General features: G+C 52.0%; 91 protein-coding genes, 2 pseudogenes and 1 other annotated feature. Of the genes and pseudogenes, 43 read left to right on the forward strand and 50 right to left on the reverse strand.

Features of this window, described 5'->3' with window-relative positions; all coding sequences use genetic code 11:
- The first annotated feature begins 311 nt into the window (after positions 1-311).
- Positions 312-1,928, forward strand: a complete 1,617-nt coding sequence (locus tag E0L35_RS19520) for a methyl-accepting chemotaxis protein (protein ID WP_009288459.1) — start codon at positions 312-314, stop codon at positions 1,926-1,928.
- A gap of 585 nt (positions 1,929-2,513) precedes the next feature.
- On the opposite strand, the gene E0L35_RS19525 is transcribed toward E0L35_RS19520, so the two are convergent.
- The 3 genes from E0L35_RS19525 to E0L35_RS19535 form a co-directional block, all read right to left on the reverse strand.
- Positions 2,514-3,734 carry a hypothetical protein gene (locus E0L35_RS19525; protein WP_009288458.1) on the reverse strand — a complete coding sequence of 407 codons (1,221 nt, stop codon included), beginning with the start codon at positions 3,732-3,734 and terminating at the stop codon, positions 2,514-2,516.
- Between the two features lie 60 nt (positions 3,735-3,794).
- Positions 3,795-4,712: an HAD-IIB family hydrolase gene (locus E0L35_RS19530; RefSeq protein ID WP_041157905.1), complete on the reverse strand. Its 918-nt coding sequence runs from the start codon at positions 4,710-4,712 to the stop codon at positions 3,795-3,797.
- 651 nt (positions 4,713-5,363) lie between these two features.
- A complete protein-coding gene (locus E0L35_RS19535; protein ID WP_349304649.1) occupies positions 5,364-6,374 on the reverse strand; it encodes an OmpA family protein in 1,011 nt (336 codons plus the stop codon).
- Positions 6,375-6,512: 138 nt separating this feature from the next.
- Here E0L35_RS19535 and E0L35_RS19540 point away from each other — a divergent pair, with 138 nt between their 5' ends.
- The 3 genes from E0L35_RS19540 to E0L35_RS19550 all read left to right on the forward strand — a co-directional run bounded on the left by E0L35_RS19540 (position 6,513) and on the right by E0L35_RS19550 (position 8,431).
- Positions 6,513-7,250: a hypothetical protein gene (locus E0L35_RS19540; protein ID WP_022519976.1), complete on the forward strand. Its 738-nt coding sequence runs from the start codon at positions 6,513-6,515 to the stop codon at positions 7,248-7,250.
- A gap of 4 nt (positions 7,251-7,254) precedes the next feature.
- Entirely contained in the window at positions 7,255-7,845 is a 591-nt protein-coding gene (locus E0L35_RS19545; RefSeq protein WP_249362162.1) for a FlgO family outer membrane protein, read from the forward strand.
- Between the two features lie 85 nt (positions 7,846-7,930).
- The gene (locus tag E0L35_RS19550; RefSeq protein ID WP_249362163.1) at positions 7,931-8,431 is read left to right on the forward strand and encodes a GNAT family N-acetyltransferase; all 501 of its coding nucleotides are present in this window, start codon (positions 7,931-7,933) and stop codon (positions 8,429-8,431) included.
- Between the two features lie 20 nt (positions 8,432-8,451).
- Here E0L35_RS19550 and E0L35_RS19555 read toward each other — a convergent pair whose 3' ends face one another.
- Together E0L35_RS19555 and E0L35_RS19560 are read right to left on the reverse strand one after the other, a co-directional pair.
- Positions 8,452-8,772 carry a hypothetical protein gene (locus E0L35_RS19555; protein WP_027959606.1) on the reverse strand — a complete coding sequence of 107 codons (321 nt, stop codon included), beginning with the start codon at positions 8,770-8,772 and terminating at the stop codon, positions 8,452-8,454.
- Positions 8,773-8,838: 66 nt separating this feature from the next.
- Positions 8,839-9,384: a tail fiber protein gene (locus E0L35_RS19560; RefSeq protein WP_138801218.1), complete on the reverse strand. Its 546-nt coding sequence runs from the start codon at positions 9,382-9,384 to the stop codon at positions 8,839-8,841.
- A gap of 485 nt (positions 9,385-9,869) precedes the next feature.
- Between E0L35_RS19560 and E0L35_RS19565 the strand changes: the two genes are divergently transcribed.
- From E0L35_RS19565 to E0L35_RS19575, 3 genes are all read left to right on the forward strand, one after another.
- Positions 9,870-10,205 carry a hypothetical protein gene (locus E0L35_RS19565; RefSeq protein WP_138801219.1) on the forward strand — a complete coding sequence of 112 codons (336 nt, stop codon included), beginning with the start codon at positions 9,870-9,872 and terminating at the stop codon, positions 10,203-10,205.
- Between the two features lie 96 nt (positions 10,206-10,301).
- Positions 10,302-16,238 (forward strand): DUF4347 domain-containing protein, encoded by a 5,937-nt coding sequence (locus tag E0L35_RS19570; RefSeq protein ID WP_138801220.1) that lies wholly within the window; start codon positions 10,302-10,304, stop codon positions 16,236-16,238.
- A 19-nt stretch (positions 16,239-16,257) separates the two neighbouring features.
- The gene (locus tag E0L35_RS19575; protein ID WP_171051203.1) at positions 16,258-16,965 is read left to right on the forward strand and encodes an outer membrane beta-barrel protein; all 708 of its coding nucleotides are present in this window, start codon (positions 16,258-16,260) and stop codon (positions 16,963-16,965) included.
- A 125-nt stretch (positions 16,966-17,090) separates the two neighbouring features.
- Here E0L35_RS19575 and E0L35_RS19580 read toward each other — a convergent pair whose 3' ends face one another.
- The 8 genes from E0L35_RS19580 to E0L35_RS19615 form a co-directional block, all read right to left on the reverse strand.
- The gene (locus E0L35_RS19580; protein WP_027959610.1) at positions 17,091-18,074 is read right to left on the reverse strand and encodes an acyltransferase; all 984 of its coding nucleotides are present in this window, start codon (positions 18,072-18,074) and stop codon (positions 17,091-17,093) included.
- A gap of 120 nt (positions 18,075-18,194) precedes the next feature.
- Entirely contained in the window at positions 18,195-19,490 is a 1,296-nt protein-coding gene (locus tag E0L35_RS19585) for a DUF6056 family protein (RefSeq protein ID WP_027959611.1), read from the reverse strand.
- Positions 19,480-20,409, reverse strand: a complete 930-nt coding sequence (locus tag E0L35_RS19590; protein WP_051430573.1) for a glycosyltransferase family 2 protein — start codon at positions 20,407-20,409, stop codon at positions 19,480-19,482. The genes E0L35_RS19585 and E0L35_RS19590 overlap by 11 nt, the downstream gene beginning before the upstream one ends.
- 5 nt (positions 20,410-20,414) lie before the next feature.
- Positions 20,415-20,813 (reverse strand): GtrA family protein, encoded by a 399-nt coding sequence (locus tag E0L35_RS19595; RefSeq protein ID WP_051430539.1) that lies wholly within the window; start codon positions 20,811-20,813, stop codon positions 20,415-20,417.
- Positions 20,814-20,932: 119 nt separating this feature from the next.
- A complete protein-coding gene (locus E0L35_RS19600; protein WP_027959613.1) occupies positions 20,933-21,145 on the reverse strand; it encodes a DUF6447 family protein in 213 nt (70 codons plus the stop codon).
- Positions 21,146-21,255: 110 nt separating this feature from the next.
- On the reverse strand, positions 21,256-21,858 hold the full coding sequence (locus E0L35_RS19605) for a hypothetical protein (protein WP_041157901.1): 603 nt from the start codon (positions 21,856-21,858) through the stop codon (positions 21,256-21,258).
- Between the two features lie 213 nt (positions 21,859-22,071).
- On the reverse strand, positions 22,072-22,875 hold the full coding sequence (locus E0L35_RS19610; protein ID WP_138801222.1) for a SapC family protein: 804 nt from the start codon (positions 22,873-22,875) through the stop codon (positions 22,072-22,074).
- A gap of 165 nt (positions 22,876-23,040) precedes the next feature.
- The gene (locus E0L35_RS19615) at positions 23,041-26,124 is read right to left on the reverse strand and encodes a hypothetical protein (protein WP_138801223.1); all 3,084 of its coding nucleotides are present in this window, start codon (positions 26,122-26,124) and stop codon (positions 23,041-23,043) included.
- A gap of 452 nt (positions 26,125-26,576) precedes the next feature.
- Between E0L35_RS19615 and E0L35_RS19620 the strand changes: the two genes are divergently transcribed.
- From E0L35_RS19620 to E0L35_RS19645, 6 genes are all read left to right on the forward strand, one after another.
- Positions 26,577-27,371, forward strand: coding sequence for an ABC transporter permease (locus E0L35_RS19620; protein WP_171051204.1), 795 nt, complete (start codon positions 26,577-26,579; stop codon positions 27,369-27,371).
- Positions 27,361-28,641: an ABC transporter ATP-binding protein gene (locus E0L35_RS19625; RefSeq protein WP_138801225.1), complete on the forward strand. Its 1,281-nt coding sequence runs from the start codon at positions 27,361-27,363 to the stop codon at positions 28,639-28,641. Before E0L35_RS19620 ends, E0L35_RS19625 begins: the two co-directional genes overlap by 11 nt.
- A complete protein-coding gene (locus E0L35_RS19630) occupies positions 28,634-29,593 on the forward strand; it encodes a GNAT family N-acetyltransferase (RefSeq protein WP_138801226.1) in 960 nt (319 codons plus the stop codon). The genes E0L35_RS19625 and E0L35_RS19630 overlap by 8 nt, the downstream gene beginning before the upstream one ends.
- An 87-nt stretch (positions 29,594-29,680) precedes the next feature.
- Positions 29,681-30,529 (forward strand): PIG-L deacetylase family protein, encoded by an 849-nt coding sequence (locus E0L35_RS19635; RefSeq protein WP_027959618.1) that lies wholly within the window; start codon positions 29,681-29,683, stop codon positions 30,527-30,529.
- A 24-nt stretch (positions 30,530-30,553) separates the two neighbouring features.
- On the forward strand, positions 30,554-34,000 hold the full coding sequence (locus E0L35_RS19640; protein WP_138801227.1) for a glycosyltransferase: 3,447 nt from the start codon (positions 30,554-30,556) through the stop codon (positions 33,998-34,000).
- Between the two features lie 6 nt (positions 34,001-34,006).
- Positions 34,007-34,939 carry a glycosyltransferase gene (locus E0L35_RS19645; protein WP_027959619.1) on the forward strand — a complete coding sequence of 311 codons (933 nt, stop codon included), beginning with the start codon at positions 34,007-34,009 and terminating at the stop codon, positions 34,937-34,939.
- Positions 34,940-35,113: 174 nt separating this feature from the next.
- Here E0L35_RS19645 and E0L35_RS19650 read toward each other — a convergent pair whose 3' ends face one another.
- The 5 genes from E0L35_RS19650 to glyA form a co-directional block, all read right to left on the reverse strand.
- Positions 35,114-36,493 (reverse strand): undecaprenyl-phosphate glucose phosphotransferase, encoded by a 1,380-nt coding sequence (locus tag E0L35_RS19650; RefSeq protein WP_027959620.1) that lies wholly within the window; start codon positions 36,491-36,493, stop codon positions 35,114-35,116.
- A 13-nt stretch (positions 36,494-36,506) separates the two neighbouring features.
- Complete coding sequence (locus E0L35_RS19655; RefSeq protein WP_027959621.1) at positions 36,507-37,961, reverse strand: TolC family outer membrane protein; 1,455 nt, start codon at positions 37,959-37,961, stop codon at positions 36,507-36,509.
- Entirely contained in the window at positions 37,961-39,340 is a 1,380-nt protein-coding gene (locus E0L35_RS19660) for an HlyD family type I secretion periplasmic adaptor subunit (RefSeq protein WP_035538497.1), read from the reverse strand. Before E0L35_RS19660 ends, E0L35_RS19655 begins: the two co-directional genes overlap by 1 nt.
- Position 39,341: 1 nt before the next feature.
- Positions 39,342-41,108 carry a type I secretion system permease/ATPase gene (locus tag E0L35_RS19665; RefSeq protein WP_027959623.1) on the reverse strand — a complete coding sequence of 589 codons (1,767 nt, stop codon included), beginning with the start codon at positions 41,106-41,108 and terminating at the stop codon, positions 39,342-39,344.
- 496 nt (positions 41,109-41,604) lie between these two features.
- The gene (glyA, locus tag E0L35_RS19670; protein ID WP_022520376.1) at positions 41,605-42,870 is read right to left on the reverse strand and encodes a serine hydroxymethyltransferase; all 1,266 of its coding nucleotides are present in this window, start codon (positions 42,868-42,870) and stop codon (positions 41,605-41,607) included.
- A 243-nt stretch (positions 42,871-43,113) separates the two neighbouring features.
- On the opposite strand from glyA, the gene umuD (E0L35_RS19675) reads away from it, so the two are divergent.
- Positions 43,114-43,545, forward strand: a complete 432-nt coding sequence (umuD, locus tag E0L35_RS19675) for a translesion error-prone DNA polymerase V autoproteolytic subunit (RefSeq protein WP_138801228.1) — start codon at positions 43,114-43,116, stop codon at positions 43,543-43,545.
- Positions 43,542-44,906 (forward strand): Y-family DNA polymerase, encoded by a 1,365-nt coding sequence (locus E0L35_RS19680; protein WP_138801229.1) that lies wholly within the window; start codon positions 43,542-43,544, stop codon positions 44,904-44,906. Before umuD (E0L35_RS19675) ends, E0L35_RS19680 begins: the two co-directional genes overlap by 4 nt.
- Here E0L35_RS19680 and E0L35_RS19685 read toward each other — a convergent pair.
- The 6 genes from E0L35_RS19685 to E0L35_RS19710 all read right to left on the reverse strand — a co-directional run bounded on the left by E0L35_RS19685 (position 44,868) and on the right by E0L35_RS19710 (position 52,408).
- The gene (locus tag E0L35_RS19685; protein ID WP_138801230.1) at positions 44,868-46,331 is read right to left on the reverse strand and encodes a sodium-dependent transporter; all 1,464 of its coding nucleotides are present in this window, start codon (positions 46,329-46,331) and stop codon (positions 44,868-44,870) included. The two genes, E0L35_RS19680 and E0L35_RS19685, sit on opposite strands and share 39 nt — an antisense overlap.
- 72 nt (positions 46,332-46,403) lie before the next feature.
- The gene (locus E0L35_RS19690; RefSeq protein WP_041157894.1) at positions 46,404-47,627 is read right to left on the reverse strand and encodes a YbfB/YjiJ family MFS transporter; all 1,224 of its coding nucleotides are present in this window, start codon (positions 47,625-47,627) and stop codon (positions 46,404-46,406) included.
- 137 nt (positions 47,628-47,764) lie between these two features.
- Positions 47,765-48,121, reverse strand: coding sequence for a hypothetical protein (locus tag E0L35_RS19695; RefSeq protein ID WP_138801231.1), 357 nt, complete (start codon positions 48,119-48,121; stop codon positions 47,765-47,767).
- A complete protein-coding gene (locus E0L35_RS19700; RefSeq protein ID WP_138801232.1) occupies positions 48,108-49,514 on the reverse strand; it encodes an acyclic terpene utilization AtuA family protein in 1,407 nt (468 codons plus the stop codon). The genes E0L35_RS19695 and E0L35_RS19700 overlap by 14 nt, the downstream gene beginning before the upstream one ends.
- Entirely contained in the window at positions 49,511-51,421 is a 1,911-nt protein-coding gene (locus tag E0L35_RS19705) for a TRAP transporter fused permease subunit (protein ID WP_249362164.1), read from the reverse strand. Before E0L35_RS19705 ends, E0L35_RS19700 begins: the two co-directional genes overlap by 4 nt.
- A gap of 21 nt (positions 51,422-51,442) precedes the next feature.
- Entirely contained in the window at positions 51,443-52,408 is a 966-nt protein-coding gene (locus E0L35_RS19710; RefSeq protein WP_138801234.1) for a TAXI family TRAP transporter solute-binding subunit, read from the reverse strand.
- Positions 52,409-52,566: 158 nt separating this feature from the next.
- On the opposite strand from E0L35_RS19710, the gene E0L35_RS19715 reads away from it, so the two are divergent.
- Together E0L35_RS19715 and E0L35_RS19720 are read left to right on the forward strand one after the other, a co-directional pair.
- The gene (locus E0L35_RS19715; RefSeq protein ID WP_138801235.1) at positions 52,567-53,451 is read left to right on the forward strand and encodes a LysR family transcriptional regulator; all 885 of its coding nucleotides are present in this window, start codon (positions 52,567-52,569) and stop codon (positions 53,449-53,451) included.
- Positions 53,452-53,532: 81 nt separating this feature from the next.
- Positions 53,533-54,864 carry a M20/M25/M40 family metallo-hydrolase gene (locus tag E0L35_RS19720; RefSeq protein ID WP_022520386.1) on the forward strand — a complete coding sequence of 444 codons (1,332 nt, stop codon included), beginning with the start codon at positions 53,533-53,535 and terminating at the stop codon, positions 54,862-54,864.
- Between the two features lie 998 nt (positions 54,865-55,862).
- Here the strand turns inward: E0L35_RS19720 and E0L35_RS19725 are convergent.
- Positions 55,863-56,600: a glutaredoxin gene (locus E0L35_RS19725; protein ID WP_039860162.1), complete on the reverse strand. Its 738-nt coding sequence runs from the start codon at positions 56,598-56,600 to the stop codon at positions 55,863-55,865.
- A gap of 173 nt (positions 56,601-56,773) precedes the next feature.
- Positions 56,774-57,460: a type 1 glutamine amidotransferase domain-containing protein gene (locus E0L35_RS19730; RefSeq protein WP_009288080.1), complete on the reverse strand. Its 687-nt coding sequence runs from the start codon at positions 57,458-57,460 to the stop codon at positions 56,774-56,776.
- 93 nt (positions 57,461-57,553) lie between these two features.
- Here E0L35_RS19730 and E0L35_RS19735 point away from each other — a divergent pair, with 93 nt between their 5' ends.
- Entirely contained in the window at positions 57,554-58,333 is a 780-nt protein-coding gene (locus E0L35_RS19735) for a CLCA_X family protein (RefSeq protein WP_138801236.1), read from the forward strand.
- A gap of 60 nt (positions 58,334-58,393) precedes the next feature.
- Here E0L35_RS19735 and E0L35_RS19740 read toward each other — a convergent pair whose 3' ends face one another.
- The 4 genes from E0L35_RS19740 to E0L35_RS19755 all read right to left on the reverse strand — a co-directional run bounded on the left by E0L35_RS19740 (position 58,394) and on the right by E0L35_RS19755 (position 64,517).
- Positions 58,394-60,307, reverse strand: a complete 1,914-nt coding sequence (locus E0L35_RS19740) for a TRAP transporter permease (protein ID WP_138801237.1) — start codon at positions 60,305-60,307, stop codon at positions 58,394-58,396.
- 32 nt (positions 60,308-60,339) lie between these two features.
- Positions 60,340-61,467 (reverse strand): TAXI family TRAP transporter solute-binding subunit, encoded by a 1,128-nt coding sequence (locus E0L35_RS19745; RefSeq protein WP_138801238.1) that lies wholly within the window; start codon positions 61,465-61,467, stop codon positions 60,340-60,342.
- A gap of 103 nt (positions 61,468-61,570) precedes the next feature.
- Positions 61,571-62,767, reverse strand: coding sequence for a CoA transferase (locus E0L35_RS19750; RefSeq protein ID WP_138801239.1), 1,197 nt, complete (start codon positions 62,765-62,767; stop codon positions 61,571-61,573).
- Positions 62,760-64,517 (reverse strand): acyl-CoA dehydrogenase family protein, encoded by a 1,758-nt coding sequence (locus E0L35_RS19755; protein ID WP_082116904.1) that lies wholly within the window; start codon positions 64,515-64,517, stop codon positions 62,760-62,762. Before E0L35_RS19755 ends, E0L35_RS19750 begins: the two co-directional genes overlap by 8 nt.
- A gap of 149 nt (positions 64,518-64,666) precedes the next feature.
- On the opposite strand from E0L35_RS19755, the gene E0L35_RS19760 reads away from it, so the two are divergent.
- The 3 genes from E0L35_RS19760 to E0L35_RS19765 all read left to right on the forward strand — a co-directional run bounded on the left by E0L35_RS19760 (position 64,667) and on the right by E0L35_RS19765 (position 67,289).
- Positions 64,667-65,566 carry a LysR family transcriptional regulator gene (locus E0L35_RS19760; protein ID WP_022520395.1) on the forward strand — a complete coding sequence of 300 codons (900 nt, stop codon included), beginning with the start codon at positions 64,667-64,669 and terminating at the stop codon, positions 65,564-65,566.
- Between the two features lie 86 nt (positions 65,567-65,652).
- Entirely contained in the window at positions 65,653-65,805 is a 153-nt protein-coding gene (locus E0L35_RS26320) for a hypothetical protein (RefSeq protein ID WP_171051205.1), read from the forward strand.
- A 287-nt stretch (positions 65,806-66,092) separates the two neighbouring features.
- Positions 66,093-67,289 (forward strand): integrase arm-type DNA-binding domain-containing protein, encoded by a 1,197-nt coding sequence (locus tag E0L35_RS19765; protein WP_009288078.1) that lies wholly within the window; start codon positions 66,093-66,095, stop codon positions 67,287-67,289.
- 271 nt (positions 67,290-67,560) lie between these two features.
- On the opposite strand, the pseudogene E0L35_RS19770 reads toward E0L35_RS19765, so the two are convergent.
- The 5 genes and pseudogenes from E0L35_RS19770 to E0L35_RS19790 all read right to left on the reverse strand — a co-directional run.
- Positions 67,561-67,725: pseudogene (locus E0L35_RS19770) on the reverse strand (VIT1/CCC1 transporter family protein); the annotation flags it as partial.
- Between the two features lie 339 nt (positions 67,726-68,064).
- Positions 68,065-68,430, reverse strand: coding sequence for a hypothetical protein (locus tag E0L35_RS26690; protein ID WP_249362165.1), 366 nt, complete (start codon positions 68,428-68,430; stop codon positions 68,065-68,067).
- Positions 68,431-68,456: 26 nt separating this feature from the next.
- Positions 68,457-68,888 carry a DUF6691 family protein gene (locus E0L35_RS19780; protein WP_035538505.1) on the reverse strand — a complete coding sequence of 144 codons (432 nt, stop codon included), beginning with the start codon at positions 68,886-68,888 and terminating at the stop codon, positions 68,457-68,459.
- An 8-nt stretch (positions 68,889-68,896) separates the two neighbouring features.
- Entirely contained in the window at positions 68,897-69,364 is a 468-nt protein-coding gene (locus E0L35_RS19785) for a hypothetical protein (RefSeq protein WP_022523392.1), read from the reverse strand.
- A 29-nt stretch (positions 69,365-69,393) separates the two neighbouring features.
- On the reverse strand, positions 69,394-70,260 hold the full coding sequence (locus E0L35_RS19790) for an MBL fold metallo-hydrolase (RefSeq protein WP_138801240.1): 867 nt from the start codon (positions 70,258-70,260) through the stop codon (positions 69,394-69,396).
- Between the two features lie 543 nt (positions 70,261-70,803).
- Between E0L35_RS19790 and E0L35_RS26695 the strand changes: the two genes are divergently transcribed.
- The 4 genes and pseudogenes from E0L35_RS26695 (at position 70,804) to E0L35_RS19805 (ending at position 72,723) form a co-directional block, all read left to right on the forward strand.
- Positions 70,804-71,151 (forward strand): hypothetical protein, encoded by a 348-nt coding sequence (locus E0L35_RS26695; RefSeq protein ID WP_235976184.1) that lies wholly within the window; start codon positions 70,804-70,806, stop codon positions 71,149-71,151.
- A gap of 39 nt (positions 71,152-71,190) precedes the next feature.
- Positions 71,191-71,703 (forward strand): annotated as a pseudogene (locus tag E0L35_RS26700) (DDE-type integrase/transposase/recombinase); the annotation flags it as partial.
- Positions 71,704-71,858: 155 nt separating this feature from the next.
- A complete protein-coding gene (locus E0L35_RS19800; RefSeq protein WP_138801241.1) occupies positions 71,859-72,140 on the forward strand; it encodes a PepSY domain-containing protein in 282 nt (93 codons plus the stop codon).
- A gap of 13 nt (positions 72,141-72,153) precedes the next feature.
- On the forward strand, positions 72,154-72,723 hold the full coding sequence (locus E0L35_RS19805) for a cytochrome b/b6 domain-containing protein (protein ID WP_138801242.1): 570 nt from the start codon (positions 72,154-72,156) through the stop codon (positions 72,721-72,723).
- Between the two features lie 356 nt (positions 72,724-73,079).
- Here E0L35_RS19805 and E0L35_RS19810 read toward each other — a convergent pair whose 3' ends face one another.
- The 3 genes from E0L35_RS19810 to E0L35_RS19820 all read right to left on the reverse strand — a co-directional run bounded on the left by E0L35_RS19810 (position 73,080) and on the right by E0L35_RS19820 (position 76,027).
- Positions 73,080-73,769, reverse strand: coding sequence for a VIT family protein (locus E0L35_RS19810; RefSeq protein WP_138801243.1), 690 nt, complete (start codon positions 73,767-73,769; stop codon positions 73,080-73,082).
- 201 nt (positions 73,770-73,970) lie between these two features.
- A complete protein-coding gene (locus E0L35_RS19815) occupies positions 73,971-75,368 on the reverse strand; it encodes an ATP-binding protein (protein ID WP_138801244.1) in 1,398 nt (465 codons plus the stop codon).
- Positions 75,365-76,027, reverse strand: coding sequence for a response regulator transcription factor (locus E0L35_RS19820; RefSeq protein ID WP_138801245.1), 663 nt, complete (start codon positions 76,025-76,027; stop codon positions 75,365-75,367). The genes E0L35_RS19815 and E0L35_RS19820 overlap by 4 nt, the downstream gene beginning before the upstream one ends.
- Before the next feature lie 362 nt (positions 76,028-76,389).
- Here E0L35_RS19820 and E0L35_RS19825 point away from each other — a divergent pair, with 362 nt between their 5' ends.
- From E0L35_RS19825 to E0L35_RS19850, 6 genes are all read left to right on the forward strand, one after another.
- Entirely contained in the window at positions 76,390-77,514 is a 1,125-nt protein-coding gene (locus E0L35_RS19825; protein ID WP_249362166.1) for a glycosyltransferase family 9 protein, read from the forward strand.
- A gap of 74 nt (positions 77,515-77,588) precedes the next feature.
- Entirely contained in the window at positions 77,589-77,966 is a 378-nt protein-coding gene (locus E0L35_RS19830; protein ID WP_217908915.1) for a diacylglycerol kinase, read from the forward strand.
- A complete protein-coding gene (locus E0L35_RS19835) occupies positions 77,948-78,634 on the forward strand; it encodes a phosphatase PAP2 family protein (protein WP_138801247.1) in 687 nt (228 codons plus the stop codon). The genes E0L35_RS19830 and E0L35_RS19835 overlap by 19 nt, the downstream gene beginning before the upstream one ends.
- 24 nt (positions 78,635-78,658) lie before the next feature.
- Positions 78,659-80,326, forward strand: a complete 1,668-nt coding sequence (locus E0L35_RS19840; protein ID WP_138801248.1) for a phosphoethanolamine--lipid A transferase — start codon at positions 78,659-78,661, stop codon at positions 80,324-80,326.
- 75 nt (positions 80,327-80,401) lie between these two features.
- Positions 80,402-80,770: a hypothetical protein gene (locus E0L35_RS19845; protein WP_138801249.1), complete on the forward strand. Its 369-nt coding sequence runs from the start codon at positions 80,402-80,404 to the stop codon at positions 80,768-80,770.
- Between the two features lie 229 nt (positions 80,771-80,999).
- A complete protein-coding gene (locus tag E0L35_RS19850; protein WP_138801250.1) occupies positions 81,000-81,791 on the forward strand; it encodes a hypothetical protein in 792 nt (263 codons plus the stop codon).
- A 6-nt stretch (positions 81,792-81,797) separates the two neighbouring features.
- Here the strand turns inward: E0L35_RS19850 and E0L35_RS19855 are convergent, their stop codons facing one another.
- The 5 genes from E0L35_RS19855 to E0L35_RS19875 all read right to left on the reverse strand — a co-directional run bounded on the left by E0L35_RS19855 (position 81,798) and on the right by E0L35_RS19875 (position 88,637).
- On the reverse strand, positions 81,798-82,007 hold the full coding sequence (locus E0L35_RS19855) for an AlpA family phage regulatory protein (protein ID WP_138801251.1): 210 nt from the start codon (positions 82,005-82,007) through the stop codon (positions 81,798-81,800).
- A gap of 708 nt (positions 82,008-82,715) precedes the next feature.
- Positions 82,716-84,326: a YfjI family protein gene (locus E0L35_RS19860; protein ID WP_138801252.1), complete on the reverse strand. Its 1,611-nt coding sequence runs from the start codon at positions 84,324-84,326 to the stop codon at positions 82,716-82,718.
- A 403-nt stretch (positions 84,327-84,729) separates the two neighbouring features.
- Positions 84,730-85,434, reverse strand: a complete 705-nt coding sequence (locus tag E0L35_RS19865) for an inovirus-type Gp2 protein (RefSeq protein ID WP_171051206.1) — start codon at positions 85,432-85,434, stop codon at positions 84,730-84,732.
- Positions 85,435-85,971: 537 nt separating this feature from the next.
- Complete coding sequence (locus tag E0L35_RS19870; RefSeq protein ID WP_283241548.1) at positions 85,972-87,240, reverse strand: Y-family DNA polymerase; 1,269 nt, start codon at positions 87,238-87,240, stop codon at positions 85,972-85,974.
- A 485-nt stretch (positions 87,241-87,725) separates the two neighbouring features.
- Entirely contained in the window at positions 87,726-88,637 is a 912-nt protein-coding gene (locus E0L35_RS19875) for a LysR family transcriptional regulator (protein ID WP_034821484.1), read from the reverse strand.
- A gap of 118 nt (positions 88,638-88,755) precedes the next feature.
- Here E0L35_RS19875 and E0L35_RS19880 point away from each other — a divergent pair, with 118 nt between their 5' ends.
- The 5 genes from E0L35_RS19880 to E0L35_RS19900 all read left to right on the forward strand — a co-directional run bounded on the left by E0L35_RS19880 (position 88,756) and on the right by E0L35_RS19900 (position 93,286).
- On the forward strand, positions 88,756-89,577 hold the full coding sequence (locus tag E0L35_RS19880; protein WP_007105035.1) for a class III extradiol ring-cleavage dioxygenase: 822 nt from the start codon (positions 88,756-88,758) through the stop codon (positions 89,575-89,577).
- Positions 89,578-89,622: 45 nt separating this feature from the next.
- Positions 89,623-90,417: an SDR family oxidoreductase gene (locus E0L35_RS19885; protein WP_013786623.1), complete on the forward strand. Its 795-nt coding sequence runs from the start codon at positions 89,623-89,625 to the stop codon at positions 90,415-90,417.
- Between the two features lie 63 nt (positions 90,418-90,480).
- Positions 90,481-91,431, forward strand: a complete 951-nt coding sequence (locus tag E0L35_RS19890; RefSeq protein ID WP_138801255.1) for an aldo/keto reductase — start codon at positions 90,481-90,483, stop codon at positions 91,429-91,431.
- 18 nt (positions 91,432-91,449) lie between these two features.
- Positions 91,450-92,049 (forward strand): cytochrome b/b6 domain-containing protein, encoded by a 600-nt coding sequence (locus E0L35_RS19895; RefSeq protein WP_013786621.1) that lies wholly within the window; start codon positions 91,450-91,452, stop codon positions 92,047-92,049.
- Positions 92,050-92,179: 130 nt separating this feature from the next.
- Positions 92,180-93,286 (forward strand): FUSC family protein, encoded by a 1,107-nt coding sequence (locus tag E0L35_RS19900; protein WP_007105030.1) that lies wholly within the window; start codon positions 92,180-92,182, stop codon positions 93,284-93,286.
- Between the two features lie 798 nt (positions 93,287-94,084).
- Here the strand turns inward: E0L35_RS19900 and E0L35_RS26485 are convergent.
- The 4 genes from E0L35_RS26485 to E0L35_RS19925 are packed head-to-tail and all read right to left on the reverse strand — an operon-like array spanning position 94,085 to position 99,446.
- Positions 94,085-94,477, reverse strand: coding sequence for a hypothetical protein (locus E0L35_RS26485; RefSeq protein ID WP_013786619.1), 393 nt, complete (start codon positions 94,475-94,477; stop codon positions 94,085-94,087).
- On the reverse strand, positions 94,461-96,449 hold the full coding sequence (locus E0L35_RS19915; RefSeq protein WP_138801256.1) for a hypothetical protein: 1,989 nt from the start codon (positions 96,447-96,449) through the stop codon (positions 94,461-94,463). Before E0L35_RS19915 ends, E0L35_RS26485 begins: the two co-directional genes overlap by 17 nt.
- Entirely contained in the window at positions 96,449-98,200 is a 1,752-nt protein-coding gene (locus E0L35_RS19920; protein ID WP_034821501.1) for a hypothetical protein, read from the reverse strand. The genes E0L35_RS19915 and E0L35_RS19920 overlap by 1 nt, the downstream gene beginning before the upstream one ends.
- Positions 98,187-99,446: a site-specific integrase gene (locus E0L35_RS19925; protein ID WP_171051207.1), complete on the reverse strand. Its 1,260-nt coding sequence runs from the start codon at positions 99,444-99,446 to the stop codon at positions 98,187-98,189. Before E0L35_RS19925 ends, E0L35_RS19920 begins: the two co-directional genes overlap by 14 nt.
- A gap of 61 nt (positions 99,447-99,507) precedes the next feature.
- Between E0L35_RS19925 and E0L35_RS19930 the strand changes: the two genes are divergently transcribed.
- Positions 99,508-100,733 (forward strand): IS3 family transposase gene (locus E0L35_RS19930; protein WP_138801258.1). Its coding sequence is split into 2 segments (ribosomal slippage): positions 99,508-99,793 and positions 99,793-100,733, totalling 1,227 coding nucleotides; the frame shifts between segments, so codons are not numbered across the junction.
- Positions 99,786-99,902: a sequence feature (AL1L pseudoknot), on the forward strand. (Overlaps the previous gene by 117 nt.)
- 771 nt (positions 100,734-101,504) lie before the next feature.
- Here the strand turns inward: E0L35_RS19930 and umuD (E0L35_RS19935) are convergent.
- The gene (gene umuD / locus E0L35_RS19935; protein ID WP_138801259.1) at positions 101,505-101,951 is read right to left on the reverse strand and encodes a translesion error-prone DNA polymerase V autoproteolytic subunit; all 447 of its coding nucleotides are present in this window, start codon (positions 101,949-101,951) and stop codon (positions 101,505-101,507) included.
- Positions 101,952-102,106: 155 nt separating this feature from the next.
- Between umuD (E0L35_RS19935) and E0L35_RS19940 the strand changes: the two genes are divergently transcribed.
- The 6 genes from E0L35_RS19940 to radC all read left to right on the forward strand — a co-directional run bounded on the left by E0L35_RS19940 (position 102,107) and on the right by radC (position 105,819).
- The gene (locus E0L35_RS19940) at positions 102,107-102,448 is read left to right on the forward strand and encodes a hypothetical protein (protein ID WP_138801260.1); all 342 of its coding nucleotides are present in this window, start codon (positions 102,107-102,109) and stop codon (positions 102,446-102,448) included.
- A gap of 91 nt (positions 102,449-102,539) precedes the next feature.
- Positions 102,540-103,508, forward strand: coding sequence for a DUF932 domain-containing protein (locus E0L35_RS19945; protein ID WP_138801261.1), 969 nt, complete (start codon positions 102,540-102,542; stop codon positions 103,506-103,508).
- 121 nt (positions 103,509-103,629) lie between these two features.
- Positions 103,630-103,800: a hypothetical protein gene (locus E0L35_RS26325; protein WP_171051208.1), complete on the forward strand. Its 171-nt coding sequence runs from the start codon at positions 103,630-103,632 to the stop codon at positions 103,798-103,800.
- A gap of 23 nt (positions 103,801-103,823) precedes the next feature.
- Positions 103,824-104,582 carry an ERF family protein gene (locus tag E0L35_RS19950; protein ID WP_138801262.1) on the forward strand — a complete coding sequence of 253 codons (759 nt, stop codon included), beginning with the start codon at positions 103,824-103,826 and terminating at the stop codon, positions 104,580-104,582.
- 37 nt (positions 104,583-104,619) lie between these two features.
- Entirely contained in the window at positions 104,620-105,231 is a 612-nt protein-coding gene (locus E0L35_RS19955; RefSeq protein ID WP_138801263.1) for a lambda exonuclease family protein, read from the forward strand.
- Positions 105,232-105,321: 90 nt separating this feature from the next.
- The gene (gene radC / locus E0L35_RS19960) at positions 105,322-105,819 is read left to right on the forward strand and encodes a DNA repair protein RadC (RefSeq protein ID WP_138801264.1); all 498 of its coding nucleotides are present in this window, start codon (positions 105,322-105,324) and stop codon (positions 105,817-105,819) included.
- 213 nt (positions 105,820-106,032) lie between these two features.
- Here the strand turns inward: radC and E0L35_RS19965 are convergent, their stop codons facing one another.
- On the reverse strand, positions 106,033-106,308 hold the full coding sequence (locus tag E0L35_RS19965; protein WP_027959661.1) for a hypothetical protein: 276 nt from the start codon (positions 106,306-106,308) through the stop codon (positions 106,033-106,035).
- A 110-nt stretch (positions 106,309-106,418) separates the two neighbouring features.
- Positions 106,419-106,922, reverse strand: coding sequence for a hypothetical protein (locus E0L35_RS19970; protein WP_138801265.1), 504 nt, complete (start codon positions 106,920-106,922; stop codon positions 106,419-106,421).
- Positions 106,923-107,501 lie beyond the last annotated feature (579 nt).

The following is a 107,501-nucleotide window of genomic DNA, read 5'->3' on the forward strand; positions in this document are numbered from 1 at the left end:
TCCTCGCAATGACGTAGGTGATATTATTGAAATCCTTCACCTGTCATTGCGAACGTAGTGAAGCAATCTCGGGGTTACCTGCCACCGCAGATCGAGATTGCCTCGTCGCTGCGCTCCTCGCAATGACATATGAGTAGGCTCCTCACAATGATCAACTGGGTGTCATTGCGAGCGATGTGAAACACATCTCAGAATATGCTGCCTCGGCAAGCGAAATTGCCGCGGCAGCATTTACTTTAAATTTTGCTAAGGTATTGGTGCCTTAGGCCGATAGGGAACAACGTTGCTTACTTACATCGGCTAGGAAAAAAATGACACGCTTAACGACGACGCAAAAACTCTGGGGAACGCTGGGTATTATCTGGGTTGCCATGCTACTGCTGGTAGGCTGGTTGGCCTGGGAGAATCGCCAGACGATTGAGAGTGAACGCCGAGACAGTATTCAATACGTGGTGGAAAGCGTACAGAGCCAAATTGAAGCGCTACAAGAGCGGGTAGTTGCTGGAGAGCTCAGCCTTGAAGAAGCCCAACAGCGTGCCATCGACAATATGTCTAGCGTCAGTTTTGGCGGTGGAGAATATATCTTCTCCTTCGATGATGACCTAAAGATCGTTTCCCACCCCAAGCGCCCCCGCGGTGAAGACATGAGCGCTTACCAGGATGCCAGCGGCATGGATCTTTACGCTGCTTTTCGAGAAGCAGCTCAAGCTGGCGGTGGGCACGTTGACTACTACTCCCGTCGTATTACTGGTGATGAGCAGGTACCGAAAATCAGTTACGTGGCCTATCTTCCCGAATGGCAGTGGTCGCTGGCCACGGGTGTTTATGTAGATGATATAAACGAAGCTTTTATTACACGTTTAATTTACTCGGTAATGGTACTGCTGATTATAGGCCTTCCTGTAACGCTGCTAATGGGCTGGGTCATTCGTGATGTTGCTCGCAGGCTGGGGGGCGACCCACGCTATGCAGCTAGCGTAGTACGCCATATTGCTGATGGAGATTTGACCCAAACCACTCAGCTTTCGCCGAAGGATCAGCAGAGCTTACTATTTGATATCAACCGGATGCGTGAAACCCTGGCCAATACCATTGGCGATATTCACCACGGCGCAAACCAGGTTAACAGTGGCGTAGAGCAGATTGTGGGTGTTAATGAAGAGCTTTCCACACGCACCGAAGAGCAGGCAGCGTCGTTGGCCGAAACGGCTTCCAGCATGGAGCAGCTTACCGCCACGGTTAAACAAAATGCCGAACATGCGGATCACGCACGAACACTTGCCACGCGCACCGCTGACAGCGCTCAACGCGGCAGTGACTCAATGTCCACGGTGATCTCCACCATGGCGACGATTAACGAAAGCGCCACTCAAATGAGCAGCATCGTTAACACCATTGACGGCATCGCCTTCCAAACCAACATTTTGGCACTTAATGCCTCGGTGGAAGCCGCCCGAGCCGGCGAGCAGGGGCGCGGTTTTGCCGTTGTCGCCAATGAAGTTCGCCAACTAGCCAGCCGTTCGGCTGCTGCCGCCCAAGAGATCAAAACGCTGATCGAAGCGTCGGATAGCAAAGTGGTGGAAGGCAGCCGTCAAGTGCATGACACCGGCGATGAGATCAATGGCATGGTCGATGACATTAAACAGCTCAGTACACTGGTTCAGGAAATCTCTGCAGCCACCATTGAGCAGAGCAGCGGCATTGAGCAGGTCAATCAGGCGGTAACGCAGATGGATCAAATGACCCAGCAAAATGCCGGCCTGGTGCAAGAGAGTAACCACGCCACCCAAACGCTCGCACAGCTCAGTGCTCAGCTGCGTCAACTGGTTGCCCACTTCCGCATTAACCAGAGCACGGGACATGCACAAGCAAATTTACCCGCCTCGTCATCGGCTCCGCGTGCAGCCCTCCAGCACAGCGATTTTTGATGTCTTGTCATTGCGAGCGCAGTGAAGCAATCTCGGGGTTACCTGCCATCGCAGATCGAGATTGCCGCGTCGCTGCGCTCCTCGCAATGACATATGAGTAGGCTCCTTGCAATGACAAATGGGTGTCATCGCGAGCGAAGCGTGGCGATCGCGGTGTTGTCATTGGGAACGCAGTGAAGCAATCTCGAGGTTACCTGCCATCGCAGATCGAGATTGCCGCGTCGCTGCGCTCCTCGCAATGACATATGAGTAGGCTCCTTGCAATGACAAATGGGTGTCATCGCGAGCGAAGCGTGGCGATCTCGGTGTTGTCATTGGGAACGCAGTGAAGCAATCTCGGGGTTACCTGCCATCGCAGATCGAGATTGCCGCATCGCTGCGCTCCTCGCAATGACATATGAGTAGGCTCCTTGCAATGACAAATGGGTGTCATCGCGAGCGAAGCGTGGCGATCGCGGTGTTGTCATTGGGAACGCAGTGAAGCAATCTCGAGGTTACCTGCCATCGCAGATCGAGATTGCCGCGTCGCTGCGCTCCTCGCAATGACATATGAGTAGGCTCCTTGCAATGACATATGAATAGGCGCTAAACCTTACCTTGGTTATCCAGCTCTACCGCTTCGTGCATACGCGTGAGCAGATCTGGCACCGCGGCCTGAACACGGTTCCAGCTGGGGATAAAGGGTCGCTCACGTGGGTTATCCATAAAAAGATTGCCCGCTTCGAGCAGGTTACTGGCAAACAGCTCCACGGCCTGCTCTTCGCTGTGGCGATCAAGGCTTAGGCCGTTCATCGTCGCATCGTGGTCATAGGCTTCGATTAAATCCAGCGCAAAGCGGTAGTAGGTGGCTTTAAGCGTGCGGAAGTCTTCGCTGCTAAAGGTAACCCCCTGGGTGGCTAGTTTGCGATAGAGCGCTTTTGAAATATCAAGACTCATGCGATTTAAGCCGCTATCAGGATCATCTTCGCTAACCGGCTGATGCTTGTGGTCATAGGCATCGGCAATATCTACCTGGCAGAGCTGGCGCAAGGAGTAGTTGCGCTGTAACTCCGACAAAACGCCAATCTCCAGGCCCCAGTCTGCAGGCATACGAATCCCCTCAAGCACTTCGCTGCGCATCGCAAACTCACCTGACAGTGGGTAGCGAAAGCTATCCAGGTAATCAAGGTAGGGCATCGGCCCACAGACAGTTTTAAGCGCCCGCAGCAGCGGTGTGACTAACAGCCGTGAGACGCGCCCATTCAGTTTGCCCTCGGCAATACGGGGGTAATAACCTTTGCAGAAGCTGTAATTGAAATTGGGGTGCGCCACCGGATACATCAAGCGCGCAAGCAGCCCACGCTCATAGGTCAAAATATCGCAGTCGTGAAGCCCTACCACCGTCGAGCGCCCTGACGACAGCATATAGCCTGCGCAATACCATACATTGCGCCCTTTCCCAGGCTCTAAAGCGCCTAAACCGTGCTCTTCCAGCTCCGCATCCAGGGCGCGCAGCCGTGGGCCATCGTTCCATAAGATGCGCGTGTGTTGCGGCAGGCGTGAGAAAAACTCCCGAGCATATAAAAATTGCTCGCGATCGGCTCTATCCAGGCCAATGACAATCTCGTTGAGATAAGGGACTTTAACCAGCTCATCGACGATCGCCGACAGCGCTGGCCCTTCCAGCTCCGAAAACAGCGACGGTAGAATCAGCCCCATTGGACGTCGTCGAGCAAACTGGCACAGCTCTTGTTCAAGCGCCTCCACCGAGCGCCGGGTAAGGTTGTGAAAGTCGGTAATAATTCCGTTTTGATGAAAGTCACTCATTCACTTACCTCCCTGGATTCATAGAACTGGACTCAAATAACTGGACTCAAATAACTGTACTCAAAGGACAGCGGCATCGCCCTTTTCCGCCGTCGCTAAACGGCGGTCATCTCGCCCCCACCAGTAGGCCACTCCCTCAGACCAGCCGGTTGGCCCTGTGGCATCCGTGCGATAGAGCGAAGCGTTGCGGGGTTCTACGGCTAAGTCGTGACAACCTCGTATCACGACCGCTTGATCCACTGCTTCGAGCATAGTGATATCGTTTGGCCCATCTCCCAAACCCAATGAAAGAGGCATTCGCCCTCTTAATGCCGTGAAGCGTTTAACCAGCCACTCGACGGCATTGCCCTTATCGGCGGAGCGCCCCATTACATGCCAAAAGCGCCCACCTTGAGTAAGCTGTAAGCCATCCCCCTCTAAAGCGGCGCGAAACGTCTCAAGGGCCACGGCCGAGTCTTCCCACAACAACGGTTCGCTACCTTCCCGCTGCCGAGCATCCCGGGCGCGAACTGCGTCGAGCCCGGTAAGCTCCATCACCTCAGCTACGCTCATCTCTCCCATGCGGGTAAAGCGAATATCCAAGCGTTCACGCCACACCTTTAATCGGGCACGTATAAAGCCAATATCCACACCAGGATGTTTGATAACGACACCATCACGGCCACTGCCTGGACGGTCTAAGCGTGCATGACACCAGCCAGGGGGGAGACCAATAACCGCACCATTTTCAGCAATAAATGGGGTTGCCGTGAGGCCCAGCGCTTCGCGCAGCGGTATCAGTTCGGCACGGGTTTTACTGGTCACCGGAACCACCGGCACCCCCATTTGCTTTAAGCGGGCAAGCCAGGGAGCAGCAGGGCTGAAGTCATAACTGTGATGGTCGAGCAGTGAGCCATCTAAATCGGTCAAGACAAGCCGCGGCTGCAGAGCCGGATCAACCGAAGGGGTTGACGCTGAAAGACGAGCGGGTTCAGGCATAGCACTACCTCTCTTCGGCCTTAACGCTTCGTTAAGACGTCATGTCTAGAACGCCTAAATAGCTATGGCCAGCTATTAACTACTATGACCAGCTATTAATTGCTACGTAAAGCATAGCAATTAATAAGCCAAAACAGAGAAGTGTCTATTCAACAGAGGGTTACGTGGCATTTGACGGGATAAATAAATCAGAGTACTTGCAAGCACCAAAAAGAGGCAGTTAAAACGCACCACAAAAGTGCATGAAGCAGATCGGTGCGCTTTGTACAGCCCCTTTCAGAATAAGCATTAGCGATAACTAAGATGATAAAAAGTAAAAAAAGCTTTACCGCACTTGGCAACGCTTAATAAATAGCTATACTGATATTGTACCCACTGGCAATCCTGTACACCCCCTCACCTGATGCCAGTGGACTGCAGTGAGCCAAGCCCTTTAATGCCCGCCTCCCCCGGCGGGCTTTTTTCTATGTCATTGCCCCTCTTATGTCATCGCGAGCGAAGCGTGGCGATCATGTTGCCGTCATTGCAAACATAGAGAAGCAATCTCGGGGTTAGCTATCACTGACAAATCAGATTGCCGCGTCGCTGCGCTTCTCGCAATGACATTTTCCTTATAGCTGAGCAGCTATTTACTCCTCTATTAACTGCCCCTTACTCCACATGAATCACCACCTCAACCCGCCGATTACGTGCACGCCCTTCCGCGGTGGCGTTGCTCTCTAGCGGTTTTGTTGCTGCCAAGCCGACTGCGCGAAGGCGTTCAGCATCCACGCCCGCCGCTTCCAGCGCTTCCACAATGGCAATGGCACGAGCACTCGACAGCGCCCAGTTAGATGAGAACTCCTCGGTGCTAATGGTCTGGCTGTCCGAATGGCCCTCCACCCACACTTCGCCATCGTAGCGCTGAATAGTCTCGAGCAAACTGCTCACTAGTGACGACCCATCGTTGGTTAGCTCAGCCGTGGCAGAGGGAAACAGCAGTTGATCCTGTACACGCAGGCTAATCCCCTCAGCCACCCGCGATACTTCAACACCCTCCAGGTCGGGCAAATAGGTAGACTCTTCAACGCGTTCCGAAAGCGCCTGATTTAGCGCAGTCGCCCCCGCTACTGACTCATCGCTCACCGCTTGTACATTTGCCGGGGGGTGGTCGGTTAACACCACCATGTAGTCAGCTAAGGGCGATGTAAAATCATCGCTGCCCGCGGGCATCAGTAGTTTTGGTAAAGAAATAACCGGCTCAGCAGGCGGCAATGGTGCTGCCAAAAGCGGTGGAACACCGAAGCTGACTCGTCGAGGAAGATCGGCCAGCTTGGGCAGCCCTGCCACGCCAAGTGCCGCACTAATCGCCATGGGGTTCAATCCAGCACTGCTCCACCGGGCGACACTCTCACGCTCATGGCTTACCTGGGCCAATGCATCAGGCAGGGGGACTCCCAAAGTAGGCGAGGATGTGCCCGCGTCCTCGCTCACATTATCCTTCTGGTTCAATTGAGGAATAACCGGCCCTGCAGCGGCGATAATGACCACGAACAGAGCCACCAACAAGGTCATGATATCGAGATAACTGATCATCCAACCGCTACCGCTATCACTTTCATGATAGGCCGACATCAGCGAATCATGGCGCGGACCGCCGCGGTGATCTTCAAGCATTGGCATTATCGCTCATTCAAGTTTTTAACCTCGTGGCCGATCTTGCTAGGTATGATGAATTAGATACGTCGAATTAGGCATGGCAAACTAAGCAAAGCACATAGTCTATCAAAAGCCGTTTTGTAGCGAAAAAGGAACCAGCAGGTGCGCACCCGTCCCCGATTATTTCCATTACCCTATTTCATACGTCCTGTTAGTTTGGGGCTGGCAAGCTTAATGCTTAGCGGCTGCTTTTATGCCAACACATCTCAAGCGCCGATCGCCACTACCTACCCCTATACCGAACAGCAACGTATGCAGGCAGCTCACCACTGGGATGTGCTGGCCCGCCATGAAGCTACCAGCATTTTACAACGCGAGCGCGTTCGCAATCGCGATTTACACATCAGCGAGTCAGACAGTGAAGCACTGCACGCCTACAGTGGCGGTGAATTTGGGCGTGGCTTTCGCGCACTGCTGACCAGCGAACTGGTGTCACGGGGCGCTAACCTTACCACCGTCCCCACTGCAAACAGCGCCAATATCACTATCGACGTCGAAGTTGTCGAGCACCGTGACCGCGGCTTTATCCGCCCACCGGTTGGCGCTTTTACCGCACTCACCGCGGGCATTGCGGTAGCCACGATTCCGTTTAATCAGTGGAGCGAACCTGCGCTGGGATTAATCCCCGCCGGCATGCTTGCCGATACCACCAGCGGTAGTTGGACATACACCGGTGACGAAGAGATCATCGTGACCACGCAAATTATCGACGGCGAACGAATTCTCTACTCTTCGTCCAACATTTACTACATCAATGCCGGTGACCGTCGTCAATATGCCCCTCATCGCGTGCCTCAGGCACCTACCACTCCCTCCGTTCCCCTTACTGATACGTGGTAATTTCATGCTGATGACACTTTTAACTACTTGGCGTACTCGCTCTATCAGCCATGCTACCCGTGGGATGACCATGGGCATAACGCTACTGTTACTGGCTGGTTGCAGCGCGCTGGGCAATGCTAACAACACGCCCGCTGAACCGGAACCCGATCTCTCTGAATTGGTTCATGCCGCTGCCGAGCAGATGGTTGCCAGCAATCCAGAACTCACGCGCTATAGCCCCATGATTGCCGCCACTTTTGTGAGCATCGACAATCTAAGCCAGTCGTCTACGCTTGGGCGTATTAGCTCTGAAATTATGGCCTCCGCACTGGCCCGCCAGGGTATGCAGGTACGCGAAGTCAAAATGCGCGACAGCATGTTTATCGAAGAGAGCGTGGGGGAATTGATTCTATCACGGCAAGTTCAGCGCCTAACCGCTCAGCACAACGCCCGTTCAATTTTAATGGGCACCTATGCACAGGGCCAGGACTACGTCTATGTAAGTGCTCGGGTCGTGCGAGCAGGTGATGCCATGGTACTCGGCAGCGCCGATTTCCGCTTACCGCTCAATAACAACACCCGAAGCTTGTTAGAGGGTCAAGGGGGTTGGTGAGCACTCACGATTTTTGGCAAGCTCACGTTTATCTTGTAGTGGTGGGCGATTCAATCAACTTATATCCTTGGGCAATGGCAAACGAATGGCAGGTATTGGCGGGCACTTAAACGATGGGTTGCAACTTCGACCCTCTAGAGATTCAGATCATCTTTTTCTTGAAGCGCTTTATCGAGATATCCGGCAAGACCTGCAACTAGCGCTGGCTGATCAAGATATGATTGAGGCGCTGCTTGAGATGCAGGTTAAGGCCCAAGCAATCGGTTATGGAACCGCCTACCCCAATGCCTTGTATTATATCATCGAGAAACAGGGTGAGCGGATCGGCCGTGTGACGGTGGATTTCGGTGCTAATGAAGTGCATATTCTCGACCTCGCGCTGATCAAGGGGGCACGTAACAAGGGCTACGGGGCTGTTGTTCTTAAGGCAGTCCAGTCAGCAGGGGCTCAAGTGATGAGCCCCGTTTCCCTCTCCGTCGATCCATTTAATGTTTATGCCAAACAGCTTTACCAGCAGCTAGGGTTCCGTTTTGAAGGATTAATGGGGGCAGTAGAGCGCTGGGTCTGGTATCCGCAAACGCCCTAGTCAACTATTAGTTAAAACTATTAGTTAAAAACCAGTTGATACCAGGGCCGTGGGTCGCCCCCCATTGGGGGTAACACACGGTTAATGTAGACGCCTTCCAGCGTTGCCCCGTCGCCTAAGCGCAAGACCCCGGTGGCGCTGGTAAAATCAACCTCGTCTTGCTGCCCAGACAGAAGAACACCGAAAGGCTCTCGCGCTTCGTCTGCCCCAGGCACTTGGCAGTCGGGGCGGCTTGTTATTTGCTCGACCGTTAACTTCACCGAAAGCGCAGAGGTCGCCTCAAAGGTACACTCTTTTCCCTGTAGCGGCTGAAAGTCCGCCGCCGTAATGGTGCCTAACATCGTGACTCCTACGATAAGAGGCCGAACCTCCAAACGTTCGGCCACCATCACTTGTTGCCCTACCTATTATTGGCGGGATGGATAGATACCCTGCAATGCAATACTGAAGTTCAGGGCGAGATAAGGGTTCATAACGTTAAACGGTTGGCTCCCTCCGGTAATGCCCGTTTGGCCATTGCCTAACTCAACCGTGCCAGAGGGGGTGCCACGGAAGTAATTGTTCACAGAGCCACTAAGGCCCGTTTTTCCGCTGGCTAAATAATCTCCTGTGGCAGGCGTGTCTTCATTGGCGTCATCCGGCGTAGTCATTGCCCCTGCGGCATGGGTATGTTGAGGCATTTGATTGATAGTCAGTGTGCGGTTTTCCGCTCCAGCCAGTTCCCCGATATCGACATTTGCCATGCCCGCTCCCTGACCTTGCCCTCTGGGCATTCGCCCTCTCAGATCTGGCAGGTTAAAGGTGGTTTGGCCGTTGCCACCGTAAACAGTGCCGAGCAAAGAGTAGAGAGCCTGATACTGTGCAATAGATAGCTGGGTACCATTGCACAGAGCCCAGTCCACCGGTGCCCATGCAAAGCCTAGCATTTTGATTTCCCCAACAAATGGATCCATAAAGCACTCCTTGTTACTGTTGTAATAAAAATGCCTTTAATAAGGCATCACTTAATGCCTACGCTGGCTAACATTGTCCACTCGCTACTAGGCCACTAACCGCTGCGCGTTAGTAGTGGGCAACCCTGCTGCACGCTCTAGTAACATAGCCTCATTGAACCTAGCAGTAAATCTTGCATACACTTAGGCCAGCGACCATAATCTTAGTACTTATTTGGTAATTTCCTCAATAAACTTCAATTTACTGCTTAAACTGTTTTTCCGTAGTAAGAAACCTAAAAACTGTATAAGTAGTGAGTAGTGAGAAAATCTAAATAAGCATAAGCTAAACAAAAAAAATTAAATAAAAATTTAGGACACTTCACAAAGCAGCGGGGCCCTTTTGGTGTAGCGAAGAGCGCGATCACGTGTTCCTGAACCTGGGAAGATGGGCCTAATCGAGCGACCAGATCATCCAGCAATGTTGAAATAGGGAAATCCAATGTATGCATCTTTCACCCTGTGAGCGTCTTTACATCAATCGCAGGCAGTGTCGCTTACTCAGTGACGGCTGTCATACTCAGCATTTCAGCTTAGATGCCGCAGAATCACAGTATCAGTTGGGTATCACCGAAATCACTAGAACGGTCACACATAGCACAACGGATCACTTCAGTATCAACTTCTCGCAACCCCTTGTCAGCGACGTGCTCTCGAAAGATCCTAGAGTAAAGAACTGCACAAGGAGCGTTAAGATAAGTATTACAGCGCTTCGGGTCGCTATCATTGGCGGCGGCGTCTCTGGCCTGCCACCCGCCTACTACCGGGTCGACGCCGTATAAGAAAAGCCGTCTAGAAAAGCGATATAAAAAAGACGTAGAAAAAACCTAGACAACCATATAACCAAATCTCTACACAACTTAAAGAGTGTACTCTTTATGAATACTCCCACTCACCAAACGCACCCAAGCCAATCGACTGGTCGTAACGAAGTTATCTTCGTCGACCCCCGAGTTGACGATTATCAAACACTGCTTAACGGCGTGACTGACGATACCGAGGTCATACTGTTAGACCCCAGCGCTAACGGCGTTGAACAAATCGCCCAAGCGTTGGCACAACGCAGCGGGGTTGATGCGATTCACCTCGTTTCCCACGGCAACGAAGGGCGCCTAGCGTTGGGCAATAGCACACTGGATAGCGAGACGCTGCCGAGTTATGCCAGCTTCCTGGAACAATGGGGCGATGCATTAGAGCCAGGCGGAGACATCCTTATTTATGGCTGTGATGTTGGCGGAGGCGAGCAAGGGCAGCGGTTTGTAGAGGCGCTAGCACGGGTAACCGGGGCGGACGTAGCAGCTTCCGATGATCTAACCGGGGCCAGCAACCTTGGCGGGGATTGGGATCTGGAACACCAAACAGGCCTGATAGAAACAGCCGTTTTTACACCCGCACCGGGGCTATTTCAGTCGACCTTGGCAATATCCAATGAGAATTTTGATGATGTAGGCCTTATCAATGATAGTCCTGTTACATCAATAAACATTGGAGATTGGACGTTTGCAATGGATGGTGCTGATAGGATAGCTACCCCAAACTCTTCAGACTTTACGCTCAACTTGAATAATTCAGGGGATCCTAATGACCGAGTAATTTGGATGAACTTTGAGAATCCAAATATTCGTCAATTCACCTTTTCTTCGACCGATGGGTCTGAATTCGATCTCGGCTCCGTTGCCATTGGCATATCTGAGACAACAACTGACACTAATCCCGTGGCAACGATTCAGGGGTTCCGTGACGGTGCCGCAGTAACTTCTGCGGAATCACTTGACTTTACAGCCTCCGATACACAGGGAGACGCTTACTACACCTTCAACGAAATTACGGCGGGTGGTGCTTATGGCGCTATAGATTTTCAGTCTGGCTACGACAACGTTGATGAAGTCAGGATTACATTTAGCGACGTCGCCGTGCTCGAAATGGATGACCTTGTCGCGTCACCTGCTGTCACGAATAATAATCCCGTTTTTGAAAATACGGATCCAGGCGGCCTGGTCGTCGACGAAACGTCCACTGATACCACCTCCGTCATCCACGATGTCAATGCCAACGATGGCGATAGCAGTGGAACCGACTCTGTCACCTACTCGATCACCGCTGGCAACGTCGACGGCGCGTTTGAGATCGATAGCAATAACGGCGAGATTCGTCTAGCGGATCCTGACGCACTCGACTATGAAGCCACCGCAAGCTACACCCTTACTATCCAGGCCGATGACGGTGAAAGCAGCAACAACACGGCTACTCAAGACATCACCATTTCCGTCAACGATATCGCCCCGGCCATCACCACCGGCCAAGTCTTTAGCGTTAAAGAGAGCGATGATAACAGCACGGTACTGGGCACTGTCGCTACCACGGGCGACGATCCAGTGAACTACTCCATCAAGTCCGGCAACACTGGCAACGCCTTCACTATCGATGGCACCACGGGCGAGATCACCCTGAGCGATACCAGCCAGCTCGACGCCAGTGTGACCGGTAGCTATACGCTCAGCGTACAAGCCACCGATGGTACGACCCCCTCGACGGAAAATATTACTATTAATGTGGTCGATGACGTGGCCCCTAGCGTTACCAGTATTGCCCCCAGCGGCTCGCCCGGTGCCAACGCGACCTCAATGGATTTCACCGTTACCTTTAGCGAAAGCGTCAACAATGTTGACGCCGGCGATTTTACCCTCACCTCTACCGGTACCGCCTCTGGCACTATTAGTGCGGTTGCTGGCAGCGGTGACAGCTATACGGTCAGCGTTACCGGTATTAGCGGTGAAGGCGACCTGCGCCTGGATCTTAACAGTGGCACCGATATCGACGATGGGGCGACCAATGCCCCGGCAGGCTACACCAGCGGTACGGCTCACAGCGTTGATCTGGTCAAGCCGAGCGTCACCAACGTCACTTCGCCGACGGCCGACGGGACTTATAACGCGGGTGACACCGTTGATATTACGCTGACCTTTAGTGAAGTTGTGACCGTAACCGGGACGCCGCAGCTAACGCTGGAAACCGGGGCAACTGACCGAGTCATTGATTACACGGCGGGCTCCGGTACAAACACGCTGACGTTTGCGTATACCGTTCAAGCAGGCGATGAAACCAGCGATCTGGCGCTGGCGGGCAGCGAGATCCTGCTCAATGGCGGCTCTATAAAGGACTCGGCAGGTAACGACACGGTGTTGGCCCTGCCCGCCTCAGGCGATGCTAACTCTTTGAGTAGCAATAAAGATATTGTGATCGATGCCATCGCCCCTAGCATTACGAGTATTGCGCCCAGTGGTTCACCTGCAGCCAATGCTTCCTCAGTGGATTACACCGTTACCTTTAGCGAAGACGTCGACGATGTTTCTATCGATGACTTCCTACTCAACACCACCGGCAGCGCTTCGGGTAATATCGCCTCCATTTCAGGCTCCGGCAGTAGCTACACCGTCACTGTGGATACCATTACTGGCGAAGGCGACTTGCGCCTTGACCTGAATGACGGCACCGACATCAATGATGGTGCAGGCAATGCCTCGGAGGGCTTCTCCAGCGGCACTGCACATACCGTTGACGTGGTGAACCCGAGTGTAACCAATGTCACCTCGACGAATGCCAACGGTACTTATAAAGCGGGCGACACCGTTAACATCACCCTAGCGTTCAGCGAAGCCGTGACGGTCAACGGTACACCGCAGTTGACGCTGGAAACCGGGGCAACGGATCGCACCATCGATTATGTGGCTGGCTCAGGTACCGACGAGCTGACGTTTGCGTATACCGTCCAGGCGGGGGATGAGTCCAGTGATCTGGCGCTGACCAACGCTGGAATCATCCTCAATGGCGGCTCAATTCGCGATGCAGCAGGCAACGACAGCGAACTCACCCTGCCCACACCGGGTACTGCCAACTCGCTGAGCGCCAACAAAGACATCGTCATTGATGCCGTCGCCCCCGTCATCACCAGCGTTTCTATTCCGGATAGCAGTCATAAAATCGGCGATACCGTGACCGTCGCTATTACCGCGGGAGAGCAAGGCTTGTCGCTGGACGCCGGTACGGTGAACGGGGTAGCGGTCAGCGATTTTACCGATCAGGGCGGCGGCAGCTATACCGCCACTTACACGGTACAGGAGGGGGATACCTCCCGCGCCCCAGGCGACGATATTCCCGTTAACTTTGTGCTGTCCGATGCGGCAGGCAATAGCTCTAGTACTTACACTACTGCTATCAGCCAGAGTGCTGATGTCATCGACGCGGCTCGCCCCACCCTGGATGGCGCTATTGTACCGTCGCTCGCCACCATTACTGACGACCAGATCGGCAGTGGAGGCTTTACCCTGACGCTGAACTTCAACGAAGCGATGAATACTGGCGTCGCACCCACGATCACTTTCCCAACGGAAGATCCCACAAACACGCTTACCTTTAACGCCGGCAGTTGGACGGATGCCAAGACCTATATCGCCACCTTTGACACTGCCGATGCCAATGAAGTGATCAATAACGTGGATGTGCGAGTCAGCGATGCTCAGGATGCGGCGGGCAATACGCTTGCCGCCGTAACGCAAAACGACCTCTTCAGCGTGGTGACCGCCACCAGCCCGGCGATTCAGGCGATTACCTCGCCCACCGCCGATGGCACCTTTGCGGTGGGCAGCAGCATTGATATCACCGTGACGTTCGATAAAGCGGTCGACTTTACTGCCAACGGCGGCGCGCTAACGGCTACACTCAACACCGGCGCAACGATCCTTCTCACCAATAGCGACGCCGCTAACCAAACGCAGTTTAGTGGCCGTTATACGGTGCAAGAGGGTGAGACGGACACCGATGGGCTTAACGTCGCCTCGCTAACCCTGACCGGCGGTGCCACGCTGGTCGCCCACGATAACGGCATAGCGGCGAACCTTGCTACGCTGCCCAACGGTCAAAACCTTGCCGACAGCGCTGAGTTGGCAGTTGATGCCAACTCGCCCGCGGCTACCCCAGCACCCACATTAGCGGCTGATTCCGATAGCGGTGTGAGCGATAACGACAATATCACCAATAACAATACACCCACCCTCATCGGCACCGGGGCCGAGGCAGGCGCTACCGTGACGGTACGTGTCGACGGCATCAGCGTGGGTAGCGTCACCGCCAATGGCAGCGGTGACTGGGCCTTCACCTTGGCCGAAGGCGATCTGAGCGAAGGCCTCAACACGATTGATACGCTGGTTGGCGATAGTGCAGGTAATACCAGCAGCGCATCGGCGGATCTTGCGCTAACCCTGGATAACACCGCGCCCACCGCCAATGACGATACAACAGCCACGGTACGTGAAGACGCGGGGGAGACCCTGCTAACCAACGTTAACGGAGCCGGCGACAAGCTCATCGATAACGACACAGGCGCAGACGACACGGCCCCTATCACCGCTGTGAATGACCGTGCCGATGCCCTGGGCAGCGCGGTGACGGGCAGCAACGGCGGGCGCTTTATTATCGAAGCCGATGGCACGGCTAGCTTCGACCCCAATGGCGAGTTTGAAGCCCTTGCCCACGGTGACACGCTGACCACCGATGTCACCGTCGACATTCAAGACACCGCAGGCAATACCAGCACGTCCACCCTTAGCGTGACAGTGGAAGGCGTCAATAATGCACCTACCATCGCCACCAACGCAGGCCCCAGCGTAAAAGCCGGCCGTAGCGTCACATTAACGACGGCCAACCTGAATGAAGGCGATCCGGATGATGCTGGCGATGAGCTCACTTATACACTGAACACCCTGCCAACGTCCGGTACGTTATTGCTCGATGGTACCGCCTTAGCCGCGAACGAGACGTTTACCCAACAAGACATCGACAATGGCTTGGTGACATTTACCGCGGGCAGCAGTGCGGGCAATGCCAGCTTTGACTTTACCCTGGCTGATGGCGACGAGGATGGTGTGGAAAGTGTCTCCGGCACTTTGACCCTTACAGTGGAAGCAGCACCGGTGCCGGAACCCGAGCCTGAGCCCGAACCTGAGCCCGAACCTGAGCCAGAACCTGAGCCCGAACCTGAGCCAGAACCTGAGCCAGAACCCGAGCCAGAACCTGAGCCTGAACCTGAGCCTGAGCCCGAGCCAGAACCTGAGCCTGAACCTGAGCCAGATAGCGATAATGACGGCGTGTCCGACAATGACGAAGCTCGCGTACCTTCTTTAGGCGAAGGAACTGGCGACGGCAATGGCGATAGCATCGCTGATGTTGAGCAGGATAACGTTTCCTCGCTACCGTTTTTAAATTCACCGACCGCGATCACGAATCCGGCCGGAGCCCCTGAAATATTTATCACACTGGCCGCCAATAATACGATTGATAGCACTAGTGAGCTGGTGTTACGCAATATTCGCCAGTTGGATGCGCCGGAAGATAGGCCAGACGACCTTGATATGCCGTTGGGGCTACTCTCGTTCGAGGCTGAAACTGACACTATCGGCGGCATCAGTGAGTTTAGCCTATTCGTAGATGGCGACCTGGAAATCAATGGCTACTGGAAACAAAATGCTGCCGGAGAATGGGTCAACCTCGCCAGTGAAGCCTTCGGGGGCGGCCTAGAGCAGCTAGATGGCAAACTGCGGCTCGACTTTATACTGCAAGATGGCGGCGAATTTGATAGTGACGGCATCGCCGATGGTGTGATCGTTGATCCAGGCGCCCTGGGGTTTCGCCAAACGGCAACGCCTCCACCGGAGCCGCCAACTGAACCTGAACCAGCCCCACCCGAACCAGCAGCGCCTTTCAACCCGCAAACCCCTGGCCTAGAAGATTTTTCTTGGATCTGGAACGAGCTGGGCTAACATGCTAAGGAAACCTCTCATGCAAAAAACGCTTACTTTGTTACGCAACCTACCTCGTATTACTTGGCTCGCAGGCATCACTTGTGGTGTAGCCGTTGGCCAAGCGCATGCCAGCGGCTACCTATTGCTGGAAGGCGGCAAAAGCTACGCAGACCTCTCCACTCAACCCTTTGACCGCGCCGCTACGGCCTGGCTGGCCTCCCCCACTGCCAGCAGCGCCCAAGTGAATAGCGACGACAGCGATACCCTGTGGCGACTGGGGGTAGGCTATGCGCTCAGCAAACAATTTGCCGTCGAGTTCTACTACGAAGACCTTGGTGACTACCAAGCTACCATGAACCTGAATGGCACCAACGGACAAGGTGCCACCGCGCAGCTAAATGCCACCGAAGCCGTCAAACTGAGTGGCTTAGGAGCACAGCTAGTAGGCCAGTGGCCGCTAACGTCCCACGTATCGCTGCTCGGCACGGCAGGGGTTGCGTATTTAGAAAATGAACGGCGTTACGATGCCACCGTGACCAATTTTAACGCCCCGATCCAAACAACAAATATCAATGATGACCGCCACACATGGGCCCCCACCCTGGGCGCAGGGGTACAGTTCAGCGTAACCGAGGAGCTCTCCCTGCGCGGACGCTACACCCGCTACTTTGATGCCGGTGAAACAGACAACCTACCCGCGTTTGATCTGGATCTTATCAGTGCTGGACTCACTTGGCATTGGTAACGACAAAGCGTCTAAACATCTGCAGAGGAAAATGCACCACCGACCTACTCTTTCTCTGAAAGAGTAAGCTCAACCGGCAACTAGGCTAACAGGGAGCCACTCAATGGCGATAATGCCGTTTTTACTTAACGGTGCATGCGCGCAAGACGTGGCTTGCACCAGCGTTGAAACGGCGTTTCTACGAAATACCACGACAGCCAAGCTAGCAAAATTGAAGCTCCAAGCGAGAAAACCACTGCCACCTCGGCTGAAAAATACGCTTTTACCCAATACACGGGCAAATTATGAAATAAATAAACCCCGAAGCTGATAGTACCCAAAAATGCCAATATAGATGAATCACGCACCGCTAACCTGCTATGAATGACCATCCAGAAAAGCGCACTATATAAAAGTACCATCATCCCGCGATAGGCAAAGCTCTCACCCCAAAATAGAGTTTGAGTGATGGTTTGATAATAAACCCCGCAGATGATGATGCTCAGCGCCAGACCGAATGCTCCCCATGTACACCAAGGCTGTGTCACGACTGTTCGCTTGTGGGCCTGGTGTCCCAGCCACCCGCCTAACCAGAAGGCGTACAAATGTAGCGGCATCACCCACAACTCCGCATACCCTTCCCGCCACTGAGTAACATTCAACATAACCGCCACCGCTGCCATCAACATGAACGCGGCTACATGCCATAAACGAGGTATAAAACTGGGTAAAAAAGCAAGCAGGGCAAAGAAAGTAAAAAAAACCGGTAGCGACCAAAAAGGAGGATTCAGTGCAAATGCCGTCGCGCGGTCTGGGGTAGCCAACAAAAAAATCAAATGATGTGCTATCAACTCTGGCCACTCTTCCAATGGCACCTGCCGAACCAATAAATAAGCCAACACCGCCACTAGAAAAGCCGGGTATAAACGCGTTAGCCGCTTTGCTAAATAGTACCATCCACGGCTACGCTCCCAATTAAGTGCGTAGTATCCCGATACAACAAAAAAACAGCCAGTACCATAGCTATAAAACGGTGTATTGAAATACTGGCTTGCGTAATGCGATGCCACTACCAGGGCAGCACCAAACACTTTTATTAAGTTTAACGCATTGAATAGAGAAGGTGACATTGAGCCTTTCGCTTGCGGAAAAATTTGTTAGTGTAGCGCAATCACTATGATTTAACACCTCCACCGCAGCTAGCAAAACCAAACGGGCCCCCTTAGTGTTAACCAAGGGAAAAGCACACTTTAAGAATAGGTAAAAAAAGCGACAACGCTTGTCGCAGCAAGCAAGTGCCAGCTATACCGTGTTTTACCGGCAATGATAGCTATCAATAACAAAATGATGGCCGCCGATGCAAAAAGCACTCTTTCTTGAGAAACATACATGGTGGGCGAAAACCCCAACATACATGACGGTATAAAAGAAAGCACAAATAGCAATGCCGTATATACTTTAGACTTATTAAACTTCAGATTCTCCAAAAGAGCAAAGGTAAGCGCACCAGAGAAAAAAATCCCAAAAACCATTGCTCTGATAAAGTCATGAGAAAATGCTTCACGATAAGGTACTTGATACACCCCCCCTATAAAATCAATATTACCTGTCAACTCGGAAAAGTCAGAACTTGTATAGCCAAGTATATAACCAGACGTTAACATAATAAAAAGCAAGCTAACTGTCGCTATATATTTAGACAGCCTTGCATTATATCTTAACACTATAATGGCACAAAAAATGATGCTAACCCAGCTACCAATGTAGAAAAACTGGTACAAACCCAAACTTATACCAAAATATGCTTTCTCTAAAACACTCATGTCCAAAAATTCAGGAAAGTAGTTCCTAGCAGAAAAAACCATCCTTCCAGCATTTCCATCGCACAATATAAAAAATGCAAAGCCAATAAAATTGGCCAGCAAACCAAATCCAATCATTTTATTATAAAAATACTCACGTCTTAATATAAAAAAGAGGAAAAAATGAACTACAAAGTTCACAACCATAACTTGTTCATTAAAAGAACTAAAAACAGCAAGAATAAGACCAAGAGCAATAGTAGAAACACTCAGTTTCTGACCGATTATGCCGTACTTAACAACAGCCCAATAACATAACGAAGCCGTAACAGGCCACAAATAATTAATGGAACCTGTTACCCACCAGACACTCCAATGCATCATGTTAGCAGGGATTAGCCAGAAGCAAGCCATCACCAAGGCAGATATATTTAAACAAATTCGACTATCTTTGCTCGCTAAGGAGGAAATAGCAAAGCACATACTTGCAATAACGATGGCATTCAACAGCATCCAAAGCGTTGTATGCGTTACCAGAAGAATCGTTACAAGGTCAATTAAAGACCGGGAAGACCACGTCGAGTAGCGGTCTACAAGCCACGCAAAGATGTCACCGCTATTAGCGACAGCTGCATACATTTCATCATCAGAATTCAATGCGGGGCCAGCAGCAACCTGTATAAACAAAGCAGTCAACAGAAGCACCAAGTAGAGACAGCCTCTGCGCGTAACATTAATCTTCATCGCTGTCATCCGTCAGATACACAGGTCTTTCCTTACTTTCGATATAAAGTCGACCAACATACTCACCTAAAACACCTATCGAGATAAGCTGAACTGAACCAAAGAATAATATAGCTGACATGATAGACGCGTAGCCAGGCCAGTCGACCCCAAACATCAATGTACGAGCGATAATAAAGGTCATATATACTAGGCTCAGTAGCGCAATGCATATTCCCACATAGGACCAAACACGCAACGGCCATGTAGAAAAGCTAGTAAGGCCGTCGAGCGCAAAGTTCCATAGCTTCCAGGCATTCCACTTTGTCTGGCCTAGATGCCTTGCTGGACGGCTGTATTCTACTCCAATAGAGCGATATCCGGGCCAGGCAAAAAGTCCTTTCATAAACCGATTACGCTCGGGCAATTTTTTAAGCGCATCGACTACACGCCGATTCATCAGCCGATAATCTCCCGCATTGGCCGGGATTTCGGTATGGGAAAGCCAATTAAAGATGCGATAAAATAGACCTGCTGAAGCACGCTTACCTGGCGAATCTTCATTTCTCTCCCGGCGCATGCCATATACCGTATCGTACCCTTCTTGCCATAACCTGAAGAACTCGTGGATCAGTTCTGGAGGATCTTGAAGGTCAACGTCCATCGGTATGACGGCATCACCGCTAGCATGATCCAGGCCCGCCGTCATTGCCGCCTCTTTGCCAAAGTTACGCGATAATTTAATATACCGAACCCGTGGATCAACACGTTGTGCACGCTTGATCTCCGCAATAGTCCGATCTGATGAGCCATCGTCGATGAACAGGATTTCAAGGATTGCAGGAAGCTCTGCTAAATGCCGATCAATCGCTTCCAGAAATGGTGCGATTGATTCTTCTTCGTTAAACACAGGTACGATAAGGGAAAGAGTGCTTTCCATAGGAATCATTTCTCTTCTGTCTTAAAGGCCCAAAGCGATGAGGCGAGGTAAGTCAACACAGGCACGCAAGCTGTTGCGATAATCACTGCGACAAGGCCATCAATGCCGAGTGCAAGGCATCCCGTAAGGATGGCATTATTTACCAAGAACCCCCCTACGGCCACCAGCAGAAAGCGTCGCATAGAGCCACGTGTCTGGAAGGTAATATGGCGATGACCGTAAAAAGAGACCAAAAAAGCCACCAGAAACGCGACAACATTGATGCTATAGGGCGAGGGATTATGAACGTAAGCGAAAAGTAACGCGGCTACCAGCATGTGAGTCACGGTAGCCGCCCCACCAACAATGAGAAACCGAAACAACCGGAACACATCACGGTTGAACAGTCGGACGAGTCGTCGCATCAAGCTTCTTCCAAAACAGCGAAGCTAAGACAAAGGGCTATGAATTGAGAAAACTACACAGCATGTCAAAGATAAACTAGAGCCTCTAATAACGACATTAGAGGCTCAGCAATTCAATTTTAGTGGGTGTTCTGCACAGGCAGTTCTTGCTTGAGGGCATTTGCATAAGCCGTGCGTGCGGTTTGAGCAATTGCCAGCTGTTGGTTCAGCCGCTGAACTTCCTGATCGGTCACACGTAAATTAACCAACTGGTTACGTGCGTTCTCAGATAAGTCGGCAAGGTTATACTCATGACCATCGATTGTTACCGTTTTTGGATCTTCTTTCGCCATGTGATAATGCTCCATTTATGAATAGTCGAGAAAGATATAGCATTGTAACAGCTATGATGGAAGGCTTTCGCCTGACACTGCCATTGATGCCTTTGCTACAAGGGCAGTGATTACTCACTTTCTAAAGGGATAAACGCCAGCGCTTTCAATACCCCATCAACATTAGCACCCACTGGCAAGCGCTGGGTGACACGTGTTGGGTGCCGTAAAGCGTACGGCTTCAACGCGCTAGCAGGTAACGCAGCAGATAATGAAGGCACGCAGCGGCGTAGCAATAGATATTGCTGAACCGTCGAGGCATCATCCTGTACCTCGCCCCAGCCCACGGCCCCGTACCCTTTTACATACAGTAAAACACGATCGCCAGCACGATACAGGTTGCTTGCATTGATTGTGTGCAAGTCGAGCTTCGAGGGGTCGGAAGGGAGAGTAGCCTCAGCGAACGCCTTAGGTACAATATGCCAGAAATATCGAATGCGGAGTGTACTCTTTCCTTGCTTTGGGCAGCGTGCAACCGGTTGGGGTAAGGCTTCGCGCAGTTGCGCTTGGCACAACTGACGCACAGAGGACTGATAGGCAAGCCGAACCTTCAGTTCTTCTATGTGCGCCTCCACCTGATTTAAATTAATGAGCTGTTTACGCGCATTTGTACCTAACGCCCAGGTTGGGAATCGGCGGCCTTCAATAACAACGCTTTTGGGCAGTTTTGGCATTACGTTTCACGCTCGTCACCTAAAAATAAATGCAACATTCTACTGAACTCATAGTCATCGGTAAAAATATTTCTGGTCTGACTATTGCTCAGGCTTGGAGCGATCAATACCGCACGCTCATTTTTATAAAAAGTAGCTAATTAATAACGCCACCAAAGAGGGCTACGGTAGGTGGCAACTAACACTCCACCAGCCCTCATTTAGGGGCCATTATTAATCATCAAACTCAAAACTAATGCTGTCATCACCGCTATCAAATAGCGACTCCAAGTCGACTTTTGACGGATCCTGCTGAGTCCAGTTTTTATGAAGCCCGTATAGGCGAATAAGCACATCAAGCCGATGTTGAGAAAACAGCTGCCCGTAAATGATTGGGAAAGCACTGACTTGGCGTAGAGCATCTAACCTATCGACTGGCAATTCCCTTAACGCCTGTTCATCTATGCGGTAGAGCCCTTCTAGAGCCTGGAGTGGCGCCCCCTCTTGTGTGGCCATGTTTATCTTCCAGGGCATAATCAGCCCTAAACTCGACAGAATATTGACCGCTTTTTGTGTGGTACGCCGCTGTTGCTCATACTTAGTTAAAAACTTAATAAGTTGACCAAGCTGCTCTGCTGGCTGGCCTTGTTCATCAAAAAAGGGGTGACCTTGGTCACCTACGTTGTCAAGCACCAGACCGCTATCTTCATCGATCCCCAGCACATATTGTTTCTGCTCTTGATTATGTAGCAGCTGGAAAGGGTAGGCTCGCACCGAAGCTGGGCGATAGCTACCTATCCACCGCCCATCGGGATGAACAAATAAATTGCGCTGCTCATCTAATGAGCAAACTGCTACTAACTCGTAACTGCCGTCTTGCTGTTGACGAAAACCAGTAGGCATGGTGGATAGTGCGTGGGGCAGCTCTTCAGCCACCAAGGGAATAGCGCTTTGCCCGGCGATGTAGCTGTGGTCAGCCGGCTTTAGCCAACCTTTACCTTGGTGAAGGTCACTGGAAAGAGGAATAAAGCGAGACATAATATCCTTAATAAAAACGAACAAGCATTCGTAGCAACTGGGCCTCACTGGGCTCAGCCAAGCTACTTCCACAATGATAAAGACAAAGAAAGGAGGTATTAGTTCTTTAAAACGAAAAACCCCCGGCAAAGCCGGGGGTTCTTTCGAGTAGCTATCAGCTATGCATTAAGCAAAGTTGGCAGCATCGAAGGTCTGAGTTTCACCGAAGTCCAGGATGCCCAGCAGCTCGACATTGAAGTCTTCGCTGTTGGCAGCCGAGGAAAGGTGGAACGCTTTGTACTGGCCAGTACCACCGCCATCTTGCACCAACAAGACGCTATCAGTATCTCCAGCAGCCGTTGATGTGCCAGCGTAGTCTGCAGCGATATCTGCAGCATTCAAGTTGGCCCAAGTAACGCCATCACGGTCATAGTTACCAGCTGCATATGTTTCAACATCAACAGCTTGGTCGTCATTTGCGATGCTGCCATCAAAGTCAGCCGCGCCGCCAAGGATGCTAGTGAAGTCAAGAATGTCGTAGCCAGCATCAGCGCTGTCAGACTCAAAGTTCACAATGCTGTTACGGTCGAATACGCCGTCGATTTTAACAGTATCATTGCTCTCTGCGCCTGTGCCGAGAACGATAACATCGTTACCAGTACCAGCATTGATAACGTTGTCACTTTCAGCAAGGCTATCACTACCGCCACCAGCATATACTTCACCGTTACCTGTGCCATTGCTTTCGTAGGCATAGATATCGTCAATCTTGTCAAGCTCTGCAGACGTATTCAGGTTGCCGTTATCAGCTTCTTCCTGAGTCAGCTGCGGACGGCCAGCTGGGTTGTTAACACCTGGCTGTAGCGGTGTGCGGAAATCAACACTCAGATCATCAGCATTTGCGCCATCAATCAGCGATACGATGTCAAGAATGTTGCCGTTACCATCATTAGCTTCAATCAGGTTTGTCAGAACAGCGTCGTTATTTACCGCATCCTTAATCGCCTGGTTGATTTGCGCTGTAGTAGTCCCGCTGTCGGAATGAGGAACGTTAACCCATACAGACTCAAAACCTTTAAAGCTAACTTGCACCTGAAGCTTGATAGCGTCGAAGGTTTGGTCAACAGCATTGGCATCATTAGATAAGTCTGCATCGCTGTTAGAGATGCCAGAAGCCTCAATCGATGCAGCATCCGCTGTAGAGTTAAACTCCCAGCTAGTCGCTTCTTGAGCAGCGCCTGTTGCTAGGTTTACCAAGCCTGAGTTATCGGCGTAGATAACGTCGTTACCAGCACCCGTTTTGATGGTGGCATCGCCAGCACCCCAAGTGCGTACAACATCGTCACCCGTACCGGTGACAATCGTTACCTGCTCTTTACCAAAATCTTGGTTGAGCTGTTGGTTAACGACGTTAGTCGGTGTATTGGTGTCAGCATCTACGATAACCGTCTCAACAACGTTGTTACCATTGCCTGCATTGATGTTCAGCAGAGCGTCTTCACGCTGAAGCACGTCTTCCTGAATAACCAAAGAGATTTGGTCATCACCACCAGCAGTCTGGTAGTTGTAGTTAACGTTGTCATCGGCAGGGTTAGCCTGATCGTCTTGAGCATCTAGATCGCGGGCGATAACGTCTTCAGTGATGTAAGCATTTAGCTTAACGTCACCGTCGAAGTCTAGACCGTTGAACTTCTCAACATCTACCAAGCCAGTAATGTTCTGATTGGCACTAGAGTCGCCAGCAGCAGAAGTAGCCCAGGCACCTAGCAGCTCAGCAACACCGCGAACGCCTTCACCAGTCACAGCCTGCTGGCCTACATTGAAGTAGCCGCTACCAGTTAGGTTGATCTCTTTCAGGTGCTGACGGTACTGACCGTTGTTGTCAGTATCACGTGAAGCCAGTTCAGATAGCCATACGCCGTTCTCAGCGTCGACGTTGAACTCTTCAACACCTTTGTTGGAGTTAGACTGACCCGCTAGGTTAATAGTGGCGCCTTGCGAACCGTAACCAACGTTATCAAGATCAAGGTTGGTAGAGATCAGATCGCGAACAGACTCAGGTGCTTCGGTAGACAGGTCACCGTAAAGGGTGAAGCCGCCAGTTTCCTGATCACTGTACGTGAAAGAACCACCGGAAATCTCACGACCTTGAGCATCAGTCAGGATAATGGTGCTACCTACTGCGCCCGGGATCGGCTGACCACCGTCAGTTGCGGTGAAGCTAGAACCGATTTCTGCGGTAAAGCCAGCGAGGTCGCTGTCGTCCGCAATTGCTTCACGGATAGCAGACAGCAGCTCTGGGTAGGTTTTAGCTTCGAAGATAGCATCGGAGCGCAGTACAGTCGCTTCACCGTCAACATTGAAACGAATACCGTCGATCGGCAGGTTACCCAGCGGCTCAGCAGTACCTGCAGCACGGATATCCAGCAGCTCGATGAACAGCTGTGAGTTGGTGTTGCGTGACTCGGAAGTCAGCAGCGGGCTCAGGAACAAGCCTTGGTAAGTTTCTTCTTCACCCAGCTGATTGCTCAGGTTGAAGGTATAGTCAGCAGAGTTAGTCACCGGGCCACCGGCAGCATCCCACTCGACCTTACCAACGTTTGCGACAGTCTGAGTATTACCAGTACCGCCCACTTGCGGCACGAGTTCGCCGTCAGCATTAACTTCGAAGTTACCTTCATTTTCAGCAGAGCTATCGAAGTTGATATTGATAGTATTGCTGGGAACGTCCGGGCCTTCGCCTGCTTCTGCTTCAATAGCTTCAATCGCATCGTTTACAGACTGCTGGTCAGCTGTAACGTTTGCTAAAAGAGTAGGCAGAGTATCGCTGCTGTAACCTTCTACGCCGCTTTCCAGATAAGCTTCGCTCACTGCGATTTTGTTGCGAAGAACGGCTGCTGCGCCTTCCAGGCCTTCAGGCGGCGTCTCTTGAAGCAGTTTTTCGCCGATTTCCATCAGCACTTGGCCTTCAGGAATGCCGTCGTCCAGACGCTGATTGATGAAGTCGGAACCACGCGTGTAACCCGCGCTACCTTCTTCCAAGCCCAAGCGGCCTAGAATCACATCAATTTTTTCTGCACGAGTGGCGCCTTCAGAGAACTGGCTGGTGTACGCTTCGGTGCGCGCCAGGTCAGTGCCTAAAGCATAAAAACTGGGATCGGCATCGATAATTGCTTCAAAGCGATCGAAAGATGCTTGATCTGGGGCAAAGTTGAACATGAAAGATGTAACACCTAACAGGTTCGTTTTTTGCTGTTCAGTAATAGCCATTGAGATAGAACTCCTTGCATTCTTGACAACGTTGTCGGGCTTCAGTCCTGAGCCACGCGAATAGACGTTAGCACAAGCTCAGATACCTCACCACTTTGCTGCTTGCGGTTTTGCGATATCGCAAGGCGATAATAGCAGCTTTTTGCTATTAGCCAATATTAATTGGCTAAATTCCCCAAGCCAGCATTTCGGTAATATGCCTATTAAGTTTGCTGCATGCAAGCACCCCAAGGCATACAAGGTGGTTGAAAGCTTTAATTTTTCGGCCTGGCTCTCTCCCGAATATCGGTTTTTTGCAGTCATTAAAAAAACATTGTTCGCTAACTTATTGTTCTGGCGCAGGCCAAACAGCGCAACTCGAACGACCACTGCTTTTTGGTTCTACCTGGCCTGGTTGGCACCCAGTAGCGCTAAGGGTAAGATAGCGCCCTTTGTTCACCTTGGAGCATGCTTTGGCTGCCGACCTTTTTTCACGTCATCTGCATTTACTATGGCAGTTCACACGCCGCGATGTGGCCGGGCGTTACCGCGGCTCGCTATTGGGCTTAGGCTGGACTCTGCTTTCACCTCTTATGATGTTGGCTGCCTTCACCTTGGTGTTTTACGGCTTTTTTGAATTGAAATGGCCAGTTGAGGCAACAGGCACGCCACAAATGGATTTTGCTTTACAGGTCTTTGTCGGCCTCCTGGCCTTCAACTGGTTCGCAGAAGTGGTCAACCGTGGCCCAGTGTTGATAACAGACCAACCCAATTTGGTTACCAAGGTAGTGTTCCCTTTATCATTGCTAGCGTTTTCATCAGTATTGGCGGCGAGCTTTCAGGCTTTGATCAGCCTTGTACTACTAATGCTCATTACCGCTTTCTTGGTTGGGGGCAATATAACCTGGCTAGCGCTTCCTTTGGTGCTATTACCCTTTATGGCCTTATTGGTGGGTATTTCGCTATGGCTAGCAGCACTAGGCGTCTATTTGCGCGACCTAGGTCCCTTCATGGCGCTAGCGACGTCGGTGCTGATGTTTCTTTCACCTGTTTTTTACCCTCTTTCCAATGTGCCACCCGAGTGGCAAAGCCTTTATTTGCTCAACCCTTTGGCGTTACTGATTACCCAATTACGTGATGTGCTATTTATGGGCGCCTGGCCCAGCCTTAAAGTGATTACCGGTTTGGGGGTAGTCGCCACACTACTATTGACTAGTGGCTTTTGGGTATTTAATAAGCTACGCGGGGGGTTTGCTGATGTACTCTGACACCCCCTGTGCGACCGTAGCCCGCGCTGAAACAGCTATTGCTTTGGAGGGCGTAAGTAAAACCTTTTACCGCTATCAACGACCATTAGACCGGCTATTGCTACAATTCAAGGGTCTCGCCCGGTTCGCAAGATACGACACCATTAGTGGCCTAAAGCCCCTAGACTTAACCATTCAGCGCGGAGAGGTCGTTGGCTTAGTGGGCCGCAATGGGGCAGGCAAGTCGACGTTATTACAGTTAGTGTGCAACACCCTTTCCCCTAGCGGAGGAAGGCTGCAGGTCAATGGTAAAATTGCAGCGTTACTTGAGCTGGGGTCTGGCTTTAATCCGGAGTTTACTGGTCGCGAAAATGTATTTATGTCGGCCGCTATTTCTGGTTTGAGCCGTGCAGAAGTGCAGGCCAAATTTGCAGAAATTCATCAATTTTCTGGCATTGGCGATTTTATAGACCAGCCAGTTAAAACCTATTCCAGTGGTATGTATGTGCGCTTGGCATTCGCCGTGGCTACCAGCGTGGAGCCTGATATTTTAGTCGTCGATGAAGCGCTCTCGGTAGGTGATGGTGCCTTTGCGCGCAAGTCGTTCGACCGTATTATGGCGCTGCGCGATACTGGGGCTACTATTTTATTTTGTTCGCATTCGCTCTATCAGGTGGAGGCATTGTGTGATCGCGCTTTATGGATAGAAGGCGGAGAGGTGATTGCCGACGATTCGCCTTCGCTGGTGGTGCCTCGGTACGAGCAATTTTTAGCCGGCGACGAGCAAAAAGAGCGTGGGGTTCGTCAAAGCGCTGCTCAAGACCAGCGACGCGTTTCACCGCAAGGTAGCGCGCGCCTAGTAAGCACGCAAGTATCCATTGACGGCCAAACTGCTAATGCTCGCAACGCAGTGATTAGCGGAGAAAGCCAGCTTAGCGTCAAGATTCGTTTTGCCAGCGACCCGTTACTCCCCTGCCCTGGTATTGCGGTAACCATTTCAACAACATCTGGACAAATTGTTACTAGCGCGGGTAGCTGGGAAGCCGGTGTTGAGGTTCAGCGCAACCATCAGGGCGAGGGAAGCGTCGTGCTTGATTTTCCTCAGCTAGCGCTATTAAAAGGTGAGTACCATGTAGGTGCTTACCTGTTTTGCGAGCGCGGGCTGCACAGCTACGAGTGGGTTGACCCGGTCAGTAGCTTCCATGTTACGCAGACTGGAATCGCGCGGGGCGTAGTTCGCTTGCCCCACCGTTGGCACTCTGTACCCAATAGTGCAGACGACCATGTTTAACAACGAATGGCAAACGCGCTGGGCTGAACCTAGCGATTTACCGGTTTTGTTGGCGCTTTTTGAACGCGTATTTGGCCATGCTATGCCGCTTGAGATGTGGCAGTGGAAGTACAGGTTTGCCTCCTCACCCGGCGTAGTATGTGTACATAAAGGTGACATCATCGCTTTCAATGGAGGCATGCCACGCAAGGCACTGGTGAAAGGTCACCCCTGCTCTATCGTGCAGATGGGCGATGTGATGGTTGACCCCGCTCACCGGGGTATCTTGACGCGCCGGGGCCCATTTTACCGGGTAGTGCAGGCTTTTTTTGCCGAGCAAGTGGGTATAGACCGCCCTTACCGCTATGCTTTTGGCTTCCCCCATGCCCGCCATGCCCGTCTGGGTAAGACATTAAAGCTTTACTGTGCCACGGATCGCATAGATGAAGCTCACTGGCCTGCACGCGTTATACGCCGCTTTCGCAGTACAGCCACCCCAATTCAAGCTCATCATGCGTCGGTAGTCGATGCCCTTTGGGCTGATATGGTAAAGGGGTTAGGGGCATGCGCCGTCGCTGTTCGTGACTGGTCTTGGCTATCGCATCGCTATCTTGATGTTCCCGAGCGCGGGTATCTTTGCTGGCTAATCAAAGAACGAATAACACAGCGCGCTTTAGGTGTGTGTGTGGTTCGTCAACATACTGCGGATACCGTCGAACTACTGGATATCATTGCCCCTCTAAGGGCTATGCCAGAAGTTGTTAAATGTACCCAGCACATTATATCCCGGCTGGGCGCTAAACATTTAAGCGCATGGCTGACCCCTTCTGTAGCGCAGCATCTTACCGACACCCAGCCACAATTAACATCTACCGAGGTAGTAGTGCCGGGTAGCCAGGTGAATGGGCTGACGCAGGGAATGGAAGTAGCTGAGTGCTGGTGGTTAATGGGCGGAGATACGGATTTTCGCTAGCCCTGAAAAGTGAACAATAAGGATATAGCGATGAGAGAAGCTTGGTACGTTCCCTACCATGCAAGCGCTCTGGTAGGAGAACGCGTAATGGTACTTGCCCCTCATCCAGATGATGAGGTATTTGGGTGTGGCGGCGCTTTAGCTCAATTGGTAGCTCAAGGCTCTGAGATTCAAGTGATTATTGCTACACAGGGGCCTCAGGCGGCACTTCGTTTATGTGAGTCTAAGAAGGCCGCCCGACTACTGGGTTACCCAGCGCCGGTTAATTGGGCGTTCATCGACCGTGGATTAGAAGAGGCGCGAGAAGCGCTAACCCAACAATTACTCGATGCGCTATTAGATTTTCAACCTGACTTGCTGCTGGCGCCTTCTTGTTGGGAGATGCATCCAGACCACCGGGCCGCCTGTGACGCGGCACTCCAAGCTGGCACGCGTTTTGTAGAACAAAGCGACACCTTGTTAAAGATTGCCTTATACGAAATTGGGGTTCCCTTAAGTGCGAACCAATTGGTAGATATTTCATCTGTTAGCGCTTTGAAAGCAGAGGCCATGCAGTGCTTTGAATCCCAGCTAGCAGAGCAACGTTATGCTGAGCAAATCGCCGGCCTAAATCAGTATCGTAGTTATACACTGGGTCTTGGCGTGACTGCGGCAGAAGCCTTCCATATAGTGCCCGCCGATGCGGTGTCAGCCACTATGGCACTACCCTCAGTCCAAGATCAGGCGCTTTTACGTTGCGAAAAAGCACTGCAACAGTCTGAGCTAGAATATACGCATCGCATTGACTCACTACAGAACGAAAAAGCGGTGCTTCAAAAGATGCTTAAGGATTGCCAGCATGCTCGCCAGGAGGCAGAGGGAACCTTGCAGGCTATTTATGCAACTCGTAGTTGGCGGTGGCTTTCACGGTTGAAATATTTATTAGGACGCGGGTAACCGCGTCGTGCTTTTAGGAAGTTTATGTCAACGCTTAGTCTAAATACTCCTGCCGTTAGCGTGCTTATCCGCAGCATGGATCGCGACCACCTTATTTCTGCGCTGGTTTCAGCCAACGCTCAAGACTACGCACCTCTTCATATTGTGGTAGTCAATGCATCAGGACAGCCGCACCGCCCCCTGCCCAATTTAAAGGTCAGTTGCGAGCTGATTGATCCAGGCGTACAGCTGGCGCGGCCCGACGCTGCAAATATGTGCTTGCAGGCGGTTCAAACGCCTTTGGCGTTATTTCTTGACGATGATGACTTAATTGATCCTCATCATATACGTCGCTTGGTGGAAGCGTTGAACGACTACCCTGCTGCTCCTGCCGCCTATGGCGGTGTGCGGTTAGAGTCATCCGGTGGTGAGTTGCTAACCAGCATGGATTCCCCCTGGGTACCTGGTGAGCTCTTGGTTCATAACACATTACCTATCCATGCGGTGCTGTTTCGGATGGATGCTGTTCAAGCAGGGAGTTGCCAGTTTGATAAGCGCTTCTCTCATCTTGAGGATTGGGATTTTTGGCTGCAGCTTTCTCAACAAGGTGACTTTATACACGTACCTGGCAACAGCGCGACATATTGCATGGCGCTAGGCAATTCTGGTTTATCTCAACAGCGTGATATTGCCACCTATCAAGATGCAAGAAGTGCTGTGTGGGGCAAGTGGTTACCCAAGGTTAACTCTGACCACCTGGCTAAAGGCCTCGCTTCACTCATAGACCGCCTTGAGCAATTGGAGTGGGATACTGAGCAACTGCATGCCAGCGAAGCAAAGTTGCATCAGCAAAATCATGAGCGACTAGGGCAACTACAGGAGCTGCGTGAGCATTATGAAAAGCTGCAAGAGTTACACTCTTCTTTGCATAAAGAGCATAGTGCCATATGGGAACGCTTTAATGCTTTGCAGCGTGAGCATAAACGCTATATTGAGCCAGAACCAATCGCCTCCGACGCTGGAAAGAAGCATCAGACTCCCCAGCAAGAACATAGTTCATTACAACAAGAGTATGCTGCGCTCAAGCAAGCGCATGTAAATACGTTAAACCGGCTCAATACGCTGCAGAATGAAGTTAACGCCCTGCTTAACTCACGTTCTATGCGTATGACAGCACCTCTGCGCTGGATAATAAACAAGCTGCGTCAGATGCGTTCAGATTTTTCTGGGCGATCACTGCTCTCAGCAACTAAAACTGCGTCTAGCGCCCAACTGCCTATCGCGAGTGCTAAGCAAAAGCAGCCCGCCGGGCCCGTGGACATTATTGTTCCTGTTTATAAAGGATTAGAGGAGACACGCGCCTGCCTGGAAAGCGTTTGGGCTAGTGAGCCTTCTCACGCTTATCGACTCATCGTGATTAACGATGCCAGCCCTGAAGCAGCACTCACTGAGTGGTTGCGAGAAGCCTCAAAGGCACGGCCTATGGTGCTGTTAGAAAATGAGCAAAACCTAGGTTTTGTGGGAACCGTCAATCGTGGCATGGCTTACTCACACAATGCCGATGTTGTATTACTCAATAGCGATGCTGAAGTTGCCAATGATTGGCTAGATCGCTTGATTAAAGCAGCCTACCTGCCCACGACCCGTCCCGCGGCTAGCGTTACACCTTTTTCGAATAACGCCACTATTTGTAGTTATCCACGTTTCTGCGAAGACAACCTTTTAATCGAGGGGTATACGCTACCGGAACTGGATCAGCTTTTCGCTCAAACCAATGCTGGCCAAACGGTTGAGATACCCACGGGCATTGGTTTTTGTATGTATATCCGACGCGAAGCATTAGACGCAGTAGGACTATTTGACGAAGATAATTTTGGTAAAGGCTACGGTGAAGAAAATGACTTCTGCATGCGCACTTTAAAAGCAGGATGGTGTCATCTGCATGCACTGGATGTTTTTGCTTGGCATAAGGGGAGCGTTAGTTTTGGCGATAGCCAACCTGAACGAGTCACTAACGCGCTAGAGGTACTCCATACCTTACACCCAGATTATGAGGCGCGCGTTCATCAGTTCATTCAGCAAGATCCTGCTCAACAAGCACGTCTTGCCATTGATGTTGCCCGCTTGCGCAATAGCACTAAGCCACGCGTATTGATGATTAATCATCAGCGGGGTGGGGGAACAGAACGCCATTGCCGGGAGCTTGCAGACACACTAGTGAATGAGGTGGAGTGGTTAATGCTTCGTCCAAGCCCAGTAGGCGGAGCTAGGCTTTCTCTGCTAGACGAAGCAGAAGCGATGACGCTTGATTATGTACTGCCCGATGCTTTCGATGAAATGGTCGAAATGCTTAAAGCACTTGGGGTCGTGAGGGTTCACGTACACCATTGGCTGGGCTTCAATGACAGTATTCTAGAACTCGCTAAACGGTTAGGGGTGCCGCAAGATGTGACGCTGCATGATTATTACTCAGTGTGTCCGCAAATATCACTAACACGCGATGATAACCGCTATTGTGGAGAAGAAGGAATTCAACAATGCCAGCGCTGCTTGGCTCAGCAGCCAGCTCCTGATGGCAGTAGTATTACTGAATGGCGCGAGCGACATGCTGAGTGGCTACTTGCGAGTGATCGTGTCATTACCCCCAGCCAAGATACTTCAGCGCGGATAAAGCGCTACATTCCAAACCTGGATATAAAGGTTGCAGTCCACCCTGATCAAGAAAACGATACGTATCCCCCCCCTGCTTGGCAACCACCTGAAATGCACGAGCCGCTGCGGGTGGCCGTCATCGGCGCTCTTTCGGCTATTAAAGGTGCGGATGTATTAGAGGATGTTGCCGCTCAAGCAGCCAAACTGGGCTTAAGCGTTGAGTTCCGGCTCTTTGGTTTTGCTTATCGTGCCTTTAAACCACTCAAAAACCTCTCAGTAACAGGCGCTTACCAAGACGATGAATTACCTACATTACTGAATGAGTGGCGGCCACATATTGCTTGGTTTCCGCCTTTATGGCCGGAAACTTATAGCTACACACTGAGTACCTGCTTGGCGCTCGGCTTGCCCATTGTGGCTACCAATATTGGCGCTTTACCAGAGCGTCTGAACGCGCGTCCGCACTCGTGGCTACTGGAGTGGGATAGCACCCCTAACCAGTGGTGTCATTGGTTCTCTTCTTTTGCACAACGCCCCGAATGTGCCGTTGGCTCAACGGCAGCCGAACATACATCATGGCCTACTATTCCTACCCCTTTTTATGCACAACAATATGCTGTTGATATAGATGCTGCTATTCCAAATAACAAACTGCCCAGTTTGCCCTCTCAATGGCAAGCTCATGCCTCTCATCCTGATACTAAGGCTATGCGAGCACGCAAAGCCTTAGTATCCATGCTCTATTGGCTTAGGGCACAACCATTTTTACGAGAACTATCTCGACATGTGCCAGCGGGCTTGCAGCGCAAAGTTAAAAGCCGTCTGCTGAAAGAGTCATAAACCATCATGGCGGAAAAAAATTTATCTTGGGGTGTATGTGTGCCTACTCTGAACGCTGGTAAAGATTGGCGTGACTGGTTGGCTAAGACGAATGCAGCCTGTGGAATGGCTTGCAGAAAGCTAGTAATTGATTCAAGCTCAATTGACGGCACGCCGGCACTTGCTCATGAATATGGCTGGGAAGTTGTTCCTATTCAGCGCTGTGACTTTGACCATGGCGGCACCCGTCAGTGGGCTCTTAGTTATTTACGTGATTGTGATATTATTATTTTCCTTACCCAGGATGCACTAGTCGACGACCCCAGTGCGCTCATTCAGTTAGTAAAAGCTTTTGAGGATCCTTGTATCGGAGCGGCGTTTGGCCGGCAGTTACCCCATTTAGAGGCCACACCAATTGCAGCACACGCCCGCTATTTTAATTACCCTGCCCAATCGCGTGTGGTAGATAAAGGGGACATCCCTAATTTAGGTATTAAAGCAGCATTTTTATCTAACTCCTTTACCGCCTACCGACGTGATGCCTTACTAGCTGTTGATGGTTTCCCTGAAAAGACCATTCTGAGTGAAGATATGATTGCCGGCGCAAGATTATTAAAAGGGGGGTGGAAACTGGCCTACTGCTCTCAGGCCTGTGTCCTTCATTCCCATAACTACTCGTTGCTCGAAGAATTTCGTCGCTACTTCGATATTGGCGTTCTTCATCATCGTGAGGCGTGGCTATTAGAGTGGCTAGGGAACGCTGAAGGAGAAGGCATACGCTTTGTGGTGTCCGAGCTAGGTTATACTGCTAAAAAAGCATTCCACAGGCTGCCAGAAGTGATAGTGCGCACAAGTTTGAAATATCTCGGTTATCGTTTAGGGCGTCTAGAAAAACACCTACCTGCTTGGATTAAACCGATACTTTCAATGCATACTTCTTATTGGAACCCTAGGAACTAATCATCAAGCAGCGTTATCTTCTACCCCATGACTGGGGTACACCTTACTGTGCCAAGAGATAATGAATTTACCTTATATTCAACAAGTCTGAAACAAGACAAGTTCACAGCTTTTGATATCACTTTTTGCCAAGAAAAATTCATTTATGAAACTCACTAGCAATGGGCATATACCCTATGGCTTTTGGTTCACGAAACCTTTCAAAATCGTCATAGCCAAAATCTTTATATCTAATCCTAACGACCAATTATCAATATAGTAAAGATCGTACTCTACTCGCTTTTTCATATCATTGAGTTTTTCCGTATTACCCCGCCAACCATGAACCTGTGCCCATCCTGTAATTCCGGGTTTTACCCGGTGACGTTGCATATAGTCTTCTATGACATCTTTGTAATATTCGTTGTGATCCATGGCATGAGGGCGAGGGCCCACCAGCGACATACGACCTTGGAGTACGTTATAAAGCTGAGGTAACTCATCTAGACTAGTACTTCGCAAAAAAGCTCCTAATGGAGTAATCCGTGGGTCGCCATAACGTGCTTGTTGGGTGTGTTTGGCATGATGCAAGCTCATAGTGCGAAATTTATAAATTCGAAAACGCTTTCCATCAATGCCATGTCGGTACTGCTTGAAGAGTACAGGCCCTCCCATTTTCCACTTCACCAGCCCAGCAACAGCTAAGATTACCGGTAAAAATACAATAAATATGAGAGCACCTAGGAGATAATCTTCTATAGATTTCAATAGCCGCAGTGGTGCACTATCAAGCGGGCTGTAATTTAGTTCTAGGGAGTAAAGACCTACAACTTGCGCCATACGGTGATTCAGCAGACGTATATCTGTTAAATCAGGAAAGTAACGCACATTAACGGGTATACCAATCAAGCTTGCAGAAAGTCGCCTGACCTTTTCGCCATCACTCAGTGGGTAGCTGAGCCAAATCTCATCAAAATCACGCTCAAAGGCATATTGAGCAGTTAACGCCGTAATTGTGTCTATGAATGTGCTGCTATTATCGTCTTCGTAGGCATCTTTGATGCCATAACCGGCATAGGGCATGCTATGCAAACGGCTTTCTATTCGTTTGATATTGCTTTGGTGCCCAATCAGCAATACGCGTTTAATATTGGCGCCACGCGCTCTTAAACTGCGTAGATAGATATAAAGTGCCATGCGTGTGGTCATGCCTGACACTAAAACGCCCAATGCTGAGTTTCCCATCCACAAACGAGAAAAATATTGAGTGCTTTGCGTGGCAACTAATAAAAGGCTAATTAGCGCGATAGTCACCACCCAGCTTAAAGAATAGACTCCCAACATGGTGTATAGGCTTCTGCCACGCCAGGGATGGTAGAGACCTAGCAGTTCCCCCACCGCAGGCAGTAAAAGGCTACCAATTAGAATAAGAAACAGATAATCATGCCCATCCACACGGACATTAGGCATTAACCAGAGCGTGGCAAGCGAAATAATAATCGCTACAGCTGCATCAAAGCATCGCATTCCACGCCGTAACCATTCACTGCCTTGGCTTGTTTTTATAGCGGCCATAATAGTTGCTTGACTACTGCGCTACCTGCGATGAAGTAGACAACGACGCTAGTAGCTCCATGATATGATCTAGGTCGTCGCTCTCTAAACTGCCTACAGCAGTATGGAGTGCGAGCATATCAAGAGCGTAGTCGCCGACTGTGTCGACATACTTAATCCGCTGATCATAAAGACTTGCTCGTGCATCAAGCACATCCACCAGGTCTCTCAGCCCTAATTGCTCGCCGCGTTCAGCGGCTTCCAGGAATAGCTGGCTGGACGAAATAGCTTGATTTAGTGCTTCCAGGCGGCGTTCACCGCCATTAAGCGACCTTATCCGTTGGCGTACCTCTTGGACAGCGAGATTGCGCTCATTGTCAATGGCAGCCAACCCAGCTTCAATACGCTTTTCGCCTTGTCGAACGCTGGCATTAGTATAGCCGCCCCGATAAATAGGCACGCTAAGTTCAACGTTTGCCCTATAGTCTTCACTTTCCCGCAGTTCATCGTCACTGGTTCGGTCTGAATAGCTCAGACTCAAATTTACCTCAGGATAGTAGCCTGAACGCCTTACGCTTGTATCAGCTTGCGCGATTTCCTGCTCTTGCTGGGCCAACAGAACATTTAAATTTTGGCCAGTACGGGATATCCACTCATCAGGCTCACCAATATCGCCATTGAGGGTTACAGTGGTCAGCTCACCAGGGGCAGTGCCTTGAAACCTTGGCGTCACTCCGGTAAGTCGTTCTAATTCGCTAAGCGCGTTATCTAACTCATTCTCAGCTTCAACCGCGTCAGATACCGCTTGGTCATATCTCGACTGGGCTTCGAGCAAATCAACACGATTGCCAACGCCTAAGTCGAATGCTCGACTTGCTTGACGTACTTGCAGGTCGAGAGAATCTTGCTGAGATTCTAAGAGTCCTAATCGCTGCGCCGCTAAATAGGCTTTAATATAGGCTTCGCTAACTTGAAGCGCCATCTCTTGCTCAAGAACGGCTAGCTGTAACTCAGCAGCACTTACTTGGGCATCAGCAACTCCCATTTTACGCCAGCGTTCTAGGCTAAATAGCGGTTGCTGTAGCTGAACTTGGTAGTAAGTTTCGTCAATCTCCCCCGGACGCTGCGCAGGCTGATCTAAACCAAAATCGTCCGGTGAAGTTTGTATATTCGTTGAATCTTGCCATAAGTAGCCGCCTGAAGCGCTAATTCGCGGTAGCAGTTGGGAACGTGCCATAGGTATTTCTTCGCGAGTGGCATCGAGCTCATACCGCTGGCGCGTCAGATCTGAATCGTGGCGTAATGCCCTAACAAATAGGCCTGGTAGTGATGGTAAAACGTGGGGCTGCGCTTCTGCATTTGCCAGCGCCTGCAGCTCGGTTAGAGCCTGCTGATCAGCAGGCACATCGTTTTGTGCTAACGCAGATTGGCTTAAAAGCAAGACTGCAAGTGCCAGTGTACTTAGGGTAAAACATGGCGTCCGTATCATTAGTCCTCCCTGATAGCGCGGGCTAACATGTCGGTAACAGGCTTGGCGATGTAGCTAGCAAAAGTGCGTTCACCGGTACGAATCATGACCTCGGCCGGCATACCTGAAAGCAGATGCATTTGCTCGGTCATGTCTTCTTGCCCTTGTTCTGTTACACGTATACGCGTTTTATAATAACGCTGACCTGTTGCCTCATCCTCAAAACTATCGGCACTGATATGAATAATTTCACCGTCAATAATGCTTGTTAACCGCTGATTAAAAGCGGAAAACCGAATTTCAGCGAGCTGACCAATAAACAGGTTGTCTATATCGCGCGTGGGTACTCGGGCTTCAATTACAAAGCCGTCGCCGGAAGGTACTATCTCCATAATAGGATCACCGGCGCGAATAACGGCGCCGACCGTATGCACTTGACGTCCAACTACAGTGCCTGACACTGGAGCACTCACAACAGTACGGTTAACTTGGTCAGTCAGCGCTATAATACGTTCTTCTGCCTCTGCTATTTGTGCTTGGGCATCGCGTAGTTTCTCACCTACTTCGGCTTGAAACTCTTGCAAAGTAGTTTCTTTTTGCATGCGGTTTTCGCTGATTTGCGAACGAAGCTGAGCAATATTAGATTGAAACTCTGCATTCTCGCCTTCGTACTGTAATACTTGGCGCTCCAGCTCACGCAGACGCTGATTATCACCCAGTCCTTCCCGGTAGAGGGAGCGAAAATCTTCTGCCTCAGAACGTAGTGAGCCAATACGCTGATTATTGACACTTATCCGTGATTCAAGACCATCGATCTGCTCTCGCATTTGAATGATCTGTTGATCCATGGCGTTTAAGCTGCTTTGCAGCGATTGACGTCGCGCGTGGAATAGGCTTTGTTGAACAGCCGTCACTTGCTGGACTCTGTCATCGTCAATTGACATAAGCTCTTCCGGCAGTTCCAGTGTTTCGGTTCCTTGCTGTTCTGCCAGTAGACGCGCTTCCATCGCACGGTTGATATAGTATTGCGACTGTGCAATCTCCAACTGCGAGCGCACTTGAGTGTCGCTCAATACCACCAGAGGCTGACCAGCTTCTACTTTATCACCATCTTGCACCAACAGTTCCCGAACAATACCGCCCTCAAGATGCTGAACCGTGCGTTTAAAAGACTCCATGGAGACATTACCAGGGGCCACAACAGCCACAGCTAATGAAGCTGTCACAGACCAGAGAATAAACCCGCCAAGCGCTATACCTAAAATAGCGTAACCGAGCTTACGGTAGCCTTTATCACTAGTAGGCAGCTTTTCTTGAGCTTCTCCGTCAATGGTGGTTGGCCCCTGCGGCGTTACGTCGATTTCTTGCTTGGCTGGGAGCTGGTCTTTTTGATTGCTCATATTACGACTCCTCATTGCCATTTCCAGCACCACGACCGCCTGCTATGGCAGAAAGACGGGCAGCGCTTTGCTGGTTCACCTGGGGGCGTGATTTTTTAGCGAACTGGGCAAGCACTTCATCTCGAGGGCCAAACATATTCATTTGACCTTCTTTCATGACCAGTAGCTTATCCATATTTTTTAGTACGCTGGTTCGATGACTTATTACAAACAACGTTGTGCCTTCAGCCTTTAATTGAGCGATTGCCTGGCTTAGCGCTCGCTCACCAGCATCATCTAAGTTTGCATTGGGTTCATCTAAAACCACGAAGACAGGATTACCGTATAAAGCACGTGCTAGACCTAGGCGCTGACGCTGACCACCAGAGAGCGCCCCGCTGTTAGAACCAATAATGGTGTCGTAACCATTAGAGAGCTCCAATACCATTTCATGAACGCCCGCTTTTTTAGCAGCTGTAACAACTTTTCCTGGATCGACATTGCCAAAGCGGGCGATATTTTCACTGATAGTGCCATCAAACAGCTCGATATCTTGTGGTAGGTAACCAATAAAGGGGCCGAGCTCATCACGGTTATATTGATTAATTTCCCCACCATCAAGCCGTACATCGCCCACTTGAGTCGGCCATATGCCCAGCAATACACGAGCGAGCGTTGATTTGCCTGCAGCGCTGGGGCCGATAATGCCGATATGCTCACCTTTCGCGACACTAAAATTAATACCACGAATGGTCGCCATACGGCTTCCGGGAGGAGCAGCAGCAACGTTTTCAACATCCACAACCCCTTGGGGAGGCGGCAATGACATGTGGCGCTGTTCATCGGGTATTTGCGTCAGTAGCTCATTTAACCTGCTATAGGCACCACGCGCGGATACAAACCCCTTCCATCCGCCTATCATTTGGTCAATTGGAGCCAACGCCCGCCCCATAAGGATAGAACCTGCAATCATCATACCTGGGGACATTTCACCTTCGAGTACTAAGAAAGCACCTAGACCAAGAATTAATGACTGAAACAGTAAGCGCATTACTTTAGACGTATTCGTCAATGCGCCTGCACGATCACTAGCTTGTGACTGTTTAGCAAGAAATTCATGGTGGCGCTTTGACCAACGCCCCATAATCCCAGGGAGCATGCCCATAGCATGCAGCACTTCTGAATTCCTTAAATTAGAATTAGCCAGATTTTGCGCTTGAATCTGCTCGCTATTAGCTTCAGCTAGCAGGTTCTTAGTAGATTTTTCGTTAGCCACCGCCAGCGCGAATAAAATAATGCCAGCACAAGTAGCAAATACCCCAAGCCATGGATGGAAAATAAACAAAATACCCAAATAAATGGGCACCCATGGGGCGTCAAAGAAAGCAAATAAACCGTTACCAGTTAGAAATTGCCTCAAACTAGTCAAATCATTGAGAGGCTGAGCGCTTTGGGATCCCTGCGCGACTAAACTGCGTCGGAACATGGCACTATAAAGCCGCTGGTTGATAGTGGTATCTAAGCGGTTACCAATCCTAACCAACATCCTTGACCTAACAAGTTCGAGCCCCCCCATCACCAAAAATAAGAACACGACGACGAGCGTCAACATAATCAGAGTGTCGAGACTTTGCGTGCTGAGGACGCGATCGTACACCTGGAGCATATACATCGGAGGAACAAGCATCAGCAGGTTAACAAACATGCTAAAAAAGCCCACCGATACAAACGAACCTTTACAGGCGCTTAATGCACGCTGCAGATCCGTTGCTTCCTGTTGCTTTGCCATGGAAGGGTCACCGTTGAATCAAAGAAGTCACGCGAAGATTAATCGCGGCAGCATAACAGAAACGCCCCTGTCTAGGGTAGGGGCGTTGAGAGCACTGGTCATGGGGAGCAGGTAAGTCCATGATTATCCAACTAGTTTAGACCATTTAGTTAGCCAAGCAGCATCATACTCCCCCTAACCCTGCTAAGCCAATCAGAATGACATCCCGTTCTGGATCGCTTACTAACTCATTGAGCTAGCACAATAGGCCAGCCGAGCCTGAAGACCATTCGAGCACATTTGCGTAAGTCAAGTTCAACCAAGACATCAGACTGACCTGTGCACTCACACTTCTACAGTTTGTCCACATTTCAAGTACTAACATCGACGCAAGCAAAGATTGGCAGCTCTCGGAAACCCTAGCTAGCATTACCGTTAAGCCACAAAAAAACGGGCGACCCTAACGGCCGCCCGTTCTTTGTGGCTATCCTTTGCCAAGGAGAATGGTTACAGCTGCTTATTTATAAACCGGAAGCCGCGCACATACCTCGGCCACTTTATCCAGCACCTGGGCTTCGATGGCGCTGGTGTCATCGCCCTTGGCCAGTACGTCCAGAATATCGCAGATCCAGCCTGCCAACGTACTACACTCTTGTTCACTGAAACCGCGCGTGGTCACCGCTGGGGTGCCAATACGCAGGCCAGAGGTGACAAACGGGCTTTGCGGGTCGTTAGGAACAGCGTTCTTGTTCACGGTGATATGAGCACGACCCAAAGCAGCATCGGCATCTTTGCCCGTTACGCCTTGCTTAATCAGCGAAAGCAGGAAGAGGTGGTCTTCGGTACCACCAGAGACGATGTCGTAACCGCGATCGATAAACACCTTGGCCATTGCCTGAGCGTTCTTAACTACCTGCTGCTGGTAGGTTTTGAACTCGGGCTCCATAGCCTCTTTGAAGCAGATCGCTTTGGCGGCGATTACGTGCATCAAGGGGCCACCCTGGCCGCCGGGGAAAACCGCTGACTGCAGCTTCTTCTCGATATCAGCGTCGTTTTCCGCTGAGAGAATCACGCCACTACGTGGGCCACGTAGGGTTTTATGGGTGGTGGAGGTGACCACGTGGGCATGGGGCAAAGGGCTGGGGTAAACGCCCGCCGCAACCAGACCAGAGACGTGGGCCATATCAACGAGTAAGTAAGCGCCTACTTCATCGGCGATTTCACGGAACTTGGCCCAATCAACAATTTGTGAATAGGCTGAGAAGCCGGCGATGATCATTTTGGGCTTGTGCTCGCGAGCAAGCTGGGCCACTTGAGCGTAATCAATTAACCCCTGCTCATCCAGACCGTACTGAATGGCGTTGTAGTGCTTGCCGGAAAAATTAGGCTTGGCACCATGGGTCAGGTGGCCGCCCGCATCCAGGCTCATACCTAAAATGGTATCGCCTGGCTTAACCAGCGCTTGGAACACCGCGCTGTTGGCTTGCGAGCCTGAGTGGGGCTGAACGTTCACGTAGGTGGCGCCGAACAGCTCTTTGGCGTAATCAATGGCCAGGTTTTCAGCGATATCGACGAACTCACAGCCGCCGTAGTAGCGCTTACCGGGGTAGCCCTCAGCGTATTTATTGGTCAGCTGGCTGCCCTGAGCTTCGAGTACGCGGGGGCTGGCGTAGTTTTCGGAAGCGATCAGTTCGATGTGGGCCTCTTGGCGCTCCACTTCTTTCTGCATGGCATCAAACAGCACATCATCAAATCCGGCAATTGTCATATCGCGGCTGAACATCGGCGGGAACCTCGTAACGAGAAAGGGTCATCATGGAAGAAGCGAGGGCGCTATCATAACGCAGCCTGACGCGACTTTCATCGCATCCTCGTCAGGTCTTGCATGAGCGTGATTCATGTAATGACAGAGAAAGTGTCATCGCGAACGCAATGAAGCGATCTCAGGGGGCGTCAATTTGCGTTTTCCTTCGCCATGCAAAATACTGTATATTTATACAATATTTTAAGCACCAGGATGCCGACGATGCCGGGCCAGTCTTCTCACTTTACCCCTGCCTTGCCGTTAACCTCTCAGCCGCAGCCTTGTGGCCGCGCTGGTTTTAGTGGCTTTCCTTCGCCAGCCCAGGATTACGAGCCATGCATGCTGGATCTCAACACACGGCTGGTTAAAAACCCTACTGAGACGTTTTATGTCACCGCCACCGGCGACAGCATGGAGGGTTGGGGAATTTTTGAGGGTGATTTGCTGGTGGTTGATCGCAGTATTGAACCGCAACTGGGACATATTCTGGTCGCTATGCTAGAGGGCGAGGCCCTAATTAAACGCTATGCGCTCTATCGGGGAACGCCGCACCTGTGCTCAACACATCCTAACTATCCGCCACTGCCACTTGAAGGCAGCGACTGCCAGCTATGGGGGGTAGTGCGCGCCGTCGTGCACGAGTACTTGCGATGATCGGTCTAGTCGATGCCAACAACTTCTACGTCAGCTGCGAGCGGGTTTTTCAGCCCAAGCTGGAAGGTAGGCCCGTGGGGGTAATGTCGAACAACGACGGCTGTGTCATCGCCCGCTCCGCCGAGTTAAAAGCGCTGGGTATCCCTATGGGTGCGCCAGCCTTCAAGCTTGAAGAAATGCGTCAGCGCGGCGAGATCCACCTGCTGTCGTCTAACTATGAACTCTACGGAGATATGTCGGCACGGCTGACCCAACTACTACGCGATGCCTGCCCTGCAATTGCGCCCTACTCAATAGATGAAATGTTCGTCTACCTGGAAGGATTAACCACAGAGCAGTGTGAGAGGCTGGGGCGAGAATTGCACCATCGTATTCGCCGCCATTTAGGGTTACCGGTGTGTGTTGGGCTGGCACCCACCCACACGCTCGCCAAATTAGCCAATCACCTTGCCAAGCAAGACCCACATTACCAAGGCGTTTGCCTGCTTAATGGACAAGATCACACGACGCAGGCGCTGCTCAAACGTACGCCGGTGGGCAGCGTGTGGGGCGTCGGCCATCGGCTTGCCGGGCGCTTAGCGATTGGCGGCGTGACCACCGCTTGGGACTTGCGTCAAAGCGACGACAAGCAGTTGCGCAAGCGCTTCTCTGTGGTGCTGGCGCGCACCGCGCTCGAGCTGCGTGGCACGCCTTGTATGGAGATGAACGCCCTGGATCAACCGCGCCAACGCATTATGACCTCGCGCTCTTTCGGCCAGCCCACCGGCGTTTTTGCAGAAGTACATAATGCACTGCGGCGCCACGCCCAGCGCAGCGCTGAAAAACTTCGCGAGCAACGTAGCTTAGCTCGTGCGGTGATGGTATTTCTCAACACTAACCGTCATCGCCGCGATCAGTTGCAATACTTCCCGCAGGCGCTGATCGCCCTGCCCTCACCCAGCGACGATACCCGGGTGATCCTTGATGCCGTACGCCAAGGCCTTGAGCAGATTCATCGCCCCCGCTACCAGTTCATGAAAGCTGGCGTGATGCTGCTGGATTTAGTGGATGCAGAGCAGCACCAGCTTTCGCTGCTGCATCCGCCAGTCCGTGATCGCCATCCGTTTTTAATGGCAACCGTGGATCAGATCAACCAGCGCATGGGGCAAGGCACTATCAGCTTTGGTATGACGGATGCCCCTGCTGCTTGGCAACTGCGCTGCGCCCACCGCTCAGACCGCTATACCACGCGCTGGGACGAGTTGATGAAAGTGGGCACTCACCCCGGCGCAGTCGCCGACGCCGAGGCAAAGCAGAAAGAGAAGCAGAAAAAACACCAGGCGTTAACCAGCGCTAAGCGCAGTACGCAGCCGCGGGCTTAAGGTTTCTCCAAGCGCGACCATGGCAAACAGAATCCCCAGCAACCAGGGCCAGTGAGCCGCAAACGAGACCTGATAAACGCCCAGCGCGTCGACAAAAATCACCACAATGCCCAGCGGGCTAACGTAGCGCACCATGGTCAGCCACAGCGCATAAGGCAAGGGGGCAAGCCCCAGCTCGTCGCGGAAGGTCTCGCTTTTCAGCACAAACCCCGCTACCACTACCGTGCCCAGACCACCCAACGGCATCATCCAGCGCGAGGTTAGATAATCCAGCCAGTCAAAGAAGTTCTTACCGGCCAGTGTCCAATCCGCGCCCAGGTTAAACGACAGCATCGCCAGTGTGCTAATCAACCACAGCACAATACCGGTGCCCCAGGCGGCTGCCGGACGCGAGATACCTTTGTTGTCGCACAGCCAGGAAACCGTGGCTTCGACCATAGAGATCGAAGAGGTCAGCGCTGCCATAGAGAGCATCAGGAAGAACAGAATGCCAAACAGGGTGCCCAGCGGCATCGCCTGGAAGGCCAACGGCAGGCTCATAAAAATTAGCCCAGGGCCTTCGCCGGGGTTCATGCCATTGGCGAAAATAACCGGGAAGATCGCAAGCCCCGCCATCAAGGCAACAACGGTATCCGCCACCGCCACACTCACCGTGGTGCGGCCAATAGAGGCGTCTTTAGGCAAGTAGCTGCCGTAGGTCAGAATCGCCCCAGAGGCCAGCGAGAGGGTGAAAAACGCATGGCCCAGCGCTGCCAGCAGGCCCTCGCTAGAGAGGCTGCCCGCATTGAACGAGAACAGAAAGTTAACCGCGGCGCCAAAACCACCGGAAAACATACCAAAGCCAATCAGCACCACCAGCATGATCACCAGCCCCGGCATCATCCAGCTAACGCTCTTCTCAATTCCCTGCTGCACGCCTTTACCCACGATCAACATGGTGGCCAGCGTGACCAGGGTGCTCCAGAAACCGAGGTTCAGAGGATTGGCGTTATTGGCCCCGAACACAGCGGCCATCTCATCAACGCTGCTGCCCGCGAGCCCCCCGGTCAGCATCTTCCACAGATACGAGAACGACCAGCCCGCCACCACCACGTAAAACGACAGGATCATAAAGCCGCAGAGCATGGCCATCCAACCAATCAACGACCAGGCCGATGAACGGCCAGACTCATTGACCACGCGCCGTATGGCATCCACCGGGCTACCACGCCCCCGCCGACCAAACGCGATTTCGACCATCATCACCGGCACACCCACGGCAAAGATGCACGTTAGATAGACCAGCACGAAGGCGCCGCCGCCAAACTCCCCAGTCATGTAGGGGAATTTCCAGATATTGCCTAGCCCCACCGCCGAACCGGTGGCCGCCAACATAAACCCCCAGCGGCCTAGCCATTGGGTGCGAGGTTGCCTAGAAGAGGTCATTTGCCCATATCCCGTAGAAAAAGGCGCTCATCCTAAAGGATTTCGAGGGTAATGCCCACTAGGCCCCAGTTCCTAGGCGTACACCATGGCTTTTGCGGCGGCATCCAGGCGTTGAGCGGTTTGATCGACCCGGCGCAAACAGGCCAGCAGCACCGCGCCAAGCGTTACAAAACCGCCCGCCAACCACAGCCCAACACCATAGTGGCCAGAGGTTTCAGCCAACATACCGGTTAATGCCGGGGCGCATATCTGGGCGGCGCCGTATGCCAGAGTCATCTGCCCCATTAGCCGCGCGGGGCTGGAAGGATAGAGCCTACCTGCCATGGTCAGCACAAGGCTGACGCAACCAAGGAAGGTACCGCCATAGAGCACCGCACTGAGCAGTACCACTGCTGAGTTCGCGGTAATCGCAGGCAGTACGATCCCCACTACCTGAATCCCCATGGCGAGAATCAGCGCCCCTAAATAGCCCACTCGACGGGCGACCAGATCCCACAGCATCACCGCTGGGGCGGCGGCTAAACCGGCCAGAGCGAACGTCCAGTTGCCCATCCCCGCCAGCAGCGGCTCACGCTCAACGATGGCAACTAAGAAGGTAGCGCTGATCACATAGCCATAACCGGCGCAAAAGTAGGCGGCGAGCATCCAGCGCATAAAAGTACGTGTTGGCGGCGTAGCGGTTCGGCTACTCGCCACGTGAGCCCCCTCTAGCGGCCTTTCCGGCCGCGGCAGCCAGCGCCAGGCAGGCACCAGCAGCACGGCACCCAGCAGGCTAAAGCCCCACCATTGGGTCTGCCAGCTAAAGGAAAACTGGAGCATCATCTCTACTGCCACCGCCGCGACAATCATGCCTAGCCCCAAACCGGCAAAATGAATTCCCAGCTCGCCGCGCTGGCGATGTTGGATTAACCAGTGAAGAATCAGCCCTGACGCTAATAGCATTGCAGCGCTGCTTGAAAGACCCGCCAGAAAACGCAACCCCGCCCAAACCCAGAAGTGATCGGTAAGCGCCATACCCGCAGTCGTGATTACCGCCAGGATTAACCCGCAGCGAAATAGCGTGTCTTTGATATAAATACTGTGAATAGAGGCGGCCAGCACGGCCCCCAGCATATAGCCCGCGTAGTTAACCGCAGCCAGCCAGCCGCCATCGGCATCACCCATCCAGGTCTGCTGCTGCATCACCGGTAGCAATGGGGTATAGGCAAAGCGCGCGATGCCAACACATAATATTTGGCTAAAAACGCCCGCCAACAGCACTTTGAAGCGCTGGGCACCTAGCGTTGCGACGGTCATGGGGCTGCTCCTGAACGGCTCTTTAACGACGACTGAGCGGACGTTATGTTAATTAGCGTGCGTATTTTATCGTCATAGTAAGGCCTTTCAGGCAGCGGGTCATGACCACCTAAGTCGAGGAGCGAGGTTAAAAAGGTTTAGCTCGCATCAACCTCCATGCTTAACAGCAAAAACGATAGCGTCTTGCCATGCCCATCCAAGTTGAGCGCGCCATTAACGCCGCCCTGCAGCACGTCATCGATCACGAAGTTCATGCCCGCCAAATTAGGCAAAGGGTAACGCCGCACTCGGCTGGCACCGCGGTGGGCAAACAGCGCCAGCACCCGCTCCTCGGTTACCTGCTCCAGCAAGGTGGCGTAGTGGTCTGGGTCATAGGCAAACAGTGCCACGTTAAGCCGTTCACCTTTGTCACCAGCACGGGCATGGGCGAGTTGATGAAGAGCGATTGAGGAATGCGGGCTTACCGCTGTTTGCGTGTGTTCAGTTTGCAACATAGCGTTCACTCCTGCGTTCGCCGAGCGGCGATGATTCAAACAGACTGGCATGGGGATGAATATCGCTACGCTTTACCAAATAAGAAGCGGTAAACACTCGCCTTTGAAATTGACGCCGCACGCCGCCGCCACCCGCGGGCCCGGCACAATAAAGCGCCAATAGCTCCTGGGTGGCGCGGGCTACCCAGCGCCGCTCGCTGTGCTCGGCCGCCAGTCGCAGCCGATAATCGCCGCTGGCAGACGCTGAAGCGCTACGCTGCAGCTCACCGCTATCGCTATCGAATACGCTGGCCAAGCCAATGATATCCAAGCGGGTACGCAGCTCGGCAGGGGCTCGAAACACCAATCGTTCACGCAGTACCTGCGCTGCAAGCTGGGCTCGTGCCAACGCGTTCGGGCCGGCATAGGAAATTTCCGCCTCGCCCTGCCAACCGCCTTCATAGCACACGGTGGTTTTTAGCCGCTCAGGCGCAGGCTTGCCGCGAATTCCTGTCACCGCCACGCGATTGGGTGACAACTGACGCACCTCTGCGTGGGAAAGATCCACCGTGACATCCGGAGTCAGATAATTCGCCGGGTCATGCACTTCGTAAAGCAGCTGTTCTTTCACCGTTTGCTCGGTAACACAGCCGCCGGTATTGGCAGGCTTGGAAATAATAAGGCTGCCATCCTGCTCCACTTCAATAATCGGATAGCCCACCGTGGCGAGCCCGGGCACGTCTTTAAAGCCAGGATCGGCAAAGTAGCCGCCGCTTACCTGGGCGCCACACTCAGCCAAATGCCCCGCCATCATGCCGCAAGCCAGGCGATCCCAATCGTCCCAACGCCAATCGAAGTGGTGCATCAGCGGCGCTAAAAACAGCGCCGGGTCGGCTACCCGTCCGGTGACAACCACATCCGCCTGCATAGCTAACGCCTCAGCCAGCGCCTTGGCACCCAGGTAAACGTTGGCTGAGATCAGGGCGTCATCACTTGGCATATCCAGCCGCTCGGCCTCCCAACGCTGTAAGTCCAAGCTATGTAGCTGCTGACGGATATCGTCACCGTGCACCTGGGCTATGCGCACATCCCCGCGCCCAAGCTGTGTTGCCAAGTCAGCAATTACCTGACAAGCACCACTGGGGTTCGCCGCACCGAAGTTGCCTAAAATCTTAATGTCGTGATCCAGGCAGTCGCGCAGCACTGGCGCCAGCAGCTCGTCTAACAGCGGTTCAAACCCGCTTTCGGGATCATCACGCATCGCGCGGTGGGCTGCCGCTAATGTCCGTTCACCCAGGGTTTCAAAAACCAGTGCAGAGGGTTGCTGACGTTTGATCAACTCTGCCACCACCGCCACGGCCGCATCGGTACGGTCACCGGAAAAGCCCGCCCCGCTGCCTAATAAAAAGCTCATAGCTGGGTCTCCTTGGCTTGAAGAGAGTGGTGGTCGCCCGCGACAGACTCCAGCTCGTCTCTCAGCAGCGAGCGGCGGCGTATAAATAGCCCAATGATTAGGGCTAGCGCCGCCAGCGTGGTCAGCCAGCCGGGGGTGAGCGCCAGTCCAATGACCGCGATCAGCCCCACGACATCGATCACGCGCTTACCTGTCATGGCTACCCGGGACATCAGCGCGGCGAAGGCCATCACAAACACGACCCCTTGGCAGCTGGCCAAGACGATCTCCAGGGCAGAACCAAACCCTGCCAGGGCTGGGTAGATCAGCAGCAGGAAGGGAATGACATAGATAGCCGCCGCCAAGCGCACTGATTCAACCGCCGCAGGCAGCCAGTTGGTGTCGGCAATGCCTGAGGCCACGAACACCGCAATACATACGGGCGGTGTAATCACCGACAGGGTGGCGAAGTAGAAAACGAATAGGTGGGCAATCAGCGGCTCAACACCGATGGTGGTGAGCGCAGGCGCCAGCACTGATGCCACCAGAACATACGCTGCCGTGGTCGGGATCCCCATGCCCAAAATCAGACACACGCCGCCGACGATAAAGGCGACCAGGAACAGCGATTCGCCGCCCACCGTGACGATCAAGCTGGCTAAGGTCACACCGATGCCGGTCATACCGATCATCGCCACCAGTATCTGCGCCCCGGCCAGCAGCACGCCAATAATCACCATGCCTTTGCCTGCATCGACTAAGCCTGCCACCAGCTTGCCGAGGATCTCGCGCAGCGGCATCTTGGCCATGAGCGCAAAAGGCACGAACGTTAGTACGGTCATTAAGATACCGTAGAACGCCGACATTTGGATCGAACGACCGCTGAGCACGCCGTAAAACAGACCACCCAAAGCGGCCAGAATGGGAATGATACGTTCAGGGCGTATCACGTCTGACCAGCTTGGCAGCTCATCATCAGGCACTACCTGCAGTTGGCGGCGCTTGGCGACGAGGTGAATGGTGACAAACACCCCGAGATAGAAAAGAATCGCTGGCAACAAGGCCGCTAAGGCGATACGCAGGTAACTCTCACCGAGGATTTCCGCCATGATAAATGCCGCAGCACCCAGGATTGGCGGTGCGATTTGGCCGCCGGTCGAGGCCACCGCTTCTACCCCAGCCGCGAAGGGGCGTGGGTAGTTCAAGCGTTTCATCATGGGGATGGTGAAGTTGCCCGTGGTGGCGACATTGGCCACCGCGCTACCGCTGACCATGCCAAACAGCCCGGAGGCCACCGTGGCCACTTTGGCAGCACCGCCCGGTGAACGGCCGCTGATACGCAACGCCAGATCCATAAAGGTATTGCCGCCTCCGGTATGTAGCAGCAAACAGCCGAACAGTACGAAAGCGGCGATGGTAGTCGCAGCGACGCCCACCAGCATGCCCCACACGCCTAAGTCACCGAGGTAAATGGTTTCGGTCATGTAGTAAAGATCAAACCCGCGGTGGCCAAGCGGCCCTGGAATGGCGGCCCCAAACCACGCGTAGGCTAATCCCACTAACACTAACAGTGGAAAGATCACGCCGATGGCGCGCCGCGAAAGCTCCAGAATCGCCACCAGCAGTACGCCGGACAGCAGCATATCCCGAGGTGTTGCCCAGGGGAGTTCGACCAGAATTTGTTCATAGTTAAGCGCCACATAGCCACAGGCAAACACCACCCCCACTGCCAGCACCGCATCAATCGCAATGCCCAGCGGGCGCCAGCGCTTGCCTGCGCCTAGCGGATAGACGGCAAGCCCTAGCAGGATGACCAGCGCGAGAAAGATACTCCGCTGAATCAAGCTCTCGAACGGCCCAGTGGCGGAGGTATAAAGGATTAGCCCGCCCAGCAGGAGCGCCAAGCCTTTGGTAACTGTCTCGCGCATGATCATCTTCTCCAATGGGCCTTACTGGACTGGCTGCAAGGCATCGGGGATGTCATACCCCTGCTCTTCGAAATAGCGCGCAGCGCCAGCATGCAGTGGCACGGTGCCAACCTCCAGGGTCATCTTCGCCATATCCGCATCCTGCATGGCAGCGAAGGCGTTAACCTGCGGCTCTGGGTTTTCCATCACCGCTTTGACGATTTGATAGGCGGTTTCTTCATCCATATCCGGATGGGCGTGCACGGCCACACCAAAGGCCCAAGTGGTGTAGGCAGGAATACCCTCTGCGGCCCCTTCCCGCACATCGACAATCGCCACATCGGGCATTTCGCTGCGCAGTGTGTCGGCCTGCTCTTGGTCAAGCGACAGCACGCTAATCGGTGTGAAAGTGGCGATATCCATGGAGGAGCCATCCAGGCGTTCTCCGACCCCCGATTTTACCGACCCCATCACTCGGCCATCTTTCATGGCGTCGACCATATCGGTGGTAGAACCACGTACATAATCCGGTTCGATGCCAAGTGCGCGCATTACCGCTTCGGTGGTTTTCTCAGTAGCTGACCCCGTGATCCCTGGATTGAAGCGAACACCGTTTAAGTCAGCGAAGGTTTCCACCCCTGCATCCTGGCGCATTACGGTATTCTGCGGTGCCACGGTGTAGACCCAGAGCAGGCGGTTATCGACGGGGCGGCCTTCAAAATCCTCCTCACCGGCGTAGGCGTGATAACCCGTATTGGTGGTCACCAGGCCCATATCGATTTGGTTGCGGCCTAAACGGCGCAGGTTATCCACAGTGGCACCGGTTTCGGCAACCGAAGAACTGATCCCTTCGACTTGATTATTAATAATCTGATTGACTGCCACAAAGTAGCTGTAGTGGCTGGAGGAGCTTGAGGTAGAGCCAATCAACAGGCGCTCATCAGCGTGAGTAGCAGCAGCGGCCAGCACCGTGGCACTGGCCACCATGGCAGTAAGTAGCGTTTTCATTGTGTCTCCGAAGCTCGCAAAGCGAGCTATTGTTATTGTAGAGCGGCTTTTTATGTAAAACGGTGATCGCGACGCTGTTTGCATGCGATACAGCAAGCATGGTCTGCCAGTTTAATTTTGTATATTGAATAGTTTTTAATTTATGTTTTACTTTCTAAATGAATCCAAGCATCCAGCAGTTGCGTGTTTTTGTTGCCGTCGCCCACTCGCGCAGCCTTGCAGAGGCCAGCGAGCGCGTGCACCTTTCCCAACCGGCGATTTCGATCGCCCTGCGTAAACTTGAGGAGAACGTCGGTGGTGCACTGTTTGCCCGTACCACGCGGCAGCTCGCGTTAACACCGGAAGGCGAAGCCTTTCTGCCCGTTGCCGTGCGGCTCCTGAATGATTGGAACGAAGCCTTTGAGGATCTCAACGACCAATTTTCCAAACAGCGCGGAAAGGTAACCGTGGCCGCCCTGCCTACTCTGGCGGCAGGACTATTCCCGCGGGTCATTAAGCTTTTTCACGAGGCTTACCCACGTATTAACCTCAGCCTGCACGATGTGCTGGCCGATCAAATCAATCAAATGGTGCGCGAAGGTCGCGCCGACCTGGGTCTTTCCGTGCCGCCAAGCGACGCAGACGACTTGACGTTTGACCCCGTCCTCGAAGACAGCTATGTGGTCGTTTGCCCCTGCGGGCATCCATTGCTGGCGCAATCAGCCGTCGCCTGGAGCCAACTCGCGGCTTATCCGTTTATTGGTATCAATCGCCTTTCCAGCTCGCGCCAGGATATTGACCGCATTATGCAGAGCGTAGGAGAACGGCTGGATATCTTGTGCGATGCGCGCCAGATCGCCACGGTAGGCCGCATGGTAGCTGCGGGATTAGGTATTAGCGTGCTGCCCTCGCTCAGTTTTCGGCAAATTGCCGCCGATGGTATTGAGTACCGCCCGCTGGTGGAGCCGACCATTCGCCGTGAGCTGGGCATTATATTGAGCCGCCGTCACCCTCCATCCGCCGCCACCAGCGCCCTGCGCGAGCTAATTCATCACCATGAATAAGCGTCTTTCTCTACACACAGTGCGGGAATCTGGCAGACTAGAGGTGATTAACATCCACCTAAAAATGAGTGAGCGACAACGATGAGCGATAGTGCAAAACCCTGGACACAACCAATGCCCGACGCGCAGTTCAAACTAATGCGCGATATTCTTGCCGCCCCCAGCCCCGTAGGCCTGGAAGCTGCCATGACCTACGGCGTGCTCAAGCCGCATTTTGAGAGCTTCGCGCCTAAAAGCTGGCACCTTCACCAGTTTAAGGGCAACGCGGGCGTTGTGCTGGACACTCACCCCGGCCGCGACGACATGTTCAAGGTCATGCTGATCGGCCATGCGGATAAAATCCGCATGCAGGTGCGCTCGATTGGCGAAGACGGCAAGATCTGGATCAACACCGACTCCTTTCTGCCCACCGTGCTTATCGGCCATGAAGTGAAGTTGTTCAGCGAAGACCCCGACGCCCCCGGTAGCTACCGCTGCATTGAAGGTGGCACGGTCGAGGCACTGGGCGCGATTCACTTCTCCGATCCTGCCCAGCGCGATGGCAGCAAAGGCCTGAAAAAAGAGCAGATCTACCTGGATCTACAGATCCACGGCGAGAATAAAAAGCAACAGGTGCTGAACCTGGGCGTACGGCCCGGCGATTCGATTATTTTCGACCGCCCTATCCGCCCCGGCTTTAGTCCCAATACCTTCTACGGCGCTTACCTGGATAACGGCCTAGGCTGCTTTGTGACCGCCGAAGTGGCGCGTTTGATCGCCGAAGCAGGTGGCACCCAAAATGTGCGCGTGCTGTTTGCGATTGCCAGCTACGAAGAGATTGGCCGTTTCGGCAGCCGCGTGATGGCGGGCGAAATGAAGCCAGATGCCTTAATTGGCGTCGATGTAAACCACGACTATGTGGCTGCGCCCGGTATTGGCGACAAGCGCATGCAGCCACTGGAGATGGGCAAAGGCTTCACCATGGCGGTGGGCTCGATTGCCAGTGAACAGCTCAACCGCATTATCGCCACGGCCGCGAAAGAGCAGGACATTCCGCTGCAGCGCGATATTGTCGGTGTGGATACGGGTACCGATGGCATGGCAGGCGTATTGGCGTCTATCGATAGTGCCGCTACCTCAATTGGCTTCCCTATTCGCAACATGCACACCATCTCAGAAACAGGCCATACCCAGGACGTGCTGGCGGCCATCCATGCCCTCACCCATACCCTGCAAGCCCTGGATGCCATGCCTGACCTACAGCGTGAATTCCTGGATAACCACCCGCGCTTAGACCAAGCGAGCCCGCTCACCCATCAAGGCGGCGACAAGCCTGACAGTGAGAAGGGTGACAGCAAAGACGAGAGCAGCGAAGGCAAAACAGTTAGCCAAGGCAACGACAGTAAGAAAAGTAAGAAAAAAGCGAAGAAATAAAACAAGCGTATAAAAAAGAAGCCCCGGCCACTCCCTGGCTGGGGCTTTATCAAACCTTCCTTGATTCGTCTTCACAAACATCCTGTTTGTGCATCCATGAGCGTAAGCTTCCCTAGCTTTATCTTCCCTGTTGCCACTTCCTTATGCTGTGTACTCACAGTGAACCTTAAAACACTCTATTTATCTAACCTATGTTATTAAACCGGAAAAAATTTATCTTTTTTTATTCAGATTAACTGCACCTATTTAAAGCACGCTTTTTTATATGGCACATATGCCTTGCAGCGCTATACTATTAAAAGTATCGGCAACGATGCTACTCTACACGGACGTTACCACGCCTGAACCATCATCAAACTTAATGGTAGGAGGTCAGCGTGCGAGACATTATTATTAGCAGCAAAGTCAACGGGCTGGATGTCATCTGTCGCCATTGTGGCAACAATGAGTCACCCAAAAACCCGTTTTTGAACCGCTTCCGTTTAGAAGGCACCGGTAAAAACAGTACCACCGTACGCTGCCTGAACTGTCAAACAGCGGTTGAAATACCCTTGAGTGAGTTAAGCTCGCTTTATTATCACTATGCTTGTTAAAACAATCGCTTACCAACTTAAGCGGTTATTATAAAAAAGGCTTATCTTTGTGACCGCTGCCTTTTTACTATCAACAGCAATACATTATTAACGAAAGCGTCATAAGAGCTTAATTAAATTTTTATTTATTTCAGGGTAAAAAAAACCCGGCCACTCCTTGGCCGGGTTTTCATCTGTTCTTCCCTGATCTTGCACCACAAACATCCTGTTTGTGCATCCTTGTGCTACACAAGCAATCCTTGCTTGTTCTTCCCTGTCGCGAGTTCCCTTCGCTGTGTGCACACAGTGCGCTTTATAACAGCGGGTTTATCTAACCTGTGATATGTAGCGGCAAATAAATTGTTTTTTAACGGATTTTTGGATTTTAAATAGCATTTTAGCCAAGCAAGTTTTTGACGACGATTGTTATAGCAACATTTTCAGCGGCATCCATAGCCCCATCAGCACCATGGCGATATTTTCTGTCAGCGATACAAACCCTAGTGGCACATTGCTGCTTCCGCCAACGCAGGCACATTTCAACTCACGCTTATCCACGTACACGGCTTTAAAAACCGACACCGCGCCCACCGTGCCGATAAACAGCGCCAGCGGTGCTGCCAGCCAAAGCATGGCACCGGCCAGCATTAGTATCCCTGCCAAGGTTTCTGCGTAGGGGTACACATAGCTGTAAGGGACATAGCGCTGAGCCAGTAAGTCGTAGTTAAGGAACATCGAGCTAAAGCTCTCTACATCCTGCAGCTTCTGCAAACCCAGCAGCACCATGGCCGTGGCCACCGCATACTCAGGCATTCGTGCTGCCACTAAGGTGCCATTGGCAACCCAGCTAATCGCCAGACCGATGAGCAAAGCGGTAACAAAAATCGCGATCACTGGCCGATATGCGGTCTCTTTTGCACTTGGCACGCTCATGCCTAAATGCTCACGAACCTCTTCATAGCCGCCAATACGTTTATCACCTATATAGGTTTGCGGAGTGGTATCGACATTCTCCTGGGCCTTGAACGCTTCAATTTCATCTCGGGATGTAAGCGGATGGTCATCAACCTGATAGCCTTTGCGTTTTAACAAATCGACTGTTTTCATACCGAATGGGCAGAGATGTTCCGCGGTTTTCATCCGATAGACGCGTGCTGTCTCCATGTTAGTCGCCTCCTTGTTGCGCTGCTGAGAACTGCGCTGTTGAGAACATAGCTAATTAAAAATAAATAACCTATCTCCCTATAAGCATAGTCAGAATCTAATCGGCACCCAAAAATACAAACGGCGAGGAGAGCCTCGCCGTCGTCACCAAACCCGGTATTAATACCGGCGGGTTATTTCGTCAGCCACGCCATTAGCGTTTCAGCCGTGAGCGCTGAGGAAGGCGGGTTTTGCCCTGTGATCAGTTGGCCATCTTCACGTACGTAAGGAGTGAAATCATCCGCTTTGCTATAAATCCCGCCGCACTTTTGCAAGGCATCTTCAACGAGATGCGGCACGATATTGGTCAAGCCCACAGCCTCCTCTTCGCCGTTAGTAAAGCCCGTTACTTGGCGGCCTTTTACTAGCGGTTCACCAGCGCTGTCTTTAGCATTTACCAACACTATCGGCGCGTGACAAACCGTGGCAACCGGCTTGCCTTGGGCGATAAAGGTTTCGATCAAGCGAATCGAGTCCGCGTCGTCAACGAGATCCCATAGCGGGCCATGGCCTCCGGGGTAGAATACCGCATCGAAATCATCAGCCTTCATGTCGCTCAAGCGATGGGTAGCGGCAAGCTCCGCGTTAGCTTTTTCATCTTGCTTAAAGCGGCGCGTTTCATCGGTTTGGCTATCGTCTGCGTCACTTTTTGGGTCAAGCGGCGGCTGCCCACCCTTGGGCGATGCCAACGTTACTTCAGCACCCGCGTCTTTAAAGACATAATAAGGGGCTGCCAGCTCTTCGAGCCAAAAACCGGTTTTATTACCGGTATCACCCAACTGATCGTGAGACGTCAGTACCACTAAAATACGCTTGCTCATATCTCTCTCCTGGCGGTGGAAAATGAGGCAATTAAAATGCGTTACGGTTAGTTAGTGGGGGTCTGGATGGCGGAATGCAAGGAGAAACGACAAGTGAACATCGAAGCGCGGGATTTTTATCGCAGTGGTCCTGACCATCGCCAGGGGCAAGCCAGCAGTTTTGCCCTGATCCGGCGTCAGTTTGATTTTCGCTCCATTGAGATTGGACGCTGGGTAACCAACGCTGAGCGCGACCGTGCCGCGGAGCTGTTTCATGATGCACTGTGCGATCTTATGTTGATTTTACAGGGAACAGAGGCGTTGATTTCCCTACGCGGCTCAATCGCGCTGCAGTACGGCAGCGGTGGTCGACCGGGTGTTTCTGCCCACTATGACCCCAGCCAACGCAGTTTTGCGCTGGCTAAAAACGCTGGCCCCGGCAGCATTGCCCACGAGTGGTTTCATGCGTTTGATCACTATATCGCCAGTAAGTGCTTTCGCGGCACGCCCGTCGGCATGTTCGCATCTACCGCCTGGCTCGCCGATGCGACGCCCATTGCACACCCTCTGAATCAACTGCTGAGGCATTGCTTCAAGGCCGTACTGCTTCGACCAGCGGGTGATCAGCCTAGCGAGCTGTTTCAACGTTCAGTACAGATGGATAAAAAACTTGGACAGCTCTATTACAGTAAACCCGAAGAGCTCTGCGCACGCGCTTTTGAAGCGTTTGTGCAGGATGCGGCCATCACCAATCACTTCCTGGTCAAAGGCACCAAGGCCTCTCCTGAAGCGGAAAGAGGTCTTTACCCACGGGGTGCACAGCGGGAACAGATCAATGCAGCGTTCAGCGACTACTTTGGCAGGCTGGGGAAAGCGTTGCGGAATGCAGAGTAAGCATGACGGCGCTCGACAGGCTCTGCTGCCGAACGCCGTGGGTGTATAAAGCAGCTTCACCTAGGTAGAGCACTTCGTAATATCTGCGCGTTTCGTGGTGTGCAGCACCGCCATCAGATAGCACAATGCAAGCGCTAGAAAGCCCAGCAGGTCACTGATCCATTCGGGGTAGATCATCAGTGCGGCAGGCAGCAGCAGCGCACAACGCATGCGCACTCCCACCGAACCTATTCGATAAAGGTATCCTTCCATCGCCGCTGCCACCAACCAGATCGCGGTCATGGCTGTAAAAGCGGAGGCCATCACGCTCAACAGGGGGCCCTGCAAAATCAGCGATGGGTTGAGCACAAACAGGAACGGCAGTACGAACAGCACGGCTCCCAACCGCACGGCATACAGGCTCGTTCGGGTGCTGTTGGCGCCGGCAACACCGGCAGCAGTAATGGCGGCTAGCGCCACGGGTGGAGTGATATAGGAGAGCATTCCCCAGTAAAGAATGAACAGGTGGCTGGCAAGAGGATTGAGGCCAGCACCCACTAGCGCTGGCGCAAGCAGAATCGACAGGAAGATGTAGCATGCGCTGACCGTCATTCCCATCCCGAGGATAAAGCTGGTAATCGCCCCCGCCGCCAGCATCAGGGGAATGCTGTCACCTGCATACAACAGCAGTTCGCGAGAGAAAGCCCCTGCAACCCCCGTATAGGAAAGCCCACCGACCACCAAACCGATACCGGCCAAAACGGCGACCAGACTCCCCACCCCGTGTGCCAACTGATAGAAAAAATCCAGCAGTTGGCTGATACGCAGCCGCTGCTGACGGCGCACCAGTGCAATCGCCAGCAATATCAGGGTGGCATAATAAGGCGCCTGACTTTCCAGACGCATGACAAGCAGCATGTAGATCAGCACGCCCAAACTGAGTAGGTACGGCCATCCAGAGAGCAGCGTGTCACGCACCCTGGGAATATCCTTGGCGGGCATGCCCATGAGGCCTTTGCGGGCAGCATAGTTATCTACCTGAAGCAGCAGGGCCAGGTAGAAGAGCACCGCAGGCAGCAACGCCGCCAGCATTACCTCACCGTAACTGACGCCTAGGAAGGAAGCCATGATGAAGGCAACGGCCCCCATAACGGGCGGCATCAAGGTTCCGCCCGTGGAGGCGCACGCCTCTACGGCAGCGGCATATTCGCGTGAATAGCCACTGCGCTTCATGGCAGGAATGGTAATCGTCCCTGTGGTCAGGATATTGGATACCGCACTACCGGATAAGCTGCCCATGAAGGCACTGGAAACGACGGCCACCTTGGCGGGCCCGCCGCGGCTTCGGCCCATCAATGCAGTGGCGAAATTCATAAAGAACTCACCGCCACCGGTGATGGTTAGCGCAATCCCAAATACGACGAAGCCGATAATCAGGTTGGCGACGACCTGCATCGGCACGCCCACAATGCTTTCCGCCCCCATGACATGGGCTCGGATGGTTTCCCCCCATCCAAAACCATTACTCCACAGGAAACCAGGCATGTGGCCTGCATAGAGCGGATAGAGCCCAAATAGCAGTGCCACGGCAAAAACCGCCCAGCCACCACAGCGGCGAACGCCCTCCAGCACCAGTAGCAGCATCATTGTTGCCACCAGCGTTGCTTCGAGCGGGGCGAAATACTCCCACCCTTGCTGGGTCATGCGCAGGCCATTAAGGCCAAGGTAGATGGCGCCACCAAGAGCAGCCCCCGCCAGCACCCAGTCATACCAGGGCAGGCGTTCGTTATCAGCCTTACGAGCCGGAAAGATCAGTAGTGCCACCGATAGGAACAGCCCTATCAGATAGTAGATAAAGGCATTACCGATCGGATAGAACCCCAACAGCTTGAGGGCAAAGGTTTGGTTGATCGTCATCAACAGACCGACGGCTCCCAGCCCCATCACTATCCACCTTGCCGAACCTTCCAATCGCTCTTGACTTGAATTGCTCATGATGTCGCTCCCAGTGACATATCCACCCGTGGTCAAAGCGCGCCAATCACTTCTTGCCGGCGAGCCTCCCAACGTTCGGCAAGCGCATCCCCTTCGAGGTCTGGCTCCTCGTTCAGCAGGCTATCCCAAGCTTGTTTCAGTGCTTCCAGGCGGGCGAGGCGGTTATCGTTCCATGTCTGCATCTCCTCGCTCCATAGCCCTTTCTCTTCCATATAGCGGATAGCCCCAGGGTGGAAAGGTATATCGATAGGTGGCACGCCGGAGTCCTCGATTGCCCAGCGGTGAATGGCAGCGGTCGCGTCACGATAAAGGTCATAACTCTCATCCAGGCTCTTGATGAACTGGTAGACCTCTTCTTCGTCACGATCAGCCATGGCTACGATGATCGGGTAACGGTAAGCAAGCATGTTGGCGGGAGATTCTTCGTTTAGCCCAGAGCCAATGGTTTCACGGAATGACTGGAAGACAGGGGCCACCTGGTTCATGCGCGCCCAGCCCTCTTCGTCATCGGCAGGAATATCTACCCAGCGAATACCACGAGAAGACTCTTCCAGCTCATAAAGCTGGCTGGCGGTGGTGGTCGTGCAGGTGGCATCGGCCCGATCCTCGACCAGCGAACTCATGGCGGCGCCGTGAGTCGGGAACATCACCGCCTCCACATCGTCGCGCCCCAGCCCTGCAAAGGCCAAGATCGCATCACATTTCACATTGACCGAAGGGTTGCCTGCCACGTAGGCAACCCGTTGCCCCCGCAAGTCTTCGAGCGTGTGGATATTGGCGTCGGCGGCCGATGGCACACCGAAAGTAGACGGTCTTCCTGCAACGGCTCTGAGGTCTTGTGGCCCCCAGCGACGCTCACTGAAGTCGTAACTTCCTTCCGTTGCAAAGAAGGACTCCGTGGCCAGAAAGGCATAGTCAGCTCGGCCGCTCACCAGGGGCTGCAATCGCCCAATAGCCGATCCCGCAGGCTGGATACGTATGCGGGTGTTGTAGCCCTTGCCAAAGGCATCGGCGATGGCGGAGGCCTCCGAGTGTCCTTGCGAGCCCACATCATAGGCGGTCCATGTCATGGTGCTGGGAAGCTCTGTGGCCGAGGCCGTATTGGCTAGAACGGCAAAAACGGTGGAGATAAGGCCAGTGGTCAGGTGCGTGCGTTTCATGGTTTTGCTCTCATGTTGTGTTGTTATTGGCGTAACGTTAATTGTGCTTATTTTTCAGCCCTTAGGATTGGGCAATGGTGTACATCGTGTTGTGCAAAAGGCTTCATGCCACCGGCACATCCGGCAGCACGCCTTTCGCTCTAAGGTGTTCTATTTGTTGCACGGTCAATCCTGCTTCATGAAGGATTGCGTCGGTATGTTCGGCAAAGCGTGGCGGTGGCGTTTCATAGCGTGAGGGCGTACGGGCTAGCTTGATCGGCGAGCCTGTGCCCTTGTAATGGCCGATATTGACGATCATATCGCGGTGCTGGGTATGCGGATGCGCCAGCGCTTGCGTGGTATCGAGTACGGGCCCGCAGGGAACGCCGATGCGCATCAACCGGTCGGCGAGCTTATCCCCTTCCCACCTGGCCATGGCACTCTCCAGCACATCACGCAGTGCATCGCGGTTACCCAGGCGGGCACCATTGGTTGCAAAGCGTTCATCCTGGCTAACGTCGTGGCATTCGAGCAACTCGCATAAGCGCGCGAACTGCACATTATTGCCAACCGCCAGAAAAATCGGCTGTGTCGCCGTCCGGTAGACCTCATAAGGGGCAATATTGGGATGTTCATTTCCCGTGCGGCGCGGCGGCGGCCCACCGTAGAATACGTTGGGAAAGTGGGGATGCATCAAGGAGAGCCCGGAGTCGAACAGTGCTGTTTCGACAAACTGCCCAAGCCCGCTGCGCGTACGCTCATGGAGAGCCAAGGTGATACCGATGACGGCATTCAGGCCGGTCACGATATCGACAATGGGTAGCCCCACTCGCAGTGGCTCCCCCTGTTTCTCACCGTTGACACTCATCAGTCCCGCCATTGCCTGGATGATGGCGTCATAGCCAGGCAAACCGCCCATCGGACCATCAGCACCAAACCCACTGATTCGGCATTGGATCAGACGAGGAAAGCGCGCGCTGAGAATGTCATAGCTCAGTCCCCACTTTTCCAGGGTTCCCGGCTTGAAGTTTTCCACCAGCACATCGGCGCCCTCCAGCAGTTGTAGTAGCAGAGCCTTGCCGTCAGGATGGCGAAGATCCAGCGCCATCCCGCGCTTGCTGCGGTTCAAGCCGTGGAAATAGGAAGCTGCATCACCTTCGAAAGGAGGCCCCCAGCCGCGGGTTTCATCCCCCCCGGGAGGCTCGATCTTGATCACATCCGCACCGTAGTCACCCAGCACCTGGGTACAGTACGGGCCTCCCAGCACACGGCTAAGATCAATCACCCTGATTCCGCTCAGTGCGCCATTGGTTTTAACCATGACCCACCTCCAGCCCGTGGGAACGCGCCAGTGCTTGAGTATTTACCACCGCAGAGACCTGTTCGTCGGTCATCGGCGTTTCGCTGAGCAGCATCGCCAGCGCTTCCGGCGACGCTCGACTGACCGATAGCGGATCGGGAGGGAGTAGCTTGTGGCGTACCACCAGCCAGGCGAGTGCCAATCGCCGCCTGTCTCCCGTGATCCGGGACGCCTCCCAGGCCATAAGAATGGCGGAGGTAATGTGGTAGAGACTGCTGGCGATCCGCCGCGCGTCGTGCTCGCAGGCAGGATCCTCTGCCAGTGCATTCGCGCTCTCTACTGCCTTGTCGAGGAGCACCTGCAACAGGTGGCGCTCGTGATTCTCAATGGCGGACGCATGCAACTGTTGGTGCAAGTAGTCAGCCAGTACCGGCAAGGTCTGTTCACGCCGAATCGCCCGAAAAACATCCAGGGCAACGATATTGCTGGTGCCTTCCCATATTGAGCCAAGGTGGGCATCACGCAGCACGCGGGCATCCGACCACTCCTCGATGTAGCCACATCCACCACGTACTTCCATGCCATCCCCAGCCACCTTGCGTGCATCCCGCGTGGTGCGGAACTTGATCATGGGTGTCAGGATGCGCAAGAGCTTGGCTGACTGGGTATCCCCCGCATCGGCACGCCGCAGGCACTCTGCCGTGTGGAAGACCATCGTGCGCCCCTGCTCGGCAGTGAGCATCATCTTGCTGAGCTGACGCTGCATAAGCGGCAGCTCGATGAGCTGGCTACCGAACGCCTGCCGATGGCGGGCAATGAAAAGCGCCTCGTTGAGTGAGCGACGCATTAGCCCCGCCGACCGCACCCCGTTCGAGAGACGAGACATGTTGATCATGTCCGTCATCTGCTTGAAGCCCTGCCCCGGCTCTCCCACCACATAAGCTTCGGCGCCTTCGAGCAGGATCTCACCGCTCGCCATGGAGCGAGTACCCAGCTTGTCTTTCAGGCGTACGATGCGGTAATGGTTAAGATCACCATTTTCCAGATACCGGGGCAGCAGGAACAGCGTGAGACCGCGAGTGCCCCGCTCCCCCTGCTCGGGGCGCGCCAATACCATCGCCAGCGCGGCATCAGGGTTAGAGCAAAACCATTTGTCGCCATAAAGGCGCCACTTGCCCTCTTCCTGCCTCGCTTCCGTGGTAATCGCTCCAACATCAGAGCCTGCATCCTGCTCGGTCATGAACATGGCTCCCTGATAGGCCAGATCCATATCCTGTGAGGTCAACGCTTCCAGGTAGCGGTTCACCAACGCTTCGTCGCCAAACTTGCGCAACGTGCGAGTCAGTGCATCGGTCATGCTAAGCGGGCAGCAAAGGCCAAACTCTGCCTGCACGAACAGGTACGTCAGCGCGTACTTCACTACCGGTGGCATGGGTTCCGACCAGTCAAGCACTCCACCGCGGTGCGACATGGCCGCCAGCCCGAACTGCCCATAGGCATACGCTTCCAGGCGTTGATAGGCTGGATGTTTGAGGATCTGCTGACGCTCGGTGCCATTTCGGCTGCGCAGGGCAAGTTCAGGCGGATGCTTGTCAGCCTCGATGGCCAGCGCTTCCAGTTCACCGCCAGCAAGGGCTCCCATCTCGTTGAAGTGGTGTTCCAAGTGCTGACGTAGCGCCGTCGGCAAATAGATATCCAAAAGCTGGGAAAGGGTGGGATCGTTATGGTAACTGTTCTGCCCCCAGGAATCGGGGATATTGCGGTGTATCATTTCATTCACAACGGCGTACCTCTTGGACTTATTATATGTTTTATCGTCACATTAGGCGGGTACGGAGACCGTCTCCAATACTGTTTTAGGATCCATTGATTCAGTTTTATGTATGATTGAAGAACAAGAAACGATAAGGAACGAAGCCAATGGCGCTGACATTTCGACAGCTGCGTTACTTTCTGGTGCTCTCGGAGGAACTACATTTCGGCAAAGCAGCGCAGCGCCTGCATATTTCTCAACCACCACTAAGTGCCAGCCTGCGTCAACTGGAAGAGGAGCTAAAGGTCAAGCTGCTGCTGCGCAATAGCAAACGCGTTACCCTCACGCCCGCCGGAGAAGCCTTCCAGCGCCAGGCACGCCGGATTCTCGAGCAGCTAGAAGACTCGCAAACGCTGGTGCAGCGCATTGCCTCAAGCGCCACCGGCCTGGTGCGTGTTGGGTTTACGCCCGCCATGCTCTTTCGCGGCCTTCCGGAACTGCTCAAACGCCTGCAATCCCGCTATCCCGGCATCGAAATACAATTGATCGAACGCAACTCGGCAGATCAAGTAGAAGCAGTGATGCAGGAGCAGCTCGATATCGGCTTCATCCATTCGATGCCGTTACCCGAGGGAATCGAGTCGGTCATCCTGTCGGACGAACCCTTCCTGTGCTGCTTGCCAGCGCATCACCATCTGGCAGGCCGACGCGAGTTGGCAGTCAAGGAATTAGCCAATGAGCCTATCATCCTGTTTGGTCGCGACCTTGCCCCTCACTATTACGACAGGATCATCGGCCTGTTTCACCACGCAGATGTTAAACCCCATATCTGCCACGAAGTCTCCCACTGGTTGACCATTCTTGCTCTAGTAGCTAATGCGATGGGGGTTGCTTTAGTTCCCAAATCACTTGCCAAAGCCGGTTTTTCCAATGTGAGCTTTCTCCCTCTGACCGATTCAACGACACGACATCAGTCGCACTGCATATGGCGCAGCGATTCGGAGGAGCATGAAGAAATCCGTCAGTTGCTGCTTAACTGCCTAAAAGAACAACAGCAAGTCAGGTAAGCACGGCGCCAAGCCCAGCAGCCCCCTACCTGCCCTACTCCCGCTGACGCATGCTGGTTCCCTCATTCCGTCGTGAGGAAACCGCAGTGCAGTCGTTGTCGCCTACGTGCGAAATAACGCTTTCGCGACTACGCTATAGCAACGCTCACTACTCAAAGGAAGAGAATATGTCTACTACCACTATCGTCGTTATCGTTGCCGTGCTGAGTATTGGCTTCGGCGGAGTGCTGCCTTTTTAAACAGCTTTCTTTATTTTTCCCAAGACAACCCCTGAGAGCCAAAAACAAAAAAGGCCGTCGAGCTAATTGCTTGACGGCCTTTAAAATTCTGTGGCGGAGGGGGAGTCCGCATACTACATGTACAACAGCATCCACAATGATACAACAAGCCACTGATTTATAATAAAATAATAGTCGATACAGTCCAACCACACCCACTCACATACAACGTAAAACATATTAGAAGTATGGGCTGGTGTATGGGCTAAAATGTGGTACGCTAAAAACATACTTCGGGGATAGCGGCTATGGGCAAACTCACGACAAAAGGCGTTCAAAAGCTGGTCAGGGAGTCAAACCCTGGCATGACCAATGATGGGGATGGGTTGTACCTCAAAATTGGCAAAGGTGGCGGCGCAAGCTGGATTTACCGTTTTCGATGGAATGGCAGGTTACGTGACATGGGTCTTGGTAGTTATGCTGACAAAACACTATCAGACGCACGCGAATCAGCCGCAGAAAATCGAAAGCTCGTCAAACAAGGCATCGACCCACTGGCTGTTCGTGAGCAGAAAAATGAAAAAAAGTCCGTGACTGTAACGGTTACCCACTGCGCAGCACGCTATATTCAATCCCACCGTCGCAGCTGGCGAAATGCCAAGCATGCACGTCAGTGGGTAAGCACTCTTAAAACATACGTGCGCCCGGTAATAGGTAACCTACCCGTAGAAGAGGTCACCACTCAGGATATATTGAAGATCCTCACGCCTATCTGGACAGTCAAGAATGAAACAGCTAAGCGTGTTCAAGGTCGAATTGAAAACATATTAGACTTCGCAGCAGCCCATGAGTATCGCGACCAGGTCAACCCTGCCCGCTGGCGTGGCCATCTCGATAAACTCTTAGCTAAGCCGTCAAGGGTTCAAAAGGTGAATCACCATCCTGCTATGCCTTATGATCAGGTAGCGACATTTATGGGCTCAGTTCAGCTCTACAAAAGCATGTCATCAAAAGCACTACTATTTTTGATACTGACAGCCACACGTACCTCAGAGGTGCTCAACGCTGAGTGGAAAGAGATCGACATTGGAAAAGCTACGTGGCAAATACCAGCAGAGCGCATGAAAGCTAATCGAGAACACAGAGTGCCACTATCTAAGCAGGCAATTGATCTTTTACTGAGCCTCTCTCGCGTGAAAGGCAATAGCTTTATTTTCCCGGGAATGAAAGCGGGTCGACCATTATCCAATATGTCGCTTCTGCAATTTATGCGTGGGCTAGGTTACGGGCCTAGTGGTGAAAAAGGCAATTATGTGCCCCACGGATTCCGCTCAAGCTTTAGGGATTGGACAGGCGAGGTAACGAGCTATCCAAGGGATGTAGCTGAAATGGCACTGGCTCATGCAATTGAGAATAAAGTTGAGGCCGCCTATCGTCGAGGAGACCTTTTTGAAAAGCGCCGAGCTATGATGCAGCACTGGGCCGATTACACTTTTTTGGTATAACAGCTAGGCCTTATCATTGATCCGCCAAATATCCCGTGTAATAAGCATTTGATGACTGAAAGGTAGTCGAATACCTCATTGCACGCCCGCAAGCGAGACGCCTATCGTTAAACTACTTTTGAACACTACGCGTTCGTAGTGTTGCAACGACACGATAAATACCGTTTATCAACCGGTAACCGACATCTGAATTGATGACACCTTATGGTTGCTGGTGAATGGGCGTAGTGCTTTCTCCCATTATTGATATCAATCCCAACAATTCACGTAGTTAAGCCACCACACCAAATACCCGCCCTATGCCGGATGTGATGGCCATAGCAAGTGCACCCCAAAACATGACTCGCAAAGCAGCCTTGAGCGTTGGCGTCCCACCTGCCCGCGCGGCAACGGCCCCCAATAAGGCTAGAAAATATAATGAACATAGCGATACCAACACCGCAAGCTGCGTTAGCGGCCACAATGGCTAGCCCCAGTCCACTGCGCTGCTGTTTACTGGCGCGCCAGAATCGATGCGTTAATTTGCGCTATCAACACCTGAGCCTTGGTCGCTAACGCTAAAAGTGAGACGACGCTCCCCTGACTCCCACTGCGCATCAACGTTAACGTGGGCATCGCAAGAGCAACATCAGGCCAGTGGGATGGCTCTATAAAGCGGACTTGTTTGTCGTACAAGCTATTTGCCGGGGCATGTTCGGCCACATCTGCGACGCGACTAGCTTGGCCATAATCAAAACGCACACGCACCTCTAGACGAGCCAGAGTGAGTAACTGGTCAAGGGTTTAGCTCAACCGCACAACGCACTCTTGAGCATAGTTGAGCGATGTTATTGCAGCCTGACTTTCGACCCTGCGAGCCATTTGCAGGTGGGTTTTGATTACAGTCAGCGGAGGCATGGTTTGTAAAGCGCTGCTCGCGGATAATGGCTTGCTGTACACACTCAAGAAGCGTATTTGAGGTTTCAATTAGCGGACGAGTCTCTTTAGGGAGGCCATACGTAGCGACCGGGGCGAGTGCATCGGGTAATCCGCGATCAAGAATGACCAAATCACTGGTCACCGCTCGCACCGCCTGACGGGCGTTAACCCAGTGTTTAGACAAATAAAAACGCCCTTGCGGTGAAGGCAAGGGCGTGGGCATGGCAATCGCCGAATAAGGACGAATGGCTAGGCGAGACGCTTAGCGGCAAACCACCCCAACACCATGGTCACCAGCATGGCCAATAGCGGTAAGGAAAGACCGCCGATGGAGGCAATCGCTGGCCCTGGGCAGTAGCCGGAAAGTCCCCAGCCAATGCCAAACAGGGCCGCGCCCCCTAACAACTTCGCATCTAACTCTCGTTTGGTCGGTAACTGAAAGACGCCACCCAGCAGTGGAGCAGTACGCTTGAATACCAGCCGATAGCCGATAAAGGTGGTAACGACGGCCCCGCCCAATACGAACATCAGCGTTGGATCCCAGGCACCCGCTACGTCTAGAAATCCCACTACTCGCGCGGGGTCCGTCATGCCTGAAACAGCCAAACCAATACCGAAAAGTAGCCCCGCCGCATAGCCTGCCGCCGTTTTTATCCAACTGCTCTTGTTTGACTGACTCATTGAACTATTCATTGAACGCCACCTAAACCTAGCAAGTGGCGCGAGATATAAACGGTCACTAGCCCCGTCACTAAAAACATACCGGTGGCCGCCATGGAGCGTGGCGCCAAGCGCGCCAGTCCGCATACGCCATGGCCGCTGGTACAGCCACTGCCCAGCCCCGTGCCTACGCCCACTAACAGCCCAGCCACTAGCATTAACCCTACACCTCCTACTGATGCGCCGATCACCTCGCCAGGGCTACCGGCAACGTTGCCCAAACCACCACCAAAAGCCATAAGCAAAAGCGGGCCGCTAATCAGCCCTAACAGAAAAGCCACTCGCCAAGCGCTATCGCCCTTGGGGCGTTGTGTTATCAAATTGCCCACGATGCCACTGATACCCGCAATACGCCCTAGCGTTGCCATCAGCCAGGTAGCGGAAAGCCCGATCAACACACCCCCAACCAGCCCTTGTAAGCCTGCTGTCCAATCCACTGGTGACTCCTTAGATCGCACTCAAACCGTTAGAAAAAATTAATCGGCACTTTGAGATAGACGGTGCCGTTCTCTTCCGCCGGAGGCAGCTCCCCTGCACGCATATTGACTTGCACAGAGGGAATAATGAGCTTCGGCATGCCTAAGGTGGCGTCGCGCTCAGTGCGCATCTTCACGAACTCGTCTTCGCTGATACCTTCATGAACATGGACATTCTCACTGCGCTGTTCCGCAACGCTGCTTTCATGCTCAAAGTTATCACGGCCGGGGGCTTTATAGTCGTGGCATAAGAACAGCCGCGTCTGCTCGGGAAGCGCCAACACTTTTTGAATAGAGTGATAAAGGGTGCGCGCATCGCCGCCGGGAAAGTCACACCGCGCGGTGCCATAATCCGGCATAAAAAGCGTATCGCCTACAAAGGCGGCATCGCCCACTACGTAGGTTAAACAGGCGGGCGTATGCCCAGGAGTGTGCAGAACATTGCCCTGTAATTGGCCAATGGTAAACGTATCCCCTTCTTCGAACAGCGCATCAAATTGGCTGCCATCCCGGGCAAACTCGCTGCCCGCATTGAACGCCTTACCGAATATCTCCTGCACCTTCACTATGTTGGCGCCAATGCCGGTTTTACCGCCTAACTGATCATGCAGGTATGGCGCAGCCGAGAGGTGGTCGGCATGCACATGGGTCTCCAAAATCCAGACCACCTCGAGATCGTGTTCGCGAATAAAGGCGATGATGTTGTCAGCGGATCGCACGTCCGTCTGCCCAGCGGCATAATCAAAGTCGAGCACTGAATCGATGACCGCACAGGCACGGCTGTCTGGGTCTTGAACCACATAGCTAAAGGTATTGGTGGGCTCATCAAAAAAGTGCGTAACGATTGGGCATTGCATCGCGATCACCAAGATAGGTAATTTAATTTTTTGATTATGAAAAATAGTATATATCAAAATAACTCATAAGCTTAGATTTATTTCGAATATGATTCCAGAATAATTTTTTTAAAAAAATTCTATCGTTAAATTACAAAGCTGGTTAGCTAGCCAATGGGTATACCCGCTCTGTCGCGACTTGGATCTGGGTAGGCTAAGTGGGGATTAACATATCTTATTGCTCAACACGGATTCCATTGTGTCAATTGCGATATTTGCAAGTCCTTCAAGATAAAACACGAAAGACGAATAGCTTTATGAAGGTTTTGTCGAACATCGAATTTTCCCTTCTTGGTGCAGCACTGGTCGCGATTAGCTACGGGTTTGGATGCTTCACTTTTGGCCTATTTGTCCTGTCAATTATTACCGAGCTGGCTAACGTCCTACTTGATCGGCATTATCAGGGTGCTTAGGCGTTGCAGGTCTCGCGCTGCTCAGTCAGTCGTATACGCACTATCAATGGGTATTGGTGGGTTTATCTGCGGTATCTGCGCCGGTTTGATGATGCCAAAACTTACCGATGCGATGACGGCATTGGTGAGTCGCACGATGCACGGTCGTGTAATATCCATCATGAATGCTGGTACCAGCATCGGTATTAGCATTGCCGTGCCCTCCGCCGTGTTCCTATACGATGCATGGCGTCTCACTTGTATGGTATTTGCTGTGCTAACGGCTGCTGGCGTGAAGGCTGCATGGTACTTCATTCCCTTGGATTCTCGTTTAACACCTGGCAATGCTTCCCCCACCGCCACCAATCACTCGGTTACAGTGGTCGCGTTTTATTCGGCTTTCGTTGTTCGGCTTCGCGATGGGCTTTGTGTTAGTGCCGTACTGGCTTTTACGTCTTAGGCAAGCGGTCGGTTCACCCGTTATCGGTATTTTTAAGGGCCCAACCTCGTTTGGGGTAGCGATGTCACGTATATCTAAACTGGAGATCGCTGGGCCTATCTAACGGTTGTCATTGACATATTAGCTAGAAAACCGGTTGGCTGGGCGAAGTCGTTATCGCCGGATAGCGAACTCACCAGTTGTGTATTAAAAATGGTCTATAAAAGCCGAGGGCGACCCAAAGCCGTTATGTTCCACAGCTGACCAGGGCAGCTATTTTACGAGCTGTAGTTTCCGTCAGACGCTCTGAAAATGCCTGATAAAACAAAGCCTGAGTCGGCGTGGGAATTACTGTGATAATGCGCCAATGGAGCGGTTCTTTCGGAGCTTATAGGTTTAATGGGTGCCGACGTATGGCTATCGCTCATTCTTGGAGAGCCAGCATCATATCGTGAACTATTTAATCAGGTATTAAAGCCAGCTTAGGCCTCATCAGCATAATGTGGGTGTTAGCCTGAATCAGGCAGAGGAAAAAAATGGGTTAACTATAAACCGGTGGCCAGTTTTACTTGACCACTACAGGCGCCAGAAAAACGTGCTCAATAATCAGTTTTTTTGCTGCTTACCTTTTTTAAGCCTGCCATAAGTAACCTCATTTAGGATGATTCTTGTGCCAATCGACAAGTATGTCTTACACAGCCACCCATCATCGAAAAGAGGTATTACTTATGCAAGCTCTCAACGCAAAGATTATAACATCTGCAGTGTTACTGACGGCTAGCACGGCAGCACTGGCCGAGACTCATTGTACTGATGCCCCCAGTAACGAATGGATCAGCCAAGCGGATATGCAAGAACGTATCAGCGAAATGGTTTACAAAATCAAAGAATTTAAGGTCACCGAAGGAAACTGCTACGAAATATACGGCTGGGACGAGCAGGAACGCCGGGTAGAAATCTATTTCAACCCCGTAGATGCCAGTATCGTGAAGCAGGAAGTCGAAGACTGATCAGGAGGTTTCCATGGCCGATAATACCCGTATCATTGTTTGGGACCCATTGGTCAGGTTGGTACATTGGGCTTTGGTCGCTGGCGTAGCCGTCAACCTATGGCTGACCGAAGAAGGGAGCGATATACACCAATGGGTCGGTTATGCCTTGGTGGCATTAATCGTCGCACGTATCCTTTGGGGGTTTATCGGCCCCTGGAGCGCACGCTGGAGTAGCTTTTGGCCTACTGTAAGGCGACTTCAATGTGCGCTACGCGGTCGCGACAGAAAGATAGAGCATAACGGCATTACCCATACACCGCTGGGAGCTATCATGATGCTGGTGCTGCTTGGGCTAATCCTCGGCCTGGGACTTACTGGCTACATGATGGAAGAAACTGATCGCTTCTGGGGGGTTGACTGGGTTGAAGAAACCCACGAACTCATGGCCAACGCGATTCTTTTTCTAGTACCTCTGCATGTATTGGGTGCTGTGGTAGAAAGCATCAAGCAAGGCGATAATTTGATCGCTAGCATGTTGCATGGCTATCGCCGTCGCCTTACCTCTAACCCCAACGCTAAGGCTCATGATGTTCAGCCTTAAGATGCGGTTAAGACAATACCATGATAGTGGCCACTCGTTAATTTTGCACGAGTGGCCTTTTCATGATTTTGATCACCCACAAAATCCTTTACAACACTATGCGCCGACGGTGTAAAGCCCTTGAAAAAGATCCTTAAGCTTGTCTATCGACAATTCGCCACTTCATCTGAAGCCATTTCTGTACCCCAGCCTTATTGAATGAGGTTAAGCGCGTATTGTTGGTCGGCTTGTACCGGGCGTGAGTGCCACAACGGTCATTAAGGCATTGAACATCATTCTTGGCATGCCGGCTTAACCCACCCTGCTGCGGCCTTTTCGGGCCTACCTGACACATCGCGGGCTGCGCTACCCCTAATTTATGCCACGACGCCGAACAGGCGGCCTATGCCAAAGGTCAAGGCCATCGCCAGTGCGCCCCAGAACATTACGCGCAACGAGGCTTTGAGTATCGGCGCGCCACCCACACGGGCAGCCGCCGCCCCAAGAAAGGCTAAAAACAGTATCGAGAAGAGCGCCACCAGAAGAATAAGCAATGACGGCGGCGCCCACCAGGCGATTAGCAACGGCAGCATGGCGCCAGCCGTGAAGGTCACAGCCGATGAAAAGGCCGCCTGGAGTGGACGTGCTTGGCTTGTCTCGGTAATGCCAATCTCATCTCTGGCGTGAGCGCCTAGCGCATCGCTTGTCATCAGCTGTTCAGCGACTTGCGTGGCTAGCGCCGGTGTTAACCCACGCGCTTCATAAATCGCTGCCAGCTCTTCCAGCTCAGCATCAAAATGTTCCGTTAAAGCTTGGCGTTCAAGCGCAAGATCCGCATGTTCGGTGTCAGACTGCGAGCTAACAGAGACATATTCGCCGGCAGCCATCGACATAGCTCCGGCCACCAGCCCTGCAATACCTGCCAACATGATGTCGCTATGCGCGGTGCTCGCTGCTGCCACGCCGAGGATCAGGCTGCTCGTCGAGACAAGGCCATCATTTGCACCCATGACAGCCGCGCGCAGCCACCCTGAACGGTTAGACCGATGGTGTTCTGTATGTTGCATAGCCTCACCTCGTGATTTATTACCCCTTTCTTTCCAGGGTAAGAGTGGCAGATTGCTGTGTGGCAACATCTGTAAGTCATATTTTTAGGAAGATCGTGTAGCAACAGTGCGATTCTCTGGTGCATATAACCGTTGAAATGCATTCAGATTTAATCACTTGTTCCAAAGAAAAGTACTGCAAGCTAATCAGGGATCCTGATGTTAGTTTTGTTCCCACACTACATTAACCACCAGGCCATGGGGCGTACGATTACTAAGCGTAAGGCGTGCGTTTTGGCGCTGAGCCAACTCCGAGACAATCGACAACCCCAACCCGCTGCCGGTAGTACCCTGACCAGAAGCGCGCCTAAAGCGCTCAGTGACTTTATCCAAAAGTGCCTCGGGAAGTCCGGGGCCAGTGTCTCTCACAGTAAGTTGAGGCGACCCCTGCCAAAGCGCCAACGCTACCTCTACTTGACCGCCTTCTGGCGTATAGCGCAAGGCGTTATCCAGTAGATTACGAAAGAGAATTCCCACCTCAATTTCGTCGGCGCGAACCTCTAACCGGGTTAAGCCTGTTAGCCTCAAGTGTTGATCTCGCTCTTCGGCGAGTGGCCACAACTCGGCTACCAATTCAGCAATGATCGGATAGAGATCGATAGTGGTCGTTGGGGTTGTGGCAACTTGATCCAAACGAGCCAAAATAAGCAGCTGCTCTACTACCCGCTGAAGCCGTTCAACCCCGACATAAGCCTTTTGTAATGATTGCTCTCCCCCTGCCTGCGCATTATCTAAGTGTATTCTCAGCGCTGCCAAGGGCGTGCGTAATTCATGGGCCGCATCCGCAGTGAAGCGCCGCTCGCGCTCTAACGTGGCTTTCAACCGGGCGATAAAGTCGTTTAGCGATTGACGTAATCCATTAAGCTCTTGAGGAACAGGATTATCGATATCACTTAGGTCGCGGGCAGAGCGGCCTTGCACCTGACTAGAAAGCGCTTGGATAGGGGCAATCCCCCGCCGGATAATACGGCTCATCAGCCAAAGAAGAAGAGGTAGCAAAAAAAGCATCGGCAATAAATTATTCCAGGTGATGCGCTCGACTACTTCATCATGAAACGAACCTCGCAGCCCCATGCTGATCCAGGTATCGGTGGTAATATCGAACATGCTGAAAACCCGCCAACGATGACCATCATAGCTTTCCCAGCGAAATCCCTCCTCTAAAGGAGCGGGAAAAGGCCCTGCATCATTCCATTTGCCCCCTAACAGCCTGGGTGAGCCATCTGAATTCCAAAAACCTAGTACTAATTTAAGCTCTTCCTCGTGGTAAAGCTTGGGACCTGATTCAGAAATACTCACGAGCACTGAGTTACCGTCGCGATATAGCTGAGCCGGATATTCTGGAAGGCCCATGCGCGACGCTAGGCGAGCATAGTCATCAAGGGTCGCGTCTGGATCAAGTTGGCCAGCCACAATCCGGCTATGCAGACTGAGCTGAGTATCGAGAATTTCTTCTAACTCATGATCTGTGATTAAGTAGGCCGCGGTAAACGCGACGCCCCCGGCAACAACCAGGGCTATGGCCAGCGTGCGGAGTAGATAACGCCGTATCGATATCATTGCGCTTGACTATCCAACCGGTAGCCAATCCCGCGCACATTAATGATCAGATGCTTTTCAAGCTTTTTACGCAGATGATGAATGTGAACCTCCACCGCATTGGAATCGACCTCTTCGTCCCAACCATAAAGCAGATTTTCCAAACGGGGACGAGACAGCACTCTGTCGGGATGCCTGGCTAGCTCTAACAATAGAGCATACTCTCGTCGGCCCAACTTTACGTCTTTGCCCCGCCAACTCACCGCATGACGAGCCTCATCAATACTCAGCGCTCCCAGTGTCAATATCTGCGAAGCGCGCCCCTCAGCGCGTCGCATGACGACACGCAAACGGGCAAGTAACTCCTTCAAATTAAAAGGCTTGAGCACATAGTCATCCGCCCCCGCATCTAAACCGCCAATACGGTCTTCCATTGCATCGCGGGCGGTCAAAATCAAAATAGGTAGAGTGGATTGCTGACGGATTAACTGCAGCACCTGCATGCCGTCCATATCAGGCAGGCCAAGATCCAAAATAATTACACTGAAGGTCTCGCTTTCGATAGCGCTGATTGCCTCGCGGCCAAGCATAAACCAATCGACCGTGTACCCCTCTCGTTCCAGCGCCGTTTTAATGCCGTCCCCAAGCAAGGGATCATCCTCTATTAGCAGTGCACGCATGCTGCTCCCCCAATCTACAAACCGCTATTTTCGCCACCAAAACTTAAGCTTTTCTTAAATATGGCAACGTATCCCCCACAAAGCATACGCATCTGAATTCAACCAGTCAGTCAGCCACCCTTTTTTTGCAAATCTCTTACGCCGCTTAACTCTTCTTTAAGTTATTTAGGCTCAAGCTGCCTCCTTCACCATGGGCAAAGCCAAAGCAGCGCCTTCAAAGACGATCATTTTGAATCTGCCTTGTCGCTTCCATGGGCAGATTATTTTTTAATTAACTGAAAGAGCGCCAGAGTATGCACTTACTAACACTGATTAGAACAAACCATTATTTAAAAATAATGGCCCGTTTTTTAGAAAAAAGAATGAAGCGTTATTTACTGGGAGGCATACGTTATATCCTCAAAGCGCCTGCCCCAGAAACCATTGACAGCCTTGTGGGCATAGAAAAGATTCTCATTATTCGCCCCAATTTTCGTCTGGGCAACGCGCTAATCAGTACCCCTGTCATCGATGCTTTTCGTGAACGTTTTCCTTCCGCGCGAATAGACTATTTAGCCACTGATAAAACATGGCCACTGTTGCAACAGCGGCCTATTGACCATTTTTATTTACTGTCGAGAGCCGCCATTCTTCGTCCTTGGCAGTGCGTGACGCTATTACGACGCTTACGAGCACAACGCTATGACCTAGCGGTACAAGTGAGCGGAGGATCAACGAGCGGCTTTATCGTGACCCGGTTAATAGGTGCACGGTACAGCATGGGTTCATCTAGTGGTGACCAGCGTCGGTACAGCATTGAGGCTGAAGGGAAATCATCACATGCCTACGATGCCATCGTTAATTTAGCACGCCCGCTCGGTGTTGCTTGTCGTAATCGGCCATTGCTCCAGCTAACGGAGCAGGAACACTTTCAGGCAATGGCGAAGATCCAACAATTAGTCAGCCCCCATAGCGATCACTCATCAGGTCCTAGCTTTATTGCGATTTTTGTCGGTGGGCATCAAAACAAACGTTGGCCGTTGGCATTTTGGCTAATGCTCATCGATGCCATGGAGGCCTGCGAAATACGCTACGTCGTATTCCTTGGGCCGGAGGAGTTTAGGCTTCTAGCCCCTATTGAGCAGCGTTTGATGTCATCACTGTATGGTAGCTTATGCCCGCCGCTTCCTATTCGTCACTTTGCCGCTGTTCTAGGGCGAGCGCGTTTACTCGTGACACCAGACTCCGGGCCTATGCACTTAGCGGCAGCACTCGATGTCGCCACCATTTCCCTAGTACGCCAGAAAAAATCACTCGCCTTCGTACCACGAGAAGCCTATGACACTATTCTGTGGCGCCCAGAGATCAGCACGGTAATAGACGCTATCAGCGCTAATCTTGACGGACAAAACGCAACCGCTCCCGTTCAACTGGCCTCGGCAACAAACCAACCAACACAGTGGGTTAGAACACCACCTAGCGCTGCCCCTTTGCATTCTAGCTACTGAATTAAAGCGCATAACTGTTCGTTAAGTTTTGCGCTTTACAGTGACCCTACTGTTACGTTATCGAGAGTACTGTCTTGCCGATTTCAACGACGTCAAAACCTAATGGCACGGGTGTCAAACGCATCTTCCGCGCTTCTATTAATGCAGTATCGGGTTTAAAAGCTTGCTGGATAAATGAGTCTGCCTTTAGACAAGAGGTGATGCTATGCCTCGTCCTCTACCCTTTTATATTTTTTGTTAATGCCACTTCCGTAGAAAAAGCATTGCTGTTTTCTTCACTCACCCTTGTAGTGATAGTGGAACTCATTAACTCCGCCATCGAATGCACCATTGACCGTATTGGACTAGAACATAACGAACTTAGCGGGCGTGCTAAAGACATGGGGGCTGCCGCCGTCATGATGACCCTTTTTATGATGATGGGTGTGTGGCTATGCGTGCTGCTCTACTAAATGTTCTCAAATCCGTAGCATCCGCATGGCTTTTATTTCTAATCGCCATGTCGGTCTTCAGTATTTTAAACATAGATTTTACGATAACTGACTTTATATATCGCTTTCAAGGTAATGCCTGGGCGTGGAAAGATACCTTGATTACCCAAGATGTTCTTCACACAGGCGGTAAATGGCTAAGCTTAGCGATGGGTTTAGTCACACTCCTCCTTTTGATACTAAGCACCGTGGTAACTCGTTTTAAAGCGTATCGCACGCCGCTTTTATATCTTTTTTCCGCAACGCTTATTTCTACGCTGCTTGTCGCAACGCTTAAACACCTTGTGAACATGGAATGCCCTTGGGATTTAGTTCGCTATGGCGGGGAACGAGACTTTATTGGCTTGCTCAATACACGGCCTTCCTCAATGCCAGCATCCGCCTGCTTTCCCGCCGGGCATGCCAGCGCAGGCTATACGTGGATAGCCCTTTACTTCTTTTTTGCCGCCATACGGCCCCATTGGCGATGGGCAGGGCTTTCGCTAGGTTTAGGGCTTGGCCTTACGTTTGGGATCACTCAACAGTTCCGCGGGGCGCACTTTCTCTCCCACGACCTCTGGACCGTCATGATTTGTTGGTCCGTAAGCTTTGTCCTTTCAAGATTCTTATTCCACCCCAGCGTTCATTAATCTTTTCATACAGAGAGCCTTTCGATGCGTCCTTTGCTATCATTGCCTTCAAAAATTGTAGGCACCGCTTGGCATTATCGCCCCACATTAAGCACGGAGCAGCTTGTCTTATGGGGCGTTGTCATATTCAGTGTTTTTTACAATGTCCCTTTTTGGCAACAAGCCTTAGCTGGCTATGACCCTCTTGCCGTCCAGACGTGGCTAACCTTTGCCAATATGTTTTTGTTGATGACCTGCCTTAACTATTTGGTCTTCGTGAGCCTTGCTTTTCGAACGCTGGTGAAACCATTATTGACCTTGCTTTTTCTGATTGCCGCCTTCGTCAGTTACTTTACTAGCTATTACGGCACCTATTTTGATACTTCAATGTTAGACAACGTGCTTCAAACGGATACTAACGAGGCACAGGAGCTTCTTACGCCCGGATTACTGATTCATTTAATGCTCTTTTTCTGTTTGCCAACCATCATGATTTGGCGCGTTAAAATCACACAGTCAACTTGGAAGAAGGCAGTGTTGCGTCGCTTAGCTTATTGCCTTGCCAGCACTGCTATATTGCTGTTAGCAATTTTCTTATCTTACCAAGAAGTGTCGTCACTCATGCGCAACAATAAAGAGCTACGCTACTTGGTGACCCCAGGTAATTATATTGTTTCGATGGCGCAGGCCCTTTCGAGCCAACACGCTTCCGCGAATACGGTGCGTTCCCCGGTGGGTGAGGACGCCAGTATCAGTTCACAAGCGGGTGACAAACCCAAACTGCTCGTCATCGTGGTGGGCGAAACGGTACGGGCGGCGAATTGGGGGTTAAATGGTTATGAACGCCAAACCACACCCAAACTTGCCCAGCAGCCTGACGTTATCAATTTTTCTGATGTTTCCTCATGCGGTACAAGCACAGCGGTCTCATTACCCTGCATGTTTTCATTACCAGGGCGTGCCGATTACGCTAAATCGTATGCTCAGCAATATGAATCCTTGCTGGACGTATTAGCCCACGCCGGGTTAGAGGTCACCTGGCTTGATAACCAGTCAGGCTGTAAAGGTGTCTGCGACGGAGTGACGACAGAAGCGCTCTCGCCAGAGAAGTATGCTTCTTTGTGTCAAGATGGGCGATGCTTGGATGAAGCACTGGTTCAAGCCTTGACCACGCAAATTAGCGGTACCTCAGTTGATCAGGTTGTTGTGCTGCATCAGCTAGGCAACCACGGCCCCAGCTATTACCAACGCTACCCTGATGACTACGAACGTTTTGTTCCCGCTTGCACCACCGCTGATTTAGCCAAGTGCTCAAGAGACGACATTACCAACAGCTACGACAATGCCATTCTGTATACCGACACTGTGTTGGATCAGGTGATTGAGATGTTAAAGCGTCAGGAAGACTACGCAACTGCGATGATCTATCTCTCTGATCATGGTGAATCACTGGGTGAAAAAGGCCTATATTTGCACGGCATTCCCTACGCCATTGCCCCCAACGAACAGACGCATGTGCCTATGGTGTGGTGGCTATCCAGCGCATTTTCACAGCAGCAAGGGCTTGATACGGACTGCTTACGCCCAGTCTCTGATCAAGCCGCTTCCCACGATAACTTATTTCACAGCGTGCTGGGGTTGCTTGGCGTAGCAACGGACGTATATCAGCAGGCAGAAGATATTAGCCAAACGTGCCGGAGCCTCGCCAATTAATGAATGCTTAAGTGATCGTTAAGTATTCCATGTCAAGCTGTTCTCCATTCTGCTCAATTATTCTGGTGTATGCACATGGTTTTATCGCTACTATTGGACTCCAACCAAGGTTTTTGGAGACGGCTGCTACCCAAAAAAAAGGCAACAGCAGGAAGCTTGGTAGGCGGTGTCGATACCTCTATTCTTTCTGCCAAATGGCTTTCCTTTAGAGCCAGCGTTGTTTTAATTACTTTACTAGCGACTCTGCTGTGGCTAACCGGTATTGAAAACATCGAGATCATTATCGGCTTATTAAGTGTAACGTCAAATGGTATATCACAGTTACTTGAACGCTATTTTTCTGTCAGTGTATTGAAAATGGATGAAAATGATTTGACAGATACGCTAGACGCATTGGGAATTGCAGGAGTTGGAACCTTAATAATTTTATATTTATTAGGGTAGCGCACCTAATAAGTACCCTCAACGCCAACTCCATAAAATAATCACCCTTGGTAGTCCAGTATAAGGCCTGGAGGTGTCTACGAAACCTGGGGCGATTCAGTATCGACTAGCCGTTCTAAATTAGTTATTTAAGCGTGATGAGTCAAACAGCCTCATTGATATTGCACAGCCATCAATCGCTAACACAATCCATTACCTTCTCCGTTCATCCAGAAGAGAAAATAACCGCATGTCACAAACAAAAAACCCGCTCCCTGATAAGCATTATATTAAAGAGGATAACAAAGCCTCACATTTAGCTGGGAGCATGATGGAAGTGCCTGACATCTTTTCCGCTTTTTCCAAGTTGCCGTTGAGAGAGCGCATAGAGCAATTCAAGCAACAACTGAGTGAAACTTACCTATTCTTGTTGAATGGTGCCCCTGAGACAAAAGAGCTCTCGGATGAAGCATGCCAGGAGCGCTTTTTGGATGAGTACCAAATTTCCCTAGATCGTTTAAAAGATAATATTAGCGCTACCAAATGCAAAAACATCATTTGCCACTCACTGCCTACTACCCATAGCACTGAGGTTAGCAACCTCTTTCCCGTAGCATTCATGTGGATCGTGTGTGCAGATCTCCTTGAGCAACATGGCTTTCATGAAAATGCTTGGTCATCGTTAATCGAGTTTAAGAATATCGAGCATCAACTTGGACAAGCACTGGCCACAGAAGAGAAGCTACAGAAAAAAGCTTATTCTCAAAAAGCAGGCAGACAAGCCTATAAAGATTACTCGAACCTGAAATACAGCTTTATTAATTTGCTTAGAAACTCTCCTCCTATAGGGGGTTGGAAAACACTCGAGTCCGCTGCTCACGAACTAGCGGAAAAGGTACTAGCAGAGCATGAGAACAGCGAACATCGAGCAATATATTCAATTAAAAAGGAAAAAGTAGAGACGAAGCTCAACACTTGGTTAAGAGATGTTAATGGTGAGTGTAGAGCAGCATATGACGAAAATGCCGCTAAACATCGCTGAAACCCATCACGCTTGACGGCTCATCAGCCACTCATCCACTTGATTTTCAAGCCACCCGACAGAGGCTGCGCCTAGCCGGATGGGCTTGGGAAAGGTTGCATCAAATCGAGGAGACTTTGGGTTCATCTTTTCATAGATGGATGAACGGCTGATACTGAGCTTTTGGGTCATTTGCTTCATACGCAGGACAATGCTAATACGGTGACTATGGGACATGGTTTAACTCCTTTCGGTTGATATGTGAATGATAGAGAGCCGCCACTACCACCGCAACGCGAGATGCTAGCTATGGAAAAAATAGCTTTTAATACTTATTTAAAATAATAAAAATTTAAATTTCAAATACTTATGAATTATTTATGTTTGTGGGAAAAAATACTCACCCTTCAGAAGCACTTTAGAGGTGGGTAATGCATGACTCGGTATGATGAGGGCAAGCACCAAACCACGCGCTTACTTAAGCTATACTGAATGGGAGCGAAAGCGGCGACGGATAAGCACTTACTGCCCGTTTTGACACGTGCCTCTATGTAATGGCTTTTGGCTAGCTCTATTCATTGACCGAGGCGTTTGTTGTGGTAAGAGCAAAACTTATTACAGGCCACTGACTACTATGCTCGACAAGTCTGACACCTGCCCGTCAGTGATGTGCTGCTGCCAGTAGTCCCTACGTTCTTGCTGGGTCATGGCGGTGACTCCTCGCCTTGATAAAGGTGACATCAGTGTGAGGAGCCAAATGCGTGAAGGATAGATGTCGGTATAGGAGTGCTTACGATTAACAGATGCAAAGCGCTCAATAGAGTCTAAATTAAGCACTTCATGTGTCGACTTGATTGCTAACTGGATCAAGAGCTGAAAAGCCGGGTTGACCGGCTTTGGTGAGGTTATAACAGGGGTTGATCGGCAAGCCTTGCAACATTGAGTTTATCTATTTTCCGATTTGTAAGGTGGTTTTATAACATTCGCATGTATGTCTATTTGTGGAATAGAGTGATGTATATTCTTTTCTACATGCCCATTAAACCTACCCCCAGTAGTTTGCTGATACTCCTGTTGCTCAAAAAGCAACAGCTCGTTAACGTGATAATCGATACCGTTTTTCAAGGCAGGTGACGCATGCAAAAGAATCGTCTCTGAAAATTCGTAATCATAGGGGCCTATCATCCTCAAATGCCCCAAACTTGTAAGCAACTGTAATGCTTGATCAAGTTTTTGGGGGTAACGGGTCTGCCCACGACCCTTTTGAAGAAACGGCGTCTTTTTGAAGTGAAAAGTGCGTTCCGTGCCGGGACTACCCAAGCGCCTAATTTCTCTAACGAGTTCATTGGTTACAGTGACAATTTCAGGCTCGCCCGCTAAATATTTAAGGTAATGATTTGAGTAACGCTTACAAAGCTGATAAGCATACTCAAGAACATCGCTGTTGATGTCACCTTCATATCCTTCGAACGCGTGAAGGATTGCAGCAACACGAGTAATATTATCAATGAGCTTTGAGGCATGATCTCGCGCATGGTAATACTGCTTATGTTCTGCCATATCTTGCTCAATGCTTTGTTGTATCTCTTGCCAACGCATTTTGGCTGAAGGGTTAAACCTTAGAATGTGTCGCTGCTGCCTTTCACTGTCCAGTATAGCAAACGCCTCCGTCAGCAAATGTGTTACTCGATCACTGAAAGCCTTCGTAGTGTCAGGATCAACTGGACGGCCTCCTTTCCGGCTCCCTATACGTGACACGGGCTTAATCACTATCAATCGCGATAAGAAACCGTTGTCCCTGGCTTCACTACCTCGCTTTTCTAAAAATCGATCTATGACTTTCGGCTGCGCCATCAGAACCAAGCTTAACCGTGGGCTTTCTAATGTGAAGCTTTCAGTACTACGGCGCGCCACCTCTATCGGCGAGCCGCTCCATATTAAATTAAACATAGGAAGGTCTTGGAATGCACGACCTTCAAAAATGTTGCCTGCTTCGCTCGAAACAAGACAGGCCAACGGAATATTTTCATACAGACTGAACGCGAGAGCACTTGGCGTGACATTTTCATAGATTAACTGACGAAGACGCAAAGGTTGGGGTTTTTGTCCATCTAGCTTGACTTGTTGCCGCTCAATTTCTTCAAGGTTCTCATCCTTAACGAATGCTTGGTTTCGCTTTTTTTGAAGTGCTTTTTCGTCATTTTCCCAGTTCTTTAGTTTTCGTTGATATATCTGAATCGATCGCTGTCGTTCTTTTTTTTGGGCTGTCTGAAAATCACGGATGGGGTTAAAGAACCAATTCTCCAAGGCTGTCTTTCTCTCGCCACTATCGGCAATAGTGAGCAGGTTTAGTGAGGTGGGCACCTTGTGGCCGTTAGGAAAGGCGACGTCAAAAACGCCCTGGCATGCCATCGCCATTGCGCCTAATGCTGTCGTGCGCGCCATTTCTGGGGCGACCTCGACATGCTGCGCCACTTCACGACTCGTGGACTCGAATAACGACTGCTCATCAAATACTGGCCATTGCCCTTCTTGATTTAAATCCGTATGCGTCATGAGTGTATCGCTGTCGCCATTAGAAAATGAAAAGTTGAATATTTATCTCTGCTATTTTTGCTATTACTAGCAAGATTAGCAAATATACTGCCTATTTTTTATTTTAATGGCATCTAGCTAGAGCAAACCCTTTCCTGAATGCGCGTCTTTTTGATGCCAATTAGTGTGGTGCAACGGCGGGATTTATTGCACTGAAGCAAATGGATGGAACGATGTTCAGTGGTACCGTCACCTCTACAATACTTAAGAAATAGAAGTGATAGTTTGTTGCTCATGAGCAACAGAGGCGTATTGATGTATGCGTATACCGCAAAAATGATCAAGCGCTCAGAATCGCCTGCTGAACGCTGACCCCACATGAGGCGAGGTATTCGCCACGCATGGCTGAAAAAGGAATGCTCGTCTAACGCTTGCTCCCGTCAAAGCAGTGCACACCCTGACCGATAGGTTTCGTATACGCTTTACACAAGTAGCTTGCGGCGTAAAACACGTCGGTAAATGCCGTTTGGTCATCGCTTCTGAAAAACCACGTAGCCAGGTCATTGCTGATAGGCTTTCTGGGCACTTGTACCAGCCCTGCCATGCATTCCTGCGGATAGTTGATTGCCCGAGCCCATGCCCTGACGATGCGATGGAATAAGTTGTCATATCCATAATCACCACAGGGCGTCTTATCCATGTACCCAAGGCCGTTATAGGCATCACCGTTCAACAGTAACAGTAGGTGGTAATGAGGGTTCACACTCGTATCTTGCTCACAGCACCAAGCATTGCGTAGCTTATGCGGGTATTTGATGCCTGCGGCGTCAAGCTCCTGGTGCAAATATTGAAGGAAGGCGCTGATAGTGGCGTTTTGGGGGGCTATCAAACCAGCATGATTGCCACCTGGATAGTGCAGGTCAATTCGTATCGCGAATAAGCGGTTACAGTCCTGACATGCTTGATTCATGACAAACAGTAATTTCTTCAGATAGTTTTCAATCAATGGCCCTCTCTGGGTTTGCACCAGCATATTTTGATAATAAATATCCCACCAAAGCTTTAAAGCAGGGTTATCTTGATGGCGTTTACGTCGACGCTGACCAACGTTGTATAGAGCGGTGTTCATGATGATACTCCTAACACTCACCCACGCAGATGCCCACGGCGTGTAGGCCGTGTTCATGCTCGTAGAGAGGATAAAATGTTGAATGATGGGCAACGCCGCGTTTAGTGACGCGGCTAGCTTGCCATAACAGGAAATGCCCTAATAGGCGACGATGAGCGACTTAACTATATGGCTAATGCACAGCATGGTTGATCGCACTATATGGATGTTCCTAGTTCGCAAGGCCGTCGGCTTGTAGGCCTCCTTCCCTGAGCACTATTCCCCCCTTAAATAAGGACATAATAATATTACCGTCACTCAACCATGTCTGATATCCATTATCATTAACTGCCTAAACCCGCTTTGCATGCGGGTTGGAGACAGGCCATGCCTGTACTGTGAGCTATCCTTTTCAATAAAAATAATTCCATTATTTTCACTAAGATAACTAAGAGCCTTTTAGGCTCGGCATCTGCTCAGATAATCATACCGGCCAGTATTTTTTCTTAAATGACTCTCCCCCTAGCATGACCGGCACTATAAAAAATCGTGTCAGGATTACCTAACGATCAATAGCTCGTTCCATTGCGTAGTGTATCGCGGGGTACGTCGCTCACTTCGTAGCGCCCAGGCATTGCCTTTACGGGGCAAGCCCAGCTGTACCGTTCCCTTACCCAGTTCTCGGTTGAGTTTATCCATCGTCGCCATCAGGCGTTCGCTGCGCTTAGCCTCCTCGTCGGTTTGCGGGGTTTCGGTGAAGGTAAGCTGCCGATTAGCTTTGGGAGAAAGGTCGAGCAGCATCAGGCCTGCTTTATGATAGGCATACCCTTTACGCCAGAGACGCCTTAGGCCTTGTACCGCTGCTGCGATGATGTCCCGGCTATCATCGGTAGGTCTTTCAAGTGAGACGACCACACGCTGTTGGTATTGCGGTAAATCGGTACGAAACGGATTGGTACGCACAAACACCATGACGGCGCTGGTCACGCTGTGCTGTTTGCGCAGCTTTTCTGCTGCCCTGGCGGCGTGCTGCCTTAAGGCTTCGCGTAGGTCGTCGGGATTGCCCGTTAGCCTACCGAATGAGCGCGACACCATGATCTGTTGCTTGGGTAAGCTCATGTCATCCAACTGTATGGCGGACTGCCCGCGTAGCTCCCATACGATGCGTTCCTGCACCACACTAAAGCGCTGCCTAATACGCTTAGGGTCTGACTCACGCAGATCCCATGCGGACTCAATACCCATCACGCTTAAGCGTTCACCGGTACGGCGTGCCACGCCCCACAGCTCGGTCACCGGCAATTGCTTAAGCAGTGCCTTGGTCGCTTCGCTCTCGGCGGTTAGCTTACACACGCCCTGCTGCTTGTAAGCGGGGTGTTTCTTAGCCGCTTGGTTCGCTACTTTGGCGAGTAAGCGGGTAGGTGCAAACCCCACGCACACGGGAATGCCCGTCCACTGCCGAACGGTGTCACGCATAGCCTGGCCGCGTGATTCCAGCGTGTCTATCTCAAAGCCCTGAAACCCGACAAAGCTCTCGTCAATGGAATATACCTCCACATGGGGTGAAAACTCGCCTAGCACCTCGGTCACCCGCTGTGACATATCGCCATACAACGCATAGTTACTGGAGAGCAGCACGGCTTGGCGTCGTATCGCGGGCGGCAACAAGTGCATGGCCGTTCCCATCTCCACACCCATCGCCTTTAACTCGTTACTGCGGGCAACGACACACCCATCGTTATTCGACAGCACCCCTACCGGTCGCCCTTCCAGCATTGGATCAAAAACGCGCTCGCAACTGACATAGAAGTTATAACTACGAATGATCCAATTATGGACATGACTTTAAACTGAGCATAACAGGGCTTTCACTATATGGCCTCGTGTCCATGGCGAACGTCGATATAAGGCCCTCTTCATACACTTTTTTGTCCATGCCATTGATGGATTGGTATTTCGTACCCCAAAAACGTAGCCCACTATTGCGGTCTAAAGGCACTGCCTGTTAGAACCATCAATTGACAGCTACGAGGAAAATAAAATGTCCGGGCCTAAACAAAAGGAAACACTCAATGGACTTATGGCCTCGATCCCATTTCGGTTCCGCAAATGAGATTTTCCTTGTTGACGACAATATTTGAACAACCATTGGTTTCGGGATCTTAAAAAAGCAGATGGAAAAGGAGAAGGTGGCCGCGATCCAGAAGCCGACATAAAGCTTTTGGCCTGGAGCGGGCTAACTTCGAACTAAGCCTGACTGTTGGAACAGTTTACAGGTGTAGAGAGGGGGCCTTGGTAAGAAAGGATAAAATTTACGACGGTCTACATGGCGAATTCTCAAAAACCTCAACCAAATAGTCGATCATCGCTCTTACTTTGAGGGGTAACCGACGATCCGGCGCGAACAGCACATGCAGGCCGCCGAGATCCAGTGGAGGGTGATCCAATTCGAAAGCAACCAGAGCGCCACTGGCCAATGCCTCGGACACGATAAAGTTGGGCTGATATATGATCCCTTGGCCCTTAACGGCGGCAGCAAGAAGTGCGTCGCCATTGTTGGACATGAGGTTGCCTGTTACGGGCACCTGGATCTTACCATCTTGGCCGAATGCCCAGGTGCCGCCGCGTTGCGCTGAGGAAAGGCTGTAGCTCAGGCAATTGTGGTTTGAGAGCTCGGCAACACGGTTAGGGGTTCCATGTTTTTTCAGATACTCAGGCGAGGCACAAAGTCGCATCGGGCAATTGCCGAGACGGCGGGCCCTGAGGTCGCTGTCAGCGAGGTGTCCGATGCGGACAATCAGGTCCCAGCTCTCTTTCAGCAGATCCTGTTGAGTGTCGCTCAGGCCAAGATCCACCTCCACCAGTGGGTAACGATGGGTGAATTCCGGTATTAACGGTGCAATGAAGCGTGTGCCAAAGGATAGCGGTGCATTCAGACGTAATCGACCCATGGCCTGATGCTGCTGGGAAGATACTTCGGACTCCGCTTCTTCAAGATCCTGAAGAATGCGCTGACAGGCCTGCAGGTATTCCCGTCCGGCATCTGTCAGTGATAACTGTCGAGTGGTGCGATGAAGCAGTTTCGTGCCGAGCCTGGTTTCCAGTGAATCCACATGTTTTGTGGCCATTGCCGGCGACATGTTCAGCTCCCGGCCGGCGGCAGACAGACTACCTCTGGACGCTGCCTGAACGAATACCTGCATGCTTGTGTATCGGTCCAGCATTTTATTTCCTACCTTTAGTTAAAACAGTTCCTTTTTTAAGTCCGTTCTCCTTTCCTGAGTATCAGTATAACCTGTTCATTGTGATATCTGAACTATTCAAACCTATGGAGGTATGTCGATGTCCACGCAGCCAAGAGTGCCTACCAGACAACCGGTATTTTTTATTCCCCACGGCGCTGGCCCTTGTTTCTTTATGGACTGGAGTCCCCGCAATACGTGGGACGGTATGGCCGACTTTCTTCGAAGCGTCATCGGGCGTTTGCCAGAAAAGCCGACGGCCATCCTCCTGGTATCCGCCCACTGGCGCACTCAAGAGTTTAGTGTGACCGCCGGCAGCCAGCCCGATCTCATTTATGACTATTTCGGTTTTCCGGACCACACCTATAAATTGACTTATCCGGCTCCAGGAGCGCCGGCATTGGCGCATCGCGTGAGTCGTCTACTGGTTGGGGCACAACAGAACACCCTGGAGGATTCCGGGCGTGGGTTTGATCACGGTATGTTTATTCCGCTCAAGGTGATGTTCCCCGAGGCAGACATTCCTGTGGTTCAGCTGTCGTTACGGCAGGACCTGGACCCCGAAGCACACCTGCAGGCAGGCAGAGCTCTGGCGCCACTGCGTGACGAAGGTGTGCTGATTCTCGGCAGTGGCATGAGCTTCCACAACATGCGTGGCTACGGCGACAAGCGGTTTACACCGCTCTCCGAGGCGTTCGATGACTGGCTGACGGACACTGTCGAAGGTGACTCCGGAATTCGTTATCAGCGATTGAGGAAATGGGTTCAGGCACCCCACGCCCTCGATTGTCATCCGCATGGAGACGAGGAACACCTGATTCCATTGCTCGTGGCAGCGGGTGCAGCGGGCGAGGAGCCCGGCAAGAAGGTTTATTCCGAACGGGTGATGGAAACCCAGTTATCGGCGTTTCAATTTGGTTGAGTGGGTGACGTCCCCTCAAAAATCAATGGCAAGAGGAATTAAATGATGAAAATTGAACTCACGGGCAAACAGTCGTTGGTCACCGGCTCTACCGCGGGCATCGGTTTGGCCATTGCCCAGGGGCTGGCCGAGGCCGGTGCCTCGGTAACTATAGTGGGTCGTGACCAGGCCAAAGTGGATAAGGCGCTGGCCGAGATAGCCAATGCCAGCGGTCGGGACGATGCAAAAGGCATTATCGCGGACCCGGGTACCGCGGAAGGTTGCCGGACCATCATCGAACAGCTGCCCGAGGTGGATGTTCTGGTCAACAACCTGGGTATTTATGGCGGCGTTCCATTCTTCGATATCGACGATGCTGCCTGGGAAGAGATTTTCCAGGTCAACGTGATGAGCGGTGTTCGACTTGCCCGGCATTACGCAACTGGCATGAAGGCTCGGGGCTGGGGGCGTATCCAGTTCATCTCTAGTGAATCGGCGTTGAATATTCCATCGGAGATGGTGCACTACGGGGTGAGCAAGGCGGCGCTTCAAGGTGTATCCCGGGGTCTCGCCAAGGTTCTTGCCGGAACCGGTGTGACCGTGAACAGCATCCTTCCCGGTCCGACCCGTACTGAAGGAGCCAAAGCCATGATGGCTGACCTGGCGGCTGAGCGGGGAGTCTCCCCGGAAGCAATGGAAACCCTGTTCCTGGACGAAAACCGGCCTTCCACGCTGCTCCGACGTTTTGCCGAACCGGAAGAGGTCGCCAGCCTCTGTGTCTACGCTGCGTCTCCCCAGGCCAGTGCCACCACAGGCGCCGCCCTGCGTGTTGAAGGTGGCATTGTGGAAAGCATTGCCTGAAATCGCCGGCCGGGACCACCCGGCCGACTCACCCACTGACAGTTGTTTTTTGAGGGAGGCATCATGAGTCTTCAGAAGAAACCCCTTGGGAAGTCCGGTTTGGAGATAGCCCCACTGGTATTTGGCGGAAACGTGTTTGGCTGGACAGCCGATGATAACCGCTCTTTTCAGCTACTCGATCGGTTTGTGGAGCAGGGCTTCAACGCCATTGACACGGCCGACGTATATTCTGCGTGGGCACCGGGCCTTGAAGGTGGCGAGTCGGAGGCAGTTATCGGACGATGGCTGAAAAAGCGGGGACGTCGTGATGACGTCATTCTCATGAGCAAAGTCGGTATGCTGGAGCGTCGTAAAGGGCTATCTGCAGCCAACATCGAAGCTGCAATTGAGGATTCCCTGTCACGTCTGGGCACCGATTACCTCGATGTATACTTCGCCCACATTGATGATCAGGAAGTCCCCTTGGAGGAAACATTGGGCGCGTTTGACCGGCTGATCAAGGCCGGTAAGGTGCGGGCCATCGGCGCCTCCAATTATTCGTCCGATCGATTGGAACAGGCGCTGGCCGTGTCTCGTGATCATGGGTTCGCGCGCTATGAGCTGATCCAGCCCCTCTACAACCTGCATGACCGGGCCGATTTCGAGTCGTCGCTGGCGAAAGTCGCCAGCGAGCACAATCTTGGCGTGGTGAGCTACTTTTCTCTGGCCAGTGGATTCCTGACTGGCAAATACGCTCAGCTTTCAGACCTGGAAGGCAACCCTCGGGCTGACTTTCTCAACGGTTATTTCAGCGATCGTGGTCAGCGCATTCTGGATACCCTGATGGCCGTTTCGCAGGAGGCTTCAGCAAAACCATCCCAAGTGGCACTGGCCTGGCTGCTCCACCAGCCAGAACTGACCGCACCGATTGTCAGTGCAACATCGCTGTCTCAACTGGATGAGATATTGGCTTCGGTGAAATTGTCACTACCGGAAGAGATGCTTTCCAGGCTGGACGCCGCCAGTAGGCAGTGATATGAAGATGAGGCTGGAATGAGTGTGCATTCTGGCTTCATCCTCTTTGGTAACACCTTCAATGGTAATGAAACCCGCAATACGGAGAACCCAATCATGATCCACGATTCTCGTGAGCGGTATGGCGCTCTCACCAAACTGCTGCACTGGTCGATGGCCCTACTGGTGTTCTGGCAACTGCTCAAGTTTGGTGATCGAATCTTCGACGGAGAACACTGGGTCGGACAAACGCTGGTGCCCTGGCATGTCTCTATAGGTTCGCTGATGTTGCTGCTGATTCTGGTACGCTTGGCCTGGGCCGCTGGCCAGCGTCATCAGCGCCCGCAGCAAGATCCGGCGCAGGCTCTGCTGGTCAAGGCCGGTCATGGGGCGTTGTATCTTGGCCTGTTGCTGATGCCGATAACCGGGGTAATGGTCATGCTGGGTGGTGGCCACGGGATTACGGCTTTCGGTATCGAGCTTTTTGCTGAAGGCGAGGAAATTGCCTGGGCCCAAGCCCTGGGACAGCTCCATTCGCCAATCGCATGGATTTTGACCGTTTTGATTGTTGGTCATATTGGTATGGCACTGATTCATCACTTCGTGAAAAGAGACGATACGCTTAAACGTATGGTGTGATGAGGCAATCTCCAAAACCAAAAATTCTCGTTATTTCGCGACTTGATTGCGGAAACTCCGAATAGATCAATGAGGCAAACGGTTATTAGGCTAACTATATCTTAAGCTATCCAATTTTGTCGGAGGTCAAGTGCATCAGCGCTTATCCAGAGTAAAAAGTCGATCAGCTGCAATCCGGTTTCTGCTATCGCGGGCACAGTTCAAAGAGTGCTTTGCCGTAGTTAATCAGCCTGGCTTCAGGAACTCGGCACTGGCCGGACTACAGGTGGCTATCGCGGCGCTGGTTGTGCTTCCGCTGATCGAGCTATCCGACTTTTCGCACCTGATTGGATTTGCTTCGCTGGGTACATTGGTGGCTTTGTTTGGCCGTTTTGCGGCCCCGGAACGCCGGGGCTTTACGGTTTTCCTTTGTTTGCTCTGCCAAACCGCAACCGTTTTTGTGATGTCCCTGGTGGCCTGGCTGGAGTTGCCCATGGTTGGTCAGCTGGCCATTCTGGCGCTGTTGTGCGGTACGCTGTTTTACATCGTCACCGTTGGTGATTTCGGTCCGCCAGGTGCATTGATCTTCATATTCGCCGCCAGCGTTTCAATGGGCCAAGTGGATACCTTTGCCTCTGTCCTCGAACGTACGACTGCGACCGCAGTGGCCGCTGCTCTTGCCTGGCTAGTGGTGATGATCACCGACGTGTTCCGCCACGATACACCGGCGGCACAGGATTGGTTCAAAAGCCGGCCCGCCAGTCACAAGTTGATCGCCGTCGCGCGCATGGTGTTGGGCTCTGCCGTGGCGGCTTATGTTGCTTATGCGTTTGGCGGTCAGCACGCCGGTTGGGCGGCCATGGGCGCTGTCGCCGTGTTACAGGGTAGCCATTTGCATATCAGTATGAGCCGAGCCCTACAGCGCACCATAGGCAACGTACTCGGCGCTCTCCTTGTGGCTTTGGTGCTGCTAAGCCAGCCCTCTGTGTGGACCATTATTGGGCTGGTGGCGTTACTGTCGTTCGCTACCGAGACCATCATCGGATCGAATTATGGACTGGGCCAGGTTCTGGTTACGCCCATGGCTCTGTTTATGAGCTATCTGGCGGCACCAGACCTTGCTGGCATGGCGATGGTGCAGGAGCGGGTAGTAGATACCCTCATAGGGACCGCTGTCGGGATCTGTTTTGCGATTCTGTTTTCGACCCTGGACGACCGAGCTCATTTGCTAACTCATCACATAAATCGCGGAAGGTAAGTTGCAGTCACGGGCTGTTGGTTCTCGAACGCCTATCAAAACCTTGGTCTGTCCCAGATGCAAGAGAGCCAGTTTATGGGTAGTTCATAGGCCCTGAGTATCACTGAGAATGAATCGGACGCGGCGTTTTGGATTAGAGACCGCAATACGAGTGTGGGTTTAAGAATACGAGCGGGAGTGCCAGTTACTGGATCGGGAAAGAGATCACGGCGGCTTCAGTTGACCGATTCAATAAGCTCCCTTGTCACCACATCTTGGGGCTGATCTCAGCATAAATACAACCTTCCCTCATCACTACAATGTGGTTGGCACAGCGACAGGCGTTGGCGAGATCGTCGATAGCTATGGCAATGGTTTTGCCCCCGGCGACTCAGTTCCCGGATAAGATCGAACCCCTCGACCTAGCGGCCAAGATCCAGGGCTAAGGTCGGTTCATCGGGAAGGACCAATTGCGTTTCCTCGACAACGGTCATGGTAATCCAGACCCTTTGCTTCGGGCCTCCGGATAGCGCGTCCAAAGGGCGCTCTATCGGTTCTGACATGTTCACAACCCCGACTGAATCCGAGAATTACCCCTTTAAGCACGACATGCCCCTCAGCCTCAATGGACTTACCCCGATGCGTGTGACACACCGTAGCCTCAAATTGAACCCCTCGGACTCGGCCCTGAATGTTCGCTTTGCGACCCGAGCGGCCAAATTGTGGTAGCATCATTTGGGTAGCAAATCGGAAAAGCGTAACCTGCTATGCGTCATTGAATATCATGAGCTTACCGGAATATTACGTGTAACCGGAGGGCTAAAAGCGTGACACCCTCCCGGCCTTCAACCGCTCAATCTCATCCAGAAGCTCTTCGATAGTCGAATTCTGCGCCGCCACAATAGAACTCAGGCGATCAATCTGCTTGCGATAGTCTGCGATCTTCTGCTTATCGGTTCTTGCCCTGTTGTCTGTAGTACGCTTGCTGCTCCTCTTTTGCTCCGACTTAGAAGTTATGTAGGCTTGAACCTCAAGTATCAGCAAAGGGTACCTGTCCTTTTTCAAAGCTGAGGGATCTCGTCCCGCTTCTCTCGCAACGTTGTTTTGGGTAACAGCTGCCCCCAAAGGAAGGCGGATTGTCTTACCTTTTTTCAGCCGATCAAATGCATCCCTGAACTCTTGCTCTGCCGATTTCTTAACCGTTGACGACACTGAGATACACCTCTATCGCATAGATTTCTTTTTTCAAAGCGTTGAAACGTGGACTCTCGGAGGTCAGCGACTCGATTTTCTTTTCGTGAGCAGCCTTTAGTCGTCTCAAGGCTGGCCCATTTTCACGCTTAAAAATCGCATCTGTGCAGATGCCTCCGCCATCAGCCCCAGCACACTGCGCCATTGACTCAATACCACCATACTCACAGACCCCAGCCTTCATGCAGAATCCGGCCAGTGTGCGCCGACAACCAATATCGCCTTTGGCTATTAACTTCGTAAGCTGTTTTTCCTCCCCAGCTTCTACAAGATTGACAACCTTAATCGGGATCATCTGCTTAGAATGAGGGCGCACATTCTCAAAGCTATCTTCCACCACACTTGCAATCTGCCGGTAAATTGCCTTGTAGGACTCGACTATGACGGAAGTTTCAGCATCCGAGTTGAGTCTCAAATTAGTGAAATTGCGGCCATAGTAAAGCGTCATTTTTTGACTCACATGCTTCATGAGCCACTGTAAGCTTTGATCAGAAACCATGTTGGAGGCGAACATATTGACGTTGGTGGTGCGTCGCAACTGATGCGCCGCTAAAGGCCATTGAAGCCCGATGCCAAATCCTTCTCTATTGCCAATATTCGGGGTCATAGACACCGCAATTTTCCAATCCTCTTCTGTCACTGCCATCTCTTCTGGATCGAAAAAAAGCGGATAGCGATCAATGAAGGGACCCAGCCTTAATTGCCCTATAAGTTCGTTCTTGGAGTTTCGGTTGTTACCCTTTACTGGAAGCCACGGCTCCGTTCCGGCCAACGCGAGCGGCACAGAAGAACTATCCCATTCAGGCGCAGACTCACCCCCTGGGAAATACTTCAGCCTCCATTTAGCAATGGTGCTCGCCGCATCAACAGCCTTCTTAACGGTGCTGGGCACAACCCATCGAGCATCATCATCAGGATCAGTTTTCGTGGTTTCCCCAACCAACATTGCGATATCCCCCAACCTCTCGTCACGCTCGATGAGAAAGCAATCAGACCTGAGCGAGTTCACCTCATTCAGGCGCTGAAGGGAGAAGCTCATGATGTAAAATAGAGCCGCCTCTTTAACCATATTGAGATAGGCCGTAAAGCGGGTACTCCTGTAGATGAGAGGCGGTACGCCCAGCCATTTCTCGAAAAGCCCTGAAAGTCCATACTCCACAGAAAATCCTTCAAACCCTCCTGCAAACAGCACTCTTTTTTTGTAAACGTGCGGCTCATAAAAGGGTGAATGGTATTTAACATCCTTTACGCAAGAGGCGTTATACGTATACGCTTCTGATAACCAGCTGAATGCGCTTCCCAGCGCTTGCTCATGCTCGAAAAAATCGTCCAGGCACTCATTCAACCTCTTAACCTGGTACGCCCATATTCTGGGTGGAATATATGGAGTTTGAACCTTCTCATGACCTTTTATCTGCGACGCCAGGAGCGCCAAACCTCTCCCTCCGAATACCTCAAAGCCAAGAACATCTGATTGCAATCTATGTAGAAAGTTGACGTAAACCTTAAAACTGGCGCACTGAAGAGCATCAGCAATCTCCTGATGAATCGCCGGAAACCTCTCAACGTCCGAGATCAGCACTCCCTTACTATCGCAGACGCTTGCAATCTTTGTCAGGGCTCCAAACGAGTAAACACAACTCCTAATTCGCCCAGGAAAAAGTCGCGGATGATAAAGCACCAAGAGCACAACCTGCTTGACAAGAAAGACATTCTCATCAGAAATCCCGTCCTTTTTAAAATTGAAGGTCGCAGAGCGCTCGAACGCCCGAAAGTCCCAGAAATCATCACCATATAGGGACAGCGGGGCACCTTCGCTGTCGACCGATACCGCCCAATCTCTGGGTGGCGGAAAGCATGGCGGTCGATACAACGGCGAGTCGACCGTAACCAACGTGGATGGCGACATAAAGCGCAAAGTGTCAGCGTTCATTACTGCTCCAGAAGCTCAATAATTGGGGCCCAATTAGGGTGGTAATCACCCTCTTCAATCCGCTCCTGCGCTTCTGACACCCAGCCAGCACGCCTGGAACTAGAGTTCTTAAACCACGACAATTTTTCGGATAACCGATCAACTACGACGTCAGAGGGCACCTCTTCACGACTCAGCGTCATGCTTGCCTCAATCGTCTTGAGATGCCGAAAGGAGGAAATGGACCAGATATAGTCTTCACTATCTACATCGCGATGATGCTTGCACCACAGGCAACCAGATGGATTGACACAGTTAGGTTCAACTATCCCCCCAGGTCTATCGGCCACCGATTCTGGGTCACCATTGCAACTGCTGGAAATCACCGACGCCTTGAGATCCTTTTGCTTGATAGGGTCGTGCTTGCTCCAAAACCGGGCAACCTCAACCATAGCTCGCTGCTGACTAGGTCGCTCGTATTGGTCCTTTAACACCTCCCGAGTATGCTGAGCCATATCTGCCGTTAATTCAGGGTCTCCTGAGCGGCGCAAAAGCCAATTCACCCTGGTGTTTCTCAGTTCTCGTGGTGTAACCCAAGCAAGTCCATGTGCTTCAAATAACTGCCGAAACGCCACAAAGTGAGTAAGCCCCGTTCTCGACACACTCTCTCCCTTGCCATAATTATCAAACTGAGGGAAAAAGTTTGGAGAATCAGGAAAGAAATGGTTCACAAAGGCTCGAAATCGCTCAAGAAAGGGCTTGTAAGACTTGTAAATTCGAAAGCTTACCTCACCTCCTCTCCTGTTCTTGTAACACCTTACCTGCCAGCTATCGCCGAGCGGCTTATACTTCAAGGCTCCGCGCCCCAACTCTCTAGCCTGAGTCAAATTCATGCCTGTCTGAGCAAGGAAAATCAGAAACTCTGCCTGGACTCGCAGGTTCACCAGGTGCCACCTTTTCGCTCCGCCCCTCCGGGGAGAAATATCACTGACCGCCTCTCGTCGCTTTAACGCTTCCCGATAGAGGACCTTTTTCTGATATGCCCAGCCAGGCTTGGGAGTAGCTGCCAACTCAAGCTCTTGCAATCCCGCATGGAGCAACACCTCATTGCCCTCAACCAGACCGGCTCGGATTGGGATCTCTAGGGGCAGGGGCCCATAAACAGCTTCCTTAGACAATCCTTCCGCGATATCGACCAGGAAATTCCCCTGCTTGAAGGTAGCCTCCAAGTTTTGCTTCTCAGCAATCCGACTGACCGCTTTTGGCGCTTCCTTGACGGCACGAAGGCGAGTCCTATTAATGAGGCGGACGGTTTCCGGTATGGAAAGAATGGAACCAAAAATCGACGACAGCGTCGCAGCCTTTATGTAGGCTGACTTCGGGCTCAACTTCGAACCCTTCTTCCTAGACTTAATGAACAAATACTCGGCGTACTCCAGGAAGTTGAATTCCAGCTTTGCAAGACTGAACGAGTGCTGGCCCTCATCCAGGAATCTCATAAATCCCACGAACGTAGCAAGGTAATGAGGCACCGACTTCTCCGATCGGCCAGCGTAAAGTCTATTCTCAAGCTCTTCTTTAACAGCTTGTAAAAGCTCCAACCTCTCTGTTCGAATCGCCCCTAGCGCTCCCACGGCAATTTTTTTGAACGCCAAATCCGCTCTCAAGCTCGCGCCGCCCCGATAAAGGAACCGTGTTAAATCTGACCTTGAACCATATCGGGGCGCATTCTCCTTATCTAGATACTGGATCAACAAATCAGGCGTCGTCATTGAATGTAACCTTATCGATTAATGTTTCGACGTTGCCAACTTTGCCGACATACAAATTGAAAAATTCGTCCGACAGCGCCTCCTTTACAGGCTCTTTTTCGATGAACTTCACATATTTCCAAGTTGTCGCCTCATCCTTGTGGAGCATGGCATCCCTAACAAAAACGATGGCATCGACCTGGCTCGGAAGGGCGCTCATTGCGAGTCGCATTAACTGGGTGCCAAAAGTGGCTCGTGTTTGGTGAAATTTAAAATCCCTAAATTGATCAAGCCCTGCCTCAGCCAGCTTTTCACGCAGGTAGCTGATTAGTTTTGTAAAGGACGTCTCGGAGTAGGCGTTTCCTCGCTCAGACAGAAACAGCAAGGTTCGATCTTCTTCGGAGGCCCTCGCCTGTCGACCAAGGCGTCGCGCTGAATAAGCATATCGCTCAAGCTGACGAACAAGCTCGGCAGGAAAGAGCAGCGCACCACTCACATCGTACTTGGTTTCAACACCTGTTCCAGGCCCCACCGCAATGCGCTTCATTGAGGGAATTGTCGGATCATCCAGGGCGTTATCGATGCTTGATAGACGCAGGGTGCGAATGGTCTCACTCCGAGCCCCAGTAAAGAAGCCAATCATGGTCATCAGGTAAAGCTCTACTTTCCCACGCTCGAAAAGAAAAGTAAGTAGCGCCGCTCGATTCTCATCCGTTAGAGGGGTCAGCCCATCCTCCAATGCCGCACCAACCCGCCTTCGATTCGGAATGGCCAACTCGCTTGAAGTCACAGACATCGTCCGAGAGAAGCCGACAGAGGTATAGAACTGGATCGTTTTAGACTGATCCTCCCACATGGACTTACGGTCAACCCAGCCATAAACCTGGGCCCAGCGGTAGAATTGAATGATCGCGCCCATTCTCGATGTGGCGGTGCTGGAGCTAACCAATCCGGCCTTCCGCTGTTCAATGAGAAATCCTCGGTACTGGAAAAGACAACGATCTTTCTTTCTCTTCGGAAAGTGTCGCCAATCCACCCCATGATCTTCTAGCCAGCAAGCGTAGGCTTTTAGGTGACTCATGTTTGAGGCCACTGTTTTGATATCGTTTCCTACAACGGAGTCTAACTTGTGGAGTGCATAAGCATTGGCCGCGAGCCAAGGCTCTCCGTCATCGAAGAATATGTGTGGCACCTTTGGCACTGGCTTTGAGCGACTGACCGGAACCCAAGAAACCTCCTGAGAACCCTTGTCGGTATCGAGAGCCATAGGCGTAATACTGAACCGTACCGGGATTCCCGGAGGCTCCAAACCTTGAGAGGATGGAGCCATGAGCAAATCAAATCGATATTCCCCTGAAGTTCGCCAGCGGGCGGTACGTATGGTCTTCGACCACGAGGCCGATTATTCCTCCCAGTGGGCAGCCCTCGGTGCCATCGCCCCAAAAATCGGCTGTACGCCTGAAACACTGCGCAGTTGGGTCCGACAGGCCGAGCGTGACACAGGGCGTCGGGAAGGCGCTACGACCTCCGAGCGTGAACGGATCAAAGCGCTAGAGCGTGAAAACCGAGAGTTGAAGCAAGCCAACGAGATCCTACGAAAGGCCTCTGCATATTTTGCCCAGGCGGAGCTCGACCGCCGCGGGAAGTGATGATCAACTTTATCGAAGATTACCGAGCGTTATACGGGGTCGAGCCGATCTGCCGTGTCCTGCCGATCGCCCCGTCGACGTACTATGAGCATCGTGCCCGCGCACGCGAGCCCAACCGAGCGCCTCCCCGCAATAAACGTGAGCGCTGGCTGAGGGCCGAAATTCAGCGTGTCTGGGAAGAGAACTTCGGTGTCTACGGCATCCGCAAAGTCTGGCGTCAACTACACCGAGAAGGCACTCCGGTGGCTCGCTGCACCGTCGCTCGCCTGATGCGCCAAATGGGGCTGCGCGGTGTGATACGTGGTAAGCCGGTGCGTACGACTGTATCTGACCCTAACAAGGCCTGTCCGGCGGATTTGGTCAAGCGGCAGTTTCAGCCAGCTCAGCCGAACGCACTGTGGGTATCAGATTTTACCTACGTTGCCACATGGAAGGGCTTTGTTTATGTCGCCTTCGTCATTGATGCGTTTGCTCGCCGAATCATCGGCTGGCGAGTTTCCAGTACACCTCGAACCGATATGGTGTTGGATGCGCTTGAACAGGCGCTTCATGAGCGCCCTCAGCGACCTAAAGATGATCTTATTCACCACAGCGACCGAGGCGTTCAATACGTCTCAATTCGCTACACGGAACGTTTAGCAGATGCCGGCATTGAGCCCTCTGTCGGAAGCGTGGGCGATTCGTACGACAACGCAATGGCTGAAACCGTGATAGGGCTTTTCAAGACCGAAGTGATTCGCCGACGCGGACCATGGCGGCAACTAGAAGCGGTTGAGTTTGCAACGTTGGAGTGGGTCGACTGGTTCAATCACCGGCGGTTACTGGAGCCGATTGGCCATATCCCACCAGCAGAGCGAGAAGCCATGTATTATGAGCAACAGAGTCAGGCAAATAAGGCTGCTTGACTCAAACTAACGGGTCTCCGAGAAAGCCGGTACGGTTCAATACTGACTCTTTCGAGCATCGCCATAATGAAGTCCTTGGTTGATCGATTGCCTACCCAATCCGGCTTGCAGCCAGAAATGTCGCATCCAGAGTCTTAAAAGTTCGCAGACTTACTCTTTGAAAGTCGAGCACCTCACAGCCGCCACCCTTTCGCGAAAATTGCAGCACCAGCCTTCAACCAGGGGCGCTCTGGTGATCATTACTGACTTCAGATTTCCGCAATCAAACAGCAACCGAATGTCCGCCTCTTGCATTTTCCCTATTTCGCCTCATCACTTTTCTGGTTTTGAATATTCCCAAGAGACGCCAACAGGCCCCGAATAGATCGAAGACCTAATCGCACCTCTCTATCGGCTCTGAGGTTTGCCTTAAGGTTGGGGAGATCACAGGGCTTTGGGAGCTGAACCCCAAGAACTCGGGCTACTTTAAGGGATAGGGTTTCCTGTTACCTGGCAGATCTTTGATAGCTTTTATAAGCCGTGACTCACCGAATCGCTGTAAAAGGTACAGCCACTCTCTTTGCCCTCTTTCATTGGTAATCAGAGCGGAAATTCTTCCTACCAGGGGCGGGCCTGAGGGCCCTCTGGCCGTGAGCGGCTAGCCCACTTCCTTGTCTATTTCTGGAAAGAAACTTAGGGTAGGCTCATTCCAATGTCAATAGTTACCACAGTATTTTGTATTCGTCATATGCTAGCATTCGTATGTAAAATTGTTGCAGTCAACGAGCGCGATCACGGTAGTGTCCTCAAGAGGTTGTGAATCACATCGGTCACTACGCCCCACACTTGGGATTCGCGTCCATCAAGGGGTATTGGCTTGAAATTAGGGTTGCTTGCTTTGAGGTAGGTACGTTGGCCTGCGCGCTCCAGACGCTTGACGGTCATTTCGCCATCGACGCAAATCACCACAATCCGTCCAGGCAGTGCTTCCAGGCTGCGATCCACCACTAATAGGTCCCCAGGGTGGATGCTGTCCCCAATCATTGAATAACCTTCCGCACGCGCAAAATAGGTCGAGGCTGGGCGTTTAACGACGTAGCGGTGCAGATCAAGCTCGGTATCCAGGTGATCATCGGCGGGCGAAGGAAACCCGGCGCGCACGGCGGTTGAATAGAGCGGCAAGGGTAGTGACGAGGCCACGGCGTCTGCGCGGCCCAGCAGTGAAACGTTCAATGACATAATAGGCTCCCTCCTTTACTGTATTTATGAACAGCATCAGTAAAGAGACTTAATGAATCAACCACTCAAATGTCAAAGCCAAAAAATTACAGACCTATATCACTCCTATGAATCCTGCACACGGGATCACTTTGACACCTATAGGAGTGTTGTTTATGTCCCCGCCTTGCCTACGCTGTGCAGCCCCATGCACGCTTAACTTTGAAACCGCCCAACGCATCAGCACAGTGGGCAGCCGCCTAGTGGGCGGAGCCATTGGTGCGTGGCGGGCATCCTATACCCCAACGTCCCCTTTATCGGATGCCTCTTCCCGCTTTCCTTTAGCCAAACTGCCCGCTGCCGTGATGGGGGCTGTTTCCGGCAGTCAGGCAGGCTCGCGAGTCGCAACGGTGTTCTTCACACAGAAACTGCCACCCGGTGAAGGAACGCCCTGGCTGTGCGTATCGTGCGGTCATACCTTCCGGCAATTAACCCGTCCCTTCACCGCACCCCAATAATGCGTTCCCACTAAGCGACATAGCCCTTACATTCCAACCATAAAGCGCTGGCGATTAACGTCAGCGCTTTTTTATTGCTAGGAGTTTCAACATGGCTCATCTCATTGAACAAATGGCTTACGTCGGCGTCACCCCTTGGCACGGCCTGGGGCAACAGCTATCCCGTCAACAACCGCTAGAGGTTTGGCAGCAACAGGCCGGTATGAACTGGCATATTGAAGAAGCACCGGTGCGCTTTATTGCCGAAGGAGCCAGCCACCTTGGCAGCATCCACTCGTACCCTGAGCAGAAGGTGCTCTACCGCTCAGATACCAAGGCCCCACTATCGGTGGTGTCGCAGCGTTATAAGGTGGTACAGCCCGAAGAGATACTGGAGTTCTATCGCGACCTGACGGAGTACGCGGGGTATGAGCTGGAAACTGCGGGTGTGCTGAAAGGCGGGCGTAAGTTTTGGGCCTTGGCCCGTAGCGGCTTAAGCACGTCGATAAAAGGCCAGGATGAAGTCAACGACTATCTGCTGTTGGCCACCTCCTGCGATGGCACCTTGGCGACCATGGCCACACCAACCACGGTGCGGGTGGTGTGCAACAACACGCTGCAGATTGCGGTGGATGGCACGTCGCAGGCGGTTAAGGTGCCCCACCGGTCAGAGTTCGATCCCCGTGCAGTAAAAAGCCAGCTGGGTATTTCCGTCTCCCAGTGGAACGACTTCATGTACCGCATGAAGGCCTTGGCGGAACGCAAAATCGATCGCCGCGAGGCGCAGCAGTATTTTCAGTCGGTGCTCTGCGGTATCGATAAGCCGATAGACGACCCTTCCAAGCTGCCCAATTACCGAGCACTCAACAAGGTACAGAAGCTCTACCACGGCGAAGGCCGTGGTTCGCACCTCGACACCGCTAAAGACACCGCCTGGGGTCTGCTAAATGCTGTTACCGAGTACGTGGATCATGACAAGCGTGCGCGCAGCAACGATACCCGATTGGATTCGGCGTGGTTTGGCCAAGGGGCTCAGTTGAAACAGGAGGCATTACAAACGGCTCTTGCCCTGGTGAGCTGAAATGCTGTTTCTGATTTTTTTACTGCTAATTTTCTTAGTTTTTGTCTTACCCCTCATTGGATAGCGCGATAAGCCCAGCCCTTAACAGGCTGGGCTTTTTGCTTTTTACACGGAGCACACCATGGCCTCTCTTAGCCACGATTTAGATATCGCTTTAACCCAACTGACGGAACGACTGCTTACCCAGGAACAAACCTATGCCCAGACCTACGTGATGGCAAAGGGACAGCTGTATCGCACCGAGCTGCGCCTATGTCCGGTTCCCCCGCATGAACTTCCCGCCGATCTTTAACCCCCTATTGAAGGAGCCTTGTCATGGCAACCAAAACTAATGTAGTAAATCACGAGCCATCTGCATCCTCTTCACTACAGGCTGTTCCTGCAAAACCTACTCCCCACCTAACTGAGAGCACGGCCATTATTCAGGTGATTGAACGTGCTGCGCTCAACCCGGACGTCGATATCGACAAAATGGAGCGCTTGCTACAGATGCAGGAACGGGTGATGGATCGCCAGTCCATGATGGCTTATAGCGCGGCCATGGCAGCGATGCAGACCGAACTCCCTAGCATTGAGGAGCGCGGGCAGGCTAACAACGGCTGTTACGCCACCTTGGAGGATATCGTCGATACCGTGCGTCCCATTATGCAGAAACACGGTTTTGCGGTGAGCTTTCGTATTCAGACGCAGGAGCGCGGTATTGAGGTAACCGGTGTGCTGATGCATAAGGATGGCCACCGTGAAGAGACCAGCATGTTGCTGCCTGCCGATATGAGCGGTAACAAGAACGCAGTGCAGGCGTTTGGCTCCTCCATCAGCTACGGCAAGCGCTATGTACTTTCCGCACTGCTCAACATCACCACACGCGGCCAGGATGATAATGGAAACACCAGTACCAAGGTAGGTATCAAGACAGTCACCGCCTTCCAGGCAGGCCAAATCCAACGTCTGATCAGCCAGTGTCCCGCGACGACCCAGGAGTGGTTCAGCGGCAAGTACGGCTCAGCTGTGCAAGTACCACAGTCCGAATTCGACAAGCTCCGGGCATCCCTCTCCAAGCGAGCCGTTAAGTAAACGGCGTACCAACCCTATCTGAGTAAAGGAGGCATTCATGCAGATACTCAATATGCCCCAAGGCTCCCCTGAGTGGCTGGCGGCGCGCTTAGGTCGCGTCACCATGTCGGAGCTAAAGTCACTACTGGTTAAGGGCAAAGGCCCTGGTGGGTTGGGCACCGGGGCCATTACCTACATGCACCAGTTAATAGGCGAGCGCATAACCGGCGAACTGGCTGAGCCGTTTCAAGGTAACGCGCATACTCGACGAGGCCATGAGTTGGAAGGCTTGGCACGTGCGCTTTATTGCGATGCCACAGGCGAACCCCAGCCCCAGGAAGTGGGCTTGATCCTTAACCATGGCGTGGGCTACTCGCCCGACAGCCTAGTAGACGCTAACGGTCTGTTAGAAATCAAAACAAAGCTACCTAAGTTCCAGATTGAGGTACTGTTCAGCGGCGAAATACCTGATGAGCACGTGCCCCAATGCCAGGGCGGGCTATGGGTCAGCGAACGGGAATGGATCGACTTTGTGAGCTATTGGCCAGGTATGCCGCTGTTTATCAAACGTGCCTACCGTGACGACATTATGATCCGCACCATTGCCGAGCGGGTAGAACGATTCCATGAGGAGATGGAACGTCGCATAAACCAAGTGATGGCTGCGTGACGCGACGATTCCATAGATACACCAACCGATCATTAACGACATAGACGCCGGGGCCACCACCCCGGCGTTTTTTATTTTTTGGAGACAACCATGACACACGCCAAACTCAAAGCTGGGGAAGTGGCTGGTACCTATCACGTTACCTCGCCAGTGACTGAAAACGATATCATCACCATGGCCAAGCGCTTCGCAAGACGCAAACTCGCTAAAGGCCGCAAGATCACGCAGCCTTCCCAGGCGTTTGAGCACCTGCAGTTACTGCTTCAAGATTACGAGCACGACGTGTTTAGTGTGCTGTTCCTCGATAGTCAGCATCGCGTTATCCGTTTTGAAGAGCTATTCCGTGGAACCATCGACGCGGCCAGCGTCTACCCACGTGAAGTACTAAAAGCCGCCCTTACCTACGACGCTGCGGCCGTTATCCTCGTGCACAACCACCCAAGCGGAGATCCCGAACCCAGTGAGGCCGATAGGCGTATTACTGATCGCCTAAAGGAAGCCTTGGGACTGATGGATATACGTGTGATTGATCACATGGTCGTGGGAAGTGATGGGTGTAAGTCGTTTTCGGAAATGGGGTATTTATAGGCAACTGTTGGGATAAAATGGAACTGCCCAACGAGGCAGCTCTCGTAATCAGGCAAGCTTTATTTTTTGGTTAAGAGGGCAAACAGCCAAGAGCAGACTATCAGGTAGTACCAATATAACTTCCGGCTCAGCGGCTGACAAAATGGCACTGATTTTGCTAGAGCAAAAGCTGTGACGCTTTTGGCAGTTCGACAGCAGCCGATTTGATATCAATTAGTATATAGCGTCTCGGCCCTTTTCGGTGAGGAAAGCCTTATCATCTTTTTCTTCAAAATAGCCTTCTGAGATGAGTGTGTTGAGTGCTGGCTGCAACGCCTCTCGCTGTTTCGGATTAAAGCTCAAGGTTCTGTGCAACAAAACCCTTATTGGCAGAACATGCCCTGTATCTAGCCTCAAATCAGCAGCGAGAGAAAGAATATAGCTCTTCATTTCGTCTTCAGGAGATAAATCAGCTTCCCTTATATTTTGTTTCATGTCAGATATTTTCATTATTTCTCCTTACGGTATTTTAGTTGAGCATATAACGCTAAGGTTATGGGCGGCTTTGGAGCAGGGCCAAAGACGGCGCGTAGCGATCAGGCTGACCGCCAAATTATGGTTCAGACTGCTGTATAGTTCATGTAACGCATCACAAAAGAAACCAATAGGCTTAAAAATCCCAATCCTGCTAACGGCCCCTTTTCTGTGCTCGTTAAGACCATTGTTATCCCCCTAAATACTCCTCCTAATCCCAGAGGAACCAGCAACGGAAATACTATGTTCATTAGCGTTATTAAACCTCCAGCGACAAGCATCAAATACACTAACCCGGTGACAAGGATAGCCTCAGCGCGCCACTCACCGTTAATCGAGGAGCCAAATCTGAGCACGAAGTAAGCAAGTCCGAAAGCGATAAATGAGGCAATGATTTTTGGAAGGCTCACTTTCAAAAAAACTAGTGCCCCCGATAGGTCTTCATCGACTCTTCCTTGAACACCAGAAACATACTCGCTTAGTACACCATTCATGTGCTCGCGCCACGACTTTGGTGTGAAATAATCCCACCCCATCATTACTCCCGCAGCTATTTGAAAATACAGAATTGTCAGCTCTTCAAACGGCACTTAAGCTCTCCTTCAAATATAACGCTACACATAAAGCCTATCGAAATGCGCGTAACGATTCTTTTCTTATATATATGATTGTTAAGTTTAATTTACTATGCCCTTGAATTGCCCTTCAAGACGCCAAACTGTTGATTCGTGATCTTCGAATTTACCACCAACTTCTAATCCGGTCTTACTAATAGCTACCTTTAAGCCAGCATTGATGCCAAAATCATCTTCGTAGGATACAGACAGGGAAAAATCCTGGAGACCATAATTTATTCGGCCTTTGGCGATAGACTGCCAAGTTGGTTCATGTTCATACCAAACCAAATCGTCAGGGATCGATGGTGTTACAGTTCCTGATAGCCTAGCTTCAAAAAGTAGTCTTGAGCCAGAATTTGATGATGACGAAGCTTCAGCACTTACATTACTTTCAGCTTCCCCTAGTGGGACTGAAATACGGCTAGGGAAGCTCTGAAAAAGTCACTGCCATCAGTGATAATACGGCTATCGTCAACTGCATAGGATTCAGTGCTGCCATGGATCAAATCACCTTCTCCGAAGCCGAGTACCAGAACAAGAAGAGAAAGACTC

It is taken from the genome of Halomonas sp. ATBC28 (assembly GCF_005937175.1).
Lineage (GTDB): Bacteria > Pseudomonadota > Gammaproteobacteria > Pseudomonadales > Halomonadaceae > Vreelandella > Vreelandella titanicae.

What these genes read in the sequence shown, in the direction of transcription:
- E0L35_RS19520 (WP_009288459.1), top strand. Translation starts at nt 312, where the DNA reads ATGACACGCTTAACGACGACGCAAAAACTCTGGGGAACGCTGGGTATT.
- E0L35_RS19525 (WP_009288458.1), bottom strand. Translation starts at nt 3,734, where the DNA reads ATGAGTGACTTTCATCAAAACGGAATTATTACCGACTTTCACAACCTT.
- E0L35_RS19530 (WP_041157905.1), bottom strand. Translation starts at nt 4,712, where the DNA reads ATGCCTGAACCCGCTCGTCTTTCAGCGTCAACCCCTTCGGTTGATCCG.
- E0L35_RS19535 (WP_349304649.1), bottom strand. Translation starts at nt 6,374, where the DNA reads ATGCCAATGCTTGAAGATCACCGCGGCGGTCCGCGCCATGATTCGCTG.
- E0L35_RS19545 (WP_249362162.1), top strand. Translation starts at nt 7,255, where the DNA reads ATGCTGATGACACTTTTAACTACTTGGCGTACTCGCTCTATCAGCCAT.
- E0L35_RS19550 (WP_249362163.1), top strand. Translation starts at nt 7,931, where the DNA reads ATGGCAGGTATTGGCGGGCACTTAAACGATGGGTTGCAACTTCGACCC.
- E0L35_RS19555 (WP_027959606.1), bottom strand. Translation starts at nt 8,772, where the DNA reads ATGTTAGGCACCATTACGGCGGCGGACTTTCAGCCGCTACAGGGAAAA.
- E0L35_RS19560 (WP_138801218.1), bottom strand. Translation starts at nt 9,384, where the DNA reads ATGGATCCATTTGTTGGGGAAATCAAAATGCTAGGCTTTGCATGGGCA.
- E0L35_RS19565 (WP_138801219.1), top strand. Translation starts at nt 9,870, where the DNA reads ATGCATCTTTCACCCTGTGAGCGTCTTTACATCAATCGCAGGCAGTGT.
- E0L35_RS19570 (WP_138801220.1), top strand. Translation starts at nt 10,302, where the DNA reads ATGAATACTCCCACTCACCAAACGCACCCAAGCCAATCGACTGGTCGT.
- E0L35_RS19575 (WP_171051203.1), top strand. Translation starts at nt 16,258, where the DNA reads ATGCAAAAAACGCTTACTTTGTTACGCAACCTACCTCGTATTACTTGG.
- E0L35_RS19580 (WP_027959610.1), bottom strand. Translation starts at nt 18,074, where the DNA reads ATGTCACCTTCTCTATTCAATGCGTTAAACTTAATAAAAGTGTTTGGT.
- E0L35_RS19585 (WP_027959611.1), bottom strand. Translation starts at nt 19,490, where the DNA reads ATGAAGATTAATGTTACGCGCAGAGGCTGTCTCTACTTGGTGCTTCTG.
- E0L35_RS19590 (WP_051430573.1), bottom strand. Translation starts at nt 20,409, where the DNA reads ATGGAAAGCACTCTTTCCCTTATCGTACCTGTGTTTAACGAAGAAGAA.
- E0L35_RS19595 (WP_051430539.1), bottom strand. Translation starts at nt 20,813, where the DNA reads ATGCGACGACTCGTCCGACTGTTCAACCGTGATGTGTTCCGGTTGTTT.
- E0L35_RS19600 (WP_027959613.1), bottom strand. Translation starts at nt 21,145, where the DNA reads ATGGCGAAAGAAGATCCAAAAACGGTAACAATCGATGGTCATGAGTAT.
- E0L35_RS19605 (WP_041157901.1), bottom strand. Translation starts at nt 21,858, where the DNA reads ATGCCAAAACTGCCCAAAAGCGTTGTTATTGAAGGCCGCCGATTCCCA.
- E0L35_RS19610 (WP_138801222.1), bottom strand. Translation starts at nt 22,875, where the DNA reads ATGTCTCGCTTTATTCCTCTTTCCAGTGACCTTCACCAAGGTAAAGGT.
- E0L35_RS19615 (WP_138801223.1), bottom strand. Translation starts at nt 26,124, where the DNA reads ATGGCTATTACTGAACAGCAAAAAACGAACCTGTTAGGTGTTACATCT.
- E0L35_RS19625 (WP_138801225.1), top strand. Translation starts at nt 27,361, where the DNA reads ATGTACTCTGACACCCCCTGTGCGACCGTAGCCCGCGCTGAAACAGCT.
- E0L35_RS19630 (WP_138801226.1), top strand. Translation starts at nt 28,634, where the DNA reads ATGTTTAACAACGAATGGCAAACGCGCTGGGCTGAACCTAGCGATTTA.
- E0L35_RS19635 (WP_027959618.1), top strand. Translation starts at nt 29,681, where the DNA reads ATGGTACTTGCCCCTCATCCAGATGATGAGGTATTTGGGTGTGGCGGC.
- E0L35_RS19640 (WP_138801227.1), top strand. Translation starts at nt 30,554, where the DNA reads ATGTCAACGCTTAGTCTAAATACTCCTGCCGTTAGCGTGCTTATCCGC.
- E0L35_RS19645 (WP_027959619.1), top strand. Translation starts at nt 34,007, where the DNA reads ATGGCGGAAAAAAATTTATCTTGGGGTGTATGTGTGCCTACTCTGAAC.
- E0L35_RS19650 (WP_027959620.1), bottom strand. Translation starts at nt 36,493, where the DNA reads ATGGCCGCTATAAAAACAAGCCAAGGCAGTGAATGGTTACGGCGTGGA.
- E0L35_RS19655 (WP_027959621.1), bottom strand. Translation starts at nt 37,961, where the DNA reads ATGATACGGACGCCATGTTTTACCCTAAGTACACTGGCACTTGCAGTC.
- E0L35_RS19660 (WP_035538497.1), bottom strand. Translation starts at nt 39,340, where the DNA reads ATGAGCAATCAAAAAGACCAGCTCCCAGCCAAGCAAGAAATCGACGTA.
- E0L35_RS19665 (WP_027959623.1), bottom strand. Translation starts at nt 41,108, where the DNA reads ATGGCAAAGCAACAGGAAGCAACGGATCTGCAGCGTGCATTAAGCGCC.
- glyA (WP_022520376.1), bottom strand. Translation starts at nt 42,870, where the DNA reads ATGTTCAGCCGCGATATGACAATTGCCGGATTTGATGATGTGCTGTTT.
- umuD (WP_138801228.1), top strand. Translation starts at nt 43,114, where the DNA reads ATGCCGGGCCAGTCTTCTCACTTTACCCCTGCCTTGCCGTTAACCTCT.
- E0L35_RS19680 (WP_138801229.1), top strand. Translation starts at nt 43,542, where the DNA reads ATGATCGGTCTAGTCGATGCCAACAACTTCTACGTCAGCTGCGAGCGG.
- E0L35_RS19685 (WP_138801230.1), bottom strand. Translation starts at nt 46,331, where the DNA reads ATGACCTCTTCTAGGCAACCTCGCACCCAATGGCTAGGCCGCTGGGGG.
- E0L35_RS19690 (WP_041157894.1), bottom strand. Translation starts at nt 47,627, where the DNA reads ATGACCGTCGCAACGCTAGGTGCCCAGCGCTTCAAAGTGCTGTTGGCG.
- E0L35_RS19695 (WP_138801231.1), bottom strand. Translation starts at nt 48,121, where the DNA reads ATGTTGCAAACTGAACACACGCAAACAGCGGTAAGCCCGCATTCCTCA.
- E0L35_RS19700 (WP_138801232.1), bottom strand. Translation starts at nt 49,514, where the DNA reads ATGAGCTTTTTATTAGGCAGCGGGGCGGGCTTTTCCGGTGACCGTACC.
- E0L35_RS19705 (WP_249362164.1), bottom strand. Translation starts at nt 51,421, where the DNA reads ATGCGCGAGACAGTTACCAAAGGCTTGGCGCTCCTGCTGGGCGGGCTA.
- E0L35_RS19710 (WP_138801234.1), bottom strand. Translation starts at nt 52,408, where the DNA reads ATGAAAACGCTACTTACTGCCATGGTGGCCAGTGCCACGGTGCTGGCC.
- E0L35_RS19715 (WP_138801235.1), top strand. Translation starts at nt 52,567, where the DNA reads ATGAATCCAAGCATCCAGCAGTTGCGTGTTTTTGTTGCCGTCGCCCAC.
- E0L35_RS19720 (WP_022520386.1), top strand. Translation starts at nt 53,533, where the DNA reads ATGAGCGATAGTGCAAAACCCTGGACACAACCAATGCCCGACGCGCAG.
- E0L35_RS19725 (WP_039860162.1), bottom strand. Translation starts at nt 56,600, where the DNA reads ATGGAGACAGCACGCGTCTATCGGATGAAAACCGCGGAACATCTCTGC.
- E0L35_RS19730 (WP_009288080.1), bottom strand. Translation starts at nt 57,460, where the DNA reads ATGAGCAAGCGTATTTTAGTGGTACTGACGTCTCACGATCAGTTGGGT.
- E0L35_RS19740 (WP_138801237.1), bottom strand. Translation starts at nt 60,307, where the DNA reads ATGAGCAATTCAAGTCAAGAGCGATTGGAAGGTTCGGCAAGGTGGATA.
- E0L35_RS19745 (WP_138801238.1), bottom strand. Translation starts at nt 61,467, where the DNA reads ATGAAACGCACGCACCTGACCACTGGCCTTATCTCCACCGTTTTTGCC.
- E0L35_RS19750 (WP_138801239.1), bottom strand. Translation starts at nt 62,767, where the DNA reads ATGGTTAAAACCAATGGCGCACTGAGCGGAATCAGGGTGATTGATCTT.
- E0L35_RS19755 (WP_082116904.1), bottom strand. Translation starts at nt 64,517, where the DNA reads ATGATACACCGCAATATCCCCGATTCCTGGGGGCAGAACAGTTACCAT.
- E0L35_RS19760 (WP_022520395.1), top strand. Translation starts at nt 64,667, where the DNA reads ATGGCGCTGACATTTCGACAGCTGCGTTACTTTCTGGTGCTCTCGGAG.
- E0L35_RS19765 (WP_009288078.1), top strand. Translation starts at nt 66,093, where the DNA reads ATGGGCAAACTCACGACAAAAGGCGTTCAAAAGCTGGTCAGGGAGTCA.
- E0L35_RS26690 (WP_249362165.1), bottom strand. Translation starts at nt 68,430, where the DNA reads ATGCCCACGCCCTTGCCTTCACCGCAAGGGCGTTTTTATTTGTCTAAA.
- E0L35_RS19780 (WP_035538505.1), bottom strand. Translation starts at nt 68,888, where the DNA reads ATGAGTCAGTCAAACAAGAGCAGTTGGATAAAAACGGCGGCAGGCTAT.
- E0L35_RS19790 (WP_138801240.1), bottom strand. Translation starts at nt 70,260, where the DNA reads ATGCAATGCCCAATCGTTACGCACTTTTTTGATGAGCCCACCAATACC.
- E0L35_RS26695 (WP_235976184.1), top strand. Translation starts at nt 70,804, where the DNA reads ATGCCAAAACTTACCGATGCGATGACGGCATTGGTGAGTCGCACGATG.
- E0L35_RS19800 (WP_138801241.1), top strand. Translation starts at nt 71,859, where the DNA reads ATGCAAGCTCTCAACGCAAAGATTATAACATCTGCAGTGTTACTGACG.
- E0L35_RS19805 (WP_138801242.1), top strand. Translation starts at nt 72,154, where the DNA reads ATGGCCGATAATACCCGTATCATTGTTTGGGACCCATTGGTCAGGTTG.
- E0L35_RS19810 (WP_138801243.1), bottom strand. Translation starts at nt 73,769, where the DNA reads ATGCAACATACAGAACACCATCGGTCTAACCGTTCAGGGTGGCTGCGC.
- E0L35_RS19815 (WP_138801244.1), bottom strand. Translation starts at nt 75,368, where the DNA reads ATGATATCGATACGGCGTTATCTACTCCGCACGCTGGCCATAGCCCTG.
- E0L35_RS19820 (WP_138801245.1), bottom strand. Translation starts at nt 76,027, where the DNA reads ATGCGTGCACTGCTAATAGAGGATGATCCCTTGCTTGGGGACGGCATT.
- E0L35_RS19825 (WP_249362166.1), top strand. Translation starts at nt 76,390, where the DNA reads ATGAAGCGTTATTTACTGGGAGGCATACGTTATATCCTCAAAGCGCCT.
- E0L35_RS19835 (WP_138801247.1), top strand. Translation starts at nt 77,948, where the DNA reads ATGCGTGCTGCTCTACTAAATGTTCTCAAATCCGTAGCATCCGCATGG.
- E0L35_RS19840 (WP_138801248.1), top strand. Translation starts at nt 78,659, where the DNA reads ATGCGTCCTTTGCTATCATTGCCTTCAAAAATTGTAGGCACCGCTTGG.
- E0L35_RS19845 (WP_138801249.1), top strand. Translation starts at nt 80,402, where the DNA reads ATGGTTTTATCGCTACTATTGGACTCCAACCAAGGTTTTTGGAGACGG.
- E0L35_RS19850 (WP_138801250.1), top strand. Translation starts at nt 81,000, where the DNA reads ATGTCACAAACAAAAAACCCGCTCCCTGATAAGCATTATATTAAAGAG.
- E0L35_RS19855 (WP_138801251.1), bottom strand. Translation starts at nt 82,007, where the DNA reads ATGTCCCATAGTCACCGTATTAGCATTGTCCTGCGTATGAAGCAAATG.
- E0L35_RS19860 (WP_138801252.1), bottom strand. Translation starts at nt 84,326, where the DNA reads ATGACGCATACGGATTTAAATCAAGAAGGGCAATGGCCAGTATTTGAT.
- E0L35_RS19865 (WP_171051206.1), bottom strand. Translation starts at nt 85,434, where the DNA reads ATGAACACCGCTCTATACAACGTTGGTCAGCGTCGACGTAAACGCCAT.
- E0L35_RS19875 (WP_034821484.1), bottom strand. Translation starts at nt 88,637, where the DNA reads ATGCTGGACCGATACACAAGCATGCAGGTATTCGTTCAGGCAGCGTCC.
- E0L35_RS19880 (WP_007105035.1), top strand. Translation starts at nt 88,756, where the DNA reads ATGTCCACGCAGCCAAGAGTGCCTACCAGACAACCGGTATTTTTTATT.
- E0L35_RS19885 (WP_013786623.1), top strand. Translation starts at nt 89,623, where the DNA reads ATGAAAATTGAACTCACGGGCAAACAGTCGTTGGTCACCGGCTCTACC.
- E0L35_RS19890 (WP_138801255.1), top strand. Translation starts at nt 90,481, where the DNA reads ATGAGTCTTCAGAAGAAACCCCTTGGGAAGTCCGGTTTGGAGATAGCC.
- E0L35_RS19895 (WP_013786621.1), top strand. Translation starts at nt 91,450, where the DNA reads ATGAGTGTGCATTCTGGCTTCATCCTCTTTGGTAACACCTTCAATGGT.
- E0L35_RS19915 (WP_138801256.1), bottom strand. Translation starts at nt 96,449, where the DNA reads ATGAACGCTGACACTTTGCGCTTTATGTCGCCATCCACGTTGGTTACG.
- E0L35_RS19920 (WP_034821501.1), bottom strand. Translation starts at nt 98,200, where the DNA reads ATGACGACGCCTGATTTGTTGATCCAGTATCTAGATAAGGAGAATGCG.
- E0L35_RS19925 (WP_171051207.1), bottom strand. Translation starts at nt 99,446, where the DNA reads ATGGCTCTCGATACCGACAAGGGTTCTCAGGAGGTTTCTTGGGTTCCG.
- umuD (WP_138801259.1), bottom strand. Translation starts at nt 101,951, where the DNA reads ATGTCATTGAACGTTTCACTGCTGGGCCGCGCAGACGCCGTGGCCTCG.
- E0L35_RS19940 (WP_138801260.1), top strand. Translation starts at nt 102,107, where the DNA reads ATGTCCCCGCCTTGCCTACGCTGTGCAGCCCCATGCACGCTTAACTTT.
- E0L35_RS19945 (WP_138801261.1), top strand. Translation starts at nt 102,540, where the DNA reads ATGGCTCATCTCATTGAACAAATGGCTTACGTCGGCGTCACCCCTTGG.
- E0L35_RS26325 (WP_171051208.1), top strand. Translation starts at nt 103,630, where the DNA reads ATGGCCTCTCTTAGCCACGATTTAGATATCGCTTTAACCCAACTGACG.
- E0L35_RS19950 (WP_138801262.1), top strand. Translation starts at nt 103,824, where the DNA reads ATGGCAACCAAAACTAATGTAGTAAATCACGAGCCATCTGCATCCTCT.
- E0L35_RS19955 (WP_138801263.1), top strand. Translation starts at nt 104,620, where the DNA reads ATGCAGATACTCAATATGCCCCAAGGCTCCCCTGAGTGGCTGGCGGCG.
- radC (WP_138801264.1), top strand. Translation starts at nt 105,322, where the DNA reads ATGACACACGCCAAACTCAAAGCTGGGGAAGTGGCTGGTACCTATCAC.
- E0L35_RS19965 (WP_027959661.1), bottom strand. Translation starts at nt 106,308, where the DNA reads ATGAAAATATCTGACATGAAACAAAATATAAGGGAAGCTGATTTATCT.